Source organism: Alloyangia pacifica (assembly GCF_003111685.1).
Lineage (GTDB): Bacteria > Pseudomonadota > Alphaproteobacteria > Rhodobacterales > Rhodobacteraceae > Salipiger > Salipiger pacificus_A.
Window position 1 is genome coordinate 67,501 of sequence record NZ_CP022192.1, and the last position, 109,228, is coordinate 176,728.

Annotated in this window: 112 protein-coding genes and 1 pseudogene (2 of these 113 running past the window's edge); 54 read left to right on the forward strand and 59 right to left on the reverse strand. The window is 68.1% G+C overall.

The window, feature by feature from the left end; all coding sequences use genetic code 11:
• Positions 1–881: the 5' portion of a PQQ-dependent catabolism-associated beta-propeller protein gene (locus CEW88_RS21785; protein WP_108970487.1), read on the reverse strand. Its footprint begins 127 nt before the window's first position; 881 of the gene's 1,008 nt are visible here — the first part of the coding sequence; the start codon lies at positions 879–881; its stop codon lies off the left edge, out of view.
• A gap of 87 nt (positions 882–968) precedes the next feature.
• Here CEW88_RS21785 and CEW88_RS21790 point away from each other — a divergent pair, with 87 nt between their 5' ends.
• Positions 969–2,669: a pyrroloquinoline quinone-dependent dehydrogenase gene (locus CEW88_RS21790; RefSeq protein ID WP_430521691.1), complete on the forward strand. Its 1,701-nt coding sequence runs from the start codon at positions 969–971 to the stop codon at positions 2,667–2,669.
• A 68-nt stretch (positions 2,670–2,737) separates the two neighbouring features.
• Positions 2,738–3,322, forward strand: a complete 585-nt coding sequence (locus CEW88_RS21795; RefSeq protein ID WP_108970489.1) for a c-type cytochrome — start codon at positions 2,738–2,740, stop codon at positions 3,320–3,322.
• Between the two features lie 6 nt (positions 3,323–3,328).
• Here the strand turns inward: CEW88_RS21795 and CEW88_RS21800 are convergent, their stop codons facing one another.
• The 7 genes from CEW88_RS21800 to CEW88_RS21830 form a co-directional block, all read right to left on the reverse strand.
• A complete protein-coding gene (locus CEW88_RS21800; protein WP_108970490.1) occupies positions 3,329–4,240 on the reverse strand; it encodes an ankyrin repeat domain-containing protein in 912 nt (303 codons plus the stop codon).
• Entirely contained in the window at positions 4,237–4,650 is a 414-nt protein-coding gene (locus CEW88_RS21805; RefSeq protein ID WP_108970491.1) for a hypothetical protein, read from the reverse strand. Before CEW88_RS21805 ends, CEW88_RS21800 begins: the two co-directional genes overlap by 4 nt.
• Before the next feature lie 87 nt (positions 4,651–4,737).
• Positions 4,738–5,166, reverse strand: a complete 429-nt coding sequence (locus CEW88_RS21810; RefSeq protein WP_108970492.1) for a hypothetical protein — start codon at positions 5,164–5,166, stop codon at positions 4,738–4,740.
• A 16-nt stretch (positions 5,167–5,182) separates the two neighbouring features.
• The gene (locus CEW88_RS21815) at positions 5,183–5,854 is read right to left on the reverse strand and encodes an ABC transporter ATP-binding protein (protein WP_108970493.1); all 672 of its coding nucleotides are present in this window, start codon (positions 5,852–5,854) and stop codon (positions 5,183–5,185) included.
• Positions 5,851–6,816, reverse strand: coding sequence for an ABC transporter substrate-binding protein (locus CEW88_RS21820; RefSeq protein WP_108970494.1), 966 nt, complete (start codon positions 6,814–6,816; stop codon positions 5,851–5,853). Before CEW88_RS21820 ends, CEW88_RS21815 begins: the two co-directional genes overlap by 4 nt.
• 22 nt (positions 6,817–6,838) lie before the next feature.
• Entirely contained in the window at positions 6,839–7,810 is a 972-nt protein-coding gene (locus CEW88_RS21825; RefSeq protein WP_108970495.1) for a YVTN family beta-propeller repeat protein, read from the reverse strand.
• Between the two features lie 8 nt (positions 7,811–7,818).
• Positions 7,819–9,030 (reverse strand): ABC transporter substrate-binding protein, encoded by a 1,212-nt coding sequence (locus tag CEW88_RS21830; RefSeq protein ID WP_108970618.1) that lies wholly within the window; start codon positions 9,028–9,030, stop codon positions 7,819–7,821.
• A 141-nt stretch (positions 9,031–9,171) separates the two neighbouring features.
• Between CEW88_RS21830 and CEW88_RS21835 the strand changes: the two genes are divergently transcribed.
• From CEW88_RS21835 to CEW88_RS21845, 3 genes are read left to right on the forward strand one after another with little or no spacing between them, the layout of a single operon-like run.
• Entirely contained in the window at positions 9,172–9,663 is a 492-nt protein-coding gene (locus tag CEW88_RS21835; protein ID WP_108970496.1) for a DUF3280 domain-containing protein, read from the forward strand.
• Positions 9,660–10,211: an SRPBCC family protein gene (locus CEW88_RS21840; protein WP_108970497.1), complete on the forward strand. Its 552-nt coding sequence runs from the start codon at positions 9,660–9,662 to the stop codon at positions 10,209–10,211. The genes CEW88_RS21835 and CEW88_RS21840 overlap by 4 nt, the downstream gene beginning before the upstream one ends.
• Positions 10,174–11,136 carry a YncE family protein gene (locus CEW88_RS21845; protein WP_108970498.1) on the forward strand — a complete coding sequence of 321 codons (963 nt, stop codon included), beginning with the start codon at positions 10,174–10,176 and terminating at the stop codon, positions 11,134–11,136. Before CEW88_RS21840 ends, CEW88_RS21845 begins: the two co-directional genes overlap by 38 nt.
• A 9-nt stretch (positions 11,137–11,145) precedes the next feature.
• Here CEW88_RS21845 and CEW88_RS21850 read toward each other — a convergent pair whose 3' ends face one another.
• The 7 genes from CEW88_RS21850 to CEW88_RS21880 all read right to left on the reverse strand — a co-directional run bounded on the left by CEW88_RS21850 (position 11,146) and on the right by CEW88_RS21880 (position 17,475).
• Positions 11,146–11,688, reverse strand: coding sequence for a PQQ-dependent catabolism-associated CXXCW motif protein (locus tag CEW88_RS21850; protein ID WP_108970499.1), 543 nt, complete (start codon positions 11,686–11,688; stop codon positions 11,146–11,148).
• Positions 11,688–12,542 carry a substrate-binding domain-containing protein gene (locus CEW88_RS21855; protein WP_108970500.1) on the reverse strand — a complete coding sequence of 285 codons (855 nt, stop codon included), beginning with the start codon at positions 12,540–12,542 and terminating at the stop codon, positions 11,688–11,690. Before CEW88_RS21855 ends, CEW88_RS21850 begins: the two co-directional genes overlap by 1 nt.
• Positions 12,526–13,059, reverse strand: coding sequence for a c-type cytochrome, methanol metabolism-related (locus CEW88_RS21860; RefSeq protein ID WP_108970501.1), 534 nt, complete (start codon positions 13,057–13,059; stop codon positions 12,526–12,528). The genes CEW88_RS21855 and CEW88_RS21860 overlap by 17 nt, the downstream gene beginning before the upstream one ends.
• A 90-nt stretch (positions 13,060–13,149) precedes the next feature.
• A complete protein-coding gene (locus tag CEW88_RS21865; RefSeq protein WP_108970502.1) occupies positions 13,150–14,952 on the reverse strand; it encodes a methanol/ethanol family PQQ-dependent dehydrogenase in 1,803 nt (600 codons plus the stop codon).
• A gap of 148 nt (positions 14,953–15,100) precedes the next feature.
• A complete protein-coding gene (locus tag CEW88_RS21870) occupies positions 15,101–15,490 on the reverse strand; it encodes a c-type cytochrome (RefSeq protein ID WP_108970503.1) in 390 nt (129 codons plus the stop codon).
• 27 nt (positions 15,491–15,517) lie between these two features.
• Positions 15,518–16,342 (reverse strand): S-formylglutathione hydrolase, encoded by an 825-nt coding sequence (gene fghA / locus CEW88_RS21875; RefSeq protein WP_108970504.1) that lies wholly within the window; start codon positions 16,340–16,342, stop codon positions 15,518–15,520.
• 2 nt (positions 16,343–16,344) lie between these two features.
• Positions 16,345–17,475, reverse strand: a complete 1,131-nt coding sequence (locus CEW88_RS21880) for an S-(hydroxymethyl)glutathione dehydrogenase/class III alcohol dehydrogenase (RefSeq protein ID WP_108970505.1) — start codon at positions 17,473–17,475, stop codon at positions 16,345–16,347.
• Between the two features lie 184 nt (positions 17,476–17,659).
• Here CEW88_RS21880 and CEW88_RS21885 point away from each other — a divergent pair, with 184 nt between their 5' ends.
• Positions 17,660–18,292: a hypothetical protein gene (locus CEW88_RS21885; RefSeq protein ID WP_108970506.1), complete on the forward strand. Its 633-nt coding sequence runs from the start codon at positions 17,660–17,662 to the stop codon at positions 18,290–18,292.
• A 33-nt stretch (positions 18,293–18,325) separates the two neighbouring features.
• Here the strand turns inward: CEW88_RS21885 and CEW88_RS21890 are convergent, their stop codons facing one another.
• Positions 18,326–19,333, reverse strand: a complete 1,008-nt coding sequence (locus CEW88_RS21890) for a quinoprotein relay system zinc metallohydrolase 2 (protein ID WP_108970507.1) — start codon at positions 19,331–19,333, stop codon at positions 18,326–18,328.
• 151 nt (positions 19,334–19,484) lie between these two features.
• On the opposite strand from CEW88_RS21890, the gene CEW88_RS21895 reads away from it, so the two are divergent.
• Positions 19,485–20,306, forward strand: coding sequence for a quinoprotein dehydrogenase-associated SoxYZ-like carrier (locus CEW88_RS21895; protein ID WP_108970508.1), 822 nt, complete (start codon positions 19,485–19,487; stop codon positions 20,304–20,306).
• Positions 20,307–20,346: 40 nt separating this feature from the next.
• On the opposite strand, the gene CEW88_RS21900 is transcribed toward CEW88_RS21895, so the two are convergent.
• From CEW88_RS21900 to CEW88_RS21990, 19 genes are all read right to left on the reverse strand, one after another.
• Positions 20,347–20,862 carry an RES family NAD+ phosphorylase gene (locus CEW88_RS21900; protein ID WP_108970509.1) on the reverse strand — a complete coding sequence of 172 codons (516 nt, stop codon included), beginning with the start codon at positions 20,860–20,862 and terminating at the stop codon, positions 20,347–20,349.
• The gene (locus CEW88_RS21905; protein WP_108970510.1) at positions 20,862–21,212 is read right to left on the reverse strand and encodes an antitoxin Xre/MbcA/ParS toxin-binding domain-containing protein; all 351 of its coding nucleotides are present in this window, start codon (positions 21,210–21,212) and stop codon (positions 20,862–20,864) included. Before CEW88_RS21905 ends, CEW88_RS21900 begins: the two co-directional genes overlap by 1 nt.
• Before the next feature lie 68 nt (positions 21,213–21,280).
• A complete protein-coding gene (locus CEW88_RS21910) occupies positions 21,281–21,634 on the reverse strand; it encodes a hypothetical protein (protein WP_108970511.1) in 354 nt (117 codons plus the stop codon).
• The gene (locus tag CEW88_RS21915) at positions 21,631–22,302 is read right to left on the reverse strand and encodes a hypothetical protein (protein WP_108970512.1); all 672 of its coding nucleotides are present in this window, start codon (positions 22,300–22,302) and stop codon (positions 21,631–21,633) included. Before CEW88_RS21915 ends, CEW88_RS21910 begins: the two co-directional genes overlap by 4 nt.
• A gap of 96 nt (positions 22,303–22,398) precedes the next feature.
• Positions 22,399–24,624: a hybrid sensor histidine kinase/response regulator gene (locus CEW88_RS21920; RefSeq protein ID WP_108970513.1), complete on the reverse strand. Its 2,226-nt coding sequence runs from the start codon at positions 24,622–24,624 to the stop codon at positions 22,399–22,401.
• A complete protein-coding gene (locus tag CEW88_RS21925; protein ID WP_108970514.1) occupies positions 24,621–25,778 on the reverse strand; it encodes an FIST N-terminal domain-containing protein in 1,158 nt (385 codons plus the stop codon). Before CEW88_RS21925 ends, CEW88_RS21920 begins: the two co-directional genes overlap by 4 nt.
• A 5-nt stretch (positions 25,779–25,783) precedes the next feature.
• Complete coding sequence (locus tag CEW88_RS21930) at positions 25,784–26,509, reverse strand: LuxR C-terminal-related transcriptional regulator (RefSeq protein ID WP_108970515.1); 726 nt, start codon at positions 26,507–26,509, stop codon at positions 25,784–25,786.
• Between the two features lie 123 nt (positions 26,510–26,632).
• Positions 26,633–27,259 (reverse strand): S-(hydroxymethyl)glutathione synthase, encoded by a 627-nt coding sequence (gfa, locus tag CEW88_RS21935; RefSeq protein ID WP_108970516.1) that lies wholly within the window; start codon positions 27,257–27,259, stop codon positions 26,633–26,635.
• A gap of 134 nt (positions 27,260–27,393) precedes the next feature.
• On the reverse strand, positions 27,394–28,053 hold the full coding sequence (locus tag CEW88_RS21940; protein WP_108970517.1) for a hypothetical protein: 660 nt from the start codon (positions 28,051–28,053) through the stop codon (positions 27,394–27,396).
• Between the two features lie 198 nt (positions 28,054–28,251).
• Positions 28,252–29,391, reverse strand: coding sequence for a plasmid replication protein RepC (gene repC / locus CEW88_RS21945; protein ID WP_108970518.1), 1,140 nt, complete (start codon positions 29,389–29,391; stop codon positions 28,252–28,254).
• A gap of 180 nt (positions 29,392–29,571) precedes the next feature.
• On the reverse strand, positions 29,572–30,540 hold the full coding sequence (gene repB / locus CEW88_RS21950) for a plasmid partitioning protein RepB (RefSeq protein ID WP_108970619.1): 969 nt from the start codon (positions 30,538–30,540) through the stop codon (positions 29,572–29,574).
• Positions 30,540–31,715: a plasmid partitioning protein RepA gene (gene repA / locus CEW88_RS21955; protein WP_108970519.1), complete on the reverse strand. Its 1,176-nt coding sequence runs from the start codon at positions 31,713–31,715 to the stop codon at positions 30,540–30,542. The genes repB and repA overlap by 1 nt, the downstream gene beginning before the upstream one ends.
• A 356-nt stretch (positions 31,716–32,071) precedes the next feature.
• The gene (gene pqqE / locus CEW88_RS21960) at positions 32,072–33,181 is read right to left on the reverse strand and encodes a pyrroloquinoline quinone biosynthesis protein PqqE (protein ID WP_108970520.1); all 1,110 of its coding nucleotides are present in this window, start codon (positions 33,179–33,181) and stop codon (positions 32,072–32,074) included.
• A gap of 70 nt (positions 33,182–33,251) precedes the next feature.
• Positions 33,252–33,527, reverse strand: coding sequence for a pyrroloquinoline quinone biosynthesis peptide chaperone PqqD (pqqD, locus tag CEW88_RS21965; protein WP_108970521.1), 276 nt, complete (start codon positions 33,525–33,527; stop codon positions 33,252–33,254).
• On the reverse strand, positions 33,527–34,285 hold the full coding sequence (pqqC, locus tag CEW88_RS21970; RefSeq protein WP_108970522.1) for a pyrroloquinoline-quinone synthase PqqC: 759 nt from the start codon (positions 34,283–34,285) through the stop codon (positions 33,527–33,529). The genes pqqD and pqqC overlap by 1 nt, the downstream gene beginning before the upstream one ends.
• Positions 34,282–35,181 carry a pyrroloquinoline quinone biosynthesis protein PqqB gene (gene pqqB / locus CEW88_RS21975; protein WP_108970523.1) on the reverse strand — a complete coding sequence of 300 codons (900 nt, stop codon included), beginning with the start codon at positions 35,179–35,181 and terminating at the stop codon, positions 34,282–34,284. Before pqqB ends, pqqC begins: the two co-directional genes overlap by 4 nt.
• A gap of 22 nt (positions 35,182–35,203) precedes the next feature.
• A complete protein-coding gene (gene pqqA, locus CEW88_RS21980) occupies positions 35,204–35,296 on the reverse strand; it encodes a pyrroloquinoline quinone precursor peptide PqqA (protein ID WP_040384855.1) in 93 nt (30 codons plus the stop codon).
• 113 nt (positions 35,297–35,409) lie between these two features.
• The gene (locus CEW88_RS21985; RefSeq protein WP_108970524.1) at positions 35,410–36,090 is read right to left on the reverse strand and encodes a response regulator transcription factor; all 681 of its coding nucleotides are present in this window, start codon (positions 36,088–36,090) and stop codon (positions 35,410–35,412) included.
• A gap of 9 nt (positions 36,091–36,099) precedes the next feature.
• Positions 36,100–37,707 carry a sensor histidine kinase gene (locus CEW88_RS21990; protein WP_108970525.1) on the reverse strand — a complete coding sequence of 536 codons (1,608 nt, stop codon included), beginning with the start codon at positions 37,705–37,707 and terminating at the stop codon, positions 36,100–36,102.
• A 151-nt stretch (positions 37,708–37,858) separates the two neighbouring features.
• On the opposite strand from CEW88_RS21990, the gene CEW88_RS21995 reads away from it, so the two are divergent.
• From CEW88_RS21995 to CEW88_RS22010, 4 genes are all read left to right on the forward strand, one after another.
• A complete protein-coding gene (locus CEW88_RS21995) occupies positions 37,859–38,062 on the forward strand; it encodes a hypothetical protein (RefSeq protein WP_108970620.1) in 204 nt (67 codons plus the stop codon).
• Positions 38,063–38,273: 211 nt separating this feature from the next.
• Complete coding sequence (locus CEW88_RS22000; RefSeq protein ID WP_108970621.1) at positions 38,274–39,062, forward strand: ABC transporter permease; 789 nt, start codon at positions 38,274–38,276, stop codon at positions 39,060–39,062.
• 11 nt (positions 39,063–39,073) lie between these two features.
• Complete coding sequence (locus CEW88_RS22005) at positions 39,074–39,808, forward strand: ABC transporter ATP-binding protein (RefSeq protein ID WP_108970526.1); 735 nt, start codon at positions 39,074–39,076, stop codon at positions 39,806–39,808.
• Positions 39,805–40,602, forward strand: coding sequence for an ABC transporter permease (locus CEW88_RS22010; protein ID WP_108970527.1), 798 nt, complete (start codon positions 39,805–39,807; stop codon positions 40,600–40,602). The genes CEW88_RS22005 and CEW88_RS22010 overlap by 4 nt, the downstream gene beginning before the upstream one ends.
• A gap of 6 nt (positions 40,603–40,608) precedes the next feature.
• Here the strand turns inward: CEW88_RS22010 and CEW88_RS22015 are convergent, their stop codons facing one another.
• Positions 40,609–41,490 carry a LysR family transcriptional regulator gene (locus CEW88_RS22015; RefSeq protein WP_159099701.1) on the reverse strand — a complete coding sequence of 294 codons (882 nt, stop codon included), beginning with the start codon at positions 41,488–41,490 and terminating at the stop codon, positions 40,609–40,611.
• Positions 41,491–41,571: 81 nt separating this feature from the next.
• Here CEW88_RS22015 and CEW88_RS22020 point away from each other — a divergent pair, with 81 nt between their 5' ends.
• Positions 41,572–42,366 (forward strand): phytanoyl-CoA dioxygenase family protein, encoded by a 795-nt coding sequence (locus tag CEW88_RS22020; protein ID WP_193989108.1) that lies wholly within the window; start codon positions 41,572–41,574, stop codon positions 42,364–42,366.
• Positions 42,367–42,448: 82 nt separating this feature from the next.
• Here the strand turns inward: CEW88_RS22020 and CEW88_RS22025 are convergent, their stop codons facing one another.
• The 3 genes from CEW88_RS22025 to CEW88_RS22035 all read right to left on the reverse strand — a co-directional run bounded on the left by CEW88_RS22025 (position 42,449) and on the right by CEW88_RS22035 (position 47,745).
• A complete protein-coding gene (locus CEW88_RS22025; protein WP_108970529.1) occupies positions 42,449–45,664 on the reverse strand; it encodes an efflux RND transporter permease subunit in 3,216 nt (1,071 codons plus the stop codon).
• A complete protein-coding gene (locus CEW88_RS22030) occupies positions 45,657–46,640 on the reverse strand; it encodes an efflux RND transporter periplasmic adaptor subunit (protein WP_254694579.1) in 984 nt (327 codons plus the stop codon). The genes CEW88_RS22025 and CEW88_RS22030 overlap by 8 nt, the downstream gene beginning before the upstream one ends.
• 139 nt (positions 46,641–46,779) lie before the next feature.
• Positions 46,780–47,745 carry an LOG family protein gene (locus tag CEW88_RS22035; RefSeq protein ID WP_108970531.1) on the reverse strand — a complete coding sequence of 322 codons (966 nt, stop codon included), beginning with the start codon at positions 47,743–47,745 and terminating at the stop codon, positions 46,780–46,782.
• A gap of 333 nt (positions 47,746–48,078) precedes the next feature.
• Here CEW88_RS22035 and CEW88_RS22040 point away from each other — a divergent pair, with 333 nt between their 5' ends.
• Positions 48,079–48,804: an STAS/SEC14 domain-containing protein gene (locus CEW88_RS22040; protein ID WP_108970532.1), complete on the forward strand. Its 726-nt coding sequence runs from the start codon at positions 48,079–48,081 to the stop codon at positions 48,802–48,804.
• A 12-nt stretch (positions 48,805–48,816) separates the two neighbouring features.
• Here CEW88_RS22040 and CEW88_RS22045 read toward each other — a convergent pair whose 3' ends face one another.
• The 7 genes from CEW88_RS22045 to CEW88_RS22075 all read right to left on the reverse strand — a co-directional run bounded on the left by CEW88_RS22045 (position 48,817) and on the right by CEW88_RS22075 (position 54,782).
• Positions 48,817–49,146, reverse strand: a complete 330-nt coding sequence (locus CEW88_RS22045) for a hypothetical protein (protein ID WP_108970533.1) — start codon at positions 49,144–49,146, stop codon at positions 48,817–48,819.
• 2 nt (positions 49,147–49,148) lie between these two features.
• The gene (locus tag CEW88_RS22050) at positions 49,149–50,093 is read right to left on the reverse strand and encodes a DnaJ C-terminal domain-containing protein (RefSeq protein ID WP_108970534.1); all 945 of its coding nucleotides are present in this window, start codon (positions 50,091–50,093) and stop codon (positions 49,149–49,151) included.
• Positions 50,094–50,233: 140 nt separating this feature from the next.
• Positions 50,234–51,073, reverse strand: a complete 840-nt coding sequence (locus tag CEW88_RS22055; protein WP_108970535.1) for a transporter substrate-binding domain-containing protein — start codon at positions 51,071–51,073, stop codon at positions 50,234–50,236.
• 50 nt (positions 51,074–51,123) lie between these two features.
• Positions 51,124–51,885, reverse strand: coding sequence for an ABC transporter ATP-binding protein (locus tag CEW88_RS22060; RefSeq protein WP_108970536.1), 762 nt, complete (start codon positions 51,883–51,885; stop codon positions 51,124–51,126).
• Positions 51,882–52,616 carry an ABC transporter permease gene (locus tag CEW88_RS22065; protein ID WP_108970537.1) on the reverse strand — a complete coding sequence of 245 codons (735 nt, stop codon included), beginning with the start codon at positions 52,614–52,616 and terminating at the stop codon, positions 51,882–51,884. The genes CEW88_RS22060 and CEW88_RS22065 overlap by 4 nt, the downstream gene beginning before the upstream one ends.
• A 4-nt stretch (positions 52,617–52,620) precedes the next feature.
• Positions 52,621–53,337, reverse strand: coding sequence for an ABC transporter permease (locus CEW88_RS22070; RefSeq protein ID WP_095881749.1), 717 nt, complete (start codon positions 53,335–53,337; stop codon positions 52,621–52,623).
• A 20-nt stretch (positions 53,338–53,357) separates the two neighbouring features.
• The gene (locus CEW88_RS22075; RefSeq protein WP_108970538.1) at positions 53,358–54,782 is read right to left on the reverse strand and encodes a M20 family metallopeptidase; all 1,425 of its coding nucleotides are present in this window, start codon (positions 54,780–54,782) and stop codon (positions 53,358–53,360) included.
• 187 nt (positions 54,783–54,969) lie between these two features.
• Between CEW88_RS22075 and CEW88_RS22080 the strand changes: the two genes are divergently transcribed.
• Positions 54,970–55,581 (forward strand): GntR family transcriptional regulator, encoded by a 612-nt coding sequence (locus CEW88_RS22080; RefSeq protein WP_108970539.1) that lies wholly within the window; start codon positions 54,970–54,972, stop codon positions 55,579–55,581.
• Between the two features lie 106 nt (positions 55,582–55,687).
• Here CEW88_RS22080 and CEW88_RS22085 read toward each other — a convergent pair whose 3' ends face one another.
• On the reverse strand, positions 55,688–55,912 hold the full coding sequence (locus CEW88_RS22085) for a hypothetical protein (protein WP_108970540.1): 225 nt from the start codon (positions 55,910–55,912) through the stop codon (positions 55,688–55,690).
• 218 nt (positions 55,913–56,130) lie between these two features.
• Entirely contained in the window at positions 56,131–57,042 is a 912-nt protein-coding gene (locus tag CEW88_RS22090) for a LysR substrate-binding domain-containing protein (RefSeq protein WP_108970541.1), read from the reverse strand.
• A gap of 121 nt (positions 57,043–57,163) precedes the next feature.
• On the opposite strand from CEW88_RS22090, the gene CEW88_RS22095 reads away from it, so the two are divergent.
• The 4 genes from CEW88_RS22095 to argE all read left to right on the forward strand — a co-directional run bounded on the left by CEW88_RS22095 (position 57,164) and on the right by argE (position 61,471).
• Positions 57,164–58,135 carry a Bug family tripartite tricarboxylate transporter substrate binding protein gene (locus CEW88_RS22095; RefSeq protein WP_108970542.1) on the forward strand — a complete coding sequence of 324 codons (972 nt, stop codon included), beginning with the start codon at positions 57,164–57,166 and terminating at the stop codon, positions 58,133–58,135.
• A gap of 136 nt (positions 58,136–58,271) precedes the next feature.
• On the forward strand, positions 58,272–58,766 hold the full coding sequence (locus tag CEW88_RS22100) for a tripartite tricarboxylate transporter TctB family protein (protein WP_108970543.1): 495 nt from the start codon (positions 58,272–58,274) through the stop codon (positions 58,764–58,766).
• A gap of 12 nt (positions 58,767–58,778) precedes the next feature.
• Positions 58,779–60,269, forward strand: coding sequence for a tripartite tricarboxylate transporter permease (locus CEW88_RS22105; RefSeq protein WP_108970544.1), 1,491 nt, complete (start codon positions 58,779–58,781; stop codon positions 60,267–60,269).
• Positions 60,266–61,471: an acetylornithine deacetylase gene (argE, locus tag CEW88_RS22110; RefSeq protein ID WP_108970545.1), complete on the forward strand. Its 1,206-nt coding sequence runs from the start codon at positions 60,266–60,268 to the stop codon at positions 61,469–61,471. Before CEW88_RS22105 ends, argE begins: the two co-directional genes overlap by 4 nt.
• Positions 61,472–61,536: 65 nt before the next feature.
• Here argE and CEW88_RS22115 read toward each other — a convergent pair whose 3' ends face one another.
• Entirely contained in the window at positions 61,537–62,043 is a 507-nt protein-coding gene (locus CEW88_RS22115; protein ID WP_108970546.1) for an isoprenylcysteine carboxyl methyltransferase family protein, read from the reverse strand.
• A complete protein-coding gene (locus CEW88_RS22120) occupies positions 62,043–63,098 on the reverse strand; it encodes a type III polyketide synthase (protein ID WP_108970547.1) in 1,056 nt (351 codons plus the stop codon). Before CEW88_RS22120 ends, CEW88_RS22115 begins: the two co-directional genes overlap by 1 nt.
• A gap of 349 nt (positions 63,099–63,447) precedes the next feature.
• On the opposite strand from CEW88_RS22120, the gene CEW88_RS22125 reads away from it, so the two are divergent.
• Positions 63,448–65,061 (forward strand): FAD/NAD(P)-binding protein, encoded by a 1,614-nt coding sequence (locus CEW88_RS22125; RefSeq protein ID WP_159099702.1) that lies wholly within the window; start codon positions 63,448–63,450, stop codon positions 65,059–65,061.
• A gap of 141 nt (positions 65,062–65,202) precedes the next feature.
• On the opposite strand, the gene CEW88_RS22130 is transcribed toward CEW88_RS22125, so the two are convergent.
• A complete protein-coding gene (locus CEW88_RS22130; RefSeq protein WP_438839490.1) occupies positions 65,203–65,997 on the reverse strand; it encodes a substrate-binding domain-containing protein in 795 nt (264 codons plus the stop codon).
• Between the two features lie 117 nt (positions 65,998–66,114).
• Positions 66,115–66,228: pseudogene (locus tag CEW88_RS25330) on the reverse strand (LacI family DNA-binding transcriptional regulator); the annotation flags it as partial.
• Between the two features lie 170 nt (positions 66,229–66,398).
• Between CEW88_RS25330 and CEW88_RS22135 the strand changes: the two are divergent.
• Genes CEW88_RS22135 through CEW88_RS22150 form a run of 4 tightly spaced genes read left to right on the forward strand, consistent with a single transcriptional unit; the run spans position 66,399 to position 70,116 of the window.
• Entirely contained in the window at positions 66,399–67,523 is a 1,125-nt protein-coding gene (locus CEW88_RS22135) for an aryl-sulfate sulfotransferase (RefSeq protein ID WP_108970623.1), read from the forward strand.
• The gene (locus CEW88_RS22140; protein ID WP_108970550.1) at positions 67,514–68,344 is read left to right on the forward strand and encodes an ABC transporter permease; all 831 of its coding nucleotides are present in this window, start codon (positions 67,514–67,516) and stop codon (positions 68,342–68,344) included. Before CEW88_RS22135 ends, CEW88_RS22140 begins: the two co-directional genes overlap by 10 nt.
• Before the next feature lie 4 nt (positions 68,345–68,348).
• Positions 68,349–69,140, forward strand: coding sequence for an ABC transporter ATP-binding protein (locus CEW88_RS22145; RefSeq protein ID WP_108970551.1), 792 nt, complete (start codon positions 68,349–68,351; stop codon positions 69,138–69,140).
• Between the two features lie 28 nt (positions 69,141–69,168).
• Entirely contained in the window at positions 69,169–70,116 is a 948-nt protein-coding gene (locus tag CEW88_RS22150) for an ABC transporter substrate-binding protein (protein ID WP_108970552.1), read from the forward strand.
• A gap of 62 nt (positions 70,117–70,178) precedes the next feature.
• Here CEW88_RS22150 and CEW88_RS22155 read toward each other — a convergent pair whose 3' ends face one another.
• A complete protein-coding gene (locus tag CEW88_RS22155; RefSeq protein ID WP_108970553.1) occupies positions 70,179–70,829 on the reverse strand; it encodes a 3'-5' exonuclease in 651 nt (216 codons plus the stop codon).
• Positions 70,830–70,962: 133 nt separating this feature from the next.
• Positions 70,963–71,421, reverse strand: coding sequence for a MarR family winged helix-turn-helix transcriptional regulator (locus tag CEW88_RS22160; RefSeq protein WP_108970554.1), 459 nt, complete (start codon positions 71,419–71,421; stop codon positions 70,963–70,965).
• 74 nt (positions 71,422–71,495) lie between these two features.
• Here CEW88_RS22160 and hmgA point away from each other — a divergent pair, with 74 nt between their 5' ends.
• From hmgA to CEW88_RS22200, 8 genes are all read left to right on the forward strand, one after another.
• Positions 71,496–72,863, forward strand: coding sequence for a homogentisate 1,2-dioxygenase (hmgA, locus tag CEW88_RS22165; RefSeq protein WP_108970555.1), 1,368 nt, complete (start codon positions 71,496–71,498; stop codon positions 72,861–72,863).
• Positions 72,864–72,988: 125 nt separating this feature from the next.
• The gene (gene fahA, locus CEW88_RS22170) at positions 72,989–74,230 is read left to right on the forward strand and encodes a fumarylacetoacetase (protein WP_108970556.1); all 1,242 of its coding nucleotides are present in this window, start codon (positions 72,989–72,991) and stop codon (positions 74,228–74,230) included.
• An 11-nt stretch (positions 74,231–74,241) separates the two neighbouring features.
• Positions 74,242–75,192 (forward strand): MBL fold metallo-hydrolase, encoded by a 951-nt coding sequence (locus tag CEW88_RS22175; RefSeq protein WP_108970557.1) that lies wholly within the window; start codon positions 74,242–74,244, stop codon positions 75,190–75,192.
• 99 nt (positions 75,193–75,291) lie between these two features.
• Entirely contained in the window at positions 75,292–76,905 is a 1,614-nt protein-coding gene (locus CEW88_RS22180; RefSeq protein ID WP_108970558.1) for an FAD-dependent oxidoreductase, read from the forward strand.
• On the forward strand, positions 76,905–77,099 hold the full coding sequence (locus CEW88_RS22185) for a DUF2783 domain-containing protein (RefSeq protein WP_108970559.1): 195 nt from the start codon (positions 76,905–76,907) through the stop codon (positions 77,097–77,099). The genes CEW88_RS22180 and CEW88_RS22185 overlap by 1 nt, the downstream gene beginning before the upstream one ends.
• Entirely contained in the window at positions 77,092–77,727 is a 636-nt protein-coding gene (maiA, locus tag CEW88_RS22190; RefSeq protein ID WP_108970560.1) for a maleylacetoacetate isomerase, read from the forward strand. The genes CEW88_RS22185 and maiA overlap by 8 nt, the downstream gene beginning before the upstream one ends.
• Positions 77,728–77,777: 50 nt before the next feature.
• Positions 77,778–78,254 carry a MarR family transcriptional regulator gene (locus tag CEW88_RS22195; RefSeq protein WP_108970561.1) on the forward strand — a complete coding sequence of 159 codons (477 nt, stop codon included), beginning with the start codon at positions 77,778–77,780 and terminating at the stop codon, positions 78,252–78,254.
• 125 nt (positions 78,255–78,379) lie between these two features.
• Positions 78,380–80,251 (forward strand): heavy metal translocating P-type ATPase, encoded by a 1,872-nt coding sequence (locus tag CEW88_RS22200; RefSeq protein WP_108970562.1) that lies wholly within the window; start codon positions 78,380–78,382, stop codon positions 80,249–80,251.
• 41 nt (positions 80,252–80,292) lie between these two features.
• Here CEW88_RS22200 and CEW88_RS22205 read toward each other — a convergent pair whose 3' ends face one another.
• Positions 80,293–81,306, reverse strand: a complete 1,014-nt coding sequence (locus CEW88_RS22205; protein ID WP_159099703.1) for an AraC family transcriptional regulator — start codon at positions 81,304–81,306, stop codon at positions 80,293–80,295.
• Positions 81,307–81,456: 150 nt separating this feature from the next.
• On the opposite strand from CEW88_RS22205, the gene CEW88_RS22210 reads away from it, so the two are divergent.
• The 3 genes from CEW88_RS22210 to CEW88_RS22220 are packed head-to-tail and all read left to right on the forward strand — an operon-like array spanning position 81,457 to position 83,993.
• Positions 81,457–82,233: an SDR family oxidoreductase gene (locus CEW88_RS22210; protein ID WP_108970564.1), complete on the forward strand. Its 777-nt coding sequence runs from the start codon at positions 81,457–81,459 to the stop codon at positions 82,231–82,233.
• 37 nt (positions 82,234–82,270) lie between these two features.
• Complete coding sequence (locus CEW88_RS22215; RefSeq protein ID WP_108970565.1) at positions 82,271–83,500, forward strand: styrene monooxygenase/indole monooxygenase family protein; 1,230 nt, start codon at positions 82,271–82,273, stop codon at positions 83,498–83,500.
• A 1-nt stretch (position 83,501) separates the two neighbouring features.
• On the forward strand, positions 83,502–83,993 hold the full coding sequence (locus tag CEW88_RS22220; protein ID WP_108970566.1) for a flavin reductase family protein: 492 nt from the start codon (positions 83,502–83,504) through the stop codon (positions 83,991–83,993).
• 82 nt (positions 83,994–84,075) lie between these two features.
• Here CEW88_RS22220 and CEW88_RS22225 read toward each other — a convergent pair whose 3' ends face one another.
• Positions 84,076–84,495, reverse strand: coding sequence for an acyl-CoA thioesterase (locus CEW88_RS22225; protein WP_108970567.1), 420 nt, complete (start codon positions 84,493–84,495; stop codon positions 84,076–84,078).
• 278 nt (positions 84,496–84,773) lie between these two features.
• Here CEW88_RS22225 and CEW88_RS22230 point away from each other — a divergent pair, with 278 nt between their 5' ends.
• From CEW88_RS22230 to CEW88_RS22255, 6 genes are all read left to right on the forward strand, one after another.
• Positions 84,774–87,059 carry a bifunctional salicylyl-CoA 5-hydroxylase/oxidoreductase gene (locus CEW88_RS22230; protein ID WP_108970568.1) on the forward strand — a complete coding sequence of 762 codons (2,286 nt, stop codon included), beginning with the start codon at positions 84,774–84,776 and terminating at the stop codon, positions 87,057–87,059.
• Complete coding sequence (locus tag CEW88_RS22235) at positions 87,056–87,799, forward strand: SDR family NAD(P)-dependent oxidoreductase (RefSeq protein WP_108970569.1); 744 nt, start codon at positions 87,056–87,058, stop codon at positions 87,797–87,799. Before CEW88_RS22230 ends, CEW88_RS22235 begins: the two co-directional genes overlap by 4 nt.
• Complete coding sequence (locus CEW88_RS22240; RefSeq protein ID WP_254694581.1) at positions 87,796–88,224, forward strand: acyl-CoA thioesterase; 429 nt, start codon at positions 87,796–87,798, stop codon at positions 88,222–88,224. The genes CEW88_RS22235 and CEW88_RS22240 overlap by 4 nt, the downstream gene beginning before the upstream one ends.
• 13 nt (positions 88,225–88,237) lie before the next feature.
• The gene (locus tag CEW88_RS22245) at positions 88,238–88,651 is read left to right on the forward strand and encodes a RidA family protein (RefSeq protein WP_108970570.1); all 414 of its coding nucleotides are present in this window, start codon (positions 88,238–88,240) and stop codon (positions 88,649–88,651) included.
• The gene (locus CEW88_RS22250; RefSeq protein ID WP_108970571.1) at positions 88,644–89,036 is read left to right on the forward strand and encodes an acyl-CoA thioesterase; all 393 of its coding nucleotides are present in this window, start codon (positions 88,644–88,646) and stop codon (positions 89,034–89,036) included. Before CEW88_RS22245 ends, CEW88_RS22250 begins: the two co-directional genes overlap by 8 nt.
• Positions 89,037–89,168: 132 nt before the next feature.
• The gene (locus tag CEW88_RS22255; protein ID WP_108970572.1) at positions 89,169–89,633 is read left to right on the forward strand and encodes a MarR family winged helix-turn-helix transcriptional regulator; all 465 of its coding nucleotides are present in this window, start codon (positions 89,169–89,171) and stop codon (positions 89,631–89,633) included.
• Positions 89,634–89,724: 91 nt separating this feature from the next.
• On the opposite strand, the gene CEW88_RS22260 is transcribed toward CEW88_RS22255, so the two are convergent.
• The 3 genes from CEW88_RS22260 to CEW88_RS22270 are packed head-to-tail and all read right to left on the reverse strand — an operon-like array spanning position 89,725 to position 91,828.
• On the reverse strand, positions 89,725–90,534 hold the full coding sequence (locus CEW88_RS22260; RefSeq protein WP_108970573.1) for an SDR family NAD(P)-dependent oxidoreductase: 810 nt from the start codon (positions 90,532–90,534) through the stop codon (positions 89,725–89,727).
• The gene (locus CEW88_RS22265) at positions 90,531–91,373 is read right to left on the reverse strand and encodes a fumarylacetoacetate hydrolase family protein (RefSeq protein WP_108970574.1); all 843 of its coding nucleotides are present in this window, start codon (positions 91,371–91,373) and stop codon (positions 90,531–90,533) included. The genes CEW88_RS22260 and CEW88_RS22265 overlap by 4 nt, the downstream gene beginning before the upstream one ends.
• Positions 91,374–91,399: 26 nt before the next feature.
• On the reverse strand, positions 91,400–91,828 hold the full coding sequence (locus CEW88_RS22270; protein WP_108970575.1) for a cupin domain-containing protein: 429 nt from the start codon (positions 91,826–91,828) through the stop codon (positions 91,400–91,402).
• Between the two features lie 357 nt (positions 91,829–92,185).
• On the opposite strand from CEW88_RS22270, the gene CEW88_RS22275 reads away from it, so the two are divergent.
• The 14 genes from CEW88_RS22275 to CEW88_RS22340 form a co-directional block, all read left to right on the forward strand.
• Positions 92,186–92,977: a cyclase family protein gene (locus CEW88_RS22275; RefSeq protein ID WP_108970576.1), complete on the forward strand. Its 792-nt coding sequence runs from the start codon at positions 92,186–92,188 to the stop codon at positions 92,975–92,977.
• 19 nt (positions 92,978–92,996) lie between these two features.
• Positions 92,997–94,568, forward strand: coding sequence for a phytoene desaturase family protein (locus CEW88_RS22280; protein ID WP_108970577.1), 1,572 nt, complete (start codon positions 92,997–92,999; stop codon positions 94,566–94,568).
• The gene (locus tag CEW88_RS22285; RefSeq protein ID WP_108970578.1) at positions 94,565–95,011 is read left to right on the forward strand and encodes a MarR family winged helix-turn-helix transcriptional regulator; all 447 of its coding nucleotides are present in this window, start codon (positions 94,565–94,567) and stop codon (positions 95,009–95,011) included. The genes CEW88_RS22280 and CEW88_RS22285 overlap by 4 nt, the downstream gene beginning before the upstream one ends.
• Positions 95,012–95,075: 64 nt before the next feature.
• Positions 95,076–97,220, forward strand: a complete 2,145-nt coding sequence (locus CEW88_RS22290; RefSeq protein WP_108970579.1) for an indolepyruvate ferredoxin oxidoreductase subunit alpha — start codon at positions 95,076–95,078, stop codon at positions 97,218–97,220.
• 10 nt (positions 97,221–97,230) lie between these two features.
• The gene (locus CEW88_RS22295) at positions 97,231–98,781 is read left to right on the forward strand and encodes an indolepyruvate oxidoreductase subunit beta family protein (RefSeq protein ID WP_108970580.1); all 1,551 of its coding nucleotides are present in this window, start codon (positions 97,231–97,233) and stop codon (positions 98,779–98,781) included.
• A 5-nt stretch (positions 98,782–98,786) separates the two neighbouring features.
• Complete coding sequence (locus CEW88_RS22300) at positions 98,787–100,334, forward strand: phytoene desaturase family protein (RefSeq protein ID WP_108970581.1); 1,548 nt, start codon at positions 98,787–98,789, stop codon at positions 100,332–100,334.
• Between the two features lie 120 nt (positions 100,335–100,454).
• Entirely contained in the window at positions 100,455–101,993 is a 1,539-nt protein-coding gene (locus CEW88_RS22305) for an ABC transporter substrate-binding protein (protein WP_108970582.1), read from the forward strand.
• A 72-nt stretch (positions 101,994–102,065) separates the two neighbouring features.
• Complete coding sequence (locus CEW88_RS22310) at positions 102,066–103,073, forward strand: ABC transporter permease (RefSeq protein ID WP_108970583.1); 1,008 nt, start codon at positions 102,066–102,068, stop codon at positions 103,071–103,073.
• The gene (locus CEW88_RS22315) at positions 103,066–103,929 is read left to right on the forward strand and encodes an ABC transporter permease (protein WP_108970584.1); all 864 of its coding nucleotides are present in this window, start codon (positions 103,066–103,068) and stop codon (positions 103,927–103,929) included. Before CEW88_RS22310 ends, CEW88_RS22315 begins: the two co-directional genes overlap by 8 nt.
• Positions 103,926–104,822 (forward strand): ABC transporter ATP-binding protein, encoded by an 897-nt coding sequence (locus CEW88_RS22320; RefSeq protein WP_108970585.1) that lies wholly within the window; start codon positions 103,926–103,928, stop codon positions 104,820–104,822. The genes CEW88_RS22315 and CEW88_RS22320 overlap by 4 nt, the downstream gene beginning before the upstream one ends.
• Positions 104,819–105,673 (forward strand): ATP-binding cassette domain-containing protein, encoded by an 855-nt coding sequence (locus tag CEW88_RS22325; RefSeq protein ID WP_108970586.1) that lies wholly within the window; start codon positions 104,819–104,821, stop codon positions 105,671–105,673. The genes CEW88_RS22320 and CEW88_RS22325 overlap by 4 nt, the downstream gene beginning before the upstream one ends.
• A 211-nt stretch (positions 105,674–105,884) precedes the next feature.
• The gene (locus CEW88_RS22330) at positions 105,885–107,522 is read left to right on the forward strand and encodes an AMP-binding protein (protein ID WP_108970587.1); all 1,638 of its coding nucleotides are present in this window, start codon (positions 105,885–105,887) and stop codon (positions 107,520–107,522) included.
• A 280-nt stretch (positions 107,523–107,802) separates the two neighbouring features.
• On the forward strand, positions 107,803–108,282 hold the full coding sequence (locus CEW88_RS22335) for a TRAP transporter small permease (protein ID WP_159099704.1): 480 nt from the start codon (positions 107,803–107,805) through the stop codon (positions 108,280–108,282).
• Positions 108,279–109,228, forward strand: the 5' portion of a protein-coding gene (locus tag CEW88_RS22340) for a TRAP transporter large permease (RefSeq protein WP_108970589.1). The gene runs 364 nt beyond the window's last position; 950 of the gene's 1,314 nt are visible here — the first part of the coding sequence; the start codon lies at positions 108,279–108,281; its stop codon lies beyond the right edge, outside the window. Before CEW88_RS22335 ends, CEW88_RS22340 begins: the two co-directional genes overlap by 4 nt.

Here is a 109,228-nt window from a genome sequence, read left to right on the forward strand (position 1 = left end):
TGGTCCGCGGTCAGCGCCAGCCCCCAGGCACGGCTGCCGACCAGGATGTAGTCGATCACCTTGCGCTTCGGCACGTCCACCACCGCCACGTGATTGGCCCGCCCGAGCGCCACGTAAGCGCGCTGCCCGTCGGCAGAGATCTCGAGATCCACCGGCGTCACCTGCTCGGCGCGGAACCCCGTGGGCAGGAAGGGAACGTCGCCGACCAGCTTCAGCGTCTCGACGTCGATGATGTCGACGATGCCGGCAAGCTCCGCCGAGACCCAGAGTTCCTTGCCATCGGGGGTCAGCGCGAAACGGCGGGGCCGCGTGTCGACGAGGATGTCGGCGATCACTGCCTCCGCCTCCAGATCGATCACATGCACGAGATTGGCGGCCTCGGAGGCGACGAAGACGAGCCGCCCGTCGGGGGTAACCTGCACCCCCTCGGGCTCCTCGCCGGTGAGATATTCCGCCAAAAGCTCGCCGGTCTCGATGTCGATGACCGAGGCCGTGGCGTCCTCCTCGTTCGACACGATCAGCCGCCGCCCGTCGGGGTGCAGATCGAAGGTCTCGGGGGCGGGGACGCCGCGGATGCGCCCGGTGAGCTCGAGCGAGGCGGTGTCGTAGATGGCGATCGTGTCGTCATCGGCGCAGCCCACGTAGAACGACGCATGATCGGCGCTGAAATGCACGCCGCGCGGGCGGGCACAGGTCTCGATGGTGCGCACCAGTTTCAGGCCGGGCGAGAGAATGCTCAGCGTGTCGCCGCGCTCGTCCGAGACAATTGCCATGCCCGTCGCCGCGCCTTCTTCCCTTCCCGACTGGGCGCAGACCGGCCCCGCCACCGCGGCGAGGAACGCGGCCCGAATGAGCAAACTGGGGATCGAACTCGGGCGCATGAGACTGTGCTATTTTTCTAAACACATTTGGTTTACCCTACGTAAGCTAACAAAGATCTACAACGCAAACCTTGGGAGGATATGGTTATGCGTGATTGGTCGACACTCGCCGCCAGTTGCCTGGCGGCGCTGATTGCCTCTGGCTCCGCACATGCTCAAGACGAAACCTCGGCGAGCACACTTTACGGCGACTTGCAGTCGGTGACGCAAAGCATGCTTTCGAGGGCCGCGGGCGACGGCAACAACTTTCTGCACACCAACGGCAACTACGCGCAGACGCGCTACTACCCCGCAAGCCAGATCAATACCGGCAATGTCCGGAGCCTGCGCCCGGCGTGGATTTTCCAGACCGACATCGTCGATTCGATGGAAACCTCGCCGATCGTGGTGAACGGGGTGATGTACATCACCACCGCCTTCAACGAGGTCTACGCGCTCGACGCGCGGACCGGGGCGCAGATCTGGCACCACAAGCACTCGATGGGCCCGGTCACCACCTATTGTTGCGGGCCCAACAACCGCGGCGTGGCGGTCGCCGGCGACAAGGTCTTCATGGGCACGCTGGATGCCAAGCTGGTGGCGCTCGACGCCAAGACCGGCAAGCAGCTCTGGGAGACGCAGATCGCCGACGCCGAGCTCGGCTATTCCGAGACCATGGCGCCCTCTGTGGTCGAGAACATGGTGCTGATCGGCACGAACGGCGGCGAATACGGCATCCGCGGCTTCGTGAAGGCCTTCGACACCGAAACCGGAGAGCTGATCTGGACCTTCAACACCGTGCCCGAAGATTCGGTAGGGGTCTGGGCGACGCATGACGCCACCGGCCGCGACATGCACCGCGACATCGAGGCCGAGAAAGCCGCGCTCGAAAGCATGGGCGATCCCTACGAGACGCTGGGCGGCGGCGTCTGGCAGAACCCTGCGGTCGATCTCGCCGAACGGCGCATCTACTTCGTGGTGGGCAATCCGTCGCCCGACCTCGACGGCAGCCTGCGCCCGGGCGACAACCTCTATACCGACAGTCTCGTGTCGGTGAATCTCGATACCGGCGAGTACATCTGCCACTTCCAGTACATCGCGCATGACGTCTGGGACCTCGACGCGGTCTCGCCGCCGATCATCACCACGGTGAGGGATGACGCGGGCAACGAGGTGAAGGGTATCCTGCATGGCGGCAAGACCGGCCATGTCTACGTGCACAAGGCCGACGATTGCTCGCTGATCCGCTTCTCCGAGGCGATGGTCCCGCAAGAAGACATGTGGACCCTGCCCACCGCCGAGGGGGCGCGGATGCTGCCCGGCGCCAATGGCGGCGTCGAGTGGTCGCCCATGGCAATCGATCCCGACCTGCATCTGACCTACGCGATCAACCTGCACCAGCCGATGACCTACACGGTGCGCTCAACCCCCTACCCCGAGGGCAAGATCTGGCTCGGCGGCTCCTTCGACGTGATCCCCGACGAAGCGCAATGGGGCAATATCACCGCGGTCGACTACAACACCGGCGACATCGCCTGGCAGGTGCGCACCGCCGAGCCGATGATCGGCGGGGTGCTGGCCACCGCCGGCGGGCTCGTGTTCACCGGCGAGGGCAACGGGCTCTTCAAGGCGTATGACAGCTCCAATGGCGGCGAGCTCTGGCGCTTCCAGGCCGGGGCGGGCGTCAATGCCCCACCATCGAGCTACACGGTCGAGGGTCAGCAGTACATCGTCGTCGCCGCGGGCGGGAACTCCCAGCTCAACTACAAGCGCGGCAACAACATCATCGCCTTCACGCTTGCCGACTGAGGCAAGGCGCAGGTGCTGACATCGGGGCGGGCTCCGGGTCCGCCCCCATTCTTCAGGGAGACCCCATCATGACATTGCGCTCCGCCCGGTTGCTCGTGCTCCTGGCCGCCACGGCTCTCGCCCCCCCCGCCAGCGCCAAGGACGGCTTCGTGCTCGACGACGAGGTGGCGATCTGCACCGGCTGCCATGGCGAGGACGGCGTCCCGGTCGACCCGGACTACCCGGCGATCTGGGGCCAGCAGTATTTCTACATCTACACCCAGCTGCGCGATTACGCTGCCGGGCGCCGCGAGAACGAGATCATGACCGGGATCGCCGCCGATTACGACAAGGACCAGGCCAAGCAGCTCGCCGAGCATTTTGCCGCCCAGACCTGGCCCGCGATCCCCTCGCAGGCCCAGGACGGCGACGAGGCGCTCGCAAACACGGCCTTCACCGCCGGCCAATGCAGCGCCTGTCACGGCAAGTGGCAGGGCGACAGCCGCATTCCCCGGCTGGCCGGTCAGCAGGCGGGCTACCTGTCGAAGACCATGCACGACTTCAAGAACGAGGTGCGGATGAATGCGCCCGACATGACCAACCTCATGAAGCAATACGACGCGCCGACGATCGAGGCGATGTCGCGCTACCTCGCCAGCCTCGTGATCCGCTAGCCCGGCTCAGCGCCCGAGCAGGGCGGCGATCTCGCTCCCGGCGGCAAGGTCGGCCGCGCGCTTGCCCTGCCCGTCGCGCCGCTCGGGGTCGGCCCCCGCGTCCAGCAGGAAAGCCACCATCTGCGCATGGCCGCGCTCGGCGGCGATCATCAGCGCGGTGCGCCCCCGGTCGTCCTGCCGGTCGATCCGCGCGCCCGCCGCCAGCAGAACCCGCGCGGTCTCGACCCCGTCCGGCGCAGGCGCGTCATTGGCATGGCCTGCCGCCCACATCAGCGCGGTCAGATCGTGGCCCCACACCCGGTCGGCCTCGGCCCCCGCTTCCAGAAGCGCCGCGACAATGCCGGCAAAGGCCCGTCCGGCCGCATAGGTCAGCGCCCCCTTGCCGCGACGGTCCTCGGCCTTTGGATCGCCCCCGGCGTCGAGCAGCATCGAAAGCATCCGTGCATCGCCATCGAAGGCCGCCGCCATCACCGGCGTCACCCCCTCGCGGCTGGCAAGGTTCACGTCCGCCCCGGCCTCGATGAGCTGCGCCACCATGCGCCGCCGCCCCTCCTGCACGGCGCCGAGCAGGGGCGTGACGCCGCCGAGGGTGGCATGGTCGATCTGCGCCCCCCGCGCCAGCAGCTCCGCCGCGATCTCGCGCGCGCCGCGCGCCGCGGCGATGTTGAGGGGGGTTCCGCCGACCCTGTTGCGCGCCTCGACCGAGGCACCCTGCTCCAGAAGGCGCCGCGCGGTCTCGGGACAGTCGAGCGCCGCCGCCTCGAACAGCGCCTCGTTCAGAACGCGCCCCTCGAGCGCGGCGCGGGATTGCGACAGGCGGGTCTCGAGCGCGCTGCAGACCGGCGCGGCGGGCTGGGCAAGGGCCCCGCCTCCACCCAGCGCCAGCAGCACGAGCCCCAGCCCCGCCGCCCGCCTCATTTCACCACCATCACGCCGCGGAAGCCCTGGGTGTCGAGCCCCTCTATGTGGAAGGGGTACTCACCGGGCCGCTGCGGAATGAACCAGATGTCGATCTCGCCCGCGTCGTCGAATTCCACGGCGTGCAGCCCGTAGGGCCTCACCTCCCGGTCCTCGATCACGACCTGGTCGATCCAGCTCTCGCGGAACAGCTCGGGGGCGAGCAGCTTGTACTCCTCGAGCCCGTCGCTCTCGATGCGCCAGCGATAGTAGACCCCGGTCTCGATCTCGTAGCGGGTGACCGAGAACCCCTCGGCGGCGCGCAGCGCCAAGGGCTCCAGACGTTCGGCGCGCCGCGTGGGATCCTCCGCCTGCGCGGTGCCCGCGAGCATCGCGAGCGCGATCGCAAGAAGACCAAGCCTGCCCGTCATTCCACGCCCTCCGCAAGATGCGGAAAACCTAGCATCGGCACGGCGGGCAGGCAAATTGCACCGCCCGCCCTTTACTCAACCACAGGGTTACTGGATGGTGATTTCGACCCGCTGGCTCTCGCCGGTGGAGCCGGGGATCTTCAGGTGGTATTGCCCCGGCTTGATGGCGAGAAACTCGATCTCCATCTCGCCGGCCTGATCGAACTCGACGCTCTCGAGCCCGTAGGGGCGGATCTCGAGCCCGTTCACCACCACCTCGTTGACCCAGATCGCGCGGAAGAAGCCCGGCCCTTCGAGGCCCAGCTCGCCCGAGCCATCGGCGGTGATTTCCAACTCATAGACCATGCCCGACTTCAGCGTGATCGGCCCCTCGGCCAGCGGTTTGCCGACCGAAAGGGTGATCTCGGGCATTTCCTCGGAGTTCTCGTGCGACAGGATGCCGGCAAAACCGTACTCATGCGCAGCAGCAGGCAGCGCCATCGCGACGAGCGCGGCGGCGATCAGGGTGGGTTTCATGGTCGGATCTCCTCCTTCAGACCAGATGCGGGGTCAGTGTGGCGGGCTGACCCTGCAGGTGCAGGATGCGGCTGGCCAATCGTTCGGCTTCGATGCGGGCGTGGGTGACAAAGAGCACCGCCGGGCGCAGCTCGGTGATCAGCTCCTCTGTCAGCGCCAGCATCGCTTCGGCAAGCTCGGGATCGAGCGAGACGAAGGGTTCGTCCATCACCAGCATGTCCAGCCGCCCGGCAAAGGCCCGCGCCAGCGCGAGGCGACGCTGCTGCCCGAGCGAAAGGCTGCGCGGGTAGGCATCGTGGCGCCCCTTCAGCCCGACCCGGTCGAGCGCCGCGCGGGCATCCCCCTCGCTCAGCTCGGGGTGCACCAGCGTCAGGTTCTGCAGGGCGCTGCGCCACGGCATCAGCGTCGGCTCCTGGAAGACCATGGCCATATGCGTGGGGCGGGTGATCTCGCCCTCGAACTCGGGGTCGAGCCCGGCGACAATGCGCAGCAGGGTCGACTTGCCGATGCCCGACGGTCCCAGCAGCGCCACGGTCTCGCCGCGCGAGACGGTGAAATGCACGTTGCGCAGCACCTCGGTCCCGCCGAAACGCTTCGAGCGAATCTCGACGCGCACCGCACCCGGGTCCGCGAGCTTGGGGTGCAGAGGCACGACGCGCCCGTCCTCGGGTCGGATGTTCGGGCTCATTGCACCTCCGCGAAGAGCCCGTCCGGCACGTGGTCCGCCTGCCCCACCAACTCGGCACCGCCAAGCTCGGCCATCAGCGACAAGAGCTGGTCCGCCGCCGCGGCATCCACCGGCCCGCGCTGCGGCACCCCGGCCAGCCAGTCGCCGCGAAGCTGCTCGAACTGCGCGTCGCTCGAAGCGTTCATCTGCGGGCGCAGCGCCTCCCAGGAGGTTGCATCCTCGGCCAACAGCGCCTTGGCGTCGCGGCTCGCCTCGTAGAAGGCCTGCGCCAGCCCCTCGTGGCCGGCAAGGAAGTCCTGCTTGAAGTAATACCCCAGCAGCGGCACGTCGGGATCGAGCCCCAGCGCCTCTGCGGCACGCTCCACCGAGATCAGCTCGCGCATCCCCGCCGCCTTCATCTTGGCAAGGTAGTGCCAAAAGTTGATCGCCCCGGCGTAGTCCCCAGAGAGCCCGGACTTGAAGATCAGCGGCGGCGCGCCGAAGACCTGCTCGGTCTCGGCCTTCAGGTCCATGCCGAACTCCTGGCGCGCGTAGGCGCGCAGGATCAGCCACGACTTGTCGAGCGGCCCGCCGGCAATGCCGATCTTGCCGCCCCTCAGATCGGCCAGCGTCTCGGCGTCCGAGCCGCCCGGCACGAGCAGCCCGCCCACCGCGCGGGAATAGGGGATCACCACGTAGTCCTTGCCCTCGGCGCGCTGGCGGGCGACCCAGATCCAGTCGGCCACCGCCATGTCGGCCTCGCCGCCCTCGACCGCGATGCGGGTGGCGCCATTGTCGGCATAGGGCACCATCTCGAGCTTGAAGCCATGCGCGGTGTCGAAGCCGTTCGCGGTGATCGTCTCGAGCTCCCAGTTCACCGTGCCGATTTTCAGCACCGCGGCGCGGACAACCGGCAGGTCCTGCGCGGCGGCCGGAAGCGCGGCGGCACAGCCCAGCACCAGCGCGGTCAGAAATCCCTTCATCAGCCTCGTCTCCCCTTGCCGTTCAGTTCGGCGTGATCGCCACGCCCCAGGGCTGCTGCCCCACCTGGACCGACTTGATCGCCTTTTCCGCGGCCACGTCGATCACCGTGATGTCGTTGGAATTGCCGTTGGTGGTCACCAGGAACTCCTCGCCGGGGGTAAAGGCCATTTGCCAGACCCGCTGCCCCACCATGATATAGTCCACAACCTCGAGGCTTGTCCCGTCAATCACCGCCACGCGGTTGGCAGGCCCCAATGCCACGAAGATGCGGCTGCCGTCCGAAGTCGCCCTGATCCCCACCGGCTGCAGCCACTCGGGCAGCACGCCGGGCACCTCGAAGCCGATCTTCTGCTTCAGCGTCGGCGTGCCGTCTTCGGCGATATCGATGACGCTGACCGTGCCGCCGATCTCGGCGCTGACGAAAAGCCGCGTGCCGTCGGCGGTGTATTCAGCGTAGCGCGGGCGCTGGTCGACGAGGATATTGTGCTTGATCTTGTAATCCTCGGTCGAGATGAAATGCGCCATGTTCGTGGTTTCCGAGGTGTTCACCACCCACTTGTGGTCGGGCGAGATCGCCATCCCCTCGGGCTCGACCCCCACCGGCACCTCGGCAAGGATGGTATGGGTCTGCGTGTCGGTCACCGTGACGAGGTTGTCATCCTCATTGGCGATGTAGAGCGGGCTGCCCGAGCGATCGAGCACGAAGAGCTCCGGGTCCGGCCCGGAGGGCAGCGTATAAAGCTCCTCGTAGGTCTCGGTATCGAAAACCCGCACCGTGTCGTCATCCGAGGCGCAGACATACAGCAGCTTGCCGTCGGGCGAGAGGGTGATGCCGCGCGGGCGGTTGCCGCCCTCGAACTCGGTGATCACCTCCCAGCTTTCGGTGTCGAGCACGGTGATCGTATTGCCGCGCTCGTTCGAGACAAAGGCCTTTCCGGCCAGAGCGCCCGAAGCGGCAAGGCAGAGCGCGGTGGAGAGCATGAGAGATTTCATCGGAGTCCTCATTGGAAGGCCGTGCAGCCCGACTCGGGACGGTCGAGCCCCAGCGTGTCGAGCGGCGAGACCTGGTGCAGGAAGCCCTCTTGCGGGCTGACGCTGACGGTGATGCGGTCGTCATAGAGCAGGATCGGCTGGCGCAGCTGGCCGTTCCAGTCGCGGAAGGTCACCTTCTGCCCCTTGAAGGCGGCCAGCTCAAAGGCGTCCGACAGGATATACTCCTCCAGCTCGGCGGGATCGTTGCTGCCGGTGCGGGTCACCGCCTCGCCGAGCACGCGCAGCGCCAGCCAGGTGTTGTAATCCTCTTCGGTCACATGGCGGCGGGCGAGCTTCTCGAAGCGGGTCTGGAACTGCGTCGCGCCCCAGGCCTCATGCGCGCCGTGCATGGTCACGGGGCGCAGACCGGCGCTGCCCATGACCGGGCGCGGTGTCCAGAGGTGATAGGGCAGGTAGGCGGCGAAATAATCGGTGGCGTCGGCGGCGATGACGAGGTCATGCTCCTTGGTGCGCTGCAGGAAGGTCGGCAGCTGGCGCTGCACCATCGCATGACCGGTGTCGGTGCGCCGCGCCCCGCCGGTGTCCTCGAACTCGCGCTCCTCGACGATCTTGGCGCCGAACTTCGTGGCGGCGCGGCGATAGGCCTCGGCCAGCGCCCTGTCCTCGGGGTTGGAGCCGCTCACCAGCAGCCAGCGCGGCCATTTCTTCCAGACGGCGAATTGCGCGATGGCGTCGGCCTTCATCGCAAAGGACGGCGCGATGTGCAGCAGGTTCGCCCGGCACTCGGCGCCGCGCAGCGCCATGTCGGGCGCCGAGGCATTGAGCACCAGCGCCCCCAACTCCGCCGCGCGATCGGCGAGCGCCAGCAAGTCGCCGGCCTGCGCATCCACCACCACGTAACGGATGCCCTTCGCCAGCATCTCGTCGAGCGCCGCCAAGGCCCCCTCGGGCGGGGTGGCGGCGCTTTCGGTCTCGTAGGTGTGGCCCAGGAAGGCGCCGGTGGTCGCATTGTCCTCGTCCGCCAGCACCGCCCCGGCAAAATCGAGATCCTCGGGCCGGGCGTCGTAGCGCGAGATCGGCAGCAGCGCTGGGTAATCCACCCGCAGCACGCCCGCGCGGACTTCCACCGCCCGGGCCGCCGGGGCGGCCAGACAGGCGGCGACGCCAAGCGCAGCCGCGGCCAGCAGCGGGACAAAACTCTTCGGCACGTTCTCCTCCATGCCCGCGTCCATCCGTCGGGCCCCATGTCCACTCTGCCCCTCCCGGGGCGAAGCGGTGAACCGATACTTTCGGTTCGGTTGCGAGACACAGGGTAACGGCGGCACGATTGTCGGCGACTCTTAATTTCTAAGAAGGCAGCGATGCTTACCCGCCCCCTCCTGCTCGTGCTGATGCTCTGCTCCCCCGCCGTCGCGGGCGAGAAGGTGGCTTTCTTCGGCATCACCTTCCTCGACAGCTCGCTGCAGACCGCCGAGCTTGGCCAGGACCCGGCCGAGCTGGCCCGCATCACCCTGCTCGAGGAGATGGTGCGCGCGCGGTTCGCCGACGAAGGCTACGATCTGCTGGACCTCGGCCCCGTCGCCGAGGAGCTGGACCGCATCGTCAACCCCGCCAAGTGCTACGGCTGCGACACCCGCATGGCCACCAAGCTCGGGGCCGATTACGCACTCGTCGGAGAGGTTCAGAAAGTCTCGAACCTGATCCTGTCGATGAACCTGCAACTGCGCGACGTGGAAAGCGGCCAGACGGTCAAGGGACGGGTCGTCGATATCCGCTCGAACACGGATGAAAGCTGGCGCCGGGGCATGGACTACATCCTGCGCACGGGGATTTTTAGGGAGGAGACCAAATGAAAAGACGCAACCTGCTGCTCGCGGGGGCCGCGCTGGCGCTGATGCCCGCCGCGGCCATGGCGCACGGGCCAACCCGGCAGAAGGTCACGGTGACCGCCGATGTCGCCGCCGAACCCGCCGAGGTCTGGGAAGCGATCGGCGATTTCCAGGACATGAGTTGGCACCCCGCCGTGGTCTCGCAGGAGGGCACCGGCGGCAACGAGATCGACGCCACGCGCGCGCTCTATCTGTCGGACCAGGGCGCCTCGGGGCCGAGGATCGACGAGGTGCTCTACAAGTACAGCGCCGAGAAGATGTCCTACAGCTACCGGATCACCGATGTCGCGGTCGAGGTGCTGCCGGTGACCAACTACTCCTCGCATCTGACGGTGCTCCCGCGCGAAGGTGGCGGCTCCACGGTCGAATGGCGCGGCGCCTTCTACCGCGGCTATCCCAACAACGACCCGCCCCCCGAGCTGAACGACGAGGCCGCCATCGCCGCGGTCACCGGCGTCTACAAGGCCGGGCTCGATGCGCTGGTCGAGCGGTTCGGTGCGCCGGGCTCCTGAGCTGGCGCTCGCCGCGCTGCTGACCGTCGCCGCGGGTTCCGCAGCGGCGGACCTTGCCTTCGTGACCTGCCAGAACGGCGATGCGCTCTCGGTGCTCGACCTCGAGACCGGCGCCGAGACCGTCCGCTGGAGCGTTCCCGGCAAGCCCGCGGGAGTGGTGGTGGGCCCGGACGGCACGGTCTACACCGTGGCCCCGGACGCCAGGACCGTGCGCCGCCATGGGCCAGGGGGCACGGTGCTGGCCGAGGCGGTGCTGGACGGCGGCCCGATGGGCGCCGCGCTGGACGCGGATCGGTCGCGCCTTTACGTGTCAGACTGGTACAACGCCCGGCTCTGGGTGCTTGAGGCCGAAACGCTGAAGGTCATCACCGAGCTGCCCGCCGGCGCCGCCCCCGCCGGGCTGGCGCTGTCGCCCGACGGCGCGCTGCTCGCCGCCGCCGAGCGCGATGCCGACCGGGTGAGCGTCTATGATGCCGAAACCATGACGCTTGCCCGCAGGGTGCCGGTGGGCACGCGGCCTTTCGGGCTTGGCTTCGCCCCCGACGGGCGGCTTTTCGTCGGCAATGTCGGCAGCAACGATGTGACGGTGATCGACCCCACCTCGGGGGCGCGGCTGGCGACCCTTGCCGTCGGCGACCGGCCCTACGGCGTCGCCTTCGCCGCCGGGCGGGCCTTTGTCAGCAATCAGTATGCCGGGACGGTCAGCGTGATCGCGCTCGACACGCTGGAACCGCTCGCCGAACTCGCGGTGGGCGACTACCCCGAGGGCATCGCCGCCACCTCGGACGGGCGTATCGCCGTGGCCAACTGGTTCGACAACACGCTCAGCCTGATCGACGCGCGATCGCTCGAGGTGGTCGCCGAATTGGACACCGCCGACGGCCCGCGCGCCTTCGGCGCCTTCATCCTCGCAACCGGTGACTGACCGCCCCGGTCACTGCCGCGGCGAGACCCTCTCGAGCGGGTATCCCGCCGCGGCCCACCCGTCTGTCCCCACGGGCAGCCAGGAAACGGACGCGTAGCCATAGCTCAGCGCCCGCTTTGCCGCGTTCCAACTCATCCAGCAGTCGGCGAGGCAGAAAAACACCAGCGGATGCGCAAGATCGCCGCCGCTCGCCGCCGCGAGCCCCGCGCGCAGATAGGCCTCCTCAGGCGCGCCGAGCGCCCCGTAGCCGGTGTTGGGAAGCCAGATCGCCCCGGGAATGCTGTCGCGCGGCTTGTCGCGCCAGACCGTGCCCTCGGGCAGCGTGTCCGGCTTCGGGGGGCGCGGCAGCACGTCGATGAAAGCCGCCGCGCCCGTCTCCCAGAGCCGATGCGCCTGCGCGACATCGACCACCGTGCCGCCCTCCAGGGAGGCGGGCACCGGCGCGCGGTACTCCTCCATCCGGTAGCCCTCGGGCTCGGGCACCTGCGCGAGCGCCGGACCGCAAAGGACCAGCGCCGCCAGCGCCAGCCAGACGCGTCCCGGCCCCGACATCACTGCCCCACGTCCAGCGCCCGCGCGCCCATGTCGTCGAGCAGCGGCACCCCGGCCTCGGTCAACAGCGCATCGATCTCGGACTGGTTGCGGCGGATCAGCGAGTTGAGCTGGCGCTGCCAGACTTTCTCACCCTGCCGCACCCCCATGGTGATCCGGTAAAAGAGCTTCGGCGCCCCGGCCTCGTTTATCAGCGGCGTCACCTTCAGACCTGGGTGGTCCCGCTTGATCAGCGGCCCGCCGATCGGCCCCCAGAGCACCGCGGCATCGATCTCGCCCGCGGCGAGATCGTCGAGCATGTCGCTGGCCGGGCTTTCGACTCGCCGGTCGACGACCAGCGCGTAGGAGCGCGCCTTGCCGATCAGCCCGTGCCGCGCCATGTGGGTGGCGGGCGGCGAGCCGGCGATCACCCCCAGCTTGCGCCCCTGCAGCGCCGGGTCCGACAGCGTGGTGACCCCGGCAAGGGGGCCATCCTCGGGCACCACCAGAACGTAGGCCGAGGTCATGTAGTGGTTGGTGTTCAGCACCAGCTCGTGGCCCTGCGCATAGCCCATCACCACGTCGCACCTGCCGGCCTTCAGCGTCTGACGGATAAAGCCCGTGGCCATGGGAAACCACGTGTAGCTCACCGGCCGCCCGAGCTTTTCGGCAAAGAGCTCGGCGAGCCGGTTCTCGTAACCCGAGCCATCCTTCATCGACATGGGATCGGCGGCGGGATCTGCGCAGACCCGCAAGGCAGTCTTGGAGACGAGGTCGGAAGTCTGCGCCTGCCCCGAGCCCGCCGCGCCGGCAGCAAGCAGCGCCAGCGCCGCGACCCGCAGGCCGGCCCGTGCGGGCTCAGCCCATGCAGGCATCTTCCATCTCTGTGAAGGTTTCACTCTTGGCCTCCTTCTTCGCCGGGCGGCCGCGCCCGATGGCCCCGGACCCATGCGCCTTGAGATAGGTGTAGATGTCGTCGAGATAGCACATGACATTGGGGTTGGTGCCGAAGGCGGGCATCACCGAGTTCTCGGAGGCACCGACCTTCTTGCGGCCGTTCACCACGGTATCGACGAAATCGTAGTAATCCATGTTGATCGCCGAGTTCTTCAGCGCCGGCGCGTAGGTCGATCCCTCGCCGTCCGGGCCGTGGCAGACGTGGCACTCGGCGTGGTAGCGGCGGAAGCCCGAGAAGGTCGGCCAGTCCACGGTGCCGTCCTCGGCGACGTTGAACGTCGGAACGCCGTCCACGGTGTAGTAGCGGCCGCCTTCCTCGTAATCCACCGCGATATTCGGATCCTCCATGGAGACGTTGGCGGCGCTCAGCGCGCCCGCGAACGGAAGGCCCGCTAGCAGGCCGGCGGCGGTCAGGAGGGTGAGCTTTCGGGTCATGGCATATAGGTCCTGGAGATCTCTGTGAGATGTTCTTGCGAAATGCGCCGGCGGGATGCGTCTCCCGCCGGCGCCTCGGGTCGCTGCGGATCAATCCGGGAGCGCAAAGACCGTCAGCTGACCGCCGAGCGCGGTGTAGTCGGACAGGGCCGCGTAACCGCCCACGGCACCGAGACCGTCGTTCGGGTTGGTCAGACCGGCCGCAAGACCGATGCCGGCCCAGCCGCCGACACCCGACAGGATGCCGATGTACTGCTTGCCGTCATGCTCGTAGGTCATCACGTTGCCGATGATCCCCGAGGGGGTCTTGAAGCGATAGAGCTCGTCGCCCGTCTCGGAATCGACCGCCTTCAGGTAGCCCTCGAGCGTGCCGTAGAAGACGATGTCCCCCGCGGTGGCCAGAGCGCCCGACCAGACCGAGAACTGCTCGGGCAGCGACCACTTGATCTCACCATTGATGTTGTCCCAGGCGATGAAGTTGCCCATGCCGCCGTGGCTTTCCGGCGCCGGGTACATCGCCAGCGTCGCCCCGACATAGGGCTGACCGGCGGTGTAGCTCACCCGGAACGGCTCGTAGTCCATGCAAACGTGGTTGGTCGGCACGTAGAAGAGTTGCGTCTTGGGCGAATAGGACGCCGGCTGCTGGTCCTTGGAGCCAAGCGCCGCCGGGCAGATGCCGGTCGAGTTCACGTCCTCGCCGTTCTGCTCGGTGGAATACTCGGCGACCACCGCCGGACGGCCATAGGTGTCCGAGTTCGGATCCATGTCGACGCCGGTGGTCCAGTTCACCGCCGGGTCGTACTTCTCGGCCACCAGCAGCTCGCCGGTCAGCCGGTCCATGGTATAGCCGATGCCGTTCCGGTCGAAGTGGGTCAGCAGCTTGCGCGCCTCGCCATTGAAGTCCTGGTCGGTGAGGATCATCTCGTTGACGCCGTCATAGTCCCATTCGTCATGGGGCGTCATCTGGTAGACCCACTTGGCCATGCCGTCGTCGGGGTCGCGCGCCATGATGGTCATCGACCAGCGGTTGTCGCCCGGGCGCTGCGCCGGGTTCCAGGTCGAGGGGTTGCCGGTGCCGTAGTAGATGAGGTCGGCCTCGGGATCATAGGAATACCAGCCCCAGGTGGTGCCGCCGCCGATCATCCACTGGTCGCCCTCCCAGGTGTTGGTCCCCGAGTCCGCACCCACCGGCTCTCCGAGGTGAGTGGTGTTCTCGGGATCCATCAGGATCTCTTCGTCCGGGCCCATCGACCAGGCGCGCCATTCCTGCTCGCCGGTCTCCATGTTGTAGGCGGTGACATGGCCGCGCACACCGAACTCGCCGCCCGAGATGCCGACGATGATCTTGTCCTTGACCGGCAGCACCGTGGCGGTGTTGGTCTCGCCCTTCGAGGCGTCGCCGTTCATCACCTCCCACTTCACCTCGCCGGTCTCGGCGTCGAGCGCCACGACCTTGGTGTCGGCCTGGTGCAGGAAGATCTTGCCATCGGCATAGGCCACGCCGCGGTTCACCGTGTCGCAGCACATCACCGGGATCACGTCCGGATCCTGCTTGGGCTCGTAGCGCCACTTGATCCGGCCCTGGTCATTCAGGTCGAGCGCGTAGACGATGTTGGGGAACGGGGTGTGCACATACATCGTGTCCCCGACTACGAGCGGCGAGCCCTCGTGGCCGCGCAGCACGCCGGTCGAGAAGGTCCAGGCGACCTGCAGGTCGCCGACGTTCTCCTTGTTGATCTTGTCCAGCTCGGAATAGCGCTGGTTGGCATAGTCGCCGGTCTGGATGGCCCATTGGCTCGGGTTGTCCATCTGCGACATCAGATCGTCGTTTGCCATCGACATGGATGCGGCACAAAGCAGCGCGCCAGACGATAGAAGCAGCCGTCTCTTCATCTTTCCTTCTCCCTTGGATTTACGGCGTTGCCGCCGCGTGGCCCCGTCCCGGCCGCCTTTCGGCATCACGTGAAGACCGTGTCGGGTCATCCGGATCCGGCGCTCCTTCTCCTCCCGCCGAACCCGAAAATCTAAATGCGTGCGATGATCAGCTCCCCCCGCCAAAACTCGCGAGATAGGCGATCACGTCGGCGCGCTCGTCTTCCTTGCGCAGACCCGGAAAGGACATCTTGGTGCCCTTGGCGAAATCGCGCGGCTTTTCGAGAAAGGCCGCGAGCTCCTCGGGCGTCCATGTCCCGTCGGCAGCGGCAAGCTCCTTGAGCGCGTCGGAATAGTCGAAGTCTTCCACGGAGGCGATCTCGCGTCCCACGATGCCGGTCAGCACCGGGCCGACGCGGTTCTCCGCCCCCTCGCCCACCATGTGGCAGGCCTGGCACTTGCGAAACACCTTCTCGCCCTTCGCCGCGTCCCCCTCGGCGAGGGCCATCCCCGACGACAGGGCCAGAATAAGTCCGGCTGCGAGCGTTCCTTGATACATGCCTTGTCTCCTCTGCTGGGCCCGCACTCAGGCAAGCCGGGCTGCGTGCCAGGCGACGTGGTCGCCGGCAAACGAATTCACGAAGAAATACGAATGGTCGTAGCCGGGCTGCATCCGCAGCACCCCCGGCTGACGCCGTCTTGTCATCGCCTCGGCCAGCGCCTCGGGCTGCAAGAGCTCGAGGAACTGGTCCGAGGCGCCCTGGTCGACCAGGATATCCTCCTTCCAGCCGCGCTCTTCCATCAGCAGCGTCGAGTCATGCGCCGCCCAGCAGCCCTCGTCGTCGCCGAGATAGGCCGAGAGCTGCTTGCGCCCCCAGTCCGAGCGGGTGGGATGCGAGATCGGTGAAAACGCCGAGAGGCTGTCGTAGAGATGCGGGTTGCGCATCGCCAGGGTCAGCGCCCCGTGCCCGCCCATGGAATGGCCGGTGATGCCGTGCCGCGCGCCGATGCCGCCGATCCCGGCGACGATCTCGCGCAGCTCCTGCGTCACGTAGTCGTACATCCGGTAATGCGGCTTCCACGGGTCGCGCTTGGCGTTGACGTAGAACCCCGCCCCCTGCCCCAGGTCGTAGGCGTCGTCGTCGGCCACCTCCGGCCCGCGCGGGCTGGTGTCGGGAAAGACCAGCGCCAGCCCGTGCAGCGCTGCGTGCTCCTGGAAGCCGCCCTTGGTCATGGCGTTCTCATGGGTGCAGGTCAGCCCCGAGAGGTACCACAGCACCGGCACCGGCCCGTGCTCCGCCTGCGGCGGCAGGTAGACCGCGAAGGTCATGTCGCAGCCGCAGGCCTCCGAGGCATGCCGGTAGACGGTCTGCCTGCCGTCGAAGCTCCGGTTTTCCGCCACCACATCCATGCTCAGTATTCCACCACCGCGCGGATCGACTTGCCCTCGTGCATCAGGTCGAAGCCGTGGTTGATCTCTTCCAGCTTGAGCTTGTGGGTGATCATCGGGTCGATCTCGATCTTGCCGTCCATGTACCAATCGACGAACTTCGGCACGTCGGTGCGGCCCTTGGCGCCGCCGAAGGCGGTGCCCTTCCACACCCGGCCCGTCACCAGCTGGAACGGCCGGGTCGAGATCTCGGCCCCCGCAGGCGCCACGCCGATGATCACCGACACGCCCCAGCCGCGGTGCGAGCATTCCAGCGCATCGCGCATCACCTTGACGTTGCCGGTGGCGTCGAAGGAGTAGTCCACGCCGCCGATCTGGTCCGCGCCGCGCTTGGTGAGGTTGACGATCTCCTGGGTGACCGAGCCCTCGATCTTCGACGGGTTGACGAAATGGGTCATGCCGAACTTCTTGGCCATCTCGGCCTTGGAGTCGTTGAGATCGACGCCGATGATCATGTCGGCCCCGGCCATGCGCAGGCCCTGGATCACGTTGAGCCCGATGCCGCCCAGCCCGAAGACCGCCGCGGTCGAACCGATCTCGACCCCCGCGGTATTGATCACCGCGCCGATGCCGGTGGTGACGCCGCAGCCGATGTAGCAGATCTTGTCGAAAGGCGCGTCGTCGCGCACCTTGGCGAGCGCGATCTCGGGCATCACCGTGTGGTTGGCGAAGGTCGAGCAGCCCATGTAGTGATAGATCGGCGTGCCATCGAGCATCTTGAAGCGCGTGGTGCCGTCGGGCATCAGCCCCTGGCCTTGGGTGTTTCGGATCGCGGTGCAGAGGTTGGTCTTGCCCGACAGGCACGACGGGCACTCGCGGCACTCGGGCGTGTAGAGCGGAATCACGTGATCGCCGGGCTTGAGCGTGGTGACGCCCTCGCCCACCTCGAGCACGACGCCCGCGCCCTCGTGGCCGAGGATCGAGGGGAAAAGCCCCTCGGGATCGGCGCCCGAGCGGGTGAACTCGTCGGTGTGGCAAAGCCCGGTGGCCTTGATCTCGACAAGCACCTCGCCGGCCTTAGGCCCGTCGAGTTCCACGTCCATGATTTCGAGTGGTTTTCCGGCCTCGAGAGCCACGGCTGCACGGGTTCGCATGCAGTCTCCCTCCTGAATGAGATTTCTTCTTCCGACGCGCTGCGGCGGTTGGGGGGAGTATGGGTGCGCCGTCGCATACCGCTCAATACAGCCAATGGTGGGTATTCCCCGAAAGCCCCCGAAAGCGCAGCCTGCCACATAGTCGAAGCGCCGAAGGCGCCGCGACGGCAGAGGGAGAAAGACCATGACAAGACACGCGTTTCTTGCCGCGGCGACGGGGCTGGCGCTGACAGCGACCGCTGCCGTCGCCGCCGACTTCTCGGACCCCACCTGGCCCTGCGTGCAGCGCAAGGTCGAAACCCTCTCGCCGGGCCTGATGTGGCCCGAGCCCCTGCCCGATGCGAAGCTCGAGGGCGCCAGCGGCGCGGCGGCGCGCGAGCTCTCCGAGCTGCTGGCGCTGCGCCGCGTCGATCTCGATACCGCCCGCACTGAGCTGGCCGCCTTCACCAAGGCCGAGGGGGACGCGATGCCGCTCATGGCGGCGGTCTTCTCGGGGGTCTTCGACCGGCTCTCGCACCGGCGCACGCGCATTCTCAAGGGCATCGGGAAATTTTCCCTCGGGCAGATCGAGCTGTCGGAAAAGATCGACGCCGCCCGCGCCGAGATCGACGCGCAGATGGCCCTCGAGGCGCCCGATTACGACCGCGTCGACGCGCTCGAGGCGCAGATCGACTGGGATCAGCGCATTTTCACCGACCGCCAACACACGATCCGCTACCTCTGCGAAACGCCGCAGCTTCTCGAGCAGCGGCTCTATGCCATCGCCCAATTGCTGCACGAGGCGGGCAAGGCCGAGGACCCGGCGGACGGCGGCTGACCGCAGCCCCGCACCCGGCCGCCTCCGGCGGGCTCACTCCCACTCGAGTTCGGTGAAGGCCACGGTGGCGTTGCGCGCGTTGAACGCGTCGAAAAGCTGCCAGCGGTCCCGCTCCTCGCCGGCGATATGGGTGACCGCTTCCGACAGCCGCTCCCCCGCCGCCACCGCCGCCGCCGCGTCCCGCGCCAGAACGTCGAGGTAGCGCCCTACCGGCGCCGCGCCCCCGGGCCAGTCCAGCACCGGCCCGCCATGGCCCGGCACGACGCGGGCGGCCCTGAGCTGCGCCAGATCTCCGAGCACCCGCTGCCAGCCCCGCAGGCTGCCGTCGAGCGGCGGGATGTGCCCCTCGACCACGAGATCCCCGGCAAAGAGCGTGCCGGTCGCCGTGTCGAGCACCGTGAGGTCGGTGCCGCTGTGCGCCTGCGGCCAGGCGCGCAGCTCCAGCTCCCGCCCGCCAAGGTCGAGCAAGGCCCGCTCGGCCACCTCCCGGTCAACCCGCGGCACCTCGGTGCCGAGAAAAGCCTCCGCCCCGATCAGAGCCTCGAACCTTTGCAGGTAGGTCTCCTGCCGCCGCGCCAGCGCCTGCGGCAGGCTTGCGTGGGAGAGCACCTCTGCACCGGCGAAGGCCGAGGCCCCAAGCACGTGGTCCGGGTGCACATGGGTCAGCACGACGTAGGCCACCGGCAGATCGCTGCGCGCGCGGATCGCCCGCCAGAGCGCCTCGCCCATCCAGGCCGCCGAGCCGCTGTCGATGACGGCCACCGCCCGCGTGCCGATGACGAAGCCGAGGTTGGTCGTATCGCCGCGGTTGGCGGCGTTCGGCTCGGCCACCGCGCCGTGGTGCACGAAGACGCCGGGGGCGACCTCGGTCACTGCCAGCGCCGCGCCGGCGGGGCGGCACTTGGCGCCGGCCACGGGACGCGCCTCGAGCGCGGCAACACAGCCCGCCCGGTCTGCCGCCTCAAAGCCCGGCAGCAGCGCGGCGCGGCAGGGCGGCTCGCCCGCCAGCCCCGCGCAGAGCATCACGATGGCCTCGAACATGCCGCCTCCCGTTTCACCACGCGCCGTGTCGGGACCGAACCTGGCGCCCCGGCGCGGCGCGATCCATACCGACCTTGCGCTCGGTAGCCCCCTGCCCCGCCGCGGCCTAGACTGCCTCGACCCAGACCCGACCCGGTCCAGGAGGAGCCCCATGCCGCGCGACACCATCCCCGCCGCCCTGCTCGCCGCCGCCCTCGCCCTGCCCGTGCAGGCCGCCGAGACCGCCGGCACGCCGCTGCAGGACAGTCCCACCTGGGAGGAGCTGCGCCCCGACATCACCGGCGACGCCGCCATCACCCCCGCGGGCGGCCTCTTCACCGTCGAGGCCCCCTACCGCGCCGAGGACGCCGCCACCGTGCCGCTGCACATCGTGCAGACCGACCCGTCGCTGCCGATCGAGCGCGCCACGGTGGTAATCGACGAGAATCCCTCGCCGGTTGCCGGCACCTTCACCTTCGGCAGCGCCATGGCGCCGCTCGATTTCGGGCTGCGGCTGCGGGTGAACGCCTATTCCAACGTGCGGGTGATCGCCGAGACACCGCAGGGCCTGCGCATGGACGGGCGCTACGTGAAGGCCTCGGGCGGCTGCTCGGCCCCGGCCAGCAAGGCGGGAGACGAGGCGCTGGCCGATCTGGGGCGGATGAAGCTGCGGCTTTTCGGCCCGGCCGAGGACCACTCCCCGCAGCAGTCCACGGCCCGGCGCGAGGCGCAGATCCAGATCCGCCATCCCAACTTCTCGGGGCTGCAGCGCGACCAGATCACCCAGCTCTTCATCCCCGCGCATTTCATCGACCATCTCGAGGTCTGGCAGGGACAGGAGATGCTCTTTGCCATGGACGGCGGCATTTCCATCTCGGAAAACCCCGCCTTCCGGTTCACCTACGCCGACAACGGCGCACCGGTGCTGCGGGTGACCGCGACCGACACCGAGGGGAACGTCTTCGACTCGGAGCTGCCGAAAGCGGGCGGCTAGGGCCGCGCGCCCGCGTGCACAAACGCGCTCAGCACGGGTCTCAGGATGGCGGCGCGGGCGGATGGCGCAGGCGGTTGTCGTCGTCGATGAGCCGCAGCCGGTGCGGCAGCGCCTCCCCCCAGCGCCAGAGCACGAGGTTGCGTGCCGCCGCGCGGGCGCCGGGCGCAAAGCTCGGCACGCGCATTCCGCAATAGCCCAACGCCAGCACCCGCTCGGCCAGGTCCTGCGTCGGAGCGCTGCCTTGCATCGCCTGCCGCGCCGCCCAGTCGGGCAGGGCCAGATCCCCGGGCCGTGCACCGATTTGCGCCAGCGTCGCCACGTCGCAGGCGTCAAAAAGCGGATCGAGATCGGCCTCCACCGCCACCAGCGTCACCGGGGCGAACTGCCCGGCCTGCTGCACCTCGTTCAGTGCCGTCTCGACGCTGTCGGCAAGGTAGAGCGCCGCCCGGCCGACCCGGTTGAAGCGCCCGCCGAAGCGCTCGGCCCCCTCGCCCGACAAGGGCCGATAGGCCCAATAGGGCGAGAGCGCGCGGTAGAGCGTGCCGCGGAACTGCATCAGGCGGGGATGCCGGCGTCGAGCCTGTCGAGATAGAGGTGCACCCAGTCGGCGTGGCCATCGCGCACAAGCTGCATCGCCGTCGCCTCGCCAAAGCCCGAAAGCGGCGCCGAACGGTACCAGGCATAGGCCAGCAGGTCCGAGCCGAAGCGCGGCGCGACGCGGTTGACGATCTCGACCATCTCGCGCAGGCGCTTCTGGGTGCGCGGGTTGCCCACCCGGTTCGCCCGGGTCAGCGCGTCGCGCCCGAGCCCGGCGGTCTGGGCGATCTCGTCCACCGTGGTGCGCAGGCTCTGCGCCATCAGCCGCGGGGCAAAGAGCCCGTCATCCGAAACACCGCGAAGATCCATTTTGCCACCCATTATGACGTGATATTCGTCAATATGGGTGGCATAGCGGAAGAGGTCAAGCCTTGCGGTCAGAAGAAGCAGACCACCTCGGCCTCGGCCTGTGCCCGGCGCAACTCGGCGACGATGCCATCGGCCATGGCCGAGCTGTTGAAGATCGCCATGCGCTCGCCGCCGGTGAGCCGCAGCGACAGCACCGTCTCGGCCTCGACGTATTTGTCATAGGGCAGGATGGCGGCGATCTCGTCGATCGAGCAGGCGCATTTGCGCAGGCTCTCGCGGCTCTGGCCGTTCGCGGCCATGCAGCCGAAGACGTAATCGGCGCGCACCTCGGTCGGGTAGTCGTTGAGCCGCTCGGCCACCCCCTGCGCCGAGAGCGCCGCCGGGCCGCAGAGCGCCAGAAGCAGAACCACCCGCCGGATCATTGCGCCGCCACCTCGTCGAAGCGCAGCTCCGAAAGATAGCCCCCCTGCGCGCCCTCGGCGCCCGGCGCCTCGGCGATCAGGCTCAGGTACCAGCCCGGCACCGCCTCGGACATGGTGACCCGCAGCTCGAGATCGCCGAAGCCCATCATCCGTGCCCGGTTCGGATCCTCGGCAAAGGGGCGCAGGGTAACGGTGCGCGTCTCGATGGTCTTGCTGCCGTAGCTGGCCTGCCCGGTCTCGACCTCGGCGGGGCGCACCAGCGACTCCTTGATCCGGTTGCGGATGTAGAAGGGCGAGCCGCCGGCGGTCTCGGCCATGTCGCGGATCACCGTCTCGTAGAAATACATGATCATCGGGTTGCCGACGCTGGCCGGGAAGCTGCCGAGGTTGCGGTGCTTGCCGTCCTTCAGGAACTGCAGGTTGGCGATCCGCGCCTCGGGCGTCTGCTCGAACGAGAGCGCGATCTCGCCGCTGCCGGTCTCGGCCGCCTCGGGCAGCAGGCCGTTCTGCACGGCGCGGCTGTAATGCAGCACCGAGCCGGCAGCGATGCTGTCGAGCGTGCCTTCCTTGAACAGCAGCTCATAGGTCTGCTCCGCCTCGGTGGTGGCCGCGGCTGCGGGCAGCGCGAGCGCCCCCAGCACGGCAATCAGGGCCAGTTTCCTGCGCATGGCGCGACTCCTCCCGCGTGGTCTCCCAGTGCGCAGCCTACCCCCCCTGCCCTGCCTGTCATTGCCGACTTTTGTCGGTGCCCGCCACGTCGCACCCTAGACCTCCGGCGACTGCCAGCGCACCTTCCAGTCGATCAGCGAGCGCAGACGGGCCAGCTGCACCGGCTTGGTCAGCACCGAGAACCCCTGCGCCGCGCCCTTTTTCAGCAGCCCGTTGCCGCGGTTGGCGGTGATCATGATCGCCGGCACCTGCGCCCCGCTGGCGCGGCGGATCTCGGCGATCGCCACGTCGCCGGTCTCGCCGCCGTCGAGCTGGTAGTCGGCGAGGATGATGTCCGGCGGCATGCCCATGTCGCGCACGTGCCCCAGCGCCTCGGAGATCGAGCGCGCCGCCAGCACGCTCGCGCCCCATTGCTCGAGCTTCTGCGAGAAGGCGAAGAGCACGTCCGGGTCGTTCTCCACCAGCAGCACGATGTGGTCCATCTCGTAGGCCACGGCCGGGGCGCGCTCGCGGTCGTCCTCGGGGGCGGCGCGGCGACCCTCGACCACCTCCATCTCGATGCTGAAGACCGAGCCCGCGCCGGGCTTGGAGCGCACCCGAACCTGGTGGCCGAGCTGGCGGCAGGTCCGGTCGACGATCGACAGCCCCAGCCCCACCCCCGAGCCGAGCGGCACGTTGTCGGCGCGGGCGAACTCCTCGAAGATGCGCTTCTGGTCCTTGCGCGAGATGCCGATGCCGGTGTCCCAGACCTGCAGCTCGATGCGCCCGCCGCGGCGCCGGCAGCCGACCAGCACCCGGCCGCCCTCGGGGGTGTATTGCAGCGCGTTGACCACGAGGTTCTGGATCGAGCGCAGCAGGTAGACCGGATCGGAGCGCACGAAGACCATGCTCGGCACCACGTCGAGCCGCACGCCGCGGCGCTGCGCCACCGGCACCTGATCCTCCCAGACGCTGCGCATTAGCGTGCCAAGGCAAAGCTCGGAGGGGGTCAGCGCCTTGTCGGCGCTCTCGAGCCGCGAGATGTCGAGCAGCGAATGCAGCAGCTGCTCGATCGAGGTGAACGAGCCTTCGAGCCGCTCCACCGTCGGCGCAAAGCGCGTGTTGGCTGCGGCATCGAGCAGGGTCGCGATGAGCAGCTTGGCCGCGTTGATCGGCTGCAGCAGGTCGTGGCTGGCGGCGGCAAGAAAGCGGGTCTTCGACGAGACCGCCGCCTCGGCCCGCTCTTTGGCCAGCCGCAGCTCCTCCTCGACCCGGGCCATTTCCTCGAACTGCAGGCGCAGCTGCGCGTTGGCGCGGGTCAGCTCGGCGGTGCGCTCGATCACCCGGTTCTCGAGCATCACCGTGGCGCGGGTTTCCAGCGTCACGTCCTTCAGCTCCAGCAGCACCCCGCCGTCGGGCAGCCGGTGGGCGTGCAGGTCCAGCATCCGCCCCGAGGCGTGGCGCAGCCGCCGCCGCAACCGCCCCTGCCGCTCCAGCCGGTCGAGCCAATGGGCGATGTCATGCTCGGCCGCCTCGGTGATCAGCCCGTGCTGGGCGACGTAATCGAGCATCCGCGCCAGCGCGACCCCCTTTTGCAGCACCGTGTAGGGCAGCCCCAGAAGCTGGCGGAACTGCTGGTTGAACATCATCACCGCGCCCTCGGGCGAAAACGTGCAGACCCCCGATGTCATGTTCTCGAAGACCGCCTGCAGGTAATCCGCCTGCCGGTCGATCAGGCTTTCCTTCTCGGACCGGTTGCGGCGCAGGATGGCGGTCATCTCGGTGAGCAGCAGCACGATGTTCTCGTCGCTCGTGCGCTGCAGGTTGATCTGGTACCAGCGGTCGCCGGTCAGCTCGATCACCAGCGAGACCACCGAGGCCCCTGCCCTGCCCCGCCGCGCCTGTGCCAGCGCCGCGTCGAAGCTGCCCTCGACGCTCACCAGATGCGCGCTCCTGGCCATGGCCGAAAGACAGGCGCCGATCTCGAGCCCCGGCCGCAGCTGCTCGGAGATGTCGGGCAACAGCCGCTGGAAGTTGTCGTTGCAGACCTCGAGCCGCCCGCCGGTGAACAGCGCCACCCCGCCATCGAGCGCCGCAAGCGCATCGGCGAGGTTCTTGCGCATCCGCTCGGAATCGTGCCGGGCGTGGCGCAGCGCATCCGTGGTCAGCTCGAGATCGCGGGTCTTGGCCCAGACCTGCGCCTGCAGCGCGATGGCCGACTGGAACGCACCATAGGCGGTGCTGCCGATCTCGTGCTGCCGGTTGGCACGGCGGATCAGCGCGTCGATGATCTTGGCCTGCCGGGCGACCTGGTTCTCGAGCGGCTCGTTGGGGTCGATCATGCGAAATCGCGCCTCCCCGGCTCGAAGAAGGCGACGCCGACGAAGGTCTGGTTCACATGGACCCCGCAATGCTGCTCGCCGTAGGTGTTGAACCCCAGCACCCGGCGGCGCCGGAAGATCTCGCTCACCGCCGGGGCGAGCTGCTTCTGCTCGATCTCCAGCTTGCGCAGCACGCAGTCGAAGCCGAGCACGAAATCCGGCGGCGCGTCCTGCGGGCCGGTAACGTCGAGCTCGTGCTCGAGCGTCTCGAGGATCTCCTTGCCCCGGCCCAGCGTCAGGATCAGCCCGTCGTCGATCGCCCCGAGGAAGGACAGCGCGTGCGAGCTTGGCGCGCCATGCACCGCGCGCACGTGGTAGTTCATGTTCTGCCGCACCAGCATCGGGTTTTCGGCAAAGACCTGCGGCGACAGCCGCTCGACCGGCACGCCGACGATCCGCGCGTATTCCAGCGCCGCGGGGGCACCGTTGATTTCGAAGACCAGCCGCTCCTCGGGCAGCGCGCGGGTCACCACCATCTGCTCGTCGGTGGGCAGGAAATGGTCGAAGCCGAGGCCACGGAATTCCAGATCGGTTTCAACCAGAAGGAGAACGGCCGCATTGCTGTGGAACCGCCCGTCGTGCAGAACGAAGGTCTCCTTAAAGGCAAGATTGTCCCCCGCCGAGCCGCCGAAGACCGGCACCTCGCCAAGCGCCGCCTCGAGCGTGGCGACCAGCATCTCTTCTTGCTTGGCCAGCCCGTCGGCAAAGATCAGGGCCAGCCGGTTCCAGCCGGCGGTGCGGCGGAAGCGCCCCGCGTGGCTGCGCACCTCCGCGGCAATGGATTTCATCAGCAAGGGTTTCAGCGGCGAGATCAGCATCGAAGCGCAGCGGAAATGCTCGCGCGGGAAGGCCAGCAGCAGCAGCGCCCCGGTCTCGTAGCCCTCTTGGGTGATCGTCCCGGCGGTGGTGCAGCCAAAGACCGGAACCCCGCCCGCCCCCTCTTCGAGCGCCTGCGCCACGGCGTCCAGCACCAGCCCCTCGGGCATGAAGGCGAGGATGAAGCAGGTGTCGGACAGGTCGAGCACCGCCAGCGCTTCGCGGACGGCACCCGCGGCCTCGGTCCGGTACGAGACCGCGATGCGGACGAAGCGCGGCAACAGGCGGTCTGGCGCCATATGGGTCAGCGGCTCAGGAAGGCTTGGGCATCGGCATCCGCGGCACCGATGGTCGTGGCGGGCTGCGAGCTTTCGACCAGCACCGCCGCCTGCGTCCGGTTCTGCACCCCGAGCCGGCGCAGGAGCGCGGTGATATGCGCCTTCACCGTGGCCTCGGCGAGATCGAGTTCATAGGCGATCTGCTTGTTGGGCTTACCGGCGCAGATCAGTTTCATGATGCGTTTCTGCTGCGGCGTCAGCTCTGCGAGCTTGGGGTGCATCGCCTCGAAAGGCGGCGCCTCGGCCTCGCTCACGGTCTCGCCCAGGTACCCCGCGTGCACGTACCGCCGCCCGGCGGCGATCTCGCGCAGCGCCTCGCGCAGCAGCGGTGTCGGGGCGTCCTTGGGCAGGAAGCCCGCGGCCCCTTCCTCCATCAGCGCCTGCACCACCTGCACCGAGGTGAGCGAAGAGATCACCAGCACCGGCACCTCGGGCAGCGCCTCGTGCAGACGCTGGAACCCGGAAATGCCGCAGACATCCGGCAGCTTGAGATCGAACATCACCAGATCGGGGGCGAGCCCCTGCGCCAGCAGATCGAGCGCCGCGCCGAGGGTCTGCGCCTTGGACGGCTGACATTCCGGGAACACCATCCGCAAGGCGGCGTCCAGCGCGTCGCTGTAGAGCGGATGATCGTCGACGATCAGAACAGGCCCAATCGTGCCCGATGCAGCCGCATCTTGCATGTCTTTCATTGAACTCTCCTCCCACGAAGAAGGTAGCGCATGAAATTTCACTCGCGCAACGGTGTTGTTCCCCAAGGTCAAGGAACGCGCGCCTCCGCGCCGACGTCCGCGGGGCGCGCGTGGGCCCCCGTTCTAGGAGAGCGCCCCGCTCTGTTTGGCCACATGGGTGGCGATGGCGTCCATCAACGGCGGCGAGAGGCAGTCGTAGGGCTCGAGCCCCAGTTCGCGCAGCCGGCCGCGGATCTCGTCCATGCGGGACGGATCGACGCCGGATTCGATGATCGAAGAGACGAAGGCGGCAAATTCCGCTGGTGCCCATCCCTCCTCGGACGACAATTCCGTGTGCACGAAGTCGAGCCCGTGGAACGGGTGACCGGTGTTCTCGATGCGGCCGTACATATGCACGCCGCAGCCCTTGCAGGCGTGGCGCTGGATCGTAGCCGAGCCATCCACCACCTCGAGCTTGTCCGCGTTCTCGAGCACCTCGACCTGATCCCGCGCGACCACGGCGATCTGGCTGAACACCGCGCCGTCGGGCTTCCAGCACTTGGTGCAGCCGCAGACGTGATTGTGCGCCGTCTGCGCGCCGATGCGGACCACGACGGGATCGCTGCTGCATTTGCACCTGAGCGTGCCGCCGGCAAAACCGGGCCGTGCCGGGGTGATGCCGCCGTCCACCTGCGGATGAATCTTCACATGGCTGAACTGCGGCGTGGACGGGGACTCGTCCCCGCCGAACAATTTGTCGAGAATTCCCATTTCCTATGGCTCCTCCCATGCGCGCCCGCCTCCCTGCGGACCCGTGGCGCAAGGGTGCGGCCTCGTCCGGGCGCTGGCAATGCAACCATTCGTATTGGCTCGGCGCGCCTTCGCCCGCGCTCGGGGGCGGATTGTCAGCCGTACGGGCAGGCCCGGCGCAGCGCCTGGCCGAGATAGGGCGCGACCTGTTCCGGCGGCAGGTTCGCATCAAGCGCCACGAGGCCGCACTGCGGATCGGGATCGCCATCCTTGCCGTCGGTGACATGCAGCAGCCGCAACAGATGCGCCCGGCACAGGGTCTCGAGCCGCGCCCCCAGCCCCTGGCCGGGCATCTCGAAGCCCGAGGCAATCACCAGTCCCGCGCCGGGCAGCGCCAGCGCGTCAAGCGCGCCGAGCCCGGGCACCAGCGGCGGGTCGTCGAAACTGCCGGCGAGCGCCATGGCTTCGGCCGCCTCATGCGCGGCGACAAGACCGGTGATGATCTCCCGCATGCCGGTCTCGCCCTGGGCGGAGGGCACCACCACCGGCGCGCTCGCGCCGAGCGCCAAAAGCGCGACCCAGCCGCCGTCCTGCACCACGCGCCAGCCGATCAGCGCCAGCGCCTCGGCCGCCGCCACCGAGCGGAAGGCCCTGAGTTGACCGCTCAGCATCGAGGGCCGGAAGTCTGCCACCAGCACCGCACCGGGCCAGTCCCCGGCAAACCACGGATGGAAATGCTCCCGCGCCGTCTCGCGCAGCGCGACGAGCTCGGTCGCTCTGAGGCTTGCACCGGGGACGTGCAGGGAGCGGGTCATCTGGACTTCCTTGGTCAGGGCCCAAAGCGGGCGGCGGGCGCTTCGGCGCGGCGGCTCCGCCGCTGCACCAAAGAGATGCGGACAATCTAGCCGAAGCTGGCAGGGCGCCGGAACACAGCCCATGGTCGCAGCCCCGGCGAACCCGCAAAAAACTTGCCAGAGGGCCATATTTTCAACCCCCTGAAAACATGCGCATTTTCAGATTGTCAGCTGACAATTTCCCGCATCGGGCCGGCGCGACAGGGCCGAGAGCAGCGAGAAGACGGAGAAAGAGCCCCTTTGCGCCATTTGTGTCAGCCGCCTGAGATAGGCGCCGGGCTTGCGGATCTGCGCGTGGCGTTCGAGCAGGCACAGCAGGGTTGCCGCGGCCCTCTCCGGGCCCATGATCCGCTGCGCTTCGTGCAGCACCGGCGGCTCTATTCCCATCATCGGCGCAAGCCTCTGCGAGATCGCCACCAGCTCATGCCAGCCCTTTGGCGCCTCTGGGAAGAAGGCGCGGTACTCCCGGCAGGTCTCTGCGATCATCGGGACGGTCAGGCGCGTGTCCTTCTCAGCAGGTCCGGCGGTTTCCAAGGGCGTCACCTTTGGCTGCTGCGCGCTCTCAGAGTCAGAATAGGGTCTATCTGATTCCTGTATGTGCCGCTCATTTTGGGTGTTGCTGGCGCTCAGTGGGACGGAACCGGAGACGGTCAGCGCGGGGATGTCGTCGGGTGCCTGGGTCGGAAGCTCGGCCTCGAGACGGCTGACAATCGCGGATAGAACGTCCTCGGAGCACTTCCGGCGCAGCAGCAGGCGGGCGGCCTCGAGCAACTCTTCGGGCGCGCCCGTCTCGAGCAGCCGCTGACGCAGCATGCCGAGCCTGGCGCGCAGCACCGCGATGCGCTCGCGGCGCAGGGTGACCTCGGTGACGGCCCGCTCGAGCGCAGAGGCGGCGCGGGCCAGGGGGGAGAGATCGAAGCCGAAGGCGACGCCGATCTCGGACCCGGCCCGGCGGGCGAAGCGCTTGCCATTGGCGCTGTCGTGACGGTGGATGATCCCGCGCGCGGTCAGCGCGGCAAGGTGCCGCCGCAGCGTGCTCTCTGGCATGCCTGAGAGCCGCTCGGACAGCGCCCGGTTCGAGGGGAAGACGATGGCGCCGCCGGGCGTGCTGGGCAGCTCGCGCTCCGGCCAGAAGCTGAGCAGTGCCTTCAGCACGGACAGCGGGCGGTGGCCGAGACCGAAGTCTTCGGCGGCAATGGTCAGATCGCGCAGCAGCGCCCACTTGTCGTGGGAGCCGACCTGCGCCGTCAGGCAAGCCGATAGCGGCCGCCCGACCGGGTGTCGGGACGTGTCCTGCATGTGAATTTTCACGAAAGACAACAAAATTCCTGCCCCACACCGAGATGCGGAGTTGACAGGGACCGGTGCTGGCGGCTAACTCAAAGTGCTACTTTCGAGAAGGGCCTTCCGGGATCCGTCCTGGGGGGCTTTTCTTTTTGTCGCCTGTCCTCTCGTGCCTCCGTTCCTGTTATCCTGCTCTCAGTCTTCCGACCGGGTGCTTTGCCAGCGGTCGTGAAGTTCGGTGATGATGGCTTCGGCCTGCGAGTCGAGCCACCGGTCGAAGCCGTCTGCAGTGCGCGAGGGCACCGTCAGAGTCAATCCGCGCGAGGTGCTGCGCACCTCTGCCAGCGCCATGCCGTCGCGGGAACGCAGGCTGCGCGGCCGCGGGGCAGGGGCCTTGGGCGCGCTCGCCTTGCGCTGCGTGGCGGCATAGACCGCTTCGAAGCGGGCATCGGAATCCAGTGCCTCGAAATCGGGGTGCCGCATGGCATCCTCGGCGCGCGCGCTCGCGGCCGCGTCCTGCAGCGCCTTGGCCAGCGCCATCCAGCGGTCGCGGCCGATGCTCGGGGCCGAGCCGATGCGGCGCAGGAAGGGCAGGGCAAAGGCCGTGCCCACCTTCAGCATCCGGCTCACCATCGGCAGGTCGATCGACAGCGCCGCGGCGATTGTCTGCCGGTCATATCCCGAGTCCTGCAGCTGGGCCGCGAAGCTCGCCTTTTCCACGAAGCTGAGATCCTGCCGCGAGGTGTTTTCCTGGCCCTGCGCCATGACCAGCGCGTGGTCGTCGAGCTGGCGGACCATCGCCTTGACCTTCATCCCCAGCTCGCGCAGCGCCCCGAGGCGGCGTCGGCCGTAGACGATCTCGAAGCGGCCGTTGGTCTTGGGATGCGGGCGCAGAAGCACCGGCACCTGCTGACCATAGGTCTGCAGGCTTTCCTTCAGCTGGTCCTGCGCGGCGGGATCAAGGCCGAGACGGTCCTCGAAGCCGGCGTCATCGATGAGATCGGCGTCGATCTCCTGAACGGCGTTTTCCTGAAGTTTCGACAGCGAGCTCTGCAGCGCGCCGACGGCGCCGCGCGGCATCATCCGCGAGTCGGCCGGGCTCGGCTTGCGTTCGCCGCCCCCGAGAGTGGAAATCCGTGGTTCCAGAATGCCTTTGCGTGCCATCAGCGTCCCCATGCTTTCTGAATGAGAGACTCGACCTCATCATTGACTTGATTCAGTGAATCGATCGCGCGGTCATAGGTGTTGCGGTGGAACTGCGAGCGGTCGACCTCGTAGAGCGTCTGAGTCGTCAGCCCGGCGTCCGAGATCGCGGTGGATTTCAGCATCGAGGAAACCATCACCTCCTCGCCGAAAAGCTGGCGCAGGAAGGCCACCACCTGCTGCTGCGGCCCGTCATTGGGCTCGTAACGGTTGATCAGGAAGCGCAGGAAGTCGAACTCCATGCTGGCGCCGGCGTTCGACACGACGTCGAGCAGATCAGCGCTCATCTGCAGGAACTGCGCCATCGAGGCGATGTCCAGCATGTTGGGCACGATGGTGATCAGCACGCCGGTCGAGGCGCAGAGCGCCGACATGGTCAGATAGCCAAGCTGCGGCGGACAATCGAAGATGATCACGTCGTAATCGGCCTCGACCTCCTGCAGCGTCGCGGCCATCCGCGCGAAAAACGGCGGCTGCATGTTTGCCATCAGCGCCTGCGGCGTCTCATGCTCGAATTCCTGCAGGATCAGCCCGCCCGGCGCCAGGTCGATGCCGGTGAAATAGGTCTTCTGGATGATCTGCGACATGGGAACCGGATCGTCGTAGCGGATCGCGTCGTAGATCGTGCCGGAGTGCAGGAAATCATACTCGGGCCGGTAGCCGAAGAGCGTGGTCAGCGAGGCCTGCGGGTCGATGTCCACGGCCAGAACGCGGTAGCCCTTGAGCGCCAGCCGCTGCGCGGTGTGGATCGAGCTGGTGGTCTTGCCCGAGCCGCCCTTGAAGTTGAGGAAGGACAGCACCTGCACCTTGTCGCCCTCGCGGCGGCCGCGCAGGTAGGTGCCCTTGGTCTTGGCGGTATTGTCGAGCGTCTTGCGGATTTCCTGCAGATCTTCGCCGGAATAGTGTCTTCTTCCGCCCGGCGTGGTATGCACCTCGGGCACGCGGTTCTCGAAATGCAGCTTGCGCAGGAAGCTCGGCGAGATGCCGAGCAGCTCTGCCGCCTCGCCCGCGGAAAAGCGGCGAAGTTCCTTGCGCGCATCGGGGGCGAAGACCTTGAGCATATGGTCCTCGAGCGCCGCGCTGATCGCCTCGGCGTTCTCCCGCACACGGGCGTTGATATGGATCGGTTCCGCCACTGCTGCCCTCATCTTCGGTAACGCTGTTTTCCGCCAGCGCTTTTATTACCGTTCCTTTATGCAAGAGAGAGCGGAGTTGTCCACAGATTCCTTCGCCAAGAGGGCAGGGGGGCCGCCGCAATATTTTGCGACTCTTCACAGCGCGGACGCAAGGTGACAGATAATTGTCTGAAATTGCATTACTTTTCATCTGCCATCACCGCGCCAGTCGCTGGTGCGTGTGTTCCCGACAGGACGCGCGTCCGAGCGGCCAATGGGCAGTCTCGGCGACAGGCTCGCTGCACACATGCAGGGCGACTCACCGGCGAGTCGCCCTGCAACAGGCTCTAATCAGGCTCAAATGGCGCTGTTTCGGCTCATTCGGCCGGTTCCGTCGCGGGCTTGCCCGGGGCGCGCCGATAGGTGAGGGGCGAGTCGGCCAGCGCATGGGCGGCGGCGCGCGCCTGAAGGTCGATATGGTGGGGCGACTTGATGCAAACCGGGTCGGTGGCGGTGGGGTCGCCCGCCAGCGCCATCGCCTGGCACCGGCAGCCGCCGAAATCGATCTCGCGGCGGTCGCAGCTTGCGCAGGGCTCCTGCATCCAGCCGGTGCCGCGATAGGCCTCAAAGGCGGCGCCCTCGGTCCAGATCGCCGCCAGCGGCCGGTCGCGGACGCTGTCGAAGCGCAGGTGGGCAATCGTCTGCGCGGCATGGCAGGGCAGCACGGTGCCGTCGGGCGCGATGTTGAGCCCGGTCGAGCCCCAGCCGCCCATGCAGCGCTTGGGGTAGTCGGAATGGTAGTCGGCGGGCACGTAGTCGATCACCAGCCGCCCCTTCAGCCGGACCCGCGCCTCGGCGACGCGGCGGCTGGCCTCTTCGGCCTGCGCCTTCGTCGGCATCAGCGCGTCGCGGTTCTCGAGGGCCCAGCCGTGGAATTGCACCGTCGCCACCTCGATGCGCCGCGCCCCCATCTCGAGCGCCATCTCGATCGCGCGGGGCAGCTGGTGCAGGTTGCGCCGGTGCAGCACCGCGTTGAGGGTCAGCGGAAAGCCGATCTGCCCGATCCATTGCGCCACCTGCAGCTTCCGCGCAAAGCCGCCCCGGTAGCCGCCGATCTCGTCGGCCATCTCGGGCGTGGTGCCCTGCAGGCTGAGCTGGATGTGGTCGAGCCCGGCATCGTCGAGCCCGCGCAGCCGGCGTTCGCTGAGGCCGATGCCGGAGGTGATCAGGTTCGTGTAGAGCCCGGCGTCGCGCGCGGCGCGCACGAGATCCTCGAGATCGCGGCGGGCGGCGGGCTCGCCGCCCGAGAGGTGAAGCTGCAGCACGCCGAGATCCGCCGCCTCGCGAAAGACGCGGGACCACTCCGCGGTGGACAGCTCGGCGTCCTGGCGCGTCAGCTCGAGCGGGTTCGAGCAATAGGGGCAGGACAGCGGGCAGCGGTGGGTCAGCTCGGCGAGCATCGCGATGGGAGGCTTGGCTGTGGTCATGGCGGGGCCTTTGATCTGCGCTGCGGCCCGGGCTCGGCGCCGGGCGCTGCGTATTTGAAAAGGAGACGGGTCAGGGAGAGAGGTCGAGAAAGCGCCTTGCGTGCAGCGCCTGCAGGAAGCCGGCGGCGTCGGCGGCGATCTGTTCGGGCGGCGCGGCGTAGCGGGCGGCGAGGATCCCGGTGATCTCGGCAAGGCTGCGCGTGCCGTCGACTTCGGAGAGGATCGCATGGGCGATGGGGTCGAGGGTGACCGCGCGCTCGGGGGCGAGCAGCACCCAGCCGCCGCGCACCCGGTCGTGGTGCAGGCGCACGCCGCGGGGCAGGGCGGGGATGGCGGCGGGATCCATCAGGCGGCCTCGGCGCCGGGGGCCAGACCTTCGCCGGGGCGCCAGGCGCCGGGGGGGATGCGCGCGGGGTCCACATAGGCGCCCCAGAGCGCGTCGAGCTGCGACCAGAGCACGTCGGTCTTGAAGATCAGCGCGCGGGCGGCCTGGTCCTGTTTCTCGAGGGTGTCGGCGTGGCCCAGCACCCAGTCGAGACCGAAGGCGACGTCTTTCGGCGCTTCCTTGAGCCGGTTGCGGAAATAGCTCAGCGCCGCCTCGTCGGCGAAGGCGTAGTTCTGCAGCAGCCCCTCGATCCGCGAGGCGTGGATCTTGGGCGCGAAGAGCTCGGTGAGCGAGGCGGCGACGGCCTCGAGCAGGGTCTTGTCGCGCACGAAGCGGACGTAGGCATCGACGGCGAAACGGGTGGCGGGCAGCACGCCCTCGCAGGAGGCGACGTAGTCGCGGTCGAGCCCCACCGCCTCGGCAAGGCGCAGCCAGCGGCGGATGCCGCCCTCGTTGGTCTCGGTGCCGTCGTGATCCTCGATCCGCGAGCGCCAGGCGCGGCGCAGGGCGGGATCCTCGACGCGGGACATGAAGGCGGCGTCCTTCATCGGGATGGAGTGCTGGTAGTAGTAGCGGTTGATCACCCAGGCGCGGACCTCGTCCGGGGTGCAGGCGCCGCCGTGCAACCGGTGATGGAAGGGGTGCAGGTCGTGGTAGCGCGTCGCGCCGATGCGGCGGAGGCGGGCCTCAAATTCTGCGCGGGACTCTGCGTCGGTCATGCGGTCAGCTCCATGCCATCGTGGCCTATGGTCCAGCCCGCCGCCTCGGCCTCGGCCCGCTCGGGGGCGCCGGGGCGCAGCACCGGGTTGGTGTTGTTCATGTGCACGAAGACCTTGCGGCCGAGATCGAGCCCTTCGAAGGCGGCGATCGAGCCCGCGGGGCCGCTCATCGACATATGGCCCATGCGGCGGCCGGTCTTGGCGCCCAGCCCGGCGGCGATCATCTCGTCGTCGCGCCAGAGCGTGCCGTCGAAGAAGACCAGCGCGGCGCCGGTCAGCCGGGCGCGCAGGCTCTCGTCGAGCCGGGCGCAACCGGGAATGTAATAGGCGCGGGCGCTGCCCGCACGCAGCTCGACGCCCACGGTCTGCTCGCCCATGAGGTCGGTGTCCACCTCGGCGCCCTCCATGTAGAGCGGCACCTTGCCGGGCACCGCAAAGAGCGTGGCGCTCAGCCCGGGGGCGATCTCGGCGGGCGTGTCCAGCGCCAGCGCGGCACGGGGCACCACGGCGCTGTCGAGCGCCGAGAAGACCGGGTTTTCGGCGATCACCGCGTGGATGCCGGGGGTGGCGTAGAGCGTGAAGCGCTGCATCTCGCGCAGCGTCAACAGCCCGGCGATGTGGTCGATGTCGCCATTGGTCACCAGCACCGAGCGCAGCGGCATGTCGCGCAGCCCGGTGGGGTGCAGCTCGGGGGTGGCGGCGAGCTGCGCACGGATGTCCGGCGAGGCGTTGAGGATCGCCCAGTCCCTGCCATTCGCCGAGACGGCCAGCGAACTTTGGGTCTGGGCGGGGATGTCGCCTGCACGGGCCATCCGGCAGTTCTCGCAGCCGCAGTTCCACTGGGGCAAACCGCCCCCGGCTGCGGCTCCGAGAATACGCGCGCGGATCTGTTGCATCACGTTCTCCGCGCGCGGCTGATCAGAACAGCACCCCGTCGTCGTGCTCGGGTCCGTACATGTTGATTTCCATGCCGCACTCGATTTCGCGGATCACGGGTTTCGTCCAGGCCATGAAAGTCTCCTCCTCTCGCAGGTTGCCATGGGAGGAGTGTGCGGCCTCGGGGGTCCGCGGGGCGATTCTTATCTTCTAAGAAGCGCCGAGACGAAAGTCGGTGTCCGCGCCGCTCAGCGGATCGGCGGCGTGCCCTCGAGGCAGAAGCCCTTCTGGCGCAAGGTGATGATATCGAATCCGAAATCTGCCGAGGGTTTCAATTTCCTGCGCAGGTAGCCGATGTAGACATCAACGACGTTTTCCGAGCGCGAGTCGCCCGCCCAGAGCCGGTCGAAGATCTCGCCGCGCGAGAGCGGGGTGCCGGCATGGGTGGCGAGCAGCGCCAGCAGGGCGAACTCGCGGTCGGTGAGCTGCAGGCTGCGGGCGCGGGTGCTGAGACTGTGGTCCGCGGCCGACAGGCGGGCGGGTTCGGGGCGGATCGCGGCGGCGCGGTGCTGCTGCACCTGGAGGCGCGCGACGAGCTCGTCGAAGGCAAAGGGTTTGACCACGTAGTCATCGGCCCCGGCGGCGAGCCCAGCGGCGCGCTGCTCGACCTCGGAAAGCGCCGAGAGCATGACCACCGGAAGCTGTGCCCCGGCGGCGCGGGCGCTGCGCACCAGCTCGATGCCGCTGTCGGCGCCAAGCATGACGTCGATCACCGCCGCGTCGAAGCGCTGCCCGGTGAGCCGTTCGAGCGCCAGATCGGCGCGGTTGCAGGTTTCCACCGCGTAGCCGTGCAGCCCCAGCCCGCGGGCCAGGGCCGAGCAGATCTCGGGGTCGTCATCGACGACAAGGAGGCGGGGGGCACGGCTCATGGCGGCAGGCTAGCGCGCGGCGCGCGGCAGGCGAAGCGCGATCTTGGTCCCGGGTGACTCGCCGAGCGCCTTGGCGCGGGGCAGGGGGCTTTCGATGGCGATGTGCCCGCCCTGCTGCTCGATCACCCAGCGAGCCAGCGGCAGGCCGAGGCCGAAGCCCTGTGTCCGCGTGCCGCCGCCGCCCTGCGCAAAGCGGTCGAAGAGCCGGGCCTGCAGCTCTTGCGGGATGCCGGGGCCGTTGTCGGTGAGGGTGATTTCCGCCTCGGGTCCATCGGCGCGCAGCTCCAGCTTCAGGGCGCCGCCGCTGCGGGCGTGCCGGATGGCGTTGCGGATCAGCCCCGCCAGCACCTGCCGCAGCCAGTTGCGGTCTGCCTCGACGATCAGCGGGGCAGGGGGGGCGTCGGGGCCGAAAAGGTGCATCCCGGCGTTCGAGAGCTCGGCCGCGGTTTCGGCCGCAGCCTCCCGCGCCAGATCCGACAGATCGACCGGCACCGGGTCCAGCGCCAGCTGCCCGGTCTCGGAGCGGGCGACGCGCAGCAGGTCGTCGATGCGTCGGCTGAGGCGGCTGGCACGGGTCTCGATGGTGGCAAAGGCGGCCTCGGGCGCGGGCGCGCCCTGTCTGCCGAGCTGCGCCTCCATCAGGATCACCGTCAGCGGGGTGCGCAATTCGTGGCTGATGTCGGCGAAGAAGCGGCGGCGATCCTCGTCGGTGCGTTCGAGCCGGGTGTTGGCGGCGCGCAGGGCCTCGGTACGCTGCGCGATGGTCTGGTTGAGCTGCGCGCGGTCCTCGGCCACCGCCTCGGCGCGGGTGGCGAGGGCCTGGGCCATGCGGCTGGTTTCGCTGTAGAGCGCGCCGATCTCGTCCTGGCGGGTGCCGGGCAGGGCGATGGCGAAATCCTCCTGCCCGATGCGCCGGGCGGCGGCGCGCAGCGCGTCGAGGCGGCGGAACTGCGGCCGGACGAGGCCGAAGTAGAACCCCGTCGAGAGCGCCAGCGCCAGCAGCCCCATGCCGAACGCCGCCAAGACCAGCCGCTGGCGCAGCGCGTCGATGCCCCGCAGGATCTCGCGGCGGAGCCGGCGCTCCTCGTTCACCGCCTCGGCAAGCAGCGGGTCCACCCCCGAGGCGAAAGTGTCGAGATGCGCGCGCAGGCGGGCGGGGTCTGTGGTGTCGGAGGTCAGCGCGGCCTGCGCCGAGTGGAACAGCGCCTCGATCCGGGCGATGGAGAGCGAGAGTGTGGCGCGGCGGCTCTGCGCGTCGAGTCCCTGCGCGGCGGCGACCTCGGTATCGAGCCCGGCGCGCAGCCGCGCGAAGGTCTGGGCAAGGGTCGCGGCGAGGCCCTGGGTGCGCGCGGCGCGGGTCTCGGGGGGCTGGCCGCGCTGGATCAGCTCGGCGGCGACGACGATATAGGTAGAGACCTGCGTGGAAAGCGCGGCATAATCCTCGAGCCGCGCCTCGGCCGCCAGCGCCGAATCGAGTCGGTCTGAGACTCGGGCCATTCCGAGCACGATGATCGCCGCGGTCAGCAGCGTCGCTAGGCCAAGAAGCCCCGCGCCGAGTCCCAGTCGCGCCTTGAGGGAGAGGCCCGATCGCCCGATCCCCTGCCGCCGAGCTTCCATGGCTGCCTTGAAAATGTGCGTTCGCCCAAGAAACGCGCGCGTTCTCTGGGCAATGCTGCAGTGCGGCGCAACTGACATAAATCGTGAGACCCGAATATTAACACTCAGGGGGATACTGGAAGGGCATCACGTTCAAACCCACGAGGCAACCATGATTGAGCTTCTCTTTATGGCGTGCTTGTCAAGTGCGCCCGATCAGTGTCAGCAGCGCAGCCTGGTATTTTCCGATGTCACCCCTCTGGCCTGCATGATGGGTGCCCAGCCGGAACTGGCCCGCTGGGTCGAGGAACATCCGGCCTACACGGTGTCCCACTGGAAATGCCGCGAACTCGGCACCGGTGAGCGCGAAGCGTGACCCCGCGCGCGGCCCGGCGGGCCATCTGCGGAGCGCGATCCATTCGTTAGTGAATTTCTACGTAGGTAATTTCTACCATCCCGGGTGGCCGGGACGAACCGCTCCCTAAGGAGCAATTGACGCGGCGCGACTCAGGCGTCACCCTCTCCGGCTGGAGAGGGAGGTCTTCGTGCAGGGCAGTGACACCGCGACGCGCTTCATTGGCAGGGGCATGGGCGGAGCGACAGGCGATGCGCGCGGTGGCGCGCGGTCCGAACCGGCACGGCTCGGCATCACGGCGGTTTCGCTGGCCGTGCTCGTGTTGCTCTGGGTGCTTGCCGCCCATCTCACCGATGATCCGCAGATCCTGCCGCAGCCCTGGGCGCTGGCGGCGCCCTTTGCCGAGGCGCTGCGCTCGGGCGAGCTGCTCTATCACCTGGGCCGCACGCTGGGCCGCGTGGCCTGGGCCTTTGCCCTGGCGATGGGCGCGGGCATTGCGCTTGGCATGGCCATGGGGCGCTTTGCGAAGCTCGACCGCTGGCTCGATCCTTGGCTGGTGATCTTCCTCAACCTGCCGGCGCTGGTGCTGATCGTGCTGTGCTACCTTTGGATCGGCCTCAACGAGACCGCCGCCATCGTCGCCGTCACGCTCAACAAGATCCCCAATGTCGCCACGGTGATCCGCGAAGGCGCGCGGGCGCTCGACCCGGGGCTCGACGCCATGGCGCAGGTCTATCGCATGCCGCTGGCGCGCCGCCTGCGCCACGTGGTGCTGCCGCAGCTCGCGCCCTTCATCACGGGCGCCGCCCGCTCGGGGATCGCGGTGATCTGGAAGATCGTTCTGGTGGTGGAATTCCTTGGCCGCTCGGACGGGGTGGGGTTTCAGATCCACCTCTATTTCCAGCTTTTCGACGTCGGCATGGTGCTGGTCTACGCGTTTTCCTTCATCGCGGTGATGCTGGCGGTGGAATGGCTGGTGCTGCAGCCCTGGGAGCGGCGGGTGCGCCGCTGGCGGGGGTGACCGGAGCCTGAATGACCGCCCTCGACGTCTCTGATCTGCGGTACAGCTACGGGTCCAAGCGCGCGCTCGACGGGGTGAGCTTTGCGTTGCGCCCCGGGTTCACCGCGCTGCTCGGGCCGAACGGGGCGGGCAAGTCGACGCTCTTCGCGCTGCTCACCCGGCTTTTCGTCACCCGCGAGGGGCGCATCACCGTCGCCGGGCACGACATGGCCCGCGCGCCGCGCGCGGCGTTGTCGAAGATCGGCGTGGTCTTCCAGCAGTCGACGCTGGATCTCGACATGAGCGTGATGCGCAACATGCGCTATTTCGCGGCGCTTCACGGCATCGCCGGGCGCGAGGCGGTGCGGCGCAGCGAGGCGGCGCTGGCGCAGCTCGGCATGGCCGAGCGGGCCGGGGAGAAGGCGCGCAATCTCAACGGCGGCCACCGGCGGCGCATGGAGATCGCCCGGGCGCTCATCCACCAGCCGCAGGTTCTGCTGCTAGACGAGCCGACGGTGGGGCTCGATTTCGAGAGCCGCCAGGCCATCGTCGATCATGTGCACGGGCTGGCGAAGGCCGGGCTGACGGTGCTCTGGGCCACGCATCTCGTCGACGAAATCGCCGATGGTGACGACGTGGTGGTGCTGCACAAGGGGCGGGTGCTCGCGCATGAGCCAGCCTCGGAGCTGCGCGCCGGCCGGCCGCTTGCCGAGGTCTTCATCGAGATGACCGGGCAGAAGAGCGCCACGCGGGAGGGGCAGGGATGAACGCCTGGCTTGTCGCCATGCTTGCCATCGTCCGCCGCGAGGCGGCGCGCTTCGTGCACCAGCGGTCGCGGTTCCTGGCGGCGCTGGTGCGGCCGCTGGTTTGGCTCATCGTCTTTGCCGCAGGCTTTCGCGCCGCGCTCGGGATGTCGATCATCCCGCCCTACGAGACCTATATCACCTACGAGGTCTACATCATCCCCGGCCTTTGCGGGATGATACAGCTGTTCAACGGCATGCAGAGTTCGCTTTCGCTGGTCTACGATCAGGAAATGGGCTCGATGCGGCTGCTGCTGACCTCGCCGCTGCCGCGCTGGTGGCTGCTGCTGTCGAAGCTGCTGGCGGGGGTCGCGGTCTCGGTGCTGCAGGTCTACGTCTTTCTAGCCGTGGCGGCGGGCTTCGGCATCGTCCTGCCGGGCTGGGGCTATGTGCTGGTGCTGCCGGCGCTGATCCTGTCGGGGCTGATGCTGGGGGCGCTGGGGCTGCTGATCTCGTCCACCATCCGCCAGCTCGAGAATTTCGCCGGGGTGATGAACTTCGTGATCTTCCCGATGTTCTTCCTGTCGACCGCGCTCTACCCGCTGTGGAAGATGGCCGAGAGCTCGACCCTGCTGCGCGACATCTGCGCGGTGAACCCCTTTACCCATGCGGTCGAGCTGATCCGCTTCGCGCTTTACCAGAGCCTGAACGGCTGGGCGCTGCTTTGGGTGGTGCTGGCCTTTGTCGTTTTCTTCGGGCTGGCGCTGGTCGGCTACGACCCGGCGCACGGGATGAGCCGGCGCCCGAAGCGCGGCTGAGCGGAGTCAGGCGAGGCAGGTCTCGAGCGCCGCGACAATCTCAAGGAAGGCTGGGTCGGTGTCGCGCAGGCGCGGCCAGATCAGCGCGATCTCTGTCGCCGCGTCGGAGGTCGAGATCGGCACCGTCGCCACGGGGCGTCCGTCGTAGCAGAGGCTGCTCGGCGGCGCGGAGTAGCTGATGCCGATCCCGGCGCCATGCGCCGCCAGCGAGCGCATCATCTCGAGCGAGCGCACCCTGTGGCCGACGGTGGGGCTGAGCCGCATGGCCTCGAAGAGCGTGGTCATGAAGCCCTCGGACAGCTCTTCGGAGAAGAAGATCAGCGGATGCGCCGCCAGCTCCTGCAGGGTGAGCGTCTCGTTCCGGGCCAGCGGATGGTCCGGCGCGAGGAAGGCCACCGGCAGGATTGTCTTCAACACGCGGCGCTCGAACCGCGCGCCGAAGCCGACGTCATAGGAGATCGCCAGATCGACGCGGCCCTCGTCGAGCGCCGCGGCCAGATCGGAGAACCGCCCCTCGGTGCCCTCGAAGCTGACCTCGGCAAAGCGGCCGCGGAGGTGATCCAGCGCCTTGGCGAGCTGCAGCGGCGCGAGGTCCTCGAAGCAGCCGAGGACGAAGGGCGCAGGGCTGTCCGAGCTGCGCTCGATCCCCTCGGCAAGCTGCAGCAACTCGCGAATCCGGCCGAGGAGGCGATGCCCCTGCGGGGTGATCTCGACCGGGGCGCCCTTGCGGCGCAGGAAGAGGCGGGTGCCGAGCCGCTCTTCGATCCGGGTGATCGCCACCGACAGCGAGGGCTGCGAGACGTTCAGCCGCCGGGCCGCCTCGGTCAAGCTGCGCAGCTCGGCGACGGCGATCAGGTATTCGTATTGGCGCAGGGTGTTATATAGCATGAAGTTATGTAATTCATGATAAGACATTATTGGAGGTTATCTTTTAGCGGGACTAGGCTCGCCCGAAAAGAGGATATTCCGATGCACGCACTACTCACCCAGGACATGGTCGAGACCTTCCAGCGCGACGGGGTCGTGCTGGTCAAGGGGCTCTTCGCCAACCACGTTGACGACATCCGCGCCGGGATCGCGCGCAACATGGCAGAGCCCGGGCCCTATGCCGCCGAGAACCTCAAGGAGGGCGAGGCGGGGCGCTTCTTCGACGATTATTGCAACTGGCAGCGCATTCCCGAGTTCGAGCGCGTGCTGCGCAGCTCGCCCGCGGCCGAGGTCGCGGCCGAGCTGATGCGCTCGGACAGGGTGCAGGTCTTCCACGATCATGTCCTGGTCAAGGAACCCGGCACCTCCAAGCCGACGCCCTGGCACCAGGACGGGCCCTATTACTTCGTGGACGGGATGCAGAACGTCAGCTTCTGGTCGCCGGTGGACCCGGTCACAGATGCCAGCCTGCGCTGCGTCGCCGGAAGCCACCTGTGGGACAAGCCGGTACTGCCGAAGCGCTGGCTGTCCGAGACCGACTTCTTCCCCGATAGCGACGCCTACATGCCGGTGCCCGATCCCGACGCCGAGGGCATGGACATCCGGGAATGGCAAATGGAGCCGGGCGATGCCGTGGCCTTCAATTACGGCATCCTGCATGGCGCACGGGGCAACACCTCGACCTCGCGCCGCCGGGCCTTTTCGCTGCGGCTGGTCGGGGACGACGCGCGCTACGTCGCGCGCCCGGGTCCGACCTCGCCGCCATTCCCCGGCCACGGCATGCAGCCCGGAGACGTGCTGCGCAAGGACTGGTTCCCGGTGATCTTCGAGCGCTGAGGGCGCTCGCGGCGGCCGGGTAGGCTTGGGCCGGGGTGGGGCGGTGGTCCAAGCCGCCTGGCCGCAGGGGCGCTCGCTCCTGTCAGGTCTTTGCCAGCCGGTAGATCGCAGGGATCACCAGCACGGTCAGCGCGGTCGAGGTCAGCAGCCCGAAGAGCAGCGAGATCGCCAGGCCTTGGAAGATCGGGTCCATCAGGATCACCGCCGCGCCGATCATCGCCGCCAGCGCGGTCAGCAGGATCGGCTTGAAGCGTGTCGCCCCGGCCTCGATCAGCGTCTCGACATCGAGCGGTTTGTCGGGCTGGGCGTGGCGGATGAAGTCCACCAGCAGGATCGAGTTGCGCACGATGATCCCCGCCAGCGCGATGAAGCCGATCATCGAGGGCGCCGAGAAGGGCGCGCCAAAAAGCCAGTGGCCGACGATGATGCCGAGGAAGGTCAGCGGCACCGGCGTCAGGATTACCAGCGGCAGGCGGAAGCTGCCGAACTGCGCCACCACGAGGATGTAAATTCCCAGCAGGGCCACCGCGAAGGCCGCGCCCATGTCGCGGAAGGTGACCCAGGTGACCTCCCATTCGCCATCCCACAGAATGCTCGGGCTCGAGGTGTCCTGCGGCTGGCCGTGCATCGAGATCGACGGCTTTTGCCCCTCGGGCCAGTCGAGACCATCCAGGATGTCGGCGGCGGCAAGCATGCCGTAGAGCGGCGACTCGAAGTCGCCCGCCATCTCGCCCATCACCATGATCGTCTCGAGGCCGTTGTGGCGGAAGATCGGGAAGGAGGTGAGCTCGTCCTGCAAGGTCACCACATCGCCCAGTTCCACCACGCCGCGCCCGCCGGGCAGGGCGTCGGCCGGCACAGGGGTCGAGAGCGCGGTGGCATCCATCACCCGGTCCGAGCGGTCGCGCGACAGAACGATGGGGATGGGCCGCCGCTCGCCGCCACGGTGCGAGTAGCCCACGGTGCCGCTCCCGTAGAGCAGCGACAGCGTGTCCAGCGCGTCGGATTCCTGCACCTTGTAGAAATCCAGCGCCGAGGGGTCGAGCCCCACGCGGCGGCGCGGGGCCTGCACGCCGTAGCTGTCGTCGACATCGACGACGTAGGGGATCTCGTCGAAGGCGGCGCGGACGCGCTCGGCCACCCTGCGGCGGCTCTCGGCGTCGGGGCCGTAGACCTCGGCCATGAGCGTCGAGATCACCGGCGGGCCGGGGGGCGGCTCGACGGTCTTCAGCACCGTGCCTTCGGGCAGCTCGAGCGCCGCGAGCTTCTCGCGCAGGTCCAGGGCGATCTGGTGGCTGGTGCGGTCGCGGTCCCCCTTGGGGGCGAGGTTGATCTGCACGTCGCCCATCTCGGGGAGCTGGCGCAGGTAGTAGTGCCGCACCAGCCCGTTGAAGTTGAACGCCGAGGCGGTGCCCGCGTGGGTCTGGGCCGAGATCGCCTCGGGCAGGGTGAGCGCGACGCGCGCCACCTGCTGCGCGACGGCGGCGGTGGTCTCGAGCGCGCTGCCCTCGGGCAGATCGATGACCACCGACAGCTCGGACTTGTTGTCGAAGGGCAGCAGCTTGACCGTGACGTCGCGCGTGTAGAGCGCGGCGAGCGAGCCGAAGGAGAGGACGGCCACCGCCAGCAGGAAGAGCGCCGAGACGGATTTGCGCGCCAGCAGCGGCCGGGCAACCGCGGCATAGAGCCGCCCCAGCGCGCCACCCGCCGCGCCGTGCTCGGCGCCAGGGTGCAGCGGCGCGCGACCGGCGATCCTGAGCATCAGCCACGGCGTGATGATCACCGCCACGAAGAAGGAAAAGATCATCGCCGCCGAGGCGTTGGCGGGGATGGGGCTCATGTAGGGCCCCATGAGGCCCGACACGAAGAGCATCGGCAGCAGCGCCACCACAACGGTCAGCGTGGCCACGATGGTCGGGTTGCCGACCTCTGCCACCGCCGCGACGGTGGCGCCGAAGCGGCTCTGGCCCGCGTGCTTCATCGCCCAGTGGCGGGCAATGTTCTCGATCACCACGATGGCGTCGTCGACGAGAATGCCGATCGAGAAGATCAGCGCGAAGAGCGACACGCGGTTGAGCGTGTAGCCCATGATCCAGGCGGCGAAGAGCGTCAGCAGGATAGTCACCGGGATGACGATGGCGACCACGATGGCCTCGCGCCAGCCGATGGCGAAGAGCACCAGCACGACGATCGACAGCGTGGCGAGCCCGAGATGGAAGAGCAGCTCGTTGGCCTTTTCGTCGGCGGTCTCGCCATAGTCGCGGGTGATCTCGACCGTTATGGACGAGGGGATGGTATCGCCCTCCATCGCTTCAACCCGGTGCAGGATCTCCTCGGCAACCACAACGGCATTGGCCCCGGCGCGCTTGGCCAGCGCCAGCGTCACGGCGGGGCGGCTCTCGATGCCGTCGGGCCCGTGGCCGACGGTGCTGACGTAGTCCACGTCGGTGTCGGTCTCGAGCGTCACCTCGGCCACGTCGCGCAGGTAGACGGTGCGCCCGTCGCGGGCGGTCAGCTCGAGATTGCCGATCTCCTCGGAGGTGGTGAGCGTCTCGCCGACCACCAGCCCGACCTGCCGGCCGCCCTCGCGCAGGGTGCCGAGCGGCAGCGCGGTATTGGCGCCCTCGATCTTGCCCCAGAGCTGTTGCAGGGTGATCCCGTAGAGCGCCAGCCGCGCCGGGTCGGGGTTCACCCGCAGCTGCGGCTCGGTGCCGCCGATGACATAGGTGAGGCCCACATCCTTGATGGCCGCGAGCCGCGCCTCGAGCTCGCGCGCGACGCGGGTGAGATCGGCGGGGGTGACGGCGGTCTGCCCATCGGCGGGCGAGAGGGTGAGCGCCACGATGGCCACATCGTTGATGCCCCGCCCGACGATCAGCGGCTCGGGGATGCCGACGGGGATGCGGCCCAGGTTGGCGAGGATGCGGTCGCGCACGCGCAGGATCGCGGTGTCGGACGACACCCCGACGTTGAATCGCGCTGTGACCATGACCACGTCGTCGCGGGTCTCGGAGTAGACGTGTTCGACCTCGTCGATGCCCTTGACGATGGTCTCGAGCGGCTCGGTCACCAGTTTCACCGCGTCCCCGGCACGCAGCCCGTCCGCCTGCACGTGGATGTCGACGAGCGGGACCGAGATCTGCGGCTCCTCCTCGCGCGGCAGGGCGGCAAGGGCGATGAGGCCGACCGCGAGCGAGGCGATGAGGAACAGCGGGGTGAGCGGCGACTTGAGGAAGGCGCGGGTGAGGTGCCCGGCCAGTCCGAGGGCGCCCGAGGCGCCGCTATCGTGGTCAGTCATCGAAGAGCACCACGGTCTCGCCGGCATCGAGCCCGGTCAGGATTTCGCGCCATGCGGCGCCTTCCCGGGTCACCGCGCGGCCCGGCACGACGATGCGCTGCACCGGTCCCTCGGCGGTTTCGACCACGACCATGTCGAGCCCGCCGCCCCTGCCGATTGCGGCCTCGGGCACGAGGATGGCCTGCCGCGCGCCCACCGGGAGCCGCACCGGCAGGCGCAGGCCGACGTAGCGCTCTTCGAGCCCGGCGACTTCGACGTCGGCCTGCAGGCGACCGCCCTCGATCTGCGGGTAGAGCTTGGCGATTGTCCCCGCGCCAGTGGGGCTCCCGGTGGGGCTTGCGGGGCCGTGGCCACTTTCCATCTCGATCCGGTCGCCCTCGGCCAGGGTCTGCGCGAACCGCTCGGGAATCGACAGGCGCAGGAAGGCGCCGCCGCTGCCGATCAGCGCAACCGTCTCGCCTTGGCCGACGAAGGAGCCGCGCGAGACCGGCACCGACAGCACGATGCCCGCCTCGGGCGCGGTGACCCCGCCTTCCTCGATCTGCCGCTGGATCACCCGGCGCTGCGCCTCGGTTGCGGCGATCTGACTGGTCAGCACGTCGACCGAGGTCTGCAACGCGTCGAGCCTTTGCGCCGAGATCGTGCCGCTCTGCTGCAGGGTCTGGCCGCGGGTGAGATCTGCCTGGGCGTTGCCGAGCTGGGCGCGCAGCGCCTCGGCCTGGGCATCGAGCGCGTCGATCTGGACCGAGAGCTTTTCATCCTCGACGGTGCCGACGAGCTGCCCGGCCTCGACCCGGTCGCCCTCGGTGACGTTCAGCGCGACCAGCGTGCCCGCGATGCGGGCCCGGGCGGGCAGCTCGTTGCGGGTCTCGACCTCGCCGTAGACGGGCTTCCACTCGGTGATCGGTTCGGAAATGACGGGCTGCGTCTGGGCCAGAGCGCCGCTGGCGGCCCAGAACAGGAGTATCGAAAGCACGGTAGGTCGCATGGCAGTCCCTCGCGGGCGACTTAATATTCCATAACGTGAATATAAATAGAATTCCAGTAGAAACCTGCACTTCAATACTTGGGCGAGGCGTTGCCGGGCGCAGGCGATCATCGGCCCCGCGCCCCGCTCACCTGTCCGCCAGGACCTCGGGCGCGGCGCCGGTGAGCTCGCGCCCGGCGCTCTGGTACCAGCGCTGGAGGCCGTCCCAGATCTCTTCGGCCTCTTCCGCGTACCAGAAGAGATCGCGGTCCTCGGGGTCGATCACCCCTTCCTCAACAAGGAAGTCCACGTCGAAGGCCCGCCGCCAGAAGCTCTCGCCGACCAGCACCACGGGCACCGGGAGGATCTTGCGGGTCTGGATCAGCGTCAGCGTTTCGAAGAGCTCGTCCAGCGTGCCGTAGCCGCCGGGGAAGACGACCAGCGCCCGGGCGCGCTTGAGAAAATGCAGCTTGCGCAGGGCGAAGTAGTGGAAGCGGAAGCAGAGGTCGGGCGTGAGGTAGGGATTGGGGTATTGCTCGTGCGGCAGGGTGATGTTGAGACCGACGCTGCGCGCCCCGGCCTCGTGACTGCCGCGGTTCGCCGCCTCCATCATGCCCGGCCCGCCGCCGGTGACCACCACCAGCCGGTTGCCGGGCGGCCCTTCCTGCGAACCGACGATCCGCCCGAAGGCGCGCGCGACGTCGTAGTAGCGACTCTTGTGGGCCACGCGCCGGGCGATGGCGAGCGCGTCTTGCAGGGCCGGATCGCCCGGGGACTGCGCCAATGCAGCCGCGCGCGCGGCCACCTCCGCCGCGGCGCGGGCCGGCTCGGGAATGCGCGTCGCGCCGAAGACGACGACGGAATGGGCGATGCCATGCGCCTGCAGCAGCGTCTCGGCCTTCTGGTAGTCGAGCATCAGCCGCACCCCGCGCATGTCGTCGCGGTCGAGGAAGTTCACGTCGTGATCGCCCGCTCGGTAGCTCGGGCTGGCCATGATCCGGCGCACGAGGTCCGGCGCGCGCCGGTCCTCGGTGGCGGGTTTCGGCGCGCACCACGGCAGATCCACGTCGCGCTCCGCGCTCGGCGGCGGTGTCTCGGGGCAATCTTCCATCATCGGCCCTCCTTCTTCTTTCCGCGCACCGGCAGGCGTCCGGTGGCACGCTCCATGATCTCCTCGGTGACTGCATTCCGCCGCGGCGGGGGGCGTCGCCCTGTCCGGCGGGCCAAGCTCTGGGGTTTCATGGGGCGGTCCTCGCCACGACGATCTGCTTCAAGGTAACGGATTCGCGCGCCGTTACCTTGCGCCGTGTCAAACCCTCCGCCTTTGCAGCGCCTTGTGAAGGCGACCGCGATCCCCTTGCATTGCGCTTCGCGACAGGTCCCGGGTCAGCGCCGGGCTTTCCCGCGGCGCCCGCGTGGCGCATAGTCAGCTCAGGAGGATCCCACCATGATAGACGTGAAAGATATCGGTGAGCACGGCATTCTCGAGCTGACGATGACCCCGCCGGTCACCGATTCCGATTACCGCGACAAGCTGATGCCCGCGCTCGACGCGGCGCTGACCAAGGGCGACCGGCTTCGGTTGCTGGCCATCGTCGAGGCGCGCCCCTCGGAGTTCACCCTCGGTGCGATGGTGCAGGATGCGCGGACCGGGCTCAAGCACTGGCGCGGCTTCGACCGCATCGCGCTGGTGAGCGACGACAAGGTCGTCAGGGCGGCGGTCGGGGGGGTCTCGGTCTTCATGCCGTGCCCGGTCTCCACCTTCGCGATGGCCGAGGTCGACGCGGCGCGGCGCTGGCTGCGCGAGAGCCTCGGCACGATCCAGCAAGAGGATCTTGGCGACGGCATGCTCGAGGTGCGGTTGCGCGGAAAAGTGGATGGCGCAGCCTATGACGAGGCCATCGGCGATCTCGACAGTTTCTTCGCGGCGCATGAAACGGTGCGGCTGCTCATCGACCTGCGCGATTTCGACGGCTGGCAGGGGCTCGACGCGCTGCGCGACCATTTCTACCTCGTGCGCGGCCATGCCAAGCGGGTGCAGCGCGCGGCGATCGTCGGCGATGCCGGCTGGCAGGAGATGGCGGTTCAGATCGGCAAGCGCGCCTTCGGACTCGAGGCGAAGTATTTCGCCGCCGCCGACATGGCCAAGGCGAAGGCGTGGCTGGCGGGTTGAGCGCGCCGAAGGCTAGCGCCCGAGCCGCCCCTGCACGCGGCGCCTGACGTCGTCGGGCTCCTCGCCGAGCGCGCGCAGGAGCGCGGCGAGATCGCCGCGGGTGCCGTGCAACTGGTCGATGAGCTGCATGACCATCCCCAGCGCGTCGTCGTTCAGCTCGAAGTCGTCGCAGAGATCGCAGAGCAGCTCCATCCGCGCGATGTCGACCTGGCGATAGACCGCGCGACCGCTCGCCTCGGCGGGATAGATCACCTGCGCGCGCAGGAAGCGGGTGAGGCGCGCGCGGTCGAGCCGCCCGACGGCGGCGATGGCTTCTTCCTCGGAGTAGAAGACGCGGGTCATGCTCAAGTCCTCCAGCCCTTGCGCGGATCATACGGGTGGCTCTTGGCCCATTCCTCCATGAAGTCGGCGAGCCTGTCGTCGACCTGCTTGGGCATCACGATCTGCAGTTCGATGCGCTGGTCGCCGGCGGCGCGTCCCGCGGCGGCGACGCCCCGCCCGCGCAGCCGCAGGGTCTGGCCGCTGCTGGCGCCCTTGGGGATGGTGACCTTCACTGGCCCGGCGATGGTGGGCGCCTCGACCTTGGCCCCGAGCGTTGCCTCGTAAAGGGTGATCGGCAGCGAGATGACGATGTCGTCGCCCTCGCGGCGGAAGATCGGGTGCGGCTGTATCGAGAAGGTCACATAGGCATCCCCCGGCGCGCCGCCGCCGATGCCCGGCCCGCCCTTGCCGCGCAGCCGCAGGGTGGTGCCGTCGGCGACGCCCTTGGGGATTTTCACCTCGAGGTTGCCGCCTCCGGGCAGGGTGATCCGCATGGAGCCGCCGTTCGCCGCGTCGAGGAAGGGGACCTCGAGCGCGTATTGCGCATCGGCGCCGCGGGCGCGGAAGCCGTAGCCGCCCTGTCCCTGAGCGTGTCCACTGCCCTGGCCCCCGGCCTGACGGCGCAGGAACTCGGCGAAGATGTCCTCGGCGTCGCCGAAGTCCTCGTAGCGCGGGTCGCGGCGGTAGGGGTTGTCGGCCTGCTCGGCGAAATCGCGGTAGAAGCGGCGCTCCTGCGGGCGCTCCTGCCCGCTGGCGTCGATCTCGCCGCGGTCGAAGCGGGCGCGCTTCTCTGGGTCCTTCAGCAGCTCGAAGGCCGCGCCGGCCGCCTTGAAGCGCGCTTCGGAGGTTGAATCGCCCGGGTGCAGGTCGGGGTGGCTCTCCTTGGCGATCCTGCGGTAGGCCTTCTTGATCTCGTCGGCGCTGGCGGTCTTTGTCACGCCGAGCACGTCATAGGGGTTGTCGCTCATCGCCGCTCCACCGGTGAGTCCGCTCGTGACGAGTAGAGCCGGTTCGGGCGTATCCCGCAACTGCGCGCTGCGGTTTTCGGGCGCGAAGGCCGGCAGCCCGGGGGCCGCCGGCCTGGACCAGGGGATCGAGAGCGCCGGGCTCAGTAGACCGTCACGTCGAAGCCGAACCACTTCTCGGAGAGCGCCTTGGTGGTGCCGTCTGCCTTCACCGAGTCCAGCGCCTTGTCGAACATCTCGCGCAGATCAGTGTCTTCCTTGCGCAGGCCGACCGAAGAGCCGCGTCCGAGGATGCCGCCCTGGAAGCGCGGGCCCGCCATGGTCATCTCGGCGTTTGCCGGTTCCTTGATCGTGGTCATCAGGTAGGCGGGCGAGGCGATCACCGCGTCGATGCGCCCGGCCAGCAGGTCGAGGTCATGCTGCTCGGTCGCCTTGTACTCGCGGATGGTCAGCTCGTCACCGAAGGTCTCCTGCATGAAGCGGGCTGAGATCGCCGAGCTCTGCACGCCGATGGTCTTGCCCTTCAGCATCGGGCGGATCTCCTCGATCGCCTCTGCCGCGCCCTCGGGGTTGTTGGCGAGGTTGAACAGCTCGCCCTTCAGCGGCAGCTGCTCGAGCTCGCTGCCCTTGAGCACGCCGAAGGTCTGGCCGGTGGAGCCGTAGGGCTGCGAGAAGGAGATCACCTCTTCGCGCTTTGCAGTGGCCGACATGCCGGCCATGATCGCGTCGTACTTGCCGGCCAGCAGGCCGGGGATGATGCCGTCCCAGTTCTGCGCGACGAGGGTGCACTCGACCTCCATCCGCTCGCAGAGCACCTTGTAGAGATCAACCTCGTAGCCGGTCAGCGTGCCGTCGGCCTCGGTGAAATTCCACGGCGCGAAGGCGCCTTCGGTGGCGATGGTGACGTGGGTCCAGTCCTTCGCCTCGGCAGTTGCGGCAATGGCAGCAAGGCCGAGCGTCGCGGCGATGAGTGTTTTTTTCATGGTGTATTCCCTTGTTGGTCTTTGGTTGCTCTGTTCGGGGGGAGCGCCGCTCAGGTCGTGGCGAAGCGCTGGAAACGGTCGGATCCGCCGCCGCCGAAAAGCTCGGCCGGGCTGCCCTCGCAGTCGATCTGTCCCTCGTGCAGGAAGACGACGCGGTTCGAGACGTCGCGGGCAAAGCCCATCTCGTGGGTGACGACGAGCATGGTGCGGCCTTCTTCTGCGAGGCCGCGCATCACCCGCAGCACCTCGCCCACCAACTCGGGGTCGAGCGCCGAGGTTGGCTCGTCGAAGAGCATCACGTCGGGGTGCATGGCGAGCGCGCGGGCGATCGCGGCGCGCTGCTGCTGGCCGCCCGAGAGCTGCGCGGGATAGGCGTCGCGCTTGGCGGCGATGCCGACCTTGTCGAGGAAGGCCAGCGCCTCGTCCTTCGCCTCGTCCTTCGAGCGGCCGAGCACGTGGATCGGCGCCTCCATGACGTTCTCGAGCACGGTCTTGTGCGACCAGAGATTGAACGACTGGAACACCATGCCGACGCGAGCGCGCAGTCTTTGCACCCTCGCCGGATCGACGGGCTTTGCCCGTCCGGCGCGGTCGGTGACCAGCTCGATGCGCTCGTCGCCGATCCAGACCTCGCCGCCCGTGGGCGTCTCGAGCAGGTTGATGCAGCGCAGCATGGTGGATTTGCCCGAGCCCGAGGAGCCGACGATCGAGACGACCTCGCCCCGGCGCGCCTCGAGATCGACGCCGCGCAGCACCTCGTTCGCGCCGAAGGATTTGCGCAGGCCGCGCAGGCGGATGGCGGGAGAGGTCATGGCTTGGCTCCTGTCAGGCGGGTGTCGGGGGCTGGCTTGCCCGTGGCGACCGGGCGCAGATGCGCGGTCAGCCGGTGGTCGGCGAAGGCCACGATGCGGGTCAGCACGAAGTTGATGGCGAGGTAGATCGCCCCGGCGGCGGCGAAGACCTCGATCACCCGGTAGGTGTCCGAGATCAGCTTGGCGGCGAGGCCGGTGATCTCCATCAGCGTGATCATCGAGGCCAGCGAGGTCGCCTTGCACAGCAGGATCAGCTCGTTGCCATAGGCGGGCAGGGCCTGTCGCACCGCCTGCGGCAGGACGATCCGGCGGAAGGCCAGCCAGGGCGACATGCCGCAGGCCATGGCCGCCTCGCGCTGGCCGTGGCTGACCGACTGCAGCCCGCCGCGCACGATCTCGGAGCCATAGGCGCCGGTGTTGAGCGACAGCGCGAGGATGGCGCACCAGAAGGGCTCGCGCAGCACCGGCCAGAGAAAGCTGCTGCGCACCGCCTCGAACTGGCCGAGCCCATAGTAGATGAGGAACATCTGCACGAGGAGCGGCGTGCCGCGGAAGACGAAGACGTAGAATTTCGCCGCCTGCTGCAGGGCGCGCGGCCCCCAGAGCCGGGCGGCGGCAATGGCGATGGCGATGACCACGCCGATCGCGACCGAGAGTGTGGCCAGCAGCAGCGTCAGCGGGATGCCGGCAGAGAGCGTCCGGACGGTCTGCCAGAGGAAGGGAAAGTCCATCGTGTTACCTCTGCAGGCCGCGGTTGAAGTGCCGCTCGGCGCGGCCGAGGATCAGCCCCGAGCCCCAGGTCACAACGAGGAAGAGCACCGCCGCGGCGAAGAAGAAGTAGAAGGGCTGGCGGGTCGACCCGGCGCCGATCTGCGCCTGCCGCAGCAGCTCGACGACCCCGGTGACCGAGACCAGCGCGCTTTCCTTGAGGGTGATCTGCCAGACGTTGCCCATCCCGGGCAGCGCGTGGCGCGCGGTCAGCGGCAGCACGATGCGGCGGAACAGCGTGCTGCGCGACATGCCGATGGCGCTGGCGGCCTCGATCTCGCCGGGGTTCACCGCCCGGTAGGCGCCGCGGAACACCTCGGCATGCTGCGCCGCCGATACCACGCCGATCGCCATGGCGCCCGCCGCGAACCCGGGCAGGTCGACGAAGCCCTCGTAGCCGAAGCCGCGCATGAGCTTGGTCAGCATCATCGAGCCGCCGAAGTAGAACAGGTAGATCACCAGCAGGTCGGGAATGCCGCGCAGCACGGTGGTGTAGGTTCCGGCGATCCCCCGCAGCACCGGGCCGCCGCGCAGCTTGGCCCAGGCCAGCAGCGCGCCGAGCGTGCCGCCGATCAGGTAGCCGGTGCCGGCGACGGCAAGGGTCATCAGCGTCGCCTGCAGCAGGGCAGGGGCCCAGCCATCGGGGCCGAAGCTCATCAGGTCGAAGAATCCGGGGCGGTCCATGGTCTGCTCTCGCTTGGGGGTCAGGCCGGAACCGGCAGGTCCGGGGCGACGTCATCGGGCAGCGGGTTGACGAAGGGCCGCCCGTCGCGGCGGCGCTCGAAGTCCGCTCTGGCGGCGGCAAGCTGCGCCGGGTCCTCGAAGACCGCCTTGGCGGTGGCGGCCATCACCTTTGCGGCGTGAACCATGCCCTTGTGGGCGATGCCAGACTGTCCCTGCGCCACCAGCTGCCAGGAGTGCCCGGGCGTGCCGATGGCATAGGTCGCGCCGCGCACCTGCACGGTGGGCACGACCCAGCTCACCGTGCCGACATCGGTCGAGCCGACGCCTCCGCCCTGTCCCTGGGTGAGCGGCGGGATGAAATCGCAGAGCGGCAGATCCATCCGCGGCGCCACGCCGAAGCGCTTGAAGGCGGCGCGGATTTCCTCGGGGGTGAGGGTCTTGCGGATCGCCTCGGCAAAGCGGCGGTCCTCGGCGTCGAAGGCGGGCGGGCCGAGCCGTTCGAGCTGGGCGTGCATGAGCACTTCGAGGGGCGTGTTGCCGATCAGGTTGGCATCGCCCGAGAGCACCCGGTTGCGCACCGTCGTGCCGGTCATCAGCGCCGCGCCCTCGGCCACCTTGCGGACCCGTTCGACCAGCGGCAGCAGCTCGTCGAGCTCGCGCGCGCGGATCAGGTAGCGCACCGCCGCATAGGGCTGCACGACGTTGGGCGCATGGCCGCCGGCGTCGGTGATCGCGTAGTGGATGCGGGCCGAGTCGACCATGTGCTCGCGCAGGAAGTTCACGCCGACATTCATCAGCTCGACCGCGTCGAGCGCCGAGCGCCCCAGTTCCGGCGCGGCGGCAGCATGCGCGGAGCGGCCCTCGAATTCAAAGAGGATTTCGTTGCAGGCCAGCGAGATCGGGGTGTTGACTGCGGCGAGCGGCGCGGGGTGCCAGCAGATCGCCACATCGACGTCGTCGAAGAGCCCTTCGCGCACCATGAAGCCCTTGCCCGAGCCGCCCTCCTCGGCGGGGCAGCCGTAGTAGCGCACCCGCCCGGGGCGGCCGGTCTCCTCGAGCCAGCCCTTCAGCGCAGCGGCGGCCAGCATCGAACCCGCGCCAAGCACGTTGTGGCCGCAGCCATGCCCCGGTGCGCCGGTCTGCAACGGCATCTTCTCGGCCACGCCCGCCCGCTGGCTGAGCCCCGGCAGCGCGTCATATTCACCGAGGATGGCGATCACCGGCCCGCCGTCTCCGGCCTCTCCCATCACCGCGGTCGGCAGCCCGGCGACGCCGCGGGTGACCCGGAAGCCCTCGGCCTCGAGCATCTCGGCGTGTTCGGCGCAGGAGCGGTGCTCGGCGAAATTGGTCTCCGGCATGTCCCACACCCGGTCCGACAAGGCGCAGAACGCCGCCTCCCGCGCGTCCACCTGGGGCCAGATGCTGTCGGTGTTGCTGGCGGTCATTTTGATTGCCCTCACGGTTCTGCCTGATATTGGCTGCAGTATTGGTGCCAATTTTGGTAACATTGCAAGATCGAAGTTTGGGCAGTTTGAAAACAGCCGCTGCCCGGAGGACTTCGGGGCCGGCGACGAAACGATTCCTTTGCCGCGGGGCATGGTCTAGAACCGGGAGAAGGGACAGGGACAAGAAATGTCAGAAGACGCCGAGAAGATCATCGAACGCCTGGCGCAGGATCTGCGCGCGGGACGGTTCACGCCGGGTTCATGGCTCAAGCAAGTGGATTTGCAGAAGCGCTACGGGGTTGGCCGCGCGCCGGTGCGCAAGGCGCTGGAGGCGCTCGCCGGGCGGCGGCTGATCCGGCATGAGAAAAATCGGGGGTATTCGGTTCACCCGGCTGATACCGAGGAGGCGGATCAGGTTCTCGATATCCGCGTCGCCATCGAGACCGGCTTTGCCGAGGCGATCTGCCGCAATGCCGCCGAGGCCGACATCGCCGACCTCGGGCGTCTGGCCGCGGAGTTCGAGAAGATCGCGATCAATGGTCCGTTTCACCTGCTTTACGACGCCAATCTCGCGTTTCACGGCGCCCTGCTGGGCTGTGCGCGCAACCCGGCGATGGTGGCTCTGGTCGCCGATCTTCGGATGCGCACCTCGCCGGCCCCAGCCTCGCAATGGTTGGATCGCTCTCGAATCGAACGCTCGGCCCAGGAGCATTTCGACATGGTCGAGGCGGTCAGAGCGGGCGATGGCGCAGGGCTGGCGCGGTTGATCCGCGACCATATCCTGCAGCGCGCCGACTGAGGCGCGAACACGACAGGGCCCGGAGCAGCGGTGACCGCTCCGGGCCCTGCGGGATCTTGGGTCGAAGCGATGAAACCTGCCCCGCTCCGGGTGTCTTGCCGGGCGTTCAGGCGGCGCGCGACTGCGACCGGCCGCGCGGCGCGATCGACGAGACCAAGACGCTGAGCCGCATGACCTCGTAAAAATCCCGATCCCCCAGAATCTCGCGTGGCGAGCGGTTTTCCAGCGCGCGCTGCGGCGCATTCAAAAAGGCCTTTTCGAGGTCGGTCGCCCCGAGCTTGAGGCGCACCAATTTCCGCAACGAGCGGACCGTATCAAAATCGACAGTCATGAAATCACCTCCCTTGCACAGGCACCTCCACCGTACCCGCGCTGCACAACTTTAATATGACTGTCGCGCCTGTCACGCTGCGGCGCGGCGCCGCAGCGGCCTTGTGAGCGAAGCTCTGCCGGGCGCCGGGAGGGTACAGAATTGTCTCACAGCATCAGACGTTTGACCGTTAGCGCTCTCGGCGTCCGCGTGCCGATAGCGCCGGTGGAGAGGTCCCTTCAGGTCACAATTCCCGCATCCTTTAGGTTGTTTATCTCCGTCTCCACCGCCGCGGCGAACGCCAGGCCGACCGACCCCAGCGGGCGATCGTGGGGCACGAACTGGGCGATGTCCCAGGTGATTGCCGGAATCAGCCGATGCGAGGAGACTCTCTCCAGGTCGATGAGCTGATTGGCCACCGGGTCGACGATCGCCACCCCGACGCCGCGCTCGACCAGCCGGACCACGCTGTGCAGGGTGCGCAGCTCGGCGGCGATGGTCCGGTGCACGTTGATCGTATCCATCATGTGGTCCACGCGCTGCCGCAGCGGGCTGCCCTGCGCAAGGTCGATGAACCACTCCTTGCGCAGCCGGGGCAGGGGGATCTCGTCAAGCTCGCCAAGCGCGTGTCCCTTCGGCAGCAGGCAATGCGCCTCGCAATGGGCAAGCGGGCGGGATTCGGCACCGAAGGCCTCGGCGTTGAGCGTGATGCCGAAGGCCAGGTCGCAGCGCTGTTCGCTGATCATCCGCAGCATCTCGGCCATGCCGACGTCGACGATTTGCACCGTGGCCTGCGGATGGGTGACGCGGAAGGCGCGCAGCGCGTCGAGCAGGAAGGTGTCGCAGAAGATCGGCTGCGCTGCGATCACCAGATGGCCGACCTCGCCGTTGGCAATGGCGAGGGCCTCCTGTTCGAGCCCGCGCAGCCCGGCAAGGTGGCGCACCACGGTCTGGTGAAAGCGAAAGGCCTCGGGCGTCGGCGCAAGTCGGTTGCGCTTGCGCCGAAAGAGGGCGAATCCGACTTTTTCCTCCAGAGATGCCAGAAGGCGGCTCACCAAGGGCTGGCTTGCCGCGAGATCTTCCGCCGCCATCTTGACGCCGCCAAGGCGCATGTAGGCGTCAAATGCTTCTAATTCCCGTGTCTTGAACATAAACCGCTCCCTCAGTATGCAATTTATGCAAGTTGCGGTGTACTATTGTCAACTTCCGCATACTGTGAATGGTGCACCACATCCAACAGTCCGGCCCGGCCGGAAAAGATGTGAGGTAATCATGAAGAAAATTCTCGGAAGCATCGCTCTGGCGGTGATCGCTGCAACCGGCCCCGCAGCTGCGCAGGACTATCCCGATCAGGCGGTGACGCTGGTCGTCCCCTACGGTCCCGGCGGCGCTTCGGACCTTGCCGGCCGTGCGCTGGCGGAAACCGCGCAGCCCTTCCTCGGCCAGCCGGTGACGGTGATGAACAAGCCCGGTGCCGGCGGCATGAACGGGGCGCGCTCGGTCTCCGAAGCCGAGCCGGACGGCTACACGCTGCTGCTGGCCCGCGTCGGCATGGCGCTCTCGCCAGCCGTGACCCCCGGCAATGCCGTGGAGTGGGACGCCTACACCTTCCTCGGCGCGCTGGAAGCCACGCCGATGATCCTCGCGGTGCGCGGTGACGCGCCCTACAACAGCGTCGAAGAGCTGGTGGCGGCGATCAAGGACAGCGACGGTCGCATGACCTATGCCGCCTCGGGCGCGACCGCGATCGACGGCTTCACCACGCAGGCGCTGCTGGCCGACAACGATCTCGACCCGCTGACCGCCGCGACGCTGGTGCCCTACAAGGGCGGCGGCGAGCTCGCCACCGCGCTGCTCGGCGGCCACGTCGATTTCGTCGCCATGGCATCCGCCTCGCTGATGCCGCACATCAAGAGCGGCGACATGAAGGCGCTGATGGTCTTCGCACCCAAGCGCATGGGCGATCTGCCCGAGGTCGCCACCGCGGCCGAGCTCGGCTACGAGAAGGCCGGCCAGATCGCAGGGTGGAGCGCGCTCTACGGTCCCAAGAACCTGCCCGAGGACGTGGTTGCCAAGTGGCATGAGGTGCTGGGCAAGGTCGCGACCGACGAGACATGGCTTGACCTCGCGGCACGCCGCGGCTCGATCTCGACCATCGGCGACGTCGACATGACCGATTACGCCAAGAGCCAGTACGAGCTGTTCCACGGGCTCGCGCAGGACTTCGGCTACCTGTCGAACTGAGCGCCAAGCGCTCCGGGTGGCGCCGAGGCGCCGCCCGCCCGACTGCCTGAACCCTGGTGCGGTCCCGATCTTGCGGGCCGCACCGCGCCCCGCCCCAGCCCAGACCGGGGCCTCCTCATCTTTCCGGAGCGTCGCCATGCCCAAGCCCGTCCTGCGGGGGCTGATCATTGTCGCCTTCTTCGCGCTGTCCGCCTTCGTTCTCGTTCCCCTCTACGTGCCGCGCCCGGCCTTCATCCCGGGCTTCGCCCCGCCACCGGACATGTGGCCGCGCACCGTCTCGCTTGCCGGCATCCTGCTTGGCGCGCTGGCGCTGCTCTTTGCCTTCACACGCGACGCGCCCGCCGAGGAGCCGGTCGAGACCGACGGCAGTTCCAAGGCCCGGATGAGCGCGCGTTTCGCCGGGCTGATGCTGGCCTTCGTGCTCTTCCTCGTGGCGATACCGCTGCTCGGCTTCCTGGTCTCGTCGGTGCTGCTCACGCTCTGCATCGTGCTGATGACCGGCGAGCGCGGCCATCATGTCTGGATCGCGCTGCTGGCCTTCGGCGGGCCGATCCTGCTGCAGATGTTCTTCCATTCCGCGCTCGGCACGCAGTTTCCCAAGGGCGTGCTGACGAAGCCCTTCGGCTTCTGATCGGAGATACCCATGCTCAATGAAATCCTCTCCGCGCTGGTCGCCGTGGCGACGCTGCAGAACCTGCTGATCATGATCGCTGGCATCTGGGGCGGCGTCATCGTCGGCGCGATCCCCGGGATGACCGGCACGATGGCGGTCACGCTCGCGCTGCCCTTCACCTTCTACATGGAGCCGGTGCCCTCGATCCTTCTGCTGGTCGCGCTCTACAAGGGGTCGACCTACGGCGGCTCGGTCTCGGCGATCCTGATCAAGACCCCGGGCACCGCCTCGGCGGCCTGCACCGCGCTCGACGGCTACCCGCTGGCGCAGCAGGGCAAGGCCGGCAAGGCGCTGAACATGGCGCTCTATTCCTCGGTGATCGGCGACTTCATCTCGAACCTCTCGCTGATCTTTTTCGCCGCGCCGCTCGCCGTGCTGGCACTGCGCATCGGCCCGCCCGAGTTCTTCATGCTGATGCTCTTCGCGCTGACCACCGTGGCGGGCGTGTCGGGCAGTTCGCTGCTGCTGGGGCTCGTCTCGGCGGCGCTGGGTCTGCTGCTGGCGACCGTGGGCGAGGACATGTACGGCTCGTTCCGCTTTGCCTTCACCCCCGACATGCAGGCGGGCCTGTCGATCGCGCCGGTGCTGATCGGCCTCTTCGCGCTGCCCGAGCTGATCAAGCTGGTGGTGATGCGCGCGGCCAAGAAGGAAGAGGCGGCGACGCTCGGCGCGCAGCACGTCACGCGCGAGGAGTTCATGGGCTCGCTGAAGACCATCCTCAAGGGCTCGGTGATCGGTTCGGTGCTCGGGGCGATCCCCGGCATCGGCCCGTCGTCGGCGGCCTTCTTCTCCTACGGCGAGGCGCAGCGCAGCTCGAAGAAGGGCACCAACTTCGGCAAGGGCGAGCTCGAAGGGATCGCCGCCTCGGAATCGGCCAACAACGGCGCCTGCGGCGCGACGATGATCCCGCTGCTGGCGCTTGGCGTGCCGGGCGACGTGATCACCGGTGTCATGCTGGGCGCCTTCATGATCCAGGGTCTCACCCCCGGTCCGCTGCTGTTCCAGACCAACATCCACGAGGTCTACATGCTGCTGATCGGCATGCTGGTCTCCTCGGTGCTGCTGTTCTTCGCCGGCAAGGTGACCATGCGCATGTTCTCCAAGGTCTCGCACATCCCGCAGACCCTGCTGACGCCGCTGGTGCTGCTGCTGTGCATCTTCGGCATCTACTCGATTGCCTCGAGCACCTTCGATGTGGCCGTGCTGCTCATCATGGGCGTGGTGGGCTTCGGGATGTTCCTGCTGAATATTCCGGCGGCTCCCTTCCTCATCGCCTTCATCCTGGGGCCGATGCTCGAGGAAAACCTGCGCCGGGCGCTGGCGATCTCGCGCGGCGACATCTCGGTGCTACTCTCCTCGCCGATCACCTGGATCTTCGCGGTCCTCATCTTGTTCGTGCTGACCATCACGGTGCGGCGGGAAATCCAGAAGACAAAGACAGAAAGACGAGTTGCGCAATGAGCCTGAACAGCGAGAGCCTGCCGGATGCCGAGGCGCGCATCGCGCGCGCGGCAGAGCACCTGGCCGACCTGATCGCCTTCGACACGGTGTCCCGCAACGGCAACCGGCCGCTCATCGACCACATGGCGGCCTATTTCCAAGGTCTCGGCGGGCGGATCACTCTGCTGCCCGACGAGACCGGCGAGAAGGCCAACCTCGTCGCCGCCTTCGGACCCGAGGACGTCGCGGGGCTGGTCTGGTCGGGGCACACCGACGTGGTCCCGGCAGATGAGCCCGAGTGGCAGAGCGACCCGTTCAAGGCCGAGATCCGGGATGGCCGGCTTTACGGTCGCGGGGCCTGCGACATGAAGGGCTTTGCCGCCTGCGCCATGTCGGTCGCCCCGGCGCTGGCGCAGGCCCGGCTCACCCGGCCGGTGTACATGTGCTTTTCCTACGACGAGGAGGTGGGCTGCCTTGGCGCCCCGGCGATCGCGCGGCACCTTGCGGCGCTGCCGGTGCCGCCCGAGTTCGCGATCATCGGTGAGCCGTCGATGATGGAGTTGGTCACCGGCCAGAAGGGCAAGATCGCCATGCGCGCGCATGTCACGGGCACCTCGGGGCATTCCTCTTTCGTGCCCGAGCATGTCAACGCCATCGAATACGCCGCCCGGGCGATCGCGCTGATCTCGGCGCGGGGCAGGCGCTACGAGACCGAGGGGCCGTTCGATCCCGATTTCACCGTGCCGCATGCGACCATGCTGGCGACGATGATCGACGGCGGGGTCGCCACCAACGTGACCCCCGACAGCTGCAGCTTCACCTTCGAGCTGCGCTCGATCGCCGACATGGATCCCGAGGCCGACATGGCCGAGCTGCTGGCACAGATCGAGGCCGAGGTTTGCACCGAGATGGCCGCCAAGACCCCCGGCACCGGCATCACCTTCGAGCGGATCTTCTCCTACCCGCCGATGGGCGAGGCTCGCAACACGGCGGGCTATGCCCGCTATGCGCGGCTGATGCCCGAGAGCTGGGCGGGCAAGGTGTCCTATGGCTCCGAGGGGGGCATCTTCGAGCAGGTCGGCGGCATCCCGTCGGTGATCGTCGGGCCGGGCTCGATCGAGCAGGCGCACAAGCCCAACGAGTTCGTCGATCTCGACCAGCTCGCCGCCTGCGTGACGTTCCTCGACGGCATCGTCGCCGAGCTTTCCGGCGGCGCTGACTGAGCCTTCGGCGGACCGGGCGCTTGTCCGGTCCGCCGCTCGGGCGGCACGCCGTGGTCTCTCTGCGGCTAGTGTCCCGCGCGTGCCCGCAGCGGCGCGAGCGCCCGGTTCTCGACCCGGATCCGCCAGCTCAGCATGGCGGCGTTGAGCATGGAGAAGAGCACCGCGACCCATGTCAGCCCAAGCACCATGGGCGCGGCGATGATCTCGGCCACGACGAGCATGTAGTTGGGATGCGAGAAATATCTGAACGGTCCGCGCGTCACGAGCGGCGCGTCGACGACGATGATGCGCGTCGTCCAGCGCGGCCCGAGGCTGGCGAGAATCCAGACGCGCAGCACTTGCAGCACCACGAAGACGCCGAGCCAGAAGTGGCCGACCTGCCGGTCATGGCCGAACACCACAAGGCAGAAGACCCAGGCGGCATGCATGAGCACCATCACCGGGTAGTGGCCTTGGCCGACCTCGACGCCGCCCTTCGCGAGAAGGCGGGTCGTGTTCCTCCGGGCGAGCACGAGCTCGCCCAGCCGTTGCAGGACGATGAAGCCGAGAAAGAGCGCCGTTGCTTGTTCCATCACGCGGCCTCTGCGCCGACGCTGAGCGGCTGGAAGGAGGCGGTGAACCCCGGCCCAAGGGCGCAGGCCATCATCTGTCCCGTGCGGCCCGCGTCCAGCACCGCCTTGAGCACGAACAGCACCGTTGGGGCGGACATGTTGCCGGCGCGGCGCAGGACCTCGCGCTCGGCGTCGAGCGCGCCCTGTTCGATGTGCAGGGCGCCTTCCAGTGCCTCGATGACCTTCGCGCCGCCGGGGTGGCAGACGTAGCGCGTGATCGGTGTCTCGACGAGGCGCACCGCCTCCTGCGCCGCGGCGCCGAACTCGCTGCTGATGAACGCCGGGATCGAGCGGTCGAAGATCACGCCGAAGCCCGTTTCGTCCACGTCCCACCCCATGATCCCGAGCGTCTCGGGCCAGGTCTTCTGGTGCGGGGCGCCGAGGCGGACGCTCGGTATGTCCATGGGCCTGCTGTCGGACAGGCAGGCCGCGGCGGCGCCGTCGCCGAAGAGCACCGCGGCGATGATGTCGGCCTTCTGCAGGCGATCCGCACGGAAGGCGAGCGAACAGGTCTCGACGACGACCAGCAGCACCTTGGCTCCGGGCCGTCCCGCCGCGAGAAGGCCGGCCGTTGCCAGCCCCGAAACGCCGCCCGCGCATCCGAGCCCGAAGATCGGCACGCGCAGCACCGTGTCGCGAAACCCCATCTCGGTCAACGCTTGCGCCTCGAGCGAGGGCGTCGCGATGCCGGTCGAACAGACGGTGACGACGACATCCACCTCGGCGCTTTGCCATCCGGCTTGGCTGAGCGCCGCGCGCGCAGCGTCCACGAAGAGCGCCTTGGCCCCCGCCGCGAAGGCCTGGGCGCGATCTGACCAGCCGTGTGGCTCCGCGAACCAGTCGAGCGGCACGACCGAGTGGCGGGTGTCGATCCCGGCGGTGTCGAAGCTTTTGGAAATTCGTTTAAAATCCGTGTAGACGCCCCCGAAGATTTCCGCCGCGCGGGCGCGGACCTCGGATTGATGCAGGCAATGTCCCGGGAGGGCTGTCGAAAGTCCGTGCAGGTATGCGCTCATTCGTGCTCTTTCGCTGAAGGCGGCCTCCGAGGAATGCGGCGCGTTACCAGCCCTCCGCGCGGCAGTCGGGTCACAACACGATTCCCGTCGCTTCGTTCCGCAGCCTCTGCCCGCGCGTCATTGCCGGGGAGACTCGCAGGCCCGGGTCATTGCTGGATGAGCGGTCTATCCCGAAGGCGATCTTGGCGCTGATCGGCGAAATACCCCGGTCCGTCGGAACCCGCCACGATCTTCCGAGTTCAGCTAAGCGGAGGATGGTTTCCCCTCCGGCGACTTCCCCTCCAGCGAGCAAAGATTGCGCATGGCTTTCGAGACTCCTCTCCGTCCCACCGCGCGTGGCAACAGGCCGGTGTGCAGGTCCCCCCGGGGCACGGCAGTCCGCCCCCGCGAAACGCATCGGGTCGCGATCGTTGGCGCGGGTCCGACCGCCGTCTACACGCTTGCAGCGCTGCTGCGCGAGGCGCCGTCGCGGCTGCATGTCGACATCTTCGAAAAGGGTCCCGCCGCGGGCCCCGGCATGCCCTACAACGCCGAGATGAATGCACCGTCGATGCTCTCGAACATCGCGAGCCGCGAGCTGCCGCCGGTGGCCGTGTCGCTCAACGATTGGCTTCGCGGCCTCGATCGCTCCGACCTCGCGCGGCTCGCGCTCCGCGAGGAAGACATCGGCGAGGACGCCTTCTATCCCCGGCTCGCGCTCGGCGCCTATTTCACCGCGCAGATGGCGGAGCTGGTCGCCCGCGGCCGGCGCGGCGGGCACCTGATCGAGCTTCACCTGCACCACACGGTCGAGGACATTCGCCCGCGCCTGACGGGCATCGAGGTCACCTGGCACAGCCCCGCCGGCATGGCGAAGGCAGAATATTCAGACGTGGTGCTCGCCACCGGCCACCGCTGGCCGGATACGGTCTCTGACGGCGGGGTGCAGCTTCAGTCGGCCTGGCCGGCGGAGAAGCTGGGGCGGCTGCCGCAGCGCAGGATCGGTGTGCTGGGCACGTCCCTGTCCGCGATTGACGTCGCGGTGACCGTCGCCTCGGCGCGGGGTCGTTTTGTCGACGCAGAGGGAGGCCTCGCCTATAGCCTGGACGAGGGGCAGACCGACTTTCTGATCAGCCTCATGTCGCGCAAGGGCCTGCTGCCGGAGGCGGACTATTGGTATCCGCTGCCCCTGCCGGAGCTGCCAAGGCTGGCCGCCTGCGGGATGGCGGAGAGGCCGCTGCTCGAGCGGGCGTATCAGGCGTTTCTCGCCGACCTCGACGAGGCCGACGGGGATTGGCTGGACCGCCTCGGGGGGCGCGAGATCGGGCGGGAGGAGTTCAGGGCGGCCTATTTCTCTGAACGTCTTGCGGTGGATCCGTTTGACTGGGCGGAGCAAAACCTCAAGCAGGCCGAGGAGAGCGTGACGGCGCAGCGCCCGACGCCCTGGCGCAGCGCGCTGCTGAGGGCGCACGAGCTTTTCGAGACGCTGATACCACGGTTCACGGAAGCCGAGGTCGAGGCGTTTCATGCCACGCTGAAGCCGGTCTTCACCGACTGCTACGCCTGCGTTCCCCATTTCTCGGTCAAGCGCCTGCTGGCGCTGCGCAAGGCGGGGGTGCTCGAGGTGGTCCGTCTGGGCGACCACAGCCGGATCGCCCAGCATCGGACCGGGCTCTGCGTGACGGGGGATCAGCTGGAGACCGAGGTCGAGATCCTCATCGACGCGCGCGGTCAGCGCGCTCTGAAATTCTCGGACCTGGGGTTCCCGTCGCTCGCCCGCGCCGACCTTCTTGCCCGGCCGCTGCGGTTCGAGGATCTGCTCCTGCCGCTCGGCGCGGCCTCGGCGGGCCGCGTCCACTGCCTCGCGCTGCCGGTGCTGCTGCGTCGGCGTCCCTTCGTGCAAGGGCTCGTGAACGCCTGGGAGATGGGCAGCACAACCGCCAATGTGATCGCCGAGGCCATGGGAGATCGCGCCACGGCCTAGGGCGGAAGTCGGACGTTGGGACAGCGCGCTACACCGCCACCGCGCGTGTAATCCAGTTTATGTGAAAATCGTGCGTGACCGGATGCGGCGCGTCATCCGGATTTGTTCGCGGCGCAAGGCGTGACCTGAGCCTGGGGGGTCTCACGGCACCGTCGATCCGCGCACGATCAGTGTCGGCGGCGGGCTGGCCAGATGGGTGGCTGCCGGATGGCCTTCGATGAGGTTCAGCAGCGCATCCGTGGCGGTTGTGGCGACGGAGTCGAGCTGCAGGTCGATGGCGGTCAGCGCCGGCGTCTCCGCGCGCGCGCGCAGCCCGTCGTAGCGCGTCGCCACGCGCACATCCCCCGGAATGCTGAGACCGGCCAGGCGCAGCGCGTCCATGGCCCCTGTGGCCTGGGCGTCCACCGGCACCAGCAGGCCGTCGGTTTCCGGATGTGCCGCGAGGTGGCGGGTGACGCTGCGGGCGGCACCGGCCTCTCCCTCCGCCTCGTCGATGCGCAGCACCGTCGGCGTCATGCCGATCTGCGCCGCGCGCTGACGGTAGCGGGCTTCGAACACCTCGTAGTAGCGCCGGGCGCCGGTGCCGATCAGCAAGGGGACGTTGCGCGCCCCGACCTCGAGCAAGTGATCGATCAGCAGGTCCGCCGTCTGCGCGTAGTTCAGATCGACATGGGCCGAAACCGCCCCATGCGCCTCGCCGATGGCCACCGTCGGAACCTCGCGCGCGGCCAGCAGCGCAAGGAACGGGTCGTCGCGCGTCGGCTCGACAAGCAGCGCCCCGTCAAAGGGCACGTTGCGCAGCGCGGTCTCGGGGTCGCGAATCGGCGGCACCAGCACCAGCGCGACGTTGCGCGACAGCGCCGCCAATGCCGCCGAGCCGGCGATTTCCATCAGGAAGCCGAGCTTCGAGGGACCCGCCGCCACCGCCGTCGCCATGGAGGAGAAGAGCGCGATGGTGTTCGCGCGGCCGGTCCGCATTCCCCGCGCCGCCATGTTCGGCACATAGCCCAGCTCGCGCACGGCCTGGTCGATGCGCGCCCGGGTCTCGTCATCCACGCGCCGCTTGCCGCTGAGCGCGTTGGAGACGGTCCCAGGCGAGACCCCGGCGAGTCGCGCCACATCCACGACCGTGGCGCGCTTTTGCCCTGCTTTGACCTGTCCGCTCATCCTCGTCTCACCCCCTTGGCGCCCCGGCTGCACAAAATTTCGGCGCGCAGTCCTGCTGCATCGGCTTTTTCGCCCTTGTGATGATTAAAACGTTTTAACGGTGAGCCAGCAAGTGAGAAGAGTTGTTAAAACGATTTAATGGAACGGAGGATCCGATGACTGCCCATGTGATGACCCGCCCCGAAACCAAGCCGGTCGAGCAGGTAACGCTGCGCCGCCGCCGCACCGGGTTGACCGCCCATGACCCCGTCCGAAGTGCCGGGGGCTACACGCTCTTTGCCGGACAGACGGCCGAGGGCCGCGTCGACCTGGTGGATATCGACGGCGGCCTTGCGCACCGCTGGCAGATGCCGGTGCGCGCCGGGCGCGACGCGGTGATCTTGCCGAACGGCAACCTCGGCTACAACGGCAGCCATGCCAGCTCGGCGGCGCTCTACCCGGCCTGGGATCTCTGGCACGGCGGCGATTTCTACGAGGCGACCCCTTCGGGCGAGATCGTCTGGCGCCACGAGGACATCTTCCATCACCACGACGCGCAGTGGCTGGCGAACGGCAACCTGCTCTACACCGTCGCCGCCCCCCTGCCCGCCGAAAAGGCCGCGCGGGTGCAGGGCGGCGATCCCCGCAAGGACGGCGCCGACGGGGTGATCCAGTCCGACATCGTGCGCGAGGTGAACCGCAAGGGCGAGACGGTCTGGGAATGGCGCATTTGGGATCACCTCGATCCGGCGGATTTCCCGATCCATGCCATTTTCGACCGGCGGCACTGGCCGATGATCAACGGGCTTTCGGTGACCAGCGGCGGACTTGTGTTGATGAGCCTGCGCACCACCTCGGGCGTCATCGCCGTGGACCGGCTCACCGGCAAGGTGGTCTGGCACGTCGGCCCCGATGTGGTGGCGCAGCAGCACACCCCGGTCGAGATGGAGGGCGGCAGCGTGCTGTGTTTCGACAACGGCAACCTGCGGCAGGGCTCGACCTCGCCCTTCTCGCGCGCGCTGGAGTTCGACCCGACGACCGGAAAGACCGTCTGGAGCTACACCGACCCGATGCCGCCTTCGTTCTTCTCGCCCTACATGGGCGGCTGCCAGCGGCTGTGGAACGGCAACACCTTCATTTGCGAGAGTGCCTTCGGTCGGCTCTTCGAGGTGACGCCCGAGGGCGAGACGGTCTGGGAATATGTGATCCCCGATTTTGCCGAATACCCCGAGCCGCTGTCCAAGTTCATCCTCGGCGCGCACAACTCCTGCTTCCGGGCGCACCGCTACAAGCAGGAGCAGGTGTCATGGCTGTGACTGAGCTGAGGCAGCCCGCCCGCCCGAGACCGCGCCGGAGCCCCGCGCGGATCGCCGCCCGTACGCTTGCCGCGAGCGCCGAGATGGGAAAGCCCATGCTCTCCTTCCTCTTCGTGCTGGCGATCTGGGCGGCCGTGGGCGCGCTGAAGCTGGTGCCGGAGGCGATCTTCCCGGCGCCCTGGTCGGTCTGGTCTGCGACGGTGGAGATGTGGCAGACCGGCGCGCTGCCCAAGGATCTGGCGGTTTCTTGCAGCCGCGCCGCCATCGGCTTTGCCATCGGCGCCTCGCTTGGCGTGGTGCTGGGGCTGCTGACCGGGCGCGTGGCGCTGGTCCGCACGCTGCTGGGGCCGTTCCTGTCGCTGCTGCGCCCGATCCCGGCGATCGCGCTGGTGCCCGTTGCCATCGTCTGGTTCGGCATCGGCGAGGGCTCGAAGTATTTCGTCATCTCCTACACGGTCTTCCTCGCGGTCTGGTTCAACACCCACCACGGCATGGAATACGTGCCGGACATCTACCTGCGGGCCTCGCGCAGTCTTGGCGCCTCGCGCCGGCGCGAGTTCCTCACCGTGGTGATCCCCGCCGCCGCCCCCTACATCTTCGCCGGGCTGCGGCTCGGGGTGGCGCTGGCCTTCCTGAGCCTCGTCGCCGCCGAGCTGTCGGGCGCCTCCTCGGGGCTTGGCTACCGGCTGCAGGAGGCGCGGCAGTATATCCGCACCGACCGGATGTTCTCGCTTCTCATCATCCTCGGTGCGCTGGGGGCCACGGTTGATCTGATCGTGCACCTCATCGGCCGCCGGATCGTCCACTGGCAGCAGGGGTAGGATCATGGTCACCATACCACTCCACGGTGACGTGCGGATCAATGACGTCGCCATCACCTTCAAGGGCAAGCAGGGGCCGGTCACCGCGCTCGAGAGCACGACGCTGCGGCTGCACCCGGGAACCTTCACCGCATTGATCGGGCCTTCGGGCTGCGGCAAGTCCACGCTGATGAACGCCATCGGCGGCTTCGTCGAGCCCTCGTCGGGCGCGATCACCATCGACGGTGCCGCCGTCCGCGGCCCATCGGACAAGGTCGGCGTGATCTTTCAGCAATACGCGCTCTTCCCGTGGTTCACCGCGCTTGGCAACGTTCGCTTCGCGCTGCGCCGCTTCGGCCTGCCCAAGGCCGAGGAGATCGACCGCGCCCGCGCGGCGCTGGCCGAGGTCGGGCTCGCGCAGCATGCCGGGAAGGTCCCGCAGGAACTTTCGGGCGGCATGAAGCAGCGCGTGGCCATCGCGCGCACGCTGGCCTGCGAGCCCAAGGTGCTGCTGATGGACGAGCCCTTCGGCGCGCTCGACGCGCAGACAAGGATCGGCATGCACGAGCTGCTGCTCAAGGTCTGGGAGCGCCACCGTGCCACGGTGCTCTTTGTCACCCACGACGTGGACGAGGCGCTGCTTCTGGCCGACGACGTGCGGGTGATGAGCCACGCGCCGGGCCGGCTGATCCGCCACTACCCGCTGAGCCAGCCCCGGCCCCGCGCCTTCAACCGGTCGGGCTCGGAACTGCTGGACATCCGCGAAGAGATCCTCGGCCTGCTGCGCCCGCAGAAGGCGCAGGCCGAGCTGCACTGACCCTACCGAAACCAACAGGAGAGAGACAATGACCGCATTGACCAGACTGGCCCTCGGAACCGCGCTGGCGCTGACCCCGGGCCTTGCCGTGGCCGAGAGCCTCGTCTTCGGCTGGAGCCCCAACCCGCAGACCCCTCAGGTCGACATGGCGCTCGAGAAGGGCTATTTCACCGACGCCGGGCTCGAGGTCGAACTGGTGCCCTTCAACTCCGGCCGGGCGGGCTTCGAGGCGCTGCTCGGCGGGCAGGTGGACGTGGTCTTCATGGCCGAGTTCCCCGCCGCCACCGGCGCGCTGATGGGGCAGGAGTTCGCCATCGTCGGCGATCTTGCCCGCTTCACCGGCTCGCGGGTGATCGGCAATGCCGGGGCCGGTCCACTTGACAGCCCCGCCGACCTTGCCGGCCGCCGCATCGGGACCACCATCGGCACCAACGTGCACTATTTCCTCGACAAGGCGCTCGAAGGCGCGGGCGTCGAGGCCGAGATCGTCTCGGCCGCGCCGCCGGATCTGGTGCCCGCCGTGGTGCGCGGCGACGTTGATGCCATCGTTCCCTTCCCGACCTTCTACGGCGCAGCAAAGGACACGCTGGGCGAGGACTACCTCGAGCTGCGCGCGCCGGGCTACGAGGTGCATTACATCCTCGCCGCCACGCCCGAGATGACCGGCGAGAAGTCTGACACGCTCGCGGCCTTCATGGGCGCGCTGGCCAAGGCGGATGCCGATGTCGCCGCCGACCCGGAGGCAGCGATGGCGGCGGTGTCGGCCTCGATGCAGGGCGCGATCTCGACCGAGGCGCTGGCCACCATGTGGCAGGACGTGGAGATCGGCCTGACGCTGGACGAGGGGCTGGCCGAGCTGATCCGCTCCGAGGCCGACTGGATCCTTGGGCAGGGCGTGATCAAGGCAGAGCCGCTCTCCGACGCGGCGCTGGCCGCCTATTTCGCCCCTGCCGCCCTGGAGGCCGCGCAGAAGTAGGGTCAACGCCCGGGGCCTTCCTGCAAAGGGCCCCGGTCCTGCGATCGCGGCTCTGTCCCGCGCTACACCGCCACCTGTCTGCGCAGCCGTCCGCCGGGCCGCGGCGCCAGGATCTCGGGAAAGGGTTTTTGCAGGCGGGCTTCGGCCATGAGCACGATCTCTGCCGCGGCGCGGGCATCCTCGCCCGCGTCATGGTGGCGGAAATCCAGTCCCAGGGCCGTCTTCAGATGGGCAAGACCATGACCGCCGTTGCCCTTGAACTCGGGCCAGGCGAGGCGCGCCACCTTCACGCTGTCGTGCCATTTCAGCGGCTGCGGGGGACGGCCGCAGGCCTCGGTGGCGCTGCGGATCGCGCGCGCGTCGAAGCTGCTGTGCTGGACCAGCAGGTGTCGCTCGAGGAAATCCCCGAGCGCGTCGAGGAGCGCCGCGAACGTGGGCTCGCCCGACACATGCGCGGCGGTGATCCCATGGATCCGCACATTCATGCCGTCGAACCTGCACTTCGGGTCGATCAGCAGGGTAACGACCTTCTCGACGTCGCTGTCGCTGACGCAGGCAAGACCGATCTGGCAGATGCTGCCCGCGTCCGAGTTCGCCGTCTCGACGTCGACCGCCACGAAGCGGAAGGACTTGTGAAGGATTGCCGCGAGCCCGGCCCCTGCCGGTCCCCGTCCCTGTCCCGGTGACGCGCCGCGTAAGAGTTCATTTCCCATGCTCTGCCCCAAATCCCTGTCCAGCCTCGGGACCGGTTTGCCTCGGGAAGGCGGTCGAGGGCAACCTCGCCCGCGGGGGAAAGGGCCCCCGCGTCGCTTTCGGCGATCCACCACCCGGGCCCCGTCCCTGCGCTCAGGGATGGCCGAGCCGCTTCAGAAGATCCCGCAGCTTGCGCGCGTCGCGCTTGCCGAGACGGCGCTCGAGCGCGGCCTCATAGTCCTGTGCCGCGGCGGAGAGGCGGCGAAACGCCTCCTGCCCCGGCGGGCGCAGCGACAGGCGTTCGCTGCGCCGGTCCTCGGGGCTGGTGACCCGCGCGAGGAAGCGCTTTTCCTCCAGCGCGCGCACCGCGCGCGAGACCTTCGTCTTGTGGATCGAGGCACGTTCCGAGATCTCCTTGGCGGTCATGTCGCCATGGCGGCCAAGGTGGAAGAGCACGCGCCACTCGGTCCGCAGCATCCCGTAGAGATCGCGGTAATTTCTTGAAAACACGTCGCTCTGCGCTTCGGCTGCCTGGTTGAGCAGATAGGGCGTGAAAGCGGAAAGTTCAAAGATATCAGAGTGATCGCGCTCTTCTTCCCGAGGTTTGACCATTCCGAGAATCTCCCTTGTTAGTTACAAAAGTAACTAACAACATGTCATCGATACGTCGAGGGAGGACTTCGCAGATGAATGACCTGAGCAAGATCTCGGGGCTGACACGCGCGGCCGGCATCAGCGCGCTGCACGAGGGGTACATGCCGGGCTTTGGCAATGACTTCGAAACCGAGGCCCTGCCCGGCGCGCTGCCCGACGGGAGGAACTCGCCGCAGCGCTGCGCTTACGGTCTCTATGGCGAGCAGCTCTCCGGCACCGCCTTCACCGCCCCGAGCCATCAGAACGAGCGCACCTGGTGCTACCGCATCCGCCCGGCGGTGAAGCACACCGGCCGCTTCTCGAAGATCGACGTGCCTTATTGGCAGTCGGCGCCCAACGTCGATCCGGATGTGATCAGCCTTGGCCAGTACCGCTGGGATCCGGTGCCGCATGCGCAGGAAAGCCTGACCTGGCTCACCGGCATGCGCACGATGACCACGGCGGGTGACGTCTACACGCAGGTCGGCATGGCCAGCCACATCTACCTCGTTACCGCCTCGATGCAGGACGAGTATTTCTATTCCGCCGACAGCGAACTTTTGGTGGTGCCGCAGGAGGGCCGGCTGCGCTTTTGCACCGAGCTCGGGGTGATCGATCTCGAGCCCAAGGAGATCGCCATCCTGCCGCGCGGGCTGGTCTACCGCGTGGAGCTGATCGACGGGCCGGCGCGCGGCTTCGTCTGCGAGAACTACGGCCAGAAGTTCGACCTGCCGGGCCGCGGTCCGATCGGCGCCAACTGCATGGCCAACCGCCGCGACTTCAAGACGCCGGTCGCCGCCTTCGAGGACCGCGACGCGAAAAGCCGCGTGGTGATCAAGTGGCAGGGCCAGTTCCACGAGACCTGGATCGGGCACTCGCCGCTCGACGTGGTGGCCTGGCACGGCAATTACGCGCCGGTGAAATACGACCTGCGCACCTATTGCCCGGTCGGCGCGATCCTCTTCGATCACCCCGACCCGTCGATCTTCACCGTGCTGACCGCGCCTTCGGGCGTCGAGGGCACCGCCAACATCGACTTCGTGCTGTTCCGCGAGCGCTGGATGGTGGCCGAGAACACCTTCCGTCCGCCGTGGTACCACAAGAACGTCATGTCCGAGCTGATGGGCAACATCTACGGCGAATATGACGCCAAGCCGCAGGGCTTCGTGCCGGGGGGGATGAGCCTGCACAACATGATGCTGCCGCACGGGCCGGACAACGAGGCCTTCGAGAAGGCCAGCTTCGGCGAGCTGAAGCCGGGCAAGCTCGACAACACGATGAGCTTCATGTTCGAGACCCGCTTCCCGCAGCACCTGACGCGCTTCGCCGCCAAGGAGGCGCCGCTGCAGGACGATTACATCGACTGTTGGGACAGCCTGAAGAAACGCTTCGACGGCACGCCCGAGGGCAACTGGGACTGAGCCGCCGCGGGAAAGGGGGATGGCGCCGCCGGCCCTTCTTGGCCCGCGGGAAACTCACCCCCGGCGTCCTTGGCCCGGCGTATTGGAAAGAGAAGAAGGGGCGGGATGCCTCTGGAAGGACTGCAATGAACTTGATGCAGAGCTGGGTCGGCGGGGCCAATGAGCCCGAGTGCGATTTCCCGCTGAACAACCTGCCCTACGGGGTCTTCGACGATGGCCGCGGCGCGCGCATGGGCGTGGCGATCGGGGACTTCGTGCTGGACGTGGGCGCGGTGGACCATGGGCAGGATCCGGCGCTTTTTGCCGCGCCCGAGTGGAACGCGGTGATGGCGGCGGGCCTCGAGGTCTGGGCGGCGCTGCGCGCGCGGCTGACCGAGCTCCTGGGCGATGAGGCGCATCGCGCCGCGGTGGCGCCGCACCTCGTGCCGCTTGAGAGCGCGTCGCTGCTGATGCCCTTCGTGGTCAGCGAATACACCGATTTCTATGCCGCCAAGAACCACGCCTTCAACGTCGGCTCGATGTTCCGGGGTCCCGAGAACGCGCTGCCGCCGAACTGGCTGTCGATCCCCATCGGCTACAATGGCCGCGCCTCCTCGGTGGTGGTTTCGGGCACCGAGGTGCGCCGGCCCTGGGGCCAGTTGAAACTGCCCGACGCCGAGCTGCCGGTCTTCGAGCCCTGCCGCCGCTTCGATCTCGAGCTGGAGATGGGCGCCATCGTCGGCATGCCCTCGCAGGGCATGGTCTCGGTCGCCGAGGCCGACGCGATGATCTTCGGCTACGTGCTGCTCAACGACTGGTCGGCGCGCGACATCCAGGCCTGGGAGTACCAGCCGCTGGGCCCGTTCCAGTCGAAGGCGACGGCGACCACGATCAGCCCCTGGATCGTCACCGCCGCGGCGCTGGCGCCCTTCCGCACCGCGACGCCGGAGCGCGAGCGCGAGCTGCTGCCCTACCTGCGCGAGCCGGGACCGATGCTCTACGACATCGACCTCGAGGTGGCGCTGGCCCCCGAGGGCGGCGCGGAGACGGTGATCTCGCGCACCAATTATTCGCAGATGTACTACTCTGCCGCGCAGCAGCTTTGCCATCACACCAGCAGCGGATGCGCCATGCGCACCGGCGACATGCTGGGCTCGGGAACGATCTCGGGCACCACCCCGGACAGCCGCGGCTCGCTGCTGGAGATCAGCTGGGGCGGCAAGGAGCCGCTCGAGCTGCCCGGCGGCGCGACCCGCAGTTTCCTCGAGGATGGCGACACGCTGACCCTTCGGGGGGCCGCGCAGGGCGACGGCTACCGCATCGGCTTCGGCGCGTGTTCGGGCAAGGTCCTGCCCGCCGTGCCGCAGCCCGACTGGACAAAGGAATAAAGGAGGCTCTCATGGCCAAGGCATTCGCGTCGCAAGGCGACATGGAAGAAAAGAAGATCAGCTTCACCGAGGTGGGCGAGGGGCTCTATGCCTTCACCGCCGAAGGCGATCCCAACACCGGCGTCATCATCGGCGACGAGAGCGTGATGATCGTCGAGGCGCAGGCCACCCCGCGGCTGGCGCGCAAGGTGATGGACTGCGTGCGCTCGGTCACCGACAAGCCGATCAGCCATCTGGTGCTGACGCATTATCATGCGGTGCGGGTGCTCGGCGCCTCGGCCTATGGCGCGCGCGAGATCATCATGTCCGACACCGCCGCCGCCATGGTGGAGGAGCGCGGGCAGGAGGACTGGGACAGCGAGTTCGGCCGCTTCCCGCGGCTCTTCCAAGGGCACGAGGAAATCCCCGGGCTGACCCGCCCCACGACCACCTTCAGCGACCGGATGACCGTCTACCTTGGCAAGCGCCGGGTCGACATCATGCACCTCGGCCGCGCCCATACCGCCGGCGACGCGGTGATCTGGGTGCCCGACCAGGAGGTGATGTTCACCGGCGACATCGTCGAGTTCCACTCGGCCTGCTACTGCGGCGACGGCCATTTCGCCGATTGGCCCGAGACGCTTGCCAATATCGCCTTCTACGAGCCCAATGCCATCGCGCCGGGCCGGGGGGATGCGCTGGTGGGTGAGGCGCAGGTGGCGCAGGCGCTGGAGAACACCGCCGATTTCGTGCGCTCGACCTACAAGCCGGTGGCCCGCGTCGTGGCCCGAGGCGGCTCGCTCAAGGAAGCCTGGGACGCGGTGCGCGCCGAGTGCGACCCGAAGTTCGCCGATTACGCGATCTACGAGCATTGCCTGCCGTTCAACGTGGCCCGCGCCTACGACGAGGCCCGCGGCATCGACACGCCGCGCGTCTGGACCGCCGAGCGCGACCAGCAGATGTGGGCCGACCTGCAGGGCTAAGCGCCCTTCGGCGCGGGGTGCTGCGCCGGACACGATACGAGAACACCCCCGCGCGGCCCGGTGGAGGAGCCCGGCCGCGCGACCAAGGGAGGAGAGAGAATGCCCGCATACAGCTACGCCCCGCAGCCCTTCGTGCGTCCGCCCGAGCTTGACGGCGCCGCTACCGGCGCGCCGGTGGCCATCGTCGGCGCCGGCCCCATCGGGCTGGCCATGGCGATCGACCTGGCGCTGCAGGGCATCCGCTCGGTGGTGCTCGACGACAACAACGTCGTCTCGGTCGGCAGCCGGGCGATCTGCTGGGCCAAGCGCACGCTCGAGATCTTCGACCGGCTCGGCGTCGGCGAGCGCATGCTCGAAAAGGGCGTGACCTGGAAGGTCGGGCGGCTGTTCCACGGCGACGAGGAGGTCTACAGCTTCGACCTGCTGCCCGAGGAGGGCCACAAGTACCCGGCCTTCATCAACCTCCAGCAATATTACGTCGAGCAGTACCTGCTCGAGCGGGCCCGCGAATTTCCCGAGCTGATCGACGTGCGCTTCCTGTCGAAGGTGGTGGACCATGCTGCCAGCGCCGAAGGCGTGACGCTGACCGTCGAGACCCCCGAGGGGCCCTACGAGCTGGCGGCGGACTGGCTGCTGGCCTGCGACGGGGTGAAATCGGCAACGCGCGAGCGCATGGGGCTAGACTTCACCGGCCAGACCTTCGAGGAGCAGTTCCTCATCGCCGACATCGAGATGGACCAGAGCCCCTTCGGCGATCCCGGCATCGCCGAGCGCTGGTTCTGGTTCGACCCGACCTTCCACCCGGGCAAATCGGCGCTGCTGCACGCGCAGCCCGACAATATCTACCGGATCGACCTGCAGCTCGACCTTGGCGCCGATGCCAAGCTTGAGGCCAGGGAGGAAAAGGTCATCCCGCGCATCAGGGCGATCGTGGGCGACCGCCCGTTCCGGCTCGACTGGCTGTCGGTCTACAAGTTCCGCTGCATCAAGCTCGAGCGCTTCGTGCATGGCCGCGTCGTCTTTGTCGGCGACAGCGCCCATGTGGTCAGCCCCTTCGGCGCGCGCGGCGGCAATGGCGGCATTCAGGATGTGGACAACCTCGGCTGGAAGCTGGCGGCGGTGCTGAAGGGCGAGGCGGATCAGACGCTGATCGAGAGCTACCACGAGGAGCGCAGCCACGGCTCGGCGGAAAACATCCTCAACTCCGCCCGCTCGACCAACTTCATGACGCCGAAGACCCCCATCGAGGCCCTCTTCCGCCGCGAGACGCTGCGCATGGCCCACGACCAGCCCTTCGCGCGGCGGCTGATCAACTCGGGGCGGCTCTCGCTGCCCTGCTCGCTCGAGGGCTTTGCGCTGCAGACACCGGGCGAGGGCCTCGTGCGTCCCGGTCAGCCGATGGTCGACGCGCCGGTGGGCAACGGTTGGCTGCTGCCCCTGCTGCAGGGGGCCTTCACGCTGGTCGGCTTTGGTGAGATCGCGCTGCCCGACGTGGGTGTGCGGCGTCTCGGCATCGGCCAGTCGGATCACCCCTACCCCAGCCATGACGACCGCGCGGGCTATGCGCTGCAGCGCTATGGCACCGGGGTCGCCTATCTCGTGCGGCCCGATGGCCATGCGGCGGCGGTGTTCCACGGCGAGGTGCCAGAGCCGGCATTGAGAGAGGCGCTGGCCCGCGCCATGGGCCGCAGCTGCGAAAGGGAGATGGCGTGATGCGCGAGATCTACGAGATGGGGCTCGGCGCCCGCGGGGACGAGGCCTACGAGGCGCTCATGGCGGCGCACGAGGGGCTGACCGAGGCGCAGAGCCACGCGCTCAACGTGCGGATCGTGCTGCTGCTGGCCAACCGCCTCGGGGACGTGGACGCGCTGAAGACGATCCTCGAGACGGCGCGCTCCTATGGCTGACGCGGTGCTCTACGACTACTGGCGCTCGTCCGCCAGCTGGCGGGTGCGCATCGCGCTGAACCTCTCGGGGATCGACTGGGAATGCCGCCCGGTGGACCTGATGGCTGGCGATCAGCGCGGCGCCGCGCATCTGGCGCGCAACCCGCAGGGGCTCGTGCCGGTGCTCGAGATTGACGGGTTGCGCCTGACCCAGAGCCTCGCCATCCTCGACTACCTCGAGGAGACCGGCCGGCTGTCGCTGCGCCCGGAGGCGCCGGCGCAGGCGGCGCGGATGCGCGCCATCGCGCTGGCCATTGCCTGCGATGTGCACCCGGTCTGCAACCTGCGCGTCGCGGCCCATGCCGCCGCGCTGACCGGACAGGACGACACCCGCGCCGACTGGATGCGCCACTTCATCCGCCCCGGGCTCGAGGCGGTCGAGGCCCTGCTCGACGAGACCGGCCCCTATTGCATCGGCGCCGCGCTGACCCAGGCCGACCTGTGCCTGATCCCGCAGCTCTACAACGCCGCGCGCTGGGGGGTGGAGACCAGCGATCTGACGCGGATCAGCCGCGTCGCGCGAGCCTGCGCGGAGCTTGACGCCTTCCGCCGCGCCGCGCCCGAGGCGCGGCTCCCCGCCGCCGTCTGATCCGAACCGTGCCCGGGCAGTGGCGCCCGCAGCTCCAAGGCAGGACCCCGATGAGCCCGATGACCAACGCCGCGCAAGAGCAACAGGCACTCGTCCCGACCACCCAGTCGCTGCCCATCGCGCTCATCCGGGCGCGCGAGGCGCTGCTGCGCGAGCTGCGCCCGATGCTGGCCGAGGCCGGGGTGAGCGAGCCGCAGTGGCGCATCCTGCGCGTGCTCCTCGAAACCGGCCCCTGTTCGGTGCAGGGGCTGGCCGAGGCGGCCTGCCTGCAACCGGCCTCGGTCTCGCGGATCCTGCAGTCCATGGCCGCGCGGGCGCTGGTGGAACGGGTGCAGGACCCTCGGAACCGCCGCCGGCAGGTGGTCACGGTGACCGCGGCGGGTCGCGCCTTGGTGACGCGCTTCGCCCCGGCCTCGCGCGCGATCACCGACGCCTTCGCCGAGCGGTTCGGCAGGGACCGCTACCAGTCCCTGATCGCCTTGCTCGACGCCTTCATCTCGGACTGCGACGGGCCGGCCTCGGACTAGCCCCGCCCGCACCAGCGACCACATTGCCTCCTCGCCGCAAATGGTGTCCCATTCGGCATCGCGGAGCGCATGCCCCGGGTGCCGAATGTCCGCAGCTCAAGACGCCATCCAGCCACGGGGACACCATGCAGGGCCAGTCCGAAACCTTTCGCATCGACCGGGTAAAGACGGCAACCCTCGGGCTGGCGCTGGCGGGGCTCCTGGCGGGGCTCGCCCTGCAGTTCTCCGGCCTGCCGGCCACGGCGCGCGCCGCCCTCATGGCCGGCACCCTGCCCGCCCTCGTCGCGCTGCTCTTCGAGATCGTCGGCAGCATCCGGCGCGGCGACGTGGGGCTCGACGTGCTGGCCGCCCTGTCGATGAGCGCAGCGCTGCTGTTCGGCGAGACCCTCGCAGCCTGCATCGTCGCGGTGATGTATTCGGGCGGCACGCTGCTCGAGGCCGTCGCCGAGGGGCGGGCGCGGCGCGAAATGCATGCGCTGCTCTCGCGCGTGCCGCGGTTCGCGATGCGCCATCGCGACGGGCAGATCGATCGCGTGCCGCTCGACGAGATCACCCCCGGCGACCGGCTGCTCATCCCGCAGGGCGACGTGGTGCCCGTCGATGGCACGATCCTCTCGGCGGGTGCCTTTCTCGACAGCTCGGCGCTGACCGGCGAGTCGCTGCCGCAGCACCTGGCGGCGGGGGCCGAGGCGATGAGCGGCGCGACCAACGCGGGCGAGCCCTTTGACATGATCGCCACGCGGCGGGCGGAGGAGAGCACCTATGCGGGGATCGTCCGCCTCGTCGAGGCGGCACAGCGCTCCAAGGCGCCGATGGCGCGGCTCGCCGACCGCTGGTCGCTGGGGTTCCTGCTGGTGGCCGTGGCGATCGCGCTTGCCGCCTGGTGGGCCAGTTCGGATCCGGTCCGTGCCGTGGCGGTTCTGGTGATCGCCACCCCCTGCCCGCTCATCCTCGCGGTGCCGGTGGCGCTGGTCGCGGGCCTGTCGCGCGCGGCGCACTTCGGCGTGCTGGTGAAGGGCGCGAAGCCGCTCGAGGCCATGGCCCGCACCCATACGCTGGTGCTCGACAAGACCGGCACGCTCACCGACGGTCGGCCGCAGATCACCCGGATCGAGCGCAGGGACGGCCTGTCCGAGGATGCGCTGCTGCGCCTTGCCGCCTCGCTCGACCAGGTCTCCCGGCACCCCATAGCGCAGGCGATCGTCGCGGCCGCGAAGTTCCGTGGGCTGACGCTCGCCACCCCGTCAGAGGTGCACGAGTCGCCCGGCGAAGGCGTCGCGGGCATGGTCGAGGGGCACAGCCTCCGGGTCGGGGGCTTCAGCTACGTCCAGGCCGCGCTCGACGCGCCCGACCTGCGCCCCGCGCCGCCGGGGGCGGGCGCGGTGGTCGTCGCCGTGGCGCTGGACGGGCGCCCGGCGGGCCATCTGGTGATGGCCGACCCGCTGCGCGACGGCGCGAGCCTGGCGCTGCAGGGCCTGCGCCGCGAGGGCATCGCCCGGCTCGTGCTCGCCACGGGAGACCGCCCCGAGGTGGCCGCCCGGGTGACCGACGGACTCGGGTTCGACGCGATTCACGGCGATCTCACCCCTGACGCGAAGGTCGCGCTGGTGCACAGCGAACGCGAGGGTGGGCCGGTGATGATGGTTGGCGACGGCGTCAATGACGCGCCCGCCCTTGCCGCCGCGGACATCGGCGTGGCCATGGGCGCGCGGGGCGCTGCCGCCTCGGCGGAGGCGGCCGACGTGGTGCTGCTGGTGGACAGGATCGACCCGCTGGTCGCCGGGATCGCGATCGCCCGCGACGCCCGGCGGATCGCGCTGCAGAGCGTCGTGGCCGGGATCGGCCTGTCGGTGATCGGGATGATCGCCGCGGCGCTGGGATATCTTGAACCGGTCGAGGGCGCCGTTCTGCAGGAGGTGATCGACGTGGCGGTGATCCTGAACGCGCTCCGCGCCGTGCGCATCACGCCGCCCGGGCCGCTGCCGGAGATCACCTAGCCGGGGCACCGGGATGCTGAGCCTCGGCGACAGTGCCCGGCTCAGGCCCGCAGCGCGCTGCGCAGCGTTTCGACCGGAGAACAGCCGAATTTCCTGCGGTAGTGTTCCGAGAACCGGCCGAGGTGGAAGAAGCCAAGCCCGGTCGCCACATCGGTGACCCGCGTGTCGGCGCCGGGGTTCGACAGTTCTTCCCATGCGCGCTCCAGCCGCATGTCGCGCAGCACGGTCATCGGGCCACAGCCGTGGCGGGCGCGAAACGCCGCCTGCAGCGAGCGCACGCTTGTCCCGGCCGCGCTGGCGATGTCCTCGATCATCAGCGCCGCGCCAAGGTTCTCGCGCATGAACTCCTCGGCGCGGCGCACCATGCGCGGCGCATGGCCCGGACGAGGGCTGGGCGCGTCGGCCTCGGTCGGCCGGACCTGTGACTGCAAGAGGCCCACCAACAGCGTGCGCTCGAGCTGCCGCCCCAGCGCCGAGCCCCGCCCCAGCAGGGCGGCGCCGCGCTGCGTCTCGGAGATCACGAACTGCAGCAGGCCGAGAAAGGACCGCCCCTCTCCGTCCGTCAGCGCCTTCGGGCCGTCAAAGCGCAGCGCCGCGCGGTGCGGCAGCCCGAACTCTGCCCGCGCCGCCTGCTCCAGCGCGCGCCGGTCGATCTGCAGCATGAGCTGCACGCAGTGCTCGCTCCAGATCATGCTGACCTCATCGTCGGGGTTGAGCACCCCGCCGCTGCCGCCACCGATCTCGTAGCCGCGCGCGCCGGTGTTCACCGAGGCATGGCCGTGCAGGGGAAACTGGAAGAGGTAGAACTGCTCGAGCGGGCCCGGCGCGATCTGGGTCTTCGCGCCATAGGTCAGCACGTTGATCGACAGGTCCTGCCCGTCGAGCCGGTTGTGCCGCGCCGCCAGCGGCCCCCGTCCCATCACCTCGAGGCGATGATCGCAATAGACCTGCGCCACCCGGGCCCGCGCCTCGTCCAGATCCGCCGTCGCAAAGAGACGATGGTTGCCAAGCGGCAATCCCTGCGGTCCCTCGGGACCGGTCTGAAGCTGGCCCATGAGATGCTCCATGCTCGCGTCGGGGGTCTTCCTTCAGCTCTAAAACATAATTTGCGCAATCCGGATCCCGGCTGCGCAATCAGGATAGCGCGCATCCGCGGCCCCCCTGCAAGCTTTCATTTGAGAAAAATGACACACAGGGAGCGCGCAATGCGTGGATTGAGAGACAAAGTCGCGATCGTGCCCGGCGGTGCCACGAAGATCGGCGTCGCCGTTGTCGAGGCGTTCAAGTCGCACGGCGTCAAGGTGATCATCGCGGATATCGACGCCGAGAACGGCGAGAAGCTGGCCTGTGACGGCGTGGTTTTCGTGCAGGCCGACCTGCGCTCGGACGCGGATATCGCCCGCGTCGTGCAAACCGCCAAGGACCGCTTCGGCCGCATCGATTTTCTGGTGAACGTCGCCGCGACCTATGTCGACAACGGCGCGGAAAGCACGCGCGCGGAATGGCTTGAAGCTTTGGATGTGAACCTTGTCGGCTCGGTCATGCTGATGCAGGCGGCCCGCGAGGAGCTGCGCAAGACCAAGGGATCCATCGTCAATTTCGGCTCGATCTCGGCCCGCGTGGCGCAGACCGGTCGCTGGCTCTACCCGGTGTCCAAGGCGGCGATCCTGCAGCTCACCCGCAATCAGGCGATGGATCTCGCGCCCGACGGCATCCGCGTCAACGCGGTCTCGCCCGGCTGGACCTGGTCCAACATCATGGACAGCCTGACCGGCGGCGACCGGGCCAAGACCGATGCCGTGGGGGGGGATTTCCACCTTTTCCCGCGGGTCGGGGACCCCGAGGAGGTCGCCTCGACGGTGATGTTCCTCTGCTCGGACGAAGCGAGCTTCATCACCGGCACCGACATCCGCGTCGACGGTGGCTACACCGCCATGGGCCCCGAGCGCGCCGAGCCGGCCATCCCGCGCCTGATGGACTGACCCGGTCCGCAAAAGCAAAAGCCAACAGGAGAGAAAAATGAAACGCATTTCCATCGTGGGCGGCGGTCAGTCCGGCCTGCAACTCGGCATCGGCCTCGTGCAGAAGGGATACGAGGTCAAGATCATCCAGGACCGCACCGGGCCAGAGCTTGCCGCCGGGCGGGTCATGTCCTCGCAGTGCCAGTTCGACGCGGCGCTGCAGCTCGAGCGTGACCTCGGGATCAACTTCTGGGAAGACGCCTGCCCGCCGGTCGAGGGCATTTCCTTCACCGTCCCCAGCCCCGAGGGTCCGGGCAAGGCCGTCGAATGGTCGGCCCGGCTCGACCGCAAGGCGCAATCCATCGACCAGCGGGTAAAGATGCCGCGCTGGATCGAGGAATTCGAGCGGCTCGGCGGCAAGATGGAGATCGCCACCGCCGACATCGCCCTGCTCGAGCGCGAGGCAAAATCGGCGGATCTGGTGATCGTCGCCTCGGGCAAGGGCGAGATCGGCAAGCTCTTCGAGCGCGACGCCGAGCGCTCGCCTTTTGCCGCGCCGCAGCGCGCGCTGGCGCTGACCTATGTGCACGGCATGACCCCGCGCCCCGAGCATTCGGCGGTGAGCTTCAACCTGATCCCCGGCGTCGGCGAGTATTTCGTCTTCCCCGCGCTGACCCTCAGCGGCCCCTGCGAGATCATGGTCTTCGAAGGCGTGCCAGAGGGCCCGATGGATTGCTGGAAGGACGTCTCCACCCCCGCCGAGCACCTCGCCCGGTCCCGGGAGATCCTGCACAGCTTCCTGCCCTGGGAAGCGGAGCGCTGCACCAATATTGAGCTGACCGACGACAACGGCATCCTTGCCGGGCGTTTCCCGCCGACCGTGCGCAAGCCCGTCGGCACCCTGCCCTCGGGCGCCCGGATCCTCGGGCTCGGCGATGCGGTCTGCCTGAATGACCCGATCACCGGACAGGGCGCGAACAACGCCGCCAAGGCCGCGGCGGTCTATCTGGACGCGATCGTGGCCCGCGGCGATGCCGCCTTTGACGAGGCCTGGATGCGCGCCACCTTCGAGACCTTCTGGACCTACGCGCAATGGGTGGTCCGATGGACCAACATGATGCTGCTGCCGCCGCCGCCCTTCGTGCTCGAGCTGATGGGCTCGGCGCAGGTGCTGCCCGACCTGGCGCACCGCATCGCCAACGGCTTCAACGACCCGCGCGACTTCTTCCCGTGGTTCGCCGATCCCGACGCCGCCGGCAGCTATCTGACCAGCCTGAAGGCCGCCTGACATGGCCGTCGACATCTCGACCTTCCGCGAGACGATGGGGCTCTTTCCCGGGGCGGTGACGCTGATCACCACCGGCGCGGGGGAGACCCGGCGCGGCATCACCGCCACCGCGGTCTGCTCGGTGACCGACAGCCCGCCGAGCCTCCTGGTCTGCGTCAACAACCGCACCGGCACCTGCCAGGAGATCGCCCGCAGCGGCCACTTCAGCGTGCAGCTGCTCGGCCAGGGTCAGGCCGACGTGGCCATGGCCTTTGCCGGGGCGCAGGGGCAGAGCGGGCTCGAGAAGTTCGCCATCGGCACCTGGTCAAGCTGCCCGCGCGGCCTGCCCCGGCTCGATGGTGCGCTGGCCTCCATCTCCTGCGAGGTGGCCACTGCGACCGAGGCGGGCAGCCACACCGTCTTCATCGGGCGGATCGAGGATGTGCTGCTCGCGGGCGGCGAGGCGCTGGTCTTCGCCCGCTCGAAATTCCACCGGCTGGCCTGCGTGGCCTGAAGCCCATTCCGGCACTCAAAAATCAAGGCGCCCCGGAAGCTCACTGCCGGGGCGCTTTTCGTTTCGGACAGGCGGCTGCGGATCAGGCCGCCATCTCGGGATGCAGGTACTGCTCGAGCCCCTTGCGGCAATCGTCGGGCCAGGGGTGCGACTTGTGGTCCTTGGTCGAGGTCATCACGATCAGCTGCTCGATGGTCCAGATCACCTCGCCCTCGACGGTGACCACGGTGTAGAGGTCCAGCGACGACTTGCCGATCTTGCGCACGTGGACGTTGAATTCCAGCACATCGCCATAGACCGCGGGCTTTTTGAACTCGATGTTCATCTTCACGCTGGGCAGGCCAAGATGCCGGTCGAACATCAGTTCCTTCCAGGTCACGCCGAAAGACGCGAACATGGCCTCGTTCACGTCGACGAGCATCGACAGATAGGCCGGATGGTAGGCGATCCCGGTCAGATCGCAGTCACCGAACCGCATGGGTTTCTGAATTTTGAATGGCATTCGGGGTCACTCCGTGTCCTGCCCGACCCGATCGGTGTAAGACGCCCTTGTCAGGCCAGCGAGTCGGCGTATTTATATTTTATGTCTAAATAATAGTCAGGCCGGGCGCGAGGTCAAGGAGCGTGCGATTGCATCAAGTTTTATTGGATTTTTCGCGGTCGAGGAGAAGATCCCCACGCGGGGGTCGGACCGGAAGCTTCAGATCCTAGTTATTTTAGTCTTGAAGTAATTTCGCGAGAAGGTAATCTACCGGAAACCAAACAGGGAAGCTGTGTCTCATGCAAATCGCCGTCCTTGGCGGGGGCCCCGCCGGTCTCTACTTCGCCATCTCGATGAAGCTGCGCGATGCCGCGCATGACATCACCGTCTACGAGCGCAACCGCGCCGACGACACCTTCGGCTGGGGCGTCGTGCTCTCGGACGAGACCATGGCGAACTTCGAAGACAATGATCCGGTCTCGGAAAAGATGATCCGCGACAAGTTCGCCTATTGGGACGACGTAAAGGTCGTGCGCGGCGACGAGGCGATGACCTCGGGCGGCCACGGCTTCTGCGGGATCGGCCGCAAGCAGATGCTGCTGCTCCTGCAGCAGCGCGCCCGCGAGCTCGGCGTGAAGCTGGAATTCGAGACCGACATCACCCCCGAGAAGATCGAGGAACTGAAGGCGGGCAACGACCTTCTGGTCGCCGCCGACGGTCTCAACTCGAAGACGCGCAGCCACTTCGAGGACAAGTTCCGTCCCGAGATCGACATGCGCCGCAACCACTTCGTCTGGCTCGGCACGCATCAGAAATTCGACGACGCCTTCACCTTCATCTTCGAGCAGACCGAGCACGGCTGGATCTGGGCGCATGCCTACCAGTTCGACGACGACACGGCGACCTTCATCGTCGAATGCGGCCCCGAGACCTATGAGGCCTTCGGCTTCGACAAGCTGAGCCAGCAGGACAGCATCGCTCTCTGCGAGAAGATCTTTGCCAAGCACCTCGGCGGCCACGCGCTGATGACCAACGCGAACCACATTCGCGGCTCGGCCTGGATCCGCTTCCCGCGGGTGACCTGCGAGAACTGGTACTTCGACAACGTGGTGCTGCTCGGCGATGCCTCGGCAACGGCGCATTTCTCGATCGGCTCCGGCTCGAAGCTGGGCATGGAAAGCGCCATCTCGCTGGCCGAGGAACTGTCGCGCGACAAGCCCCTCGCCGAGGCGTTGCAGACCTACGAGGACGAGCGCAAGCTGCAGGTGCTGCGGGTGACCTCGGCCGCGCGCAACTCGACCGAGTGGTTCGAAGAGGTCGAGCGCTACCTCGGGCTCGACATGATGCAGCTGAACTACGCGCTGCTCACCCGCTCGCAGCGGATCAGCCACGAGAACCTGCGCCTGCGCGATCCTGAATGGTTGGCCTCTGCCGAAAGCTGGTTCCACAGCCAGGCCGGCAGCAACTCGACCCGCCGCCCGATGTTCGCCCCCTTCAAGCTGCGCGACATGGAGCTGAAGAACCGCATCGTCGTCTCGCCCATGGCGCAGTACAAGGCGACCGGCGGCATGCCCAACGACTGGCACTTCGTGCATTACGCCGAGCGCGCCAAGGGCGGCGCCGGGCTGGTGTTCACCGAGATGCTCTGCGTGTCGATGGACGGCCGGATCACCCCGGGCTGCCCCTGCATCGGCCCCGAGCAGGTGCCCGCCTGGAAGCGCCTCACCGACTTCGTCCACGCCGAGACCGACGCCAGGATCTGTGCCCAGATCGGCCATGCCGGGCGCAAGGGCTCGACCCGTCTCGCCTGGGACGGGATCGACAAGCCGCTCGCCGAAGGCGAAAACTGGCCGCTGCTCGCCGCCTCGGCGATCCCGCTGATGGAGGGCAACGTGGTCCCCAAGGCGATGGACCGCGCCGACATGGACAGGGTGAAAGAGCAGTTCATCGAGAGCGTGCGCGCCGCCGACCAAGCGGGCTTCGACATGATCGAGATGCACGGCGCCCACGGCTACCTGCTGGCCTCCTTCATCTCGCCGATCACCAACCGGCGCGACGACGGCTACGGCGGCAGCCTCGAGAACCGCATGCGCTACCCGCTCGAGATCTTCGCCGCCATGCGCGCCGAATGGCCCGCGACAAAGCCGATGACGGTGCGTATCTCGGCGCATGACTGGATGGGCGAAGACGGGGTGACCCCGGAAGAGGCCGTGCAGATCGCGGCCATGTTCAAGGCGGCGGGCGCCGATGCGATCAACGTCTCGTCGGGCCAGACCGACAAGGCCGAGCAGCCGGTCTACGGGCGCATGTTCCAGGTGCCCTTTGCCGACCGCGTGCGCAACGAGATCGGCGCCCCGACGCTGGTCGCGGGCAATATCTACGAGCCCGACCACGTCAATTCGATCCTGATGGCCGGCCGTGCGGACCTCGTGCTGCTCGCCCGCCCGCATCTGGCCGATCCCTATTGGACGCTGCACGCGGCGGTCGAGCTTGGCGACACCGAGCAATCCTGGCCGAAGCCCTACGAGGGTGGCCGCCGGCAGGCCAACACGCTGGCCGAACGCGCCAAGGCGATGGCCACATGAGTCTCGCGGGCAAAACCGCCTTCGTCACCGGCGGCGGCTCCGGGGTCGGCGCGGTGCTCGCGCTGGCCTTCGCCGAGGCTGGGGCCGAGGTGGTGATCTGCGGGCGCCGCATGGAGCCGCTCGAGACGGTCGCCGCGCGGCACCCGGGGATCCGCGCCGTGCTCTGCGACATCACCGACGAGGCGGCGATCTCTTCCGCCATCGCCGAGGCCGCGCCCGACATCGTCATCGCCAATGCCGGCGCCTCCGAGAGTGCGCCTTTCACCCGCACCGAACTGGCGGCTTTCGAGCGGATGGTCTCGGTCAACCTCACCGGCACCTTCCTGACCCTGCGCGAGGGGGCAAAGGCGATGAAGGACAAGCCCTGGGGCCGGCTCATCGCCATCGCCTCGACCGCCGGGCTCAAGGGGTATCCCTATGTCGCGTCCTATGCCGCGGCCAAGCATGGCGTGATCGGGCTGGTGAAATCCGTGGCGCTGGAGCTTGCCCGCAAGGGCATCACCGCCAATGCGCTCTGCCCCGGGTTCCTCGACACCGAGATGACCGAGCGCTCGATCGCCAATATCGTGGAAAAGACCGGCCGCTCCGCCGAGGAGGCCCGCGCCTCGCTCGAGGCGACCAACCCGATGCAGAGGCTGGTGCCGCCCGAGGATGTGGCCCGCGCCGCCCTCTGGCTCTGCGGCGAGGGCTCGGACATGGTCAACGGGCAGGCGATCTCGATCTCCGGAGGCGAGACGTGAGCCAGACCTTCACGATCCGCAGGCAGGTGGAGTTCAACCACTGCGACCCTGCCGGGATCGTTTTCTACCCGCGCTATTTCGAGATGATCTCTGCCGTGCAGGAACGCTTCTTCGCGGATGCGGTCGGCAGGGGCTGGGACCGGATGATCTCCGGCACCGGCATGGCGACCCCGATGGGTCAGATCGATTGCCGCTTCCACGCGCCCTCGCGGCTCGGCGACTGGCTCGACCTGTCGCTCGGGGTGAAACGGATTGGCGGCTCTTCGGCCACCTTCCTCATCACCTGCACCAGCGGCGACGAGCGCCGCTTCACCTGCCAGGCGACGGTGATCCACGCCGATGTCGCGCAGGGCACCTCCGCCGCATGGCCCGCCGAGATGCGCGACGCCATGACCCGCTACCTGATTGCCAAGACCCCCGATTGAGAAAGACCGACGCATGACCGCACTGACACCCCACATGTTCCTTCAACCCGACGGCTGGGTGCCGGCCAAGGGCTATGCCAATGGCGTCATGGCCGAGGGCCGGATGGTTTTCACCGGCGGGCTCGTCGGCTGGAACGCGCAGCAGGAATGGGAGCATGCCGACATGGTCGGCCAGTTCCGCCAGACGCTCGAGAACATCGTCGCCGTGCTCGACAAGGCGGGCGCGCGCCCCGAGCACCTGGTGCGGCTGACCTGGTACATCACCGACAAGCAGGAATATCTCGACAACCTGCGCGGCTTCGGCGCGGCCTACCGCGAGGTGATCGGCCGCCACTTCCCGGCCATGGCCGTGGTGCAGGTCTGCGCCCTGATGGAAGACGCGGCGAAGGTCGAGATCGAGGCCACGGCGGTGATCCCCCATGGCTGACGTCGGGGCTGATCTCGCGGTGCGCCCGGACAGCGCGCCGCGCATTCTCACCGTCGCGCCGCAGTCCGAGACGACGGCGCGCGGCCCGGTGTTCGGCGGATGGATCCTGTCGCAGCTCGACCATGGCGCCGGGCTCGCGGGCCGGAAGATCTCGGGCGGCGACGTGGTGATCGCGGCGCTCAAGGAGGTGCAGTTCCACGCGCCCCTTTACGGCGGCGAGGAATTTGCTCTGCACGCCGATCTCAGCCGGCGTGGCAACAGCTCATTCAACCTTGCGATTTCCGCCTGGGCCGAGCCCGACGGCGCCTGCCGCCGGATCCTCAGCGCCGATGTCCTGCTGGTGGCGATCGACGAGGCTGGCAAGCCGCGCAAACTTCCGGTCTGAAGCATCGTCGCGCCTCAACGCGCGCGCACTTCGGCAGTTTTCGCCTTTTCGATTGCGTCTCTGCGGCATACACGCAACCTTTAAAGTCGAGACCTGAAACGGTTTGGCACAATCTTCCGCCGAGAGTGACTGATGGAACAACCGACCGAACACGAGGTGACCGACGAGCACCTCGCCCGCCAGCGCCTGCGCCTCTGGCTGCAGATGCTCAAGGCCGTGCGCCACGTCGAGGGCACGCTGCGCGAACGCCTTCGGTCGGGCTATGACACCACGCTGCCACGCTTCGACGTTCTGGCGGCGCTGCATGCGGCGCCCGAGGGCATGAAGATGAGCGAGCTGTCGCAGCAGCTGGTGGTCTCGAACGGCAATGTGACCGGCGTGGTCGACCGGCTGGTCGCCGACGGGCTGGCAGAGCGCCAGACCGTGGAGAGCGACCGCCGGGCCTTTCGCGTGCTGATCACCCCCGCCGGGCGCACGCTGATGGACGAGATGGTCGCCGAGCACCTGCGCTGGATCGACGGGATGTTCTCGGAGATCTCCGAGACCGACGCGGCGCGCGGCATCTCGATCATGCTCGACATCCGCAACAAGCACTGAGCCGCCCGACCGCGAGATGCAGATACGAAAGGCCCCCGCATCCTGTGCGGGGGCCTTTGCAATTGTCAGCTGACAATTCTCTGGCGGCGGTTCAGAGCAGCCCGGTCTCGCGCGCGACGCGGCGGTAGCCGGCCCCGGCGGTGAAGCCGCCGTCGATCACGAAATCCTCGCCGGTGATGAAGCCCGATGCGTCCGATGCGAGGAAGAGCACCAGTTGCGCCACCTCCGTCGCCTCGCCCGCGCGCTGCATCGGGGTCATGCCGATCATCGGGCCAAGGTGCGGCGAGCCGCGGTTGAGGTCGGTGACGATGAGCCCCGGGCAGATCGCGTTGACGCGGACGCCCTGTTCGGCAAATTCCATCGCCGCCGTGCGCGTCAGCCCCCGCAGTGCCCATTTCGACGAGGTATAGGCCGGATCGTAATGCCCCGAGAAGCCGCTGTTGGACGAGATGTTGACGATCGAGCCGCCCCCCGTGCTGGCCATCATCGGCGCCGCGAGCTTGACCCCGATGAAGGCGCCGGTGGCGTTCACGTCGAGCACCTTGCGCCATTCCTCGACCGACATGTCGGCGATGATCTTGCGGTTGATGATCCCGGCGTTGTTGACCAGCACGTCGAGCCGGCCGGTCCAGTCCTGCACCAGCGCTAGCGCTTCGGTCCAGTCCGCCTCGGAGGTCACGTCTAGACGCTTGAAGCGCACCGCGTGACCTTCGGACGTCAGCCGCTCGGCGAGGGCGACGCCCTCTGCCTCGAGCACGTCGCAGATCAGCACCGAGGCGCCGGCGGTGGCCAGCATCTCGGCCTCGACCGCGCCCTGCCCGCGCGCGGCACCGGTGACCAGCGCGGTCTTGCCCGAGAGGTCGGTCAGCGCGGACGTCAGCCCGTTGAAATCGATGCTCATGCCTGCACCATCAGCTGGCGCTGCTCGCCAAGCCCGGTTGCGCCGAGGGTGACCACCTGCCCGGCCTTGAGGAAGGTCGGCGGCTTCATTCCCAGACCCACGCCCGGCGGCGTGCCGGTGGCGATGATGTCGCCCGGCTCGAGCGTCATGAACTGCGAGATGTAATGCACGAGATGCGCGACGCCGAAGATCATGGTCTTGGTGTTGCCGGTCTGGCGGCGCTCGCCGTCGACGTCGAGCCAGAGGTCGATGTCCTGCACGTCGGCGATCTCGTCCTTGGTCACCATCCACGGACCCACGGGGCCGAAGGTGTCATGGCTCTTGCCCTTGATCCACTGGCCGCCGCGCTCGGACTGGAAACGGCGCTCGGACACGTCGTTGACCAGCGCGTAGCCGGCCACATGGTCGAGCGCATCGGCCTGGGAGACGTATTTGGCGCGGCTGCCGATCACGATGCCGAGCTCGATTTCCCAGTCGGTGCGATCCGAGCCGCGGGGGATCTCAACGTCGTCATAGGGGCCGCAGAGCGCGGTGGTCGCCTTGCCGAAAAGCACGGGCTCGGCGGGCGGCTCCTTGCCGGTCTCGCGGGCGTGGTCGGCGTAGTTGAGCCCGACGCAGAGGAACTTGCCGGGCCGTGCGATGGCCGAGCCGATGCGCGGGCTGCCCTCGACGCGCGGCAGCGTGGAGAGGTCGAGCGCGGCAAGGCGGGCGAGGCCCTCGGGCGAGAGCGCCGCGCCGTCGATATCGGCGACGATGCCGCCGAGGTCACGTATGGTGCCGTCCGCGTCGAGAAGACCCGGGCGCTCGGCGCCGACGGGTCCGTAGCGAAGAAGTTTCATGCGATAGTCCTTTCAGGCCACACCGATCAGGCGCGGCGGTAGCCTTCGAGCGCCTCGTCCGGCACATCCTCGAGATTCTCCACCAGGTTGTCCGGCGTGCGGCAGGTGAGCCAGACCAGCTCTTCGGTGGTGCTCATGTTGACCTCGACATGGGGCATGAAGGGCGGGACGAAGACGAAGTCGCCCTCGAACATGTCGATGTATTCCTTGTAGTCGTCGCCGAAGTAGATGCGGCCGTGGCCCTTCAGCACGTAGCCGCCGGTCTCGCATTCCTGATGGTGGTGCGGCGGCGAGCGGTGGCCCGGCTCGTTGGTGACGCGGCCGAACCAGATCTTGGTCGCCGGCGTGTGCTGCGGGCTGACGCCGGACTTGCGGACGCAATCGCCCGATTGCTGGGTGCCTTCGTCGAGCTCTGCGGACCGCGTGACGACGGGAACGACTCGTTGCTGGGTCATGTGACTTCTCTCCCTGGACAGACCGTGCGGCACGGCGGCCGCGTCGGGAAGAACGCTAGTGCCAAATATTTTAGGCTTCAAGTTATTTCTCGCGGGCAAGCTGTTGCGCACCGGGAGTCGCTGTGCAGGGCATGGTTCGGAATGCCCCGAGATATGTATCCCTTGCGGATATGGTGCGCTCTGATGCTCATAATCGCAGCGTTGGGGGCATTTCTGCCCGGGCCGATACCCGATCAGGGCCAAAAAATGACAGGATTATAAATTTCGTTCTTGAAGAAAAAAATTATATGTATTTGCATGTATCGAAAAGAACGACCGGCCAACGAGTCACTGACACCACCACAGGGAGACCTCCGAATGACCAACCAAGACGCCCTCGCGACGCTGGCCAGCGGCCTGCTGGACGGGTCGATCCAGGTGATCGACTGCACCGCCCCGCTCGGCCCCGACACGCCGCTGCTGAAGCTGCCGCCGGAGATCGCCGACGACACGCCGAAGATCGAGATCCATAAGATCTCGGAATACGGCGACCGCGGCCCGTTCTGGGCGTGGAACTGGCTGAAGATCGGCGAGCATTCGGGCACCCACTACGATGCGCCGCATCACTGGATCACCGGCAAGGACTATGCCGACGGTTCGGTCGACACGATCAACCCGCAGTATTTCGCCGCCCCCGCCAATGTCATCGACTGCTCGAAAGAGGCCGCGGAGGATGCCGATTTCCTGCTGACGGTCGAGCACGTGAAGGCCTGGGAGGCCGAGCACGGCGAGATCAAGGAAGGCGAATGGGTGCTGATGCGCACCGACTGGGACCAGTACAACGGCGACGAGGCGGCTTATCTCAACGCCGACGAGGCGGGCCCGCACACCCCCGGCCCGACCGCCGAGGTGATCCAGTACCTGATGGAAGAGAAAAAGGCGCTCGGCTGGGGCACCCAGTGCATTGGCACCGACGCCGGCGCCGCTGGCGGCTTCGAGATCCCCTTCCCCGCGCACAACCTGCTGCACAAGCACAACCGCTACGGGCTGGCCTCGCTGACCAACCTCGACAAGCTGCCGGCCAAGGGGGCGATCCTCGTCGCCGCGCCGCTGAAGATCGTCAAGGGTACCGGCTCGCCGATCCGCGCGCTGGCGCTGGTCGCCGCCTAAGACGAAGGAGCGCGCGCCGATGACCGTCCCGACCTCTCCCGACGTTGCCATCATCGGCAGCGGCATCAACGCGCTGACCGCGGCGGCCCTGCTCGCCCGGTCGGGAAAGCGCGTCGCCGTGTTCGAACGCGAGGCGGTCGCGGGCGGCTGCATGCGCTCCGAGGACCTGGCCGAGGGGGTCACCTACGATCCCCTCGCCACCACCTTCGTTCTCTGGGTCACCGGCGGCGCCCATGGCGCGCTCGGCGCCGATCTGGCCCGGCATGGCGTGGAGTTCTGCGCCACCGACACGCCGACGGGCGTGCTGCTGCCGGACGGGCGCGCGCTGACCTATACCACCGACCGCGCCACCAATGTCGCGGCCTTCGACGCGGCCCATGACGGCGACGGCGCGCAGCTGGCCCGCGATCTGGAGGCCTTCGGTTCCGACGCCGAGCTGCTCTTTGGCTTGATGGGGGGCGATCCCTGGTCGAAGCAGACCGCCAAGCTGCTCGCCAAGGAGACCTGGAAGCGCAAGCCGCGCGGCCTTGCCACGGTGATGGGCGGCGCGCTGCAGCCGATGCGGTCCTGGCTCGAAAGCGCCTTTGAAAGCGATTTGTCGCGGGCCCTCTGGGCGCCCTGGTGCCTGCACGCCGGGCTGGGCCCGGAGGCGGCATTTTCGGGACAGATGGGCAAGGTGATCGGCTTCGCACTCGAGGCCGCCTCGGCCCCGGTGGTCAAGGGCGGCGCCGCCAACATGGTGCGCGGTCTCATTGCCATCATCGAGGAACACGGCGGCACGGTACGCACCTCTGCCGAGGTTGCCGAGATCACCCGCGACGGGGACCGCGCCACCGGCCTGCGGCTCGCCAGCGGCGAGACGATTGCCGCGAAGACCGTGCTCGCCTCGGTCACGCCGCAGCAGCTTTACGGCACGCTCGCCGCCGAGCCCACACGTCAGGATGATCTGCGCAAATACCGCTATGGAAAGGGTAATTTCCAGCTGCACTACCTGATGAATGGGCCGGTGAACTGGAAGACCGAGGGGCTCGAGACGGTGCAGCTCCTGCATCTGACACCCGGGCTCGACGGCGTGTCCAAGGCCGGCAATGAGGCCGAGCGCGGCATGCTGCCCGAGGTGCCGACGATCTGCGTCGGCCAGCCCTGCGCCGCCGACCCGAGCCGCGCGCCCGAGGGTCAGAGCGTGCTCTGGCTGCAGATGCCCGAGGCTCCGCGCCAGGTGAAGGGCGATGCCGCCGGAGAGATCGAGGTGCCCGCCGACGGTGCCTGGACCGAGACCCTGCGCGAGGCCTTTGCCGACCGCATCGAGGCCATTCTCGCGCGGCACATCGACGGCTTTGCCGACAGCGTGGTCACCCGCCGCGCGATCTCGCCCGCCGATCTCGAGGGCTACAACATGAACCTCGTCGGGGGCGACCCCTATGGCGGCGCCTGCACGCTCGACCAGTTCTTCCTCTGGCGGCCGTTCGCCGGTAGCACGCGGCACGGCACCGACCTCAAGGGGCTCTACCACATTGGCGCGTCGACCCACCCCGGGCCGGGCCTGTCGGGCGGGTCGGGCTTTCTGGTGGCCAAGGAGTTGGGCGCATGACGGGCGCGCCCGGGGACCTCGAGTCCTTCACCCCCTACCTGCTGAACCGCATCGGCGCGCGCTACAACAAGAGCGTGGAGACCGCGCTCAAGGAGGTCGGCGTCTCGGTGCCTCAAATGCGGGCGCTGGCGGTGCTGGCCGAGAGCGGGCCTTACACGATCACCGAGCTGTCGGTGCTGACCGTCATCAAGCAGCCGACCCTGTCGCGCACGCTCGACGCAATGGAGAGCGCGGGGCTGGTGCGCCGCGAGGCGCAGGACGGCGACAGCCGGTTCCGCAAGATCAGCCTCACCGACGCGGGCCGCGCCGCCTACGAGACCGCCTGGCCGGCGATGCAGGCGATGCGCGACCGCATGCTGCAGGCGCTCGACGACGAAGAGCGCGCGACGCTGCACGATCTGCTGCAGCGCGTGCTGCACGACATCCGACACCACGATTTCTGACACGAAAAGACCGGACGGGCGTCATCTCTGAACAGCCCGGGATCGGCACCCAAGGAGACCACCCATGGCCGAGCGTTCCTTTGCCAAGGAAGTCCAGAAGTTGAAGCAGGGCGAGGGCGAGACCTTCACCGGCGAGGGCATTCTCGCGATCACCAAGGCGTTGCTGGAAAACGGCGTCGGCTATGTCGGCGGCTACCAGGGCTCGCCGATCTCGCACCTGATGGACGTGCTGGCCGACGCGCAAGAGATCCTTGGCGAGCTCGGCGTGCATTTCGAGGCCTCGGCCTCGGAGGCGACCGCCACCGCCATGCTCGCCGCCTCGGTCCATTACCCCATTCGCGGCGCGGTCACCTACAAGTCGGTGGTCGGCACCAACGTCGCCTCGGATGCGCTGTCGAACCTTGCCTCGGGCGGGGTCACCGGCGGCGCGCTGATCATCGTCGGCGAAGATTACGGCGAGGGCTCGTCGATCATGCAGGAGCGCACCTACGCCTTTGCCATGAAGAGCCAGGTCTGGATGCTCGACCCGCGGCCCAATCTACCCTCGATCGTCAAGGCGGTGGGCGACGGCTTCGAGCTGTCGGAACTGTCGAACACCCCGGTCATGCTGCAGGTCGGCATCCGCTCGTGCCACGTGCACGGCCATTTCGAAGCCTCGGACAACAAGCGCCCCGAGATGACCGTCTCGGAGGCGCTGGAGAACCCCAAGCGCAAGCTCGACCGCATCGTGCTGCCCCCGGCGACCTACATCCACGAGGCCGAGAAGCTCACCAAGCGCAAGCCCGCCGCCGAGCGGTTCATCGTGGAAAAGGGCATCAACGAGCGCTTCGGCTCGGCCCGCGGCAAAGTCGGGCTGATCCTTCAGGGCGGCACCTACAACACCGTGGTGCGGGCGCTGAACCGGCTGGGGCTCGCCGATCTTTACGGCGATACCGAGATCGACATGCTGGTGCTCAACTGCGTCTACCCGCTGGTGGACAGCCAGATCCTCGACTTCTGCGAGGGCAAGGACGCGGTGCTGATCATCGAGGAGGGCCATCCCAACTACATCGAGCAGCAGGTCGCCCACATGCTCTACCAGTCGGGCAAGCGGGTGAAGCTCGAGGGCAAGGGCAAGCTGCCGATGGGCGGCGAATACACCGGGCAGGTCATGGTCGAGGGTCTGGGCGCCTTCTTATCCGAACACGCGCCCGAGGTGCTTCCGGTCGCCAAGGTGGCGACCAACGAGGAGCCCATCGCCATCCCCGATCTGTCGCAGACCCTGCCGGCGCGCCCGCCGGGCTTCTGCACCGGCTGCCCCGAGCGCCCGATCTTCGCCGCCACCAAGCTGGTCGAGGAAGAGCTCGGCCCGCACCACATCTCGTCGGACATCGGCTGCCACCTCTTTTCGATCATGCCGCCCTTCGACCTCGGCGCGACCACCATGGGCTACGGGCTCGGCCCGGCCTCGGCGGCTGCCTTCCACAACGAGAACAAGAAGGGGCGCCGGGCGATCTCCTTCGTCGGGGACGGCGGCTTCTGGCACAACGGGCTGACCTCCTCGGTCGGCAATGCGGTGTTCAACAAGTCCGACAACGTGATCGTCATCGTCGACAACTTCTACTCCTCGGCCACCGGCGGGCAGGACATCCTGTCGTCGCGGGCGGTCAACAAGACCAAGCAGACGCAGAACTCCATCGTCGACGCGGTGAAGGGCATGGGGGTCAAATGGGTGCGCCAGATCGACCGCACCTATGACGTCACCAAGATGCGCGACACGCTCAAGGAGGCGCTGACCACCGAAGAGGAAGGCCCCAAGGTCATCGTCGCCTCGTCGGAATGCATGCTCAACAAGCAGCGCCGGGTGAAGCCCGAACTGGCCAAGGCGGCCAAGGAGGGCAAGCGCGTGGTGCGCCCGCGCTTCGGCGTCGACGAGGATGTCTGCACCGGGGATCATGCCTGCATGCGGCTCTCGGGCTGCCCGTCGCTCTCGGTCAAGGACACCGGCGATCCGCTGCGCGACGATCCCGTCGCCGCGATCGACCAGACCTGCGTCGGCTGCGGCAACTGCGGCGAGGTGGCCGATGCCGCCGTGCTCTGCCCCAGTTTCTATCAGGCCGAGATCGTCACCAATCCCACGCAGCGCGAGACGCGCCGCGCGCAGCGCAGCGGCCGGATCATCTCGTGGCTGCAGCGCCGCCGCGATGCCAAGCGCGTCGTCTTCGCCTGAGGGTATGCCCATGAACATGCAGACAAAACCGCTCGTCGCGCGCCGCTCCCCGGGACCGGACGGCGAAAAGATCATCACCCTCGCAGCGCTCGCCGTCGGCGGACAGGGCGGCGGCGTGCTGACCAACTGGATCGTCGCCGTGGCCGAGGCCAATGGCTACCGCGCGCAGTCGACCTCGGTCGCGGGCGTCGCGCAGCGCACCGGGGCGACGATCTACTACGTCGAGATGTGCCGCGACACCGGGCGGATGCCGGTGTTCTCGCTGTCGCCTGCCATCGGCGACGTCGACATCCTCATGGCCTCGGAGCTGATGGAAGGCGGGCGGGCGATCCTGCGCGGCTTCGTCACCCCGGGCCGCACCACGATGATCGCCTCGACCCACCGCATCCCTGCCGTCTCCGAGAAGATCGCGCCGGGCGATGGCCGCGCCGACGGCCCCGAGGTGATCGAGGCCATGGGCATCGCCGCCGACCACGTGGTCGCCTTCGACATGGAGACCGTGGCGAAGCAGGCGGGCTCGGTGATCTCGTCGTCGCTGCTCGGCGCGCTGGCGGGCTCGGGCGCCCTGCCCTTCCCGCGCGAGAGCTACGAAGAGGTGATCCGCGCGTCCGGGCGAGGTGTCGAGGCCTCGCTGCGCGCCTTCGGCGCCGCCTATGACATCGCCACGGGCGCGAGCCCTGCCCCGGCCCCCGAGAGCGAAGCGGACGCGCCCGTGCCGGTGCTGCACGTGCCCGAAAAGCTGCGCGCGCAATGGGCGGCGCTGGAGGCGCGGCTCGCCGCGCTTCCCGCCGAGGTCCGCGAAATGGCCGGGCTGGGGCTGAAGAAGGTCGTCGACTACCAGGATCTGGACTACGGCGCCGACTACCTCAGCATGGTCGAGACCGCCGTCGCGGCGGATGCCGCCCCCTACGAGATGAGCGCGGCGGCGGCGAAGTACTGCGCCCGGGCGCTCTGCTATGACGACCTGCTGCGCGTCGCCGACATCAAGACCCGCGCCACCCGCTTTGCCCGGGTGAAGGACGAGGTGGTGGTCAACGACGGCCAGCTGCTGATGCTCACCGAGTATTTCCACCCGCGCTTCGAGGAACTGGCGACCACGATGCCGCGCGGGCTGGGCCGCTGGCTGCAATCCCGCAAGGGGCTCGAGGCCTGGTACACCCGCCACTTCGACAAGGGTCGCCGGATCCGCACCGACAGTCTTTCGGGGTTTGCCCTGCTCTGGCTGGTGTCGTCGCTTCGCCCGCTGCGACGTCGCCTCTTGCGCCACGACAGCGAGATGCGCCACGTCACCGCCTGGTTCGACACGGTTCTGCAGACCGCCGCCACCGACCGCGCGCTGGCGACCGAGCTTTTGGCCAACTATCGGCTGATCAAGGGATACTCCGACACCCACGCGCGCGGATTGTCCAAGTTTGCCAAGGTGATGGGCGCACGTGATCTGCTCGCGGGCCGCCCCGATGCCGCCGATTGGATGCGCCGGTTGCGCACCGCGGCGCTCGACGATGTCGAGGGCGAGAAGCTCGACGGCGCGCTCGCCACCGTCCGCAGCTTCGCGGGGTGAGCGCCATGCCAGGCCCCATTCTCATCATCGGCGCCGGGATCAACGGGCTCGTTGCCGCGGCGGATCTCGCGGCGCGCGGCAAGCCCGTGCGGGTGCTCGAACGCGGCCCCACACCGGGGGGCGCGGTGCGCACCGAAGAGCTGACCCTGCCCGGCTTCCGCCATGACGTCGCGGCGATGAACCTGTCGATGTTCGCGGGCTCGGCCTTCATGGCGCGGCACGGCGCCGAAATGGCCCGTCACGGCCTGGAGTTCGTGCCGGTCACCCACCCCTTCGCACAGGCGCTGGAGCCCGGGGATCACCTCGGCATTTCCACCGTCGTCGAGGAGACGCTGGCGGGCTTCGCCTGCGAGGCGGACAGGGCGAGCTGGCGCGCGCTGATGGCCGAGTTCCCTGAGCGCGCGGGCGTGCTCGGCGGGTTGCTCGGCACGCCGATGCGCCGCGGCCCCCTCGCGCGCTTCCTCTGGCAGAGCTGGCGCAAGCTCGGCACGGCCCGCAGCCTCGACATGGCGCGCTTTCTGATGACCTCGCCGCGGACATGGCTCGACGAGACCTTCGAGGACCCGCGCCTGCGCACCGCGCTGGCGTCCTGGGGGATGCACCTCGATTTCGCGCCCGACATCGCGGGCGGCGCGATCTTCCCCTACCTCGAGGCGATGGCTGGTCAGGCCATGGGCATGGTGATCGGCAAGGGCGGCGCCGACGTTGCCACCCGCGCGCTCGTCGGCATGATCGAGGCGCATGGCGGCTCGGTGGACTGCAACGTCGAGGTGGCGCAGATCCTGCACGCGAAAGGCCGCATCACCGGCGTGGTCGCGAACGGAAAAACGATTGAAGCCTCAACCATTCTCGCCGGTCTTGCCCCGAAGCATTTGCGCCGGATGCTCGGCGAGGGCTCGGGCGACACGCGCTTCGATCGCGGGCTCGAGAGCTTCCGCCACGCGCCCGGCACGATGATGCTGCACCTCGCGCTCGACGCGCCCGTGCCCTGGGCGGCCGAGGCGCTGAAGCGCTACGCCTATGTCCACGTGGGGCGTTCGATCGACGTCGCCGCCAAGACCTATGCCGAGGCGATGGCCGGGCAGCTGCCCGCGACACCGCTGCTGGTGGTGGGCCAACCGACGTTGTTTGATCCCAGCCGCGCGCCGCAGGGCAAGCACACGCTGTGGGTGCAGGCACGGGTCGTGCCCGCGGTCATCAAGGGCGACGCCAGGGGAGAGATTTCCGCGACAGACTGGGAGGATGCCAAGGCACCGATGAGCGAGCGCATCCTCGATCTGATCGAGGAGCAGGCCCCCGGGTTCCGCCAGACCATCCTTGCCCGCACCGCTGTCTCGCCCCTCGATCTCGAGGCCGGCAATCCCAACCTTGTCGGCGGCGACCAGATTTGCGGCTCGCACCACCTGACGCAGAACTTCCTCTTCCGCCCGGTGCGTGGCTTTGCCGACGGGCGCACGCCCATCGCCAATCTGCACATGATCGGGGCAGCGTGCTGGCCCGGTGCCGGAACCGGGGCGGGATCGGGCTTTCTTACGGCGCAGGGCCTCAAGTAGGCCGTGCCAGAGGTGCAGAGATGCGCTTGAATAGTTCAAACATAGAAATTTGAAAAAAGAATCAAAATCACCGAAGAGCCCGAGAAAACCGGGCCGCACAGACCAACAGGAGACAGAAAGATGACCTCCAGCCTACCCCTTTCCCGGCGCGGCTTCATGGGTGCCTCGGCGGCGCTCACCGCGCTTCTGGCAACCGGCACCGGCGTGCTCGCTCAGAGCGGCGATAGCCTGACCATCGCCTACAACCTGCCCGTGCAAAGCTGGGATCCGACCACCGGTCCCGCCGCGGTGAACCCGGCGCTGCAGTCGGTCTACCTCGCGGTCTTCGACCGGTATATCGCGCAGGCCCCCGACCTTTCGTTCGGCCCCGGGCTGCTGACCGACTGGGGCTTCAGCGAGGACAAGTCGCAGATCACCATGACCGTCCGCGAAGGCGTCACCTGGCACAATGGCGCGCCGCTGACCCCCGAGGACATCGTCTGGTCGCTGACTCGCGCGGGCGACCCCGAAACCGGCAACCCCATGCAGTTCGTCTGGGGCAAGATCGGTAACTTCAGCGTCGACGGCAACGTCATCACCGCCGACGTCAAGGACTTCGAGCCCGCGCTCTTCAAGTGGATGGCCTTCCTGACCGCCTTCGTGCTGCCCAAGACCTATTACGAGGAAGTCGGCGCCGAGGGTTTCGAGAAGGCCCCCATCGGCACCGGCCCCTATATGGTCGACGCCTTCGAACAGGGCGCCTATGTGCGGCTCAAGGCCTATCCCGGCTATTGGGGTGACAAGCCTGCCTTCGAGACCGTGACCATCAAGTTCGTCACCGACGCCGCCTCGCGCGTGGCCGAGATCGAGTCGGGCAATTCCGATGTGACCTCGAACATCCCCTACGAGGAATACGACCGGCTGATCGCCAAGGACGGGCTCGAGGGGGAGGCCGTGCCGATCACCGACATCGGCATGATCTTCCTCAACGACATCGACGTGATGCTCGACAAGAACGTGCGGCTTGCCGCCCATCACGCCATCGACAAGCAGCTCATCATCGACCGGCTGCTGCGCGGCTACGGCGTGCCGCTCTCGACGCTCGAGGTGCCGGGCTATGCCGCCTATGACGAGAGCATCACCGTCGACTACGATCCCGAGAAGTCCAAGGAGCTGCTGGCAGCCTCGGGCTATTCCACCGACACCCCGGTCAAGTTCACCATCCAGACGACGCGCGGCTTCAAACCCAAGGATTACGAGATGATCCAGGCGATCGTCGGCATGTGGCGCAAGGTCGGGATCGAGGCCGAGATCGAGGTCTACGAGATCGCCAAGCACTACGAGCTGCGGGCCGCCGACACGCTGGCTCCGGCGGCCTTCTACAACTGGGGCAACTCGATCGGCGATCCCTCGACCTCGACCGGGTTTGCCATGTTCGGCCCCTCGCCGCACGCTGTCTGGGACAGCGCCGACCTGGTCGAGAAGATCGGCCCGCTCTTCGCCGAACCCGACGAGGACAAGCGCATCGCCGGTTACAAGGACGTCTCGCGCTACATCGCAGAGGAAGGCTACGTCATCCCGCTGCTGCAATACGTGATGCCGGTGGTGTTCCGCAGCACGGTCGCGGTGACGCCCTACACCTCGGGCGACCTGTTGCCGCAGGCGATCTCCAAGGCCTGATTTCGCGCATCTTGCAAGACCGTCCGGGCCGAGCTTCGCCTCGGCTCGGGCGCATCGGAGGGTTCTGACCCCATGCTGCTGAAGACGATCCTGATCCGCCTTCTGACCACCGCCGTCACGCTGTTCGGCGTTGCCGTCGTGGTCTTCGTGCTGGTGCGCGTCGCGCCCGGCAACCCCATCGCGATGATGCTGCCCCCCGGCGCGACCGAGTCCGACATCGCCGCGCTCGAGGCGCTTTACGGTTTTGACAAGAGCCTGCCCGAGCAGTTCGTCATCTGGCTCGGCGGCGTGCTGCAGGGCGATTTCGGCACGTCGATCACCCTGCGCCGCCCGGTGGACGAGCTGGTGCTCTCGCGCCTTCCTGCCACGCTGGAGTTGTCGATCATGGCGCTGCTCATCGCCGTGGCGCTTGGCGTCACCGTTGCGGTGATCGGCGCGCGCCGGCGCGGTACCGCCACCGAGGTCGGGCTCGACCTGACAAGCGGTGCGGTGCTTTCGGTGCCGGACTTCCTCTGGGGGCTGGTCTTCGTGCTGCTCTTCGGGGTGCTCTGGCCGGTGCTGTCGATCTCGGGCCGGATCGATCCGCAGATCGACGTCGATTTCACCTCCAACTTCTACACGTTCGAGGGGCTTCTGCGCGGGCGCTTCGACGTGGCTGGCTCGACCCTGTCGCACATGCTGATGCCCGCGCTTGCGCTGGCCCTGCCGCTCGCGGCGATGATCGCGCAGTTGCTGAAGCAGAACCTGAAAGAAGTGCTGCTGCAGGATTACACGACGCTGGCCCGCGTCCGCGGCTTCTCCGAGACCTCGGTGATCCTGCGCGAGGCGCTGCGCAACGCGCTCCTGCCGACGCTCACCCTTGTCGGCGTGCAGTTCACCTTCCTCATCGGCGGCACGGTCATCGTCGAGCGCATCTTTTCCTACGAGGGGCTGGGCAACATGGCGATCGACGCGGTGATCAACCGCGACCTGCCGCTGATCCAGGGCATCGTGCTGCTCTTTGCCGCGCTCTTCATCGTCATCAATCTGCTCGTTGATCTGTCCTACACGCTGCTGAACCCGAGGCTCCGCCATGGCTGACATCACCGCCGCCGCGCCGCGCCGCCGCGCCCGCAGGCTCAACCTCCGGCTCTGGCTGCCGCTGCTGTGGCTGGGCACCGTGGCGCTTGCCGCGATGTTCGCCCCGCTGGTGGCGCCGCAGGATCCGCTGATGCAGGATCTCATGCTCGAACGGCTGCCCCCCGCCTTCATGGCCGGTCACGAGCCGGGCTACTGGCTGGGCACCGACAGCCTTGGCCGGGACGTGCTGTCGCGGATGATCTACGGCGCCCGCATCGCGCTTTTCGTCAGCCTTATCGCCGCCACCGTCACATGTGTCTTCGGCGCCGCGCTCGGCCTTGTCGCGGGCTATTTCGGCGGCTGGTGGGACCGGGTGATCTCGCGGCTGGTCGACATCTGGATGGCCTTCCCGCCGGTGCTCTTCGCGGTGCTGCTGGTGGCGGTCATGGGGACAGGGCTCACCTCGGTCATCGCCGCCATCGCACTGATCGACTGGACCCGGTTCGCGCGGGTGATCCGCGCCGAGACCATGGTGCAGGCGCGCATGGACTACGTCGACAGCGCCCGCATCGGCGGCGCCCGCCGCCTTGGCACGCTGCTGAGCGAGATCCTCCCCAACGTGCTGCCCTCGATCATCGCGCTGCTGATGCTCGAGATGGGCATTGCGGTGATCGTCGAGGCGATCCTCAGCTTCGTGAATCTCTCGATCTCGTCCGATGATCCGACCTGGGGCTCGATGATCGCCGAGGGGCGCAACGCCATCCACTTCGCCTGGTGGGTGCTGCTCTTCCCGCTGATCGCGCTCTTTCTGACGGTGCTGAGCTTCTCGACCCTCGGCGAGGGTCTCAAACAACGCTTCGATCCGGTGCTCCAATGACAGGCTCGCAACCCCACCTCAACACGCTCGACGTGATGCAGCTCGGCATCGCGCTCCCCAACGGCCACCGCCTGCTGCGCGACGTCTCGCTGAGCCTGCGCCCCGGCGAGGTCCGCGCGCTTGTTGGCGAGAGCGGTGCCGGCAAGTCGATGATCGGCAAGGCGGTGCTCGGCATCATGCCGCAGAACCTGCGGGTGACGGGGGGCGAGATCCTGCTCGAAGGGCAGCACCTGAACGCGATGACTCCCTGGACCCGGCGCAAGACCGTGGCACAGAGCGCCGCGCTGATCCCGCAGGATCCGCTTACCGCGCTGAACCCGGCGCGGCGGATCGGCCCGCAGATCACCGATCCGCTGGTGCGCATCCACGGCTGGAGCCGTGCCAGGGCCCGCGACACCGCATTGGCGCTGCTGGACCGGGTGCACATCCGCGATCCGAAACGGGTGATGGAGAGCTACCCGCACGAGCTTTCGGGCGGCATGCGCCAGCGCGTGCTGATTGCCGCCGCCTTTGCGCCCTCGCCCCGGCTTATCGTCGCGGACGAGCCGACCACGGCGCTCGACGTGACGGTGCAGAAGCAGATCCTGCGGCTGATCCGGGAGTTGCAGCAAGAGACCGGCACCGCGGTGCTCTTCGTCACCCACGACATGGGGGTGGTCGCCAAGATCAGCCAGCAGGTGACCGTGCTCTTTGCCGGCAAGGTGATGGAGGACGCGCCCACCGAGCGCATCTTCACCGACCCCGCCCATCCCTACACCCGCGCCCTGATCGCGGCGACGCCGAGCTATGCGGATCTCGACCGGCCCTTCTCGCCGGTGCCGCAGGCGCTCATCGCCGAGCTGCAGGGTGCCATTGCCCAAGACGACGCCCGGCAGCAAGGAGGCGCGCGATGACCGCCCAGACCCAACCGCGGGCACCGGCTGCCGAGGCGGTCGAAACCGCCCCGAGCCTCTTTAGAGTGCGAGATCTTCGCCTCTCCTTCCCCGACCTTGCGCGCAAGCCGCTGCTCGGTACCGCGCCGCGCACCGAGGTGCTCAAGGGCCTCAGCTTCGACATCCCGGCGGGCAAGATCACCGGCATCGTCGGCGCGAGTGGCTCGGGCAAATCGACGGCCGGCCGCGTGCTGGTGCGCCTGCTCGAGCCCGACTCGGGCAGCGTGCTCTATGGCGGGCAGGACATCGGCCATCTCGACGAGGCGGCTCTGCGACCGCTGCGGCGCGATCTGCAGATGATCTTCCAGGACCCCATGTCCTCGCTCAACCCGCGCCACAAGGTCTGGCGGATCATCGCCCAGCCGATGAAGCGCTATGGGCTCGGCGGCACCAGGGCCGATGCGATCGCGGCGCTCGGCAAGGTCGGCCTGCCCCCCGCCTTCGCCGAGCGCTACCCGCACGAGCTGTCGGGCGGCCAGCGCCAGCGGGTCGGCATCGCCCGGGCCATCGCGCTGAAGCCGCGGTTCATCCTTGCCGACGAGATCGTCTCGGGTCTCGACGTCTCGAGCCAGGCGCAGGTGCTGCTGTTGCTCAAGCAGCTCGCCCGCGAAATGGGGCTGACCATCGCCTTCATCAGCCATGACCTTTCGGTGATCCGCCACCTTTGCGACCGGGTGATCGTGCTGAACCGCGGCGAGATCGTCGAGCAGGGCTCGGTCGATGCGGTGTTCCGCGCCCCGGCCTCGGATGTCACCAGAACGCTGCTCTCGGCGATCCCCCTGCCCGAGCTCGATCCCGCCTGGCTGGGCTAGCGGCGCCGGGATCGCGGGGCGGAACATTGATGCGTGAAGCAGTTGACCCAGCGTCTGCTTCACGGGTGTTGCGTAGCAAGTTAAACTTTCAGCGGAAAAACGGAAATATCTTCTCAGGGCGGAAAAATCTTCTTCAGGATTAAACTTTATACTTGAAATAAAATCGCGGCCGTAGCGTGATGAGTCCAAGACCGGCACCCAGGAGGACTTCATGCTTGGCCCCAGCGCTCACACCGACAGCTTCAGCCGCGACAATCTTCCGGCGGCCGAGCTCCAACCGGTTTTCCTGCTGGAGAAGTTCGCCTATCCCGACCACATCAACGCCGCTGTCGAACTGACCGACCGGATGGTCGAGAAGGGCTTCGGGGACCGCGTCGCGTTGGTCGGTCAGGGCCGCAGCCGCACCTATGCCGAACTTGCCGACTGGACCAGCCGGATCGCCCGCGTGCTGATCGAGGATTACGGCGTTCAGCCCGGCAACCGCATCCTCATCCGCAGCGCCAACACCCCCGCGCTTGTCGCCTGCTGGCTCGGCGCCACCAAGGCCGGCGCCGTGGTGGTCAACACCATGCCGCTGCTGCGCAAGAAGGAATTGATGCAGCACCTCGACAAGGCCGAGGTCTCGCTGGCGCTCTGCGACACGCGGATGCTGGACGAGCTGGAGGCCTGCCTGCCCGAGAGCAACTTCCTGAAACGCATCGTCGGTTTCGACGGCAGCTCCGGGCTCGACGCCGAGCTCGACCGCGCCGCTGCCGCCAAGCCCTCGGGGCCCTGCTGGGTCGAGACCGGGCGCGACGACGTGGCGCTGCTGGGGTTCACATCGGGCTCGACCGGGGTGCCGAAGGCCACCATGCATTTCCATCGCGACCTGCTGATGATCGCAGACGGCTACGCGCGCGAGGTGCTCGAGGTGCAGCCCGAAGACATCTTCGTCGGTTCGCCGCCGCTGGCCTTCACTTTCGGCCTTGGCGGGCTGGCCATCTTCCCGCTGCGCTTCGGCGCCAGCGCCGTGCTGCTGGAAAAGGCCGCGCCGCCCGATCTCATCCGCATCATCGAGCAGCACCGCGCCACCATCTGCTTCACCGCCCCCACCGCGTATCGCGCCATGATGCTGGCGATGGACGAGGGCGCGGACCTGTCGAGCCTGCGCTGCGCCGTCTCGGCGGGCGAGACCCTGCCCGCGCCGGTGTTCGAGGCCTGGGAGCAGAAGACCGGCAAGCCCATTCTCGACGGCATCGGCGGCACCGAGATGCTGCATATCTACATCTCCAACCGCTTCGGCGACGCCAAGCCCGGCTGCACCGGCAAGCCGCTGACCGGCTACGAGGCGAAGATCGTCGACGACGAGATGAACGAGGTGCCGCGCGGCACGCCAGGCCATCTCGCGGTGCGCGGCCCGGTGGGCTGCCGCTACCTGGCCGACGACCGGCAGACAAAATTTGTCCGGGATGGCTGGAACCTGCCCGGCGACACCTTCGTGCAGGACGAAGAGGGCTATTTCCACTTCGCGGCGCGCTCGGACGACATGATCGTCTCGTCGGGCTACAACATCGCCGGGCCAGAGGTGGAAGCCGCGCTGCTTGCGCATCCGGACGTGATCGAATGCGCCGTCATCGGCGCCCCTGACGCCGAGCGCGGCATCATCGTGCAGGCCCATGTGGTGCTGCGCGAGGGGGTCGCCGCCGACGCGGCCACCGTCAAGGCGCTGCAGGATTTCGTCAAGGCGACCATCGCCCCCTACAAGTATCCCCGCTCGGTGATCTTCACCGCGGCGCTGCCGAAGACCGAGAGTGGCAAGATCCAGCGCTTCCGCCTGAAGGATGCCGCGCCGGCCCCGGCGGGCGCCTGACCGGCGCGCCGCGGCGCGACCCTAAAGATGGCTGCCCCCCGGCGCTCGCTGTCGAGCGCCGGGGGCCTTCGCATGTCACTACCGCGGAAGAAGTGCGGGATAATTGTTTTAATTATAAATTTCTCCCTGGCGCGGGGGCTGCGCCCACGCCTGCTCAATTTTGCGGAAAACGTCGCTTAAAACACAAGACATCCTCCTGCATACCCTTCTCTCACGTTGACTTTTAATTGAAGTCTAAAGTAAATGTTTGATGAATTGCCGGAACGAGGGAGCGCATGGAATGTCACAAGCAAGACGCCTGACCTGGGTGATGAGGCTCTGCGGCGGCATCTCCGCCGCCGCCCTGGCGCTGCTGAGCATTCTCGTGGTGGGCGACGTGGTTCTGCGGAACACCGGCCTCGTGCGCTGGTCCTGGCTCAACGAGCTGACCGAGTATCTTCTGACCATCTCGACCTTCACCGGCGCGCCCTGGGTCTTGCACAACCACGGCCACGTGAACGTCGACGTGCTGCTCCGCACCGTCAGCGCGGCAAAGGCGCGCTGGCTGGTGAAGGCCTCGAACCTCTTCGGCGGGGTGATCTCGGCGATCTTGCTCGTCGTCGCGGTGCGGGTGACCTTCGACAGCTACGCGCTCGGCTCGCTGGTCTTCAAGAACCTCATCTTTCCCGAATGGTACCTCATGACCCCCATGGTGCTCTGCTTCGGTCTTTGCACGGCCGAGTTCCTGACCCGCATCGTGACCGGCGAGGTGCGGATATGAGCTGGCTCGAGATCATCGCGCTGCTCGGCGGCGTGCTGGCGATGCTTTTTGCCATCGGCACCCCGGTCGCGCTGGCGTTCCTTGGCGCAAACCTGATCGGTGCCTGGCTGTTCCTCGGCAGCGGCGCGGGCATCGAGCAGCTGGTGCGCAACGCGTCCATGTCGGTCAATTCCTTCTCGCTCGTGCCGATCCCGCTCTTCGTGCTGATGGGAGAGCTGCTGTTCCATTGCGGCCTCGCCTACAAGGCGATCGAGGCGATCGAGCGCTTGCTGCACCGCCTGCCCGCCCGGCTCGGATGCGTCTCCGTGGTCGGCGGCACCGCCTTTGCGGCGCTCTCCGGCTCGTCCATCGCCAACACTGCGCTCCTTGGCGGCACGCTGTCGCAGGAAATGCTGCGCCGGGGCTATTCGACGACGCTGGCGCTCGGGCCGGTCATGGCAGTGGGCGGCATTGCCGTGTTGATCCCGCCCTCGACGCTGGCGGTGATGCTCGGCTCGCTCTCGGGCATCTCGATCACCCAGCTGCTGATCGGCGGGCTGGTCCCCGGGTTGCTGATGGCCGCGCTCTTCCTGCTCTTCGTGATCCTCACCGGCCATTTCCGCCCGCAGAGCGCACCGCGCGACACCAGCGCCAGCGCCTACACGCTGGCCGAGCGGATCGTGCCCTTCCTGCGCGACGTGGTGCCGCTCTTCGGCATCTTCGTCGCGGTGATCGGCAGCATGCTCGCCGGGATCGCCACCCCGACCGAGGCCGCGGGTCTTGGTGCCTTTGCCGCGCTCATCGCCACCGCGCTCTACCGCAAGCTAAGCTGGGCAGCGCTGACCAAAGCGATGACCGAGACCGCGAAGGTCTCGGTGTCGATCCTCTTCATCATCGTCGCCTCGACGACCTTCTCGCAGATCCTGTCGTTCTCGGGCGCCACTTCGGGCATGTTGCAGCTGATCAA

Excerpts from the sequence above, each read along its gene's own strand:
- CEW88_RS21790 (WP_430521691.1), top strand. The coding sequence starts at position 969 with ATGCGTGATTGGTCGACACTCGCCGCCAGTTGCCTGGCGGCGCTGATT.
- CEW88_RS21795 (WP_108970489.1), top strand. The coding sequence starts at position 2,738 with ATGACATTGCGCTCCGCCCGGTTGCTCGTGCTCCTGGCCGCCACGGCT.
- CEW88_RS21800 (WP_108970490.1), bottom strand. The coding sequence starts at position 4,240 with ATGAGGCGGGCGGCGGGGCTGGGGCTCGTGCTGCTGGCGCTGGGTGGA.
- CEW88_RS21805 (WP_108970491.1), bottom strand. The coding sequence starts at position 4,650 with ATGACGGGCAGGCTTGGTCTTCTTGCGATCGCGCTCGCGATGCTCGCG.
- CEW88_RS21810 (WP_108970492.1), bottom strand. The coding sequence starts at position 5,166 with ATGAAACCCACCCTGATCGCCGCCGCGCTCGTCGCGATGGCGCTGCCT.
- CEW88_RS21815 (WP_108970493.1), bottom strand. The coding sequence starts at position 5,854 with ATGAGCCCGAACATCCGACCCGAGGACGGGCGCGTCGTGCCTCTGCAC.
- CEW88_RS21820 (WP_108970494.1), bottom strand. The coding sequence starts at position 6,816 with ATGAAGGGATTTCTGACCGCGCTGGTGCTGGGCTGTGCCGCCGCGCTT.
- CEW88_RS21825 (WP_108970495.1), bottom strand. The coding sequence starts at position 7,810 with ATGAAATCTCTCATGCTCTCCACCGCGCTCTGCCTTGCCGCTTCGGGC.
- CEW88_RS21830 (WP_108970618.1), bottom strand. The coding sequence starts at position 9,030 with ATGGAGGAGAACGTGCCGAAGAGTTTTGTCCCGCTGCTGGCCGCGGCT.
- CEW88_RS21835 (WP_108970496.1), top strand. The coding sequence starts at position 9,172 with ATGCTTACCCGCCCCCTCCTGCTCGTGCTGATGCTCTGCTCCCCCGCC.
- CEW88_RS21840 (WP_108970497.1), top strand. The coding sequence starts at position 9,660 with ATGAAAAGACGCAACCTGCTGCTCGCGGGGGCCGCGCTGGCGCTGATG.
- CEW88_RS21845 (WP_108970498.1), top strand. The coding sequence starts at position 10,174 with ATGCGCTGGTCGAGCGGTTCGGTGCGCCGGGCTCCTGAGCTGGCGCTC.
- CEW88_RS21850 (WP_108970499.1), bottom strand. The coding sequence starts at position 11,688 with ATGTCGGGGCCGGGACGCGTCTGGCTGGCGCTGGCGGCGCTGGTCCTT.
- CEW88_RS21855 (WP_108970500.1), bottom strand. The coding sequence starts at position 12,542 with ATGCCTGCATGGGCTGAGCCCGCACGGGCCGGCCTGCGGGTCGCGGCG.
- CEW88_RS21860 (WP_108970501.1), bottom strand. The coding sequence starts at position 13,059 with ATGACCCGAAAGCTCACCCTCCTGACCGCCGCCGGCCTGCTAGCGGGC.
- CEW88_RS21865 (WP_108970502.1), bottom strand. The coding sequence starts at position 14,952 with ATGAAGAGACGGCTGCTTCTATCGTCTGGCGCGCTGCTTTGTGCCGCA.
- CEW88_RS21870 (WP_108970503.1), bottom strand. The coding sequence starts at position 15,490 with ATGTATCAAGGAACGCTCGCAGCCGGACTTATTCTGGCCCTGTCGTCG.
- fghA (WP_108970504.1), bottom strand. The coding sequence starts at position 16,342 with ATGGATGTGGTGGCGGAAAACCGGAGCTTCGACGGCAGGCAGACCGTC.
- CEW88_RS21880 (WP_108970505.1), bottom strand. The coding sequence starts at position 17,475 with ATGCGAACCCGTGCAGCCGTGGCTCTCGAGGCCGGAAAACCACTCGAA.
- CEW88_RS21885 (WP_108970506.1), top strand. The coding sequence starts at position 17,660 with ATGACAAGACACGCGTTTCTTGCCGCGGCGACGGGGCTGGCGCTGACA.
- CEW88_RS21890 (WP_108970507.1), bottom strand. The coding sequence starts at position 19,333 with ATGTTCGAGGCCATCGTGATGCTCTGCGCGGGGCTGGCGGGCGAGCCG.
- CEW88_RS21895 (WP_108970508.1), top strand. The coding sequence starts at position 19,485 with ATGCCGCGCGACACCATCCCCGCCGCCCTGCTCGCCGCCGCCCTCGCC.
- CEW88_RS21900 (WP_108970509.1), bottom strand. The coding sequence starts at position 20,862 with ATGCAGTTCCGCGGCACGCTCTACCGCGCGCTCTCGCCCTATTGGGCC.
- CEW88_RS21905 (WP_108970510.1), bottom strand. The coding sequence starts at position 21,212 with ATGGATCTTCGCGGTGTTTCGGATGACGGGCTCTTTGCCCCGCGGCTG.
- CEW88_RS21910 (WP_108970511.1), bottom strand. The coding sequence starts at position 21,634 with ATGATCCGGCGGGTGGTTCTGCTTCTGGCGCTCTGCGGCCCGGCGGCG.
- CEW88_RS21915 (WP_108970512.1), bottom strand. The coding sequence starts at position 22,302 with ATGCGCAGGAAACTGGCCCTGATTGCCGTGCTGGGGGCGCTCGCGCTG.
- CEW88_RS21920 (WP_108970513.1), bottom strand. The coding sequence starts at position 24,624 with ATGATCGACCCCAACGAGCCGCTCGAGAACCAGGTCGCCCGGCAGGCC.
- CEW88_RS21925 (WP_108970514.1), bottom strand. The coding sequence starts at position 25,778 with ATGGCGCCAGACCGCCTGTTGCCGCGCTTCGTCCGCATCGCGGTCTCG.
- CEW88_RS21930 (WP_108970515.1), bottom strand. The coding sequence starts at position 26,509 with ATGAAAGACATGCAAGATGCGGCTGCATCGGGCACGATTGGGCCTGTT.
- gfa (WP_108970516.1), bottom strand. The coding sequence starts at position 27,259 with ATGGGAATTCTCGACAAATTGTTCGGCGGGGACGAGTCCCCGTCCACG.
- CEW88_RS21940 (WP_108970517.1), bottom strand. The coding sequence starts at position 28,053 with ATGACCCGCTCCCTGCACGTCCCCGGTGCAAGCCTCAGAGCGACCGAG.
- repC (WP_108970518.1), bottom strand. The coding sequence starts at position 29,391 with ATGCAGGACACGTCCCGACACCCGGTCGGGCGGCCGCTATCGGCTTGC.
- repB (WP_108970619.1), bottom strand. The coding sequence starts at position 30,540 with ATGGCACGCAAAGGCATTCTGGAACCACGGATTTCCACTCTCGGGGGC.
- pqqE (WP_108970520.1), bottom strand. The coding sequence starts at position 33,181 with ATGACCACAGCCAAGCCTCCCATCGCGATGCTCGCCGAGCTGACCCAC.
- pqqD (WP_108970521.1), bottom strand. The coding sequence starts at position 33,527 with ATGGATCCCGCCGCCATCCCCGCCCTGCCCCGCGGCGTGCGCCTGCAC.
- pqqC (WP_108970522.1), bottom strand. The coding sequence starts at position 34,285 with ATGACCGACGCAGAGTCCCGCGCAGAATTTGAGGCCCGCCTCCGCCGC.
- pqqB (WP_108970523.1), bottom strand. The coding sequence starts at position 35,181 with ATGCAACAGATCCGCGCGCGTATTCTCGGAGCCGCAGCCGGGGGCGGT.
- pqqA (WP_040384855.1), bottom strand. The coding sequence starts at position 35,296 with ATGGCCTGGACGAAACCCGTGATCCGCGAAATCGAGTGCGGCATGGAA.
- CEW88_RS21985 (WP_108970524.1), bottom strand. The coding sequence starts at position 36,090 with ATGAGCCGTGCCCCCCGCCTCCTTGTCGTCGATGACGACCCCGAGATC.
- CEW88_RS21990 (WP_108970525.1), bottom strand. The coding sequence starts at position 37,707 with ATGGAAGCTCGGCGGCAGGGGATCGGGCGATCGGGCCTCTCCCTCAAG.
- CEW88_RS21995 (WP_108970620.1), top strand. The coding sequence starts at position 37,859 with ATGATTGAGCTTCTCTTTATGGCGTGCTTGTCAAGTGCGCCCGATCAG.
- CEW88_RS22000 (WP_108970621.1), top strand. The coding sequence starts at position 38,274 with ATGGGCGGAGCGACAGGCGATGCGCGCGGTGGCGCGCGGTCCGAACCG.
- CEW88_RS22005 (WP_108970526.1), top strand. The coding sequence starts at position 39,074 with ATGACCGCCCTCGACGTCTCTGATCTGCGGTACAGCTACGGGTCCAAG.
- CEW88_RS22010 (WP_108970527.1), top strand. The coding sequence starts at position 39,805 with ATGAACGCCTGGCTTGTCGCCATGCTTGCCATCGTCCGCCGCGAGGCG.
- CEW88_RS22015 (WP_159099701.1), bottom strand. The coding sequence starts at position 41,490 with ATGCTATATAACACCCTGCGCCAATACGAATACCTGATCGCCGTCGCC.
- CEW88_RS22020 (WP_193989108.1), top strand. The coding sequence starts at position 41,572 with ATGCACGCACTACTCACCCAGGACATGGTCGAGACCTTCCAGCGCGAC.
- CEW88_RS22025 (WP_108970529.1), bottom strand. The coding sequence starts at position 45,664 with ATGACTGACCACGATAGCGGCGCCTCGGGCGCCCTCGGACTGGCCGGG.
- CEW88_RS22035 (WP_108970531.1), bottom strand. The coding sequence starts at position 47,745 with ATGATGGAAGATTGCCCCGAGACACCGCCGCCGAGCGCGGAGCGCGAC.
- CEW88_RS22040 (WP_108970532.1), top strand. The coding sequence starts at position 48,079 with ATGATAGACGTGAAAGATATCGGTGAGCACGGCATTCTCGAGCTGACG.
- CEW88_RS22045 (WP_108970533.1), bottom strand. The coding sequence starts at position 49,146 with ATGACCCGCGTCTTCTACTCCGAGGAAGAAGCCATCGCCGCCGTCGGG.
- CEW88_RS22050 (WP_108970534.1), bottom strand. The coding sequence starts at position 50,093 with ATGAGCGACAACCCCTATGACGTGCTCGGCGTGACAAAGACCGCCAGC.
- CEW88_RS22055 (WP_108970535.1), bottom strand. The coding sequence starts at position 51,073 with ATGAAAAAAACACTCATCGCCGCGACGCTCGGCCTTGCTGCCATTGCC.
- CEW88_RS22060 (WP_108970536.1), bottom strand. The coding sequence starts at position 51,885 with ATGACCTCTCCCGCCATCCGCCTGCGCGGCCTGCGCAAATCCTTCGGC.
- CEW88_RS22065 (WP_108970537.1), bottom strand. The coding sequence starts at position 52,616 with ATGGACTTTCCCTTCCTCTGGCAGACCGTCCGGACGCTCTCTGCCGGC.
- CEW88_RS22070 (WP_095881749.1), bottom strand. The coding sequence starts at position 53,337 with ATGGACCGCCCCGGATTCTTCGACCTGATGAGCTTCGGCCCCGATGGC.
- CEW88_RS22075 (WP_108970538.1), bottom strand. The coding sequence starts at position 54,782 with ATGACCGCCAGCAACACCGACAGCATCTGGCCCCAGGTGGACGCGCGG.
- CEW88_RS22080 (WP_108970539.1), top strand. The coding sequence starts at position 54,970 with ATGTCAGAAGACGCCGAGAAGATCATCGAACGCCTGGCGCAGGATCTG.
- CEW88_RS22085 (WP_108970540.1), bottom strand. The coding sequence starts at position 55,912 with ATGACTGTCGATTTTGATACGGTCCGCTCGTTGCGGAAATTGGTGCGC.
- CEW88_RS22090 (WP_108970541.1), bottom strand. The coding sequence starts at position 57,042 with ATGTTCAAGACACGGGAATTAGAAGCATTTGACGCCTACATGCGCCTT.
- CEW88_RS22095 (WP_108970542.1), top strand. The coding sequence starts at position 57,164 with ATGAAGAAAATTCTCGGAAGCATCGCTCTGGCGGTGATCGCTGCAACC.
- CEW88_RS22100 (WP_108970543.1), top strand. The coding sequence starts at position 58,272 with ATGCCCAAGCCCGTCCTGCGGGGGCTGATCATTGTCGCCTTCTTCGCG.
- CEW88_RS22105 (WP_108970544.1), top strand. The coding sequence starts at position 58,779 with ATGCTCAATGAAATCCTCTCCGCGCTGGTCGCCGTGGCGACGCTGCAG.
- argE (WP_108970545.1), top strand. The coding sequence starts at position 60,266 with ATGAGCCTGAACAGCGAGAGCCTGCCGGATGCCGAGGCGCGCATCGCG.
- CEW88_RS22115 (WP_108970546.1), bottom strand. The coding sequence starts at position 62,043 with ATGGAACAAGCAACGGCGCTCTTTCTCGGCTTCATCGTCCTGCAACGG.
- CEW88_RS22120 (WP_108970547.1), bottom strand. The coding sequence starts at position 63,098 with ATGAGCGCATACCTGCACGGACTTTCGACAGCCCTCCCGGGACATTGC.
- CEW88_RS22130 (WP_438839490.1), bottom strand. The coding sequence starts at position 65,997 with ATGGCGACGGCGGTGGCGGCGGGTCCCTCGAAGCTCGGCTTCCTGATG.
- CEW88_RS22135 (WP_108970623.1), top strand. The coding sequence starts at position 66,399 with ATGACCCGCCCCGAAACCAAGCCGGTCGAGCAGGTAACGCTGCGCCGC.
- CEW88_RS22140 (WP_108970550.1), top strand. The coding sequence starts at position 67,514 with ATGGCTGTGACTGAGCTGAGGCAGCCCGCCCGCCCGAGACCGCGCCGG.
- CEW88_RS22145 (WP_108970551.1), top strand. The coding sequence starts at position 68,349 with ATGGTCACCATACCACTCCACGGTGACGTGCGGATCAATGACGTCGCC.
- CEW88_RS22150 (WP_108970552.1), top strand. The coding sequence starts at position 69,169 with ATGACCGCATTGACCAGACTGGCCCTCGGAACCGCGCTGGCGCTGACC.
- CEW88_RS22155 (WP_108970553.1), bottom strand. The coding sequence starts at position 70,829 with ATGGGAAATGAACTCTTACGCGGCGCGTCACCGGGACAGGGACGGGGA.
- CEW88_RS22160 (WP_108970554.1), bottom strand. The coding sequence starts at position 71,421 with ATGGTCAAACCTCGGGAAGAAGAGCGCGATCACTCTGATATCTTTGAA.
- hmgA (WP_108970555.1), top strand. The coding sequence starts at position 71,496 with ATGAATGACCTGAGCAAGATCTCGGGGCTGACACGCGCGGCCGGCATC.
- fahA (WP_108970556.1), top strand. The coding sequence starts at position 72,989 with ATGAACTTGATGCAGAGCTGGGTCGGCGGGGCCAATGAGCCCGAGTGC.
- CEW88_RS22175 (WP_108970557.1), top strand. The coding sequence starts at position 74,242 with ATGGCCAAGGCATTCGCGTCGCAAGGCGACATGGAAGAAAAGAAGATC.
- CEW88_RS22180 (WP_108970558.1), top strand. The coding sequence starts at position 75,292 with ATGCCCGCATACAGCTACGCCCCGCAGCCCTTCGTGCGTCCGCCCGAG.
- CEW88_RS22185 (WP_108970559.1), top strand. The coding sequence starts at position 76,905 with ATGCGCGAGATCTACGAGATGGGGCTCGGCGCCCGCGGGGACGAGGCC.
- maiA (WP_108970560.1), top strand. The coding sequence starts at position 77,092 with ATGGCTGACGCGGTGCTCTACGACTACTGGCGCTCGTCCGCCAGCTGG.
- CEW88_RS22195 (WP_108970561.1), top strand. The coding sequence starts at position 77,778 with ATGAGCCCGATGACCAACGCCGCGCAAGAGCAACAGGCACTCGTCCCG.
- CEW88_RS22200 (WP_108970562.1), top strand. The coding sequence starts at position 78,380 with ATGCAGGGCCAGTCCGAAACCTTTCGCATCGACCGGGTAAAGACGGCA.
- CEW88_RS22205 (WP_159099703.1), bottom strand. The coding sequence starts at position 81,306 with ATGGGCCAGCTTCAGACCGGTCCCGAGGGACCGCAGGGATTGCCGCTT.
- CEW88_RS22210 (WP_108970564.1), top strand. The coding sequence starts at position 81,457 with ATGCGTGGATTGAGAGACAAAGTCGCGATCGTGCCCGGCGGTGCCACG.
- CEW88_RS22215 (WP_108970565.1), top strand. The coding sequence starts at position 82,271 with ATGAAACGCATTTCCATCGTGGGCGGCGGTCAGTCCGGCCTGCAACTC.
- CEW88_RS22220 (WP_108970566.1), top strand. The coding sequence starts at position 83,502 with ATGGCCGTCGACATCTCGACCTTCCGCGAGACGATGGGGCTCTTTCCC.
- CEW88_RS22225 (WP_108970567.1), bottom strand. The coding sequence starts at position 84,495 with ATGCCATTCAAAATTCAGAAACCCATGCGGTTCGGTGACTGCGATCTG.
- CEW88_RS22230 (WP_108970568.1), top strand. The coding sequence starts at position 84,774 with ATGCAAATCGCCGTCCTTGGCGGGGGCCCCGCCGGTCTCTACTTCGCC.
- CEW88_RS22235 (WP_108970569.1), top strand. The coding sequence starts at position 87,056 with ATGAGTCTCGCGGGCAAAACCGCCTTCGTCACCGGCGGCGGCTCCGGG.
- CEW88_RS22245 (WP_108970570.1), top strand. The coding sequence starts at position 88,238 with ATGACCGCACTGACACCCCACATGTTCCTTCAACCCGACGGCTGGGTG.
- CEW88_RS22250 (WP_108970571.1), top strand. The coding sequence starts at position 88,644 with ATGGCTGACGTCGGGGCTGATCTCGCGGTGCGCCCGGACAGCGCGCCG.
- CEW88_RS22255 (WP_108970572.1), top strand. The coding sequence starts at position 89,169 with ATGGAACAACCGACCGAACACGAGGTGACCGACGAGCACCTCGCCCGC.
- CEW88_RS22260 (WP_108970573.1), bottom strand. The coding sequence starts at position 90,534 with ATGAGCATCGATTTCAACGGGCTGACGTCCGCGCTGACCGACCTCTCG.
- CEW88_RS22265 (WP_108970574.1), bottom strand. The coding sequence starts at position 91,373 with ATGAAACTTCTTCGCTACGGACCCGTCGGCGCCGAGCGCCCGGGTCTT.
- CEW88_RS22270 (WP_108970575.1), bottom strand. The coding sequence starts at position 91,828 with ATGACCCAGCAACGAGTCGTTCCCGTCGTCACGCGGTCCGCAGAGCTC.
- CEW88_RS22275 (WP_108970576.1), top strand. The coding sequence starts at position 92,186 with ATGACCAACCAAGACGCCCTCGCGACGCTGGCCAGCGGCCTGCTGGAC.
- CEW88_RS22280 (WP_108970577.1), top strand. The coding sequence starts at position 92,997 with ATGACCGTCCCGACCTCTCCCGACGTTGCCATCATCGGCAGCGGCATC.
- CEW88_RS22285 (WP_108970578.1), top strand. The coding sequence starts at position 94,565 with ATGACGGGCGCGCCCGGGGACCTCGAGTCCTTCACCCCCTACCTGCTG.
- CEW88_RS22290 (WP_108970579.1), top strand. The coding sequence starts at position 95,076 with ATGGCCGAGCGTTCCTTTGCCAAGGAAGTCCAGAAGTTGAAGCAGGGC.
- CEW88_RS22295 (WP_108970580.1), top strand. The coding sequence starts at position 97,231 with ATGAACATGCAGACAAAACCGCTCGTCGCGCGCCGCTCCCCGGGACCG.
- CEW88_RS22300 (WP_108970581.1), top strand. The coding sequence starts at position 98,787 with ATGCCAGGCCCCATTCTCATCATCGGCGCCGGGATCAACGGGCTCGTT.
- CEW88_RS22305 (WP_108970582.1), top strand. The coding sequence starts at position 100,455 with ATGACCTCCAGCCTACCCCTTTCCCGGCGCGGCTTCATGGGTGCCTCG.
- CEW88_RS22310 (WP_108970583.1), top strand. The coding sequence starts at position 102,066 with ATGCTGCTGAAGACGATCCTGATCCGCCTTCTGACCACCGCCGTCACG.
- CEW88_RS22315 (WP_108970584.1), top strand. The coding sequence starts at position 103,066 with ATGGCTGACATCACCGCCGCCGCGCCGCGCCGCCGCGCCCGCAGGCTC.
- CEW88_RS22320 (WP_108970585.1), top strand. The coding sequence starts at position 103,926 with ATGACAGGCTCGCAACCCCACCTCAACACGCTCGACGTGATGCAGCTC.
- CEW88_RS22325 (WP_108970586.1), top strand. The coding sequence starts at position 104,819 with ATGACCGCCCAGACCCAACCGCGGGCACCGGCTGCCGAGGCGGTCGAA.
- CEW88_RS22330 (WP_108970587.1), top strand. The coding sequence starts at position 105,885 with ATGCTTGGCCCCAGCGCTCACACCGACAGCTTCAGCCGCGACAATCTT.
- CEW88_RS22335 (WP_159099704.1), top strand. The coding sequence starts at position 107,803 with ATGTCACAAGCAAGACGCCTGACCTGGGTGATGAGGCTCTGCGGCGGC.